Source organism: Burkholderia cenocepacia, assembly GCF_014211915.1.
Lineage (GTDB): Bacteria > Pseudomonadota > Gammaproteobacteria > Burkholderiales > Burkholderiaceae > Burkholderia > Burkholderia orbicola.
Genome location: NZ_CP060040.1, coordinates 2,015,512 through 2,129,100 on the forward strand (window position 1 = coordinate 2,015,512; position 113,589 = coordinate 2,129,100).

Genomic DNA, 113,589 nt, shown 5'->3' on the forward strand with positions numbered 1-113,589 from the left:
GCGACGATCGGCATTCGCAACCTGTTCGACCGCAAGTACTGGAACTGGTCGGACGTGCGCGGCATCGCGGCCGATTCGCAGGTGCTCGACGCATATTCGTCGCCCGGCCGCACGGTCGCCGTCAGCATGAAAGTGGATTTCTGATGCGCGTTGCCCGCGCGCCCACCCCAACCGTTACTCGAAGGAGTCCGACATGATGCAATCCGCCCTTCCCGGTCAATCCGCCACGCCGGCCCGCGCGGCCGCCGCGCTGCGCGACGCGTTCATCAAGCTCAAGACCGAGCGCCAGTTGCGCAACCGCGACGTCGCGCAGGCGCTCGGCGTCAGCGAAGGCGAGGCGCTCGCCGCGTTCGTCGGCGAGCACGTCGTGCGGCTCGACGCGCGCTTTCCGGCGATGTTCGAGGAAATGCCGCGCCTCGGCCGCGTGATGGCGCTGACGCGCAACGACACGGCCGTCCACGAAAAGGATGGCGAGTACGCGCAGATGAGCCACGACGGCCCGATCGGCCTCGCGCTCGGCGACATCGACCTGCGCATCTTCTATCGTCACTGGGTGTCGGCGTTCGCGGTGCGCGACGAGACCGCGCACGGCCCGCTGAAGAGCCTGCAGTTCTTCGATGCGCAGGGTCACGCGATCCACAAGGTCTACCTGCGCGCGCACAGCGATCATGCCGCGTACGACGCGTTCGTCGAACGCTGGCGCGCGCCGTCGCAGGAGCCGGGCCTCGAGGTCGTGCCCGCCGCCCCGAAAACGCCGGAGCGCGCCGACACCGAAATCGACGTCGCGGGCTTTCGTGCCGCGTGGGACGCGATGACCGACACGCACCAGTTCTTCGGCATCACGCAACGTTTCGGCGTGAGCCGCATGCAGGCGCTGCGCCTCGCCGATCCGCACTACGCGTATCCGGTCGAAACCGCGCATGCGTTGCGCCACGTGCTCGAACAGGCGGCGAAGAGCGGCCAGCCGATCATGGTGTTCGTCGGCAACGCGGGGATGATCCAGATCCATACGGGCCCCGTCGCGAACGTGCGCGAGGTCGGCGCATGGATCAACGTGCTCGATCCGGGCTTCAACCTGCATGTGCGCGAAGACCTGATCGCCGCCGCCTGGGTCGTGAAGAAGCCGACGAGCGACGGCATCGTCACGTCGCTCGAGCTGTTCGACCGGCAGGGCGACCATGTCGCGCTGCTGTTCGGCGAGCGCAAGCCCGGCAAGGTCGAGCGCGACGACTGGCGCGCGCTCGTCGCGACGCTGCCGACGGCTGCACGCGGGGCCGCGCGATGAGCGCTCGCCCATTCGATCCGCGCCGCCGGTCGCTGCTGGGCGGCGCGGCAGCCAGCGCGCTCGCGGGCGCGCTGCCCGGCGGCGTGCTCGCCCAGGTCGCGGCGGCCGCCCCGAAGCGCGTGATCGTGATCGGCGGCGCGCTGGCGGAAACCGCATTCGCGCTCGGCGGCGCCGAGACGCCGCGTTACCGGCTCGTCGGCGCCGACACGACCTGCACGTATCCCGACGCGGCGAAGCGCCTGCCGAAGGTCGGCTACCAGCGCGCGCTGTCGGCCGAAGGGCTGCTGTCGCTGCGGCCCGATCTCGTGCTCGCATCGGCGGAAGCCGGCCCGCCGACGGCGATCGCACAGGTGAAGGGCGCCGGCGTCACGGTGACGACGTTCGACGAGCGTCACGACGTCGAATCGGTGCGCGCGAAGATCACCGGCGTCGCACAGGCGCTCGACGTGCGCGACGCCGGCACCGCGCTGCTGCAGCGTTTCGATCGCGACTGGCAGGCCGCGCGCGACGCGGTCGCCGCGCGCGTGCCCGGCGGCGCGCAGCCGCCGCGCGTGCTGTTCGTGCTGAACCATACCGGCACCCAGGCGCTCGTCGCCGGCCAGCGCACGGCCGCCGACGCGATGATCCGCTACGCGGGCGCGCGCAACGCGATGCAGGGCTTCGATCACTACAAGCCGCTGACGACCGAGGCGCTCGCGGCGGCCGCGCCCGACGTCGTGCTGATCTCCGACGAAGGGCTGGCGGCCGTCGGCGGTCACGCCGCGCTGCTCGCGACGCCCGGCTTCGGCGCAACGCCGGCCGGCCGCGCGCGGCGCGTCGTGTCGCTCGACGCGCTGTTCCTGCTCGGCTTCGGCCCGCGCCTGCCGCTCGCCGTCACGACCCTGCACCGACGCCTGTCGGATGCGCTCGCCTGACTCCGGATCGACTCGATGCCCGCACACGCTTCACTCTTCAACGCGCCGTCACGCGCCCCGCACGCCGGCGCCGCGCGCCTCGGCACGTCGCGCCGCTTCGCGCCGTTCGTCCTGGCCGCGCTCGCCGTTCTGGTGGGCGCGATGTCCGTCGTCGCGCTGTGCGTCGGCGCATACCGCATTCCGCTGGCGGAAGCCTGGGCCGCGCTGAGCGGCGACGCGGCCGCGCAGCAGGCGCGCGCGGTGCTGCTCGATATCCGCGCGCCGCGCGTCGTGCTCGCGCTGCTGGTCGGCGGCGGCTTCGGCGCGACCGGCGCCGCGATGCAGGCGCTGTTCCGCAATCCGCTCGCCGATCCGGGGCTCGTCGGCGTGTCGAGCGGCGCCGCACTCGGCGCGACCGCGCTGATCGTGCTCGGTCCGGCCCTCTTCGCCGCCCATGCGAGCGCGGCCGCGCTGCCGTTCGCCGCGTTCGCGGGCGGCCTCGCGGTCGCGGCGCTCGTCTACCGGCTGGCCGCATCGCGCGGCCGGCTCGCACTGCCGCTGCTGCTGCTCGCCGGCATCGCGATCAATGCGCTGGTCGGCGCGGCGATCGGGCTGCTCACGTTCGTCGCCGACGACGCGCAGTTGCGTTCGCTGACCTTCTGGAGCCTGGGCAGCCTCGGCGGCGCGCAATGGTCGACGCTGGCGGCCGTCGCGCCGTGCGTGGCGCTCGGCTGCGTGCTGCTCGCGCGCGAACGCGATGCACTGAACGCGCTGCAGCTCGGCGAAACCGAAGCGCTGCATCTCGGCGTGCCCGTGCAGCAACTGAAACGACGCGTGCTCGTCGCGGTCGCGCTCGCGGTCGGCGCGCTCGTGTCGTGCGCGGGCATCATCGGCTTCATCGGGCTCGTCGCGCCGCATTGCGTGCGCCTCGCGTGCGGCCCCGACCAGCGCATCGTGCTGCCCGGCGCCGCGTTGCTCGGCGCGTTGCTGACGCTCACGGCCGATCTCGCCGCGCGCACGGTCGCGGCGCCCGCCGACATTCCGCTCGGCGTGCTGACCGCGCTGCTCGGCGCGCCGTTCTTCCTCGCGCTGCTGTGGAAGAACCGCGGCGCGCTCGGCGGATGATCCCTTCTTCACGACGACCATGCTGACTGCCCACCACCTCGACGTCGCCCGCCGGCACGACACGATCCTGCGCGACCTGTCGCTGTCGATCGAGCCCGGCCGCGTGACCGCGCTGCTCGGCCGCAACGGCGCGGGCAAGAGCACGCTGCTGAAAACCTTCGCCGGCGAACTGACCGGCAGCGTCGCGCCGAACGGCGTGCGCGTCACGGGCAACGTCACGCTGAACGGTGAACCGCTCGCGCGCATCGACGCACCGCGGCTCGCGTGCCTGCGCGCGGTGCTGCCGCAGGCCGCGCAGCCGGCGTTCCCGTTCAGCGTCGACGAAATCGTGCTGCTCGGCCGCTATCCGCATGCGCGACGCAGCGGCACCCGCCACGTCATTGCACATCGCGATCGCGACATCGCGTGGCGTGCGCTCGAACGGGCGGGCGCCGATGCGCTCGTCGGTCGCGACGTCACGACGCTGTCGGGCGGCGAGCTCGCGCGCGTGCAGTTCGCCCGCGTCCTCGCGCAGCTGTGGCCGGACCACGACGCGACGGAACCCGGCCCGCGCTATCTGTTGCTCGACGAGCCGACCGCCGCGCTCGATCTTGCGCACCAGCACCGGCTGCTCGATACCGTGCGCGCCGTCGCGCGCGAATGGCAGCTCGGCGTGCTCGCGATCGTCCACGATCCGAACCTCGCCGCGCGGCATGCGGATACGATCGCGATGCTCGCCGACGGTACGATCGTCGCGCATGGCGCACCGCGCGACGTGATGACGCCGGCCCATATCGCGCAGTGCTATGGCTTCGCGGTGAAAATGGTGGAAACCGGCGACGGGACGCCGCCGGTGATGGTGCCCGCGTAGGAAGGGAACGTCTTTCAGGTGATGCAGCCGGACTGAATGCCAGCGCGGCAAGCCCAGGCGCGAGCGCTCAATGCTCGACGTCCGCCGCGCCGAAGCTCCGCATCTTCCAGCCGAGCCGCACGACGAGCATCCGCATCGAGAAACCGGCCACCAGCGCGACGAACGTCGCCAACCCCACGTCGATGCCGAGATGCTGCATCCCGACATACAGCGCGCCCGTGACGAACGCGACGCTCGCGTACAACTCCTCGCGCAGGATCAGCGGCATCTCGTTGCAGAGTAAATCGCGCAGCATCCCGCCGCACACGCCCGTGATCGCGCCGGCCAGCACGACGATGATCGGCGCCGTGCCGGTCGACGCGCCGATGTCGCAGCCGATGATCGTGAACGCCGCGAGGCCGATCGCATCGACGGTGACGAACAGCGTCTTCATCCGCGCAACGTGCCGTGCCGCCCACGACGCGACGGTCGCCGCGACCAGCGTGATCACCAGGTATTCGGGATGCGCGATCCAGCCGAGCGGATAATGGCCGAGCAGCACGTCGCGCACGGTTCCGCCGCCGAGCGCCGTCACCGCGCCGACGAGCGCGAGCCCGAAGCGGTCCATTCCGCGGCGCATGCCCATCAGCGCGCCCGACATCGCTTCCGCGACGATCGCAATCAGATAGAGCGTATGCATGGCGCGCGTCAGTCGTCCGTCCGGAACAGGTCGAGCACGCGTTCGCGCTCGGCCGCGTCGACGGCGGCGGGCATCGGTTCGTCGCGCTTGTCGTGGTCGGCCGGTACATCCAGCGCACCCGGTGCATCGCCGGCTGCCGCGCCGCCGCATGCAAAGCGGCTGCGGATATACGCCGGCACGTCGGCCGTGCACGTGCCGCGCGTGTATTCGGCGTAGACGAAATCGCCATCCACCAGCGCGACGTCCTGCGGCGGCGTCGCCGCGACCGGCGTGCGCCCGTCGACGGCCGTCTTCATGTAGTCGAGCCACACCGGCAGCGCGAGCGTCGCGCCGGTCGCGCGCCCCATCGGGCGCGGCGTGTCGTAGCCGAGCCAAGCAACCGCGACGATGCCCGACGAATAGCCGGCGAACCATACGTCCTTCGATCCGTTCGACGTGCCCGTCTTGCCGGCCGCGTCGTCGCGCCTGAGCGCGAGTGCGCCGCGCGCGGTGCCGGCCCGCACGACGTCGCGCAGCATGCTGTCCATCACGAACGCATTGCGCGCCGACACGACCCGCTCGCCTGCCGGCACGGTCGCCTCGTACATCGCGCCGCCGTGCCGCTGCTTCACCGACAGGATCAGGCGCGGCTCCATCCGCGTCCCGCCGTTCGCGAACACGCTGTAGGCACTCGCGAGTTCGAGCGGCGTCACGGCGCCCGCGCCGAGCGCGAGCGGCAGCGACGCCGGATTGCGCTGCGCATCGAAGCCGAAATGCACCGCGTGCTGCTGCACGTAGCGCGCGTCGGTGGCCTGCATCAGGCTGACCGCGACCAGGTTCTTCGAGCGCACGAGCCCGCGCCGCACCGGGATGAAGCCTTCGTAGCGATTGCCGAAATTGCGCGGACGCCACGGCCGCGCGCCGGTTTCCGCGTGCGTGAGCGTACGCTGCGTATCGTCGACGAGCACGCCGGGGAAGTAGCCCTTCTCCAGCGCCGCCGAATAGACGAACGGCTTGAAGCTCGACCCCGGCTGGCGATACGCCTGCAGCGCATGGTCGAACACGTTGCGATCGAAATCCGCGCCGCCGACCAGCGCGAGCATGTCGCCGGTGGCCGCATCGAGCGACACGAGTGCGCCTTCGAGGCCGTTGCGCATATCGCGCTTCGCGCGGGACTGGCGGCTCAGCGTACGGTCGAGCGCGGCTTCGGCTGCACGCTGGTCACGCATCGAGATGGTGGTCGTCACGTCGAGGCCAAGCGTGTACGCGTCGTCATGAAACCGTTCGACCATCATCCGGCGCGCCCGCTCGGCGACGTACGGCGCCGCGACGATGCCGGGCGGCGGCGTGGTCGCCAGTGCGATCGGCGCGTCGACGGCCGCGCGATACGTCGCGTCGTCGAGCTGGCCGAGTGCATGCATCCGGCCGAGCACGTAGTTGCGCCGCGCGGTCGCGCGCGCCGGGTTGACGACCGGATTGAATGCGGACGGCGCCTTCGGCAGCCCGGCGAGCACGGCCGCCTCGCCCGCGCTCAGTGCGTCGAGCGGCTTGCCGAAGTACACGTGCGCGGCGGCCGCGAAGCCGTAGGCGCGCTCGCCGAGATAGATCTCGTTCATGTACAGCTCGAGCAGCTTGTCCTTGCTGTATTCGCGCTCGAGCTTGGCCGCCATCAGGATCTCGGCGAGCTTGCGGCTCAGCACCTTGTCGCGCGTCAGGTAGAAGTTGCGCGCGACCTGCATCGTGATCGTGCTGCCGCCCTGCCCCGGCTCGCCCGTCACGACGTTCGCGAACGTCGCGCGCGCAAGGCCGCCGACATCGACCGGGCCGTGCTCGTAGAACTTCGCGTCCTCGGCCGCGAGCAGCGCATGCCGCATCAGCGGCGGGATGCGTTCGAGCGGCACGAACTCGCGCCGCTCGACGCCGTATTCGGCCAGCAGGTCACCGTCGCGCGAGAAAATCCGCAGCGGCAAAGCGGGACGATAGACGGCCAGGTGTTCGACGGACGGCAACTGCGTCCAGATGCGATCGATCGTCCACGCGCCGATGCCCGCGCACGCGAGCGTCAGGCCGAGCAGCGCGCCCGCGAGCGTGCGCCAGATGCGGCGGCGGCGCGGCGGTGTGGGTGGCGGCGCGGGCGACGGCGACGGGTTGGCGGTGGGATCGGTCATGTCGGGCTCCTTCTTCAGTGCCGCGACGGCCGGCGCGCGAGCGGCGCCGATCGGTCACGAAAGGCGCGCATTGTCGAAGGGATGGCGCGAAACCGGAACATTCTTTAGCCAAAGTTTGGCTGGCTAAATTTTATTTAGGAAAGCGCTTCAGGTCCTGCTTGGACCGGGTATGCGGGTCGGCGGCATGTCGTTGCGGGCGCGCGAGCCGGTTCGCTTGTACCATCGTCGGATGTTCGATCGATACCTCGACCTGTGGAGCCTCGTCCCCGACGGCGGCCCGATCCTGACCGCGAGCGGCGGCCTGCTGCCCGTCGTCTGGCACGCGCGGCCGGCAATGCTGAAAGTCGCCACGTGCGACGAAGAGCGCCGCGGCAATGCGCTGATGGCCTGGTGGAACGGGCAAGGCGCCGCGCAGGTGTGGCAGCACGACGGCGACGCGATCCTGCTCGAGCGCGCGCAGCCGGCGCCGTCGCTGGCTGCGTTGTCGGCTGCGGGCCACGACGACGATACGATGCGTATCGCTTGCGACGTCGTCGCGCGGCTGCACGCGCATCGTGCGCCGCTGGTGCCTCCGGTCGTGCCGCTGCATGACTGGTTCTACGCGCTGCTGTCAAACGATGCCAACAACGATGCGTTGCGCCGCTCGGCAACGATTGCTCGTCAGTTGCTGGCCGAGCCGTCCGTCGACGAAGTCGTGCTGCACGGCGACATCCATCACGGCAACATCCTGCATTTCGGCGATCGCGGCTGGCGCGCGATCGACCCGAAAGGGCTGCGCGGCGAGCGCACGTTCGATTACGCGAATCTGTTCTGTAATCCTGCGCATGGCATCGCGGTCGACCCGGTGCGATTCGAGCGACGGGTTGTGCTCGTGGCTGACGCCGCGGGACTCGACCGGCGCCGGCTGCTGCAGTGGATTCTCGCGTGGTCGGGGCTGTCGGCCGTGTGGTTGATGGAAGACGAGTTGCCGGCCGATACGCGGCTGGCGGTTGCCGCGCTGGCCGCGGCCGCGCTCGACCAGTAGCCTCAAGCTCCACGCTCCGCCCATGAAAAAACCCGCCGGCAAACACCGGCGGGCTTTCATATCCGACTTGCGCGGCGCTTCAGCGCGCCGGATTCAGCGTCAGGTTCATGTGACGGTTCACATCCTTGTACAGCAGATATCGGAACCGCCCAGGCCCACCCGAATAACATGCCTGCGGGCAGAACGCGCGCAGCCACATGAAGTCGCCGGCTTCCACCTCGACCCAGTCCTGGTTCAAGCGATAGACAGCCTTGCCTTCCAGCACGTACAGGCCGTGCTCCATCACGTGCGTTTCGGCGAACGGAATCACGCCGCCCGGCTCGAACGTCACGATGTTCACGTGCATGTCGTGACGCATGTCGCTCATGTCGACGAAGCGCGTCGTCACCCATGCGCCGTTGGTGCCCGGCATCGGGATCGGCTCGACGTCCTGCTCGTTGGTCACGAACGCGTCCGGCAGCGGAATGCCGTCGACCGCCTGATAGTGCTTGCGCACCCAGTGGAAACGCACCGCGGCATCGCTGACGTTGTGCAGCGTCCAGTCCGCGCCCGGCGGAATGAACGCGTAACCGCCCGGCTTCAGCGTGTGCTTCTGGCCTTGCAGCGTCAGCTCGGCTTCGCCTTCGACGACGAACAGCACGGCTTCGGCGTTCTTGTCCTGCTCGGGCTTGTCGCTGCCGCCGCCCGGGTTCACTTCGACGATGTACTGCGAGAAGGTTTCCGCGAAACCCGACAGCGGGCGGGCGATCACCCACAGGCGCGTGTGGGTCCAGAACGGCAGCCAGCTCGTAACGATGTCGCGCATCACACCCTTCGGGATCACCGCGTACGCCTCGGTGAACATCGCGCGATCGGTCAGCAGATCCGTCTGCGGCGGGTGGCCGCCATGCGGCGCGTAATACGTTGTCTTAGACATATTGCATCCAGGCAATGGGTTGGTCCGGCCCCGGGCGCAAACGGCATCGGGCGGTTCGCATGCGCGTGGGGCACGCATGCGACGGCGGGACATCGTTGCCGGGGTGGCTTGAAGGCGCATGCGCCTTCGGTCGGTCGGCCAGGCTTCGCGTCGGGTCCGCCCGGTTCAGCGGACACGGCGGCCCGGGTTGTCGGGCCGGCGGCCGGGCCGCGGCGCTCGCGGGTCAGGCGGCGAAGCGCGGATGACGGCACGGTTCGGCTCCGTACGCGAGCATCGCCGACGATAGCGAAGTCGATTGCGATCGACCAATTAAATGTTGCGATGACATCCATTCGATTTTCCACTACCGTCCGGTGCCCGCGATACGCGGTCGGCATGCGTTGCGAGGCGTGCCGACTATCAGGGAAATCCTGACGGTTGCGATGTTCGCGCGATGCGCCGGCGCGGCAATGCGGCGGGACACGCGCTGGTCTCGACGCATCCTGTTACGCAGGGCGAGGCGGAAGCGGTCGATACGTCCGCGGCAGCGGATTGCGGCGTGAGGGTCGCACGGAGACGGTCACGTCAGATTGGAACGAGCCGACGTGTCGAAGACAAAGCAGGCGTGATTCGGCCAACCCCGTCCGCGCGCATTGGGACGCGGCAAGCGAGATCGTCGAGAAGCGGAGAAAACAGCAGGAGGAGAATTGCCGGCCCGTCGATCGGGCATTTGGCAGCGGCTGATTGAAGCCGGAAGAGAATCGCCGGTCTGGCCGGCGAAGCGGCCCGGCAGAGCGCCGGGCTGAAGCTCGCGTCGGGATACCGACGCCGTCGGCGCGCCGGTGCGCGGATCGCGCACCGTGCCGCGCCAGCGACGATCAGTCCCAGTCGCGGTGGTGACGATGCTTGCGGTGACGGTAGCCGCGGTCGCCGTGATCGCGATCGTACGAGCTGCGCGACATGTTGCCGCCGAGTGCCGCGCCGGCACCGCCGCCGACCGCCGCACCCAGCAGGCCGCCCGTGCGGCCGCCCATCGCGTTGCCTGCCGCGGTACCCGCGCCGCCGCCGAGGGCGCCGCCGATGATCGCGCCGGTGCGCTCGCGACGGTTCGACGTCACCGCGCCGCCGGCGCCGCCGCCGATCGCGCCGCCGATGACGGAGCCGGTGCTGCCGCCGACCGCGCCGCCGACCGCTGCGCCGGCAACCCCGCCGAGCGCGCCGCCGAGCGCGTTGTTCAAGTCACCGGCCATTGCCGGCAGTGCAGTCGCGCCGGTCAACGCGGCGACGACGAGAGCGGGGGCGATTTTCTTCCACATTCCCGTATTCTTCCTTGTTCGCAATTCTGGTTATCGAAGTCCGCTCGGTACGACGATCTGAATCGATCGACGTCGGGCCAGGCATTGTGCCGGACTGCGGACCAATTCATTTCAATGAGCTTGCGGCGAAGAATAGCACCGGTCCCGCATTCCTGCCGTAGACATTGTGGTAACAAGTTGTTTACGAATCACAGACATTCAACGTACCCGCCGAATCCGGCTGAAACCCTTGTCGGGATTGGCTCCGGCGGCAGTCTGACCTCACGTCGCGACACGCCGATCATGCACGCGATCGCACGTTCGAGACACACGTCGCAACACATCCGCACACGCCGGTAACGGGCATCCGAACGACGGTGCGAGAAAAGATGACGGGGTCAGTACACGCCGGGCAGCAACCGCCACGTCCGCGCGCAATACGCGTCGTATTCGGCGCCGAATTGCGAACGCAGCAATGCTTCCTCGGAGCGGATTCGCGCGACGAGCGGCACGAGCGTCAGCACGACCAGCAGCACGCCGACACCCGAGCGGAACACCAGCGCCCAGCCGAGCGAATTGACGACCAGGCCGAGATAGCTGGGATTGCGGATGCGGCTGTAGATGCCGCCGGTCACGAGCGTATGGCCTGGCTGGATCGCGACGAGCCCGCTGAAGCGTTTGCCTAGCACGAACACGGGCCACATGCGCAGCACGCCGCCCACGAGGTACAGCCCGACACCGATCCAGCGCACCGTATCGCCGCCGAAAGTCCAGACGTCGAGCCGGTCGGTCAGCGCCGGCAAGTACGCGAGCAGGAAACCGCTCACCGCGAAGGCCGCGAGCACCCAGCGGTTGTCGCGGTTCTCGCGTTCGCCGCTGCTCAGGTTGCCTTCGGTGAACAGCGCGGCGACGGCCATCACAAGGGTCGCGATCGCGACGACGGTCAGTTGAGGATGCGAGAAGAACGCGGCAAACCCGCCGCTGCCGAGCACGGCGAGCCCGAGATAGACGAGCGTGGCTACGCTCGACAGGACGATGACCTTGGGGGTGACTGTCATGACGGCCTCGCGGGGATGCGCTTTCCTGTGAAGTATAGGAACTGCGCACACCGGGTGCCGTGCGCGGCCGTCATGCGGCGCGGGAGTTCGCGCGCATCGTCAGGCCGAAGACGGCCGACCGGGCCAGGACGGCCGGCCGGCGCGCCGCGACCGATCAGCGAATGCGGAAGTGGCCGCCGATGCCGACGGTGACGGGCGGCGCGTAATACGCGGGCGCATAGCCGTAGTAGGCCGGCGCGGGCGCGTAGCCGTACGGCGGCGCGACGTAGCAGCCGGACAGGCCGCCGATCAGGGCAAGCGTGATGAGAAGTCTGGACATGGCTCGGTTCCCGGCGCGAAAGACCAATGGCACCGCGCGAAGGCCGCGCCACCGCACCACGCGGCGGCCGGCACGAAGAGGCAACGCCCCTTCCTGTCGCTCGATGAAACGATGCGCGGAGTCTAGCGCCGGGCGTGGCCGGCCAAGTTTCCCGGGCCGTTACACGTGTTACCCCGTGTGACCGCTGAAACAGGCTGGATCGGCGCAACGGCCCGCCGGTGGGCGGCGGCCGCGCCGACCGCGATGAGGCTGTTACACGAAGCGGGCGCGAATGCGCTGCGCGAGCGCTTCGAGCGTCGCCGCGTCGGCGACGTCGCGCGCATGCATCCGCAGCTCGGCGCCTTCCCAGCGCGGAATCACGTGGAAATGCACGTGCGGGACGGTCTGGCCGGCTGCCGCGCCGTTGAACTGGCCGATGAACACGCCGTCCGGCTCGAGCGCCGCGCGCACTGCCGCCGCGACGCGCTGCGTCATGCGGATACCGGCCGCGGCCGCATCGCCGGACAGCTCGAAGATCTGCGCGGCCGGCTCCTTCGGGATCACGAGCACGTGACCGTCGGCCTGCGGCATCAGATCCATGATCGCGAGCGTCGCGTCGTCTTCGGCGACCTTCACGCACGGCAGTTCGCCGCGCAGGATTCGGGCGAACGGGTTGTTGTTGTCGTAGGACATGGCGTTTTCCGATCTCGTTGGACAGTGGGACTGGGAGAGCAATGCCGGACGATTATCGGCCGATGGCCGGCCCGATATCAACTCGCCGCCACGCGACGCCGGCCGAACCGTCGGGCACGCGGCAGCGCGAACGCATGCGACCGCCACCACACGTCACACGGCCGCGATTGCACCGCCTCGCCCGAACCTGCGACACTGCCGGATCGTTGCCGGCCGGCACGCCACCGAGGACGCTCGCGCATGACGATTCCCCTCAAGAAGCTGATGCTGCGCGGTGTCGCGCTCGCGCTCGTGGCCGCGATCGGCTACACGGGCCATATGCTGTCCCGGCTCGCGCCGATCGCGACCGGCTATGCGGCCAAGGCGCTGTGTTCGGGCGTGTTCGTGTCGGGCCGCCCGGCTGCGTCCGTGATCGACGTCGACATCATGGCCGGCGTCCATCCGTTGCTGAAACTGGTGCGGCCGTCGCTCGATCCCGACCATCATCGCGCGGTGGCGACCTTCGCCGGCTTCGCCGAACGCGAAGCCGACTTCCGGCCCGGGCTCGGCTGCACGCTCGCACTTGGAGCCCCGACCGGCGCGGCGGCCGCCACCTTGCCCGCCGCGTTGCCGCCCCTCCCCGATCCACCGCCCGCGCAAGTCGCGCCGCCCGCACCGGCCACGCCGCCCGCCGGCATCGACGCGCACCAGTTGCAGGCCGCGCTCGACCGCGCATTCGACGAACCCGATCCGGCGCGGCCGCGGCGCACGCGCGCGGTCGTCGTGATGTGGCGCGGCCACGTGATCGCCGAACGCTATGCGCCCGGCTTCACGGCCGATACGCCGCTGCCCGGCTGGTCGATGACGAAGACCGTCACGGCCGCGCTGGTCGGCGCGCTGGTCGCGCAGCACAAGCTGTCGCCGGACGCGTCGGCGCTGCTGCCCGAATGGCGCGGCAGCGGCGATCCGCGCGCGGCCATCACGCTCGACGAGCTGCTGCGGATGACGAGCGGCCTGCAGTTCAACGAGGACTACGACGACCCGCTGTCCGACGTCGCGGTGATGCTGTTCACGCAGCCCGATACCGCGCGGTTCGCGTCGGCGAAGCCGCTGGCCGCGACGCCCGGCGCGCGGTGGTCCTACTCGAGCGGCACGAGTGCGATCGTGGCACGCGTGATGCGCGAAGCGCTGGGCGGCAGCGACGCGGACTATCTTGCGTTTCCGCGCCGCGCGTTGTTCGCGCCGCTCGGGATGCGCAGCGCGGTGTTCGAACCCGACGCGTCCGGCACGCTCGTCAGCGCGTCGTACATGTATGCGAGCGCACGCGACTGGGCGCGCTTCGGACAGCTTCTGCTGCAGGACGGCGTATGGAACGGGCAGCGGCTGCTGCCGGAAGGCTGGGTGCGCTACCTGACGCGCGCGACGCCGCAGTCGTCGCGGCAGGAATTCGGCGCGCAGCTGTGGGTCAAGGTGCCGGAGCCGTTCAACGATCGCGAGCCGCACGCGCGGACGATGCCGGCCGACGCGTTTCATGCGGTCGGCCATGAAGGCCAGTTCGTGAGCGTGGTGCCGAGCCGCGAGCTAGTGGTCGTGCGGCTCGGGCTGTCGCGGCCGGAAGCCGCGTGGAATCACGAGGCGTTTCTCGCCCGCGTGCTCGATGCGGTGCCGGCGCCCGGTGCGTGACGACGGAAGGCGCGCCGGTGAATCGATCGTGAAGCGGCGGCGATTGCACTACCGCCGCTTCAAGCGCGGCCTGCGCTGCGTTACGGATTCGCGCTGCCGCCGTATTGCTTAAACCCTTCGCGCGTCGCGAGACGTTCGACATAGCGCGACACCGCCGGCAGGTCCGGATGCTCGAACGGCGTGCCGAACCAGCGGTTCGCCGACAGGCCGATCGGAATATCCGCGAGCGTGAAGGTGTTGCCGGCCACGTACGCGCCGGTCCTTTCGAGTTGCGCATTCAGCACGCGCATGTGCGTCGTCCAGCCGGCGATCGACTGCGCAATGCCGTTCGGATCCTGGTGGTCGGGCGACTTGCGCACGAGGCCGAGGAAGGCGCCGACCCACGAGCGGTTCAGGTCCGAACCCTGCCAGTCGATCCACTGGTCGACCCGCGCACGCGCCTGCGGCTCGGCCGGATACAGCGCATCGCCGCCGTAGCGGTTCGCGAGGTAACGGATGATCGTGTTCGATTCCCAGAGCACGAAATCGTCGTCCTTGATGACGGGCACGAGCGCGTTCGGATTCAGCGCGAGATAGGCCGGATCGTGGGTCGTGCGGAAGCCCGCGCCCCAGTCTTCCTGTTCGAACGGCAGGTTCAGTTCGGTGCACAGCCACAGCACCTTGCGGACGTTGATGGACGGAATCTTGCCGAGGACGTGCAGCATGCAGTCTCCTTGTGAGGTCGGGTGCGGCGTGTTCGGGGCGCACGGCACGCTCCGAACGCGTTCACGCCGAATTTATACACGACCGCGCGGGAAACGGCAGGCCGCGGGCGCGAAATCGGTGTGCGGCCGGTTCGTCAGGTCACGCAGCGCGTGCTCGGCCGTCGGGAAGCGGAACATGAACCCGTCCTGATGCAGGCGTGCCGGCATCACGCGCTGCCCGTCCAGCAGCAGCTCGGCCATCTCGCCCATCGCGGCGCGCAGCGGCGCGGCGGGCATGTGCAGAAATGCGGGGCGGCGCAGCACCTTCTTCACGACCTGCACGAATGCGCGCTGGGTCAGCGGCACCGGTGCGACCGCGTTGTAGACGCCGTGCATGCCCGGATTCGACATCGCGCGCGCCACGATTCGCAGCACGTCGTCGCGGTGAATCCAGCTCATCACCTGCGCACCGTCGCCGAAGCGGCCGCCCAGCCCGAAGTAATGCGGCAGCAGCATCGGGCGCAACGCGCCGCCGGGGCCGAACACGATGCCCAGCCGCAGCACCACCGCGCGCACGCCGTGCCGCTCGAGCGGCTGGGCGGCCGCCTCCCACCGCCGGCACAGATCCGACATGAAACCGGTGCCTGCGCTGCTGCCTTCGTCGAGCCGTTCGTCGCCCGGCCGCACGCCGTAGTAGCCGATCGCGGACGCCTGGATCCACATGCGCGGCTTGACCTCGGCGGTTTCCATCCAGCGCATCAGCGCCTGCGTCACGCCGACGCGGCTGGCGAGCAGCAGCGCCTGCCGGCGCTTGCTCCAGCGCGCGCCCAGCACCGGCGCGCCGGCGAGATTGACGACCGTGTCGAAGCGCTCGTGCGGCTGCAACTGGTCGATGGACGTCACGCTGCGCACGCGGCCTTGAAAGAGGTAGGCGGCGCGCAGCGGATCGCGCGCCAGCAACGTGACCGTCTGCCCTGCGTCGAGCAGCTGGTTGACGAGCGTTTCGCCGATGAAGCCGGTGCCGCCGGTGACGAGCACGTGGCCGGGCCGCTGCCCCGCGAACGGGTTGGCGTCCGGCGCGCGGCGCGCGAGGCGGCACGCGGCGATCCCGTCGCGCATGCCCGATACCGTCACGCCGACGGCAAACAGGTTGAGCAGCCAGCCGCGCCAGCCGACGTCGATCGCGTGCAGCGCCGTCGGCTCGGCCGCCCACGCGGCGAGTTGCATCGCGATCATCCCGAACAGCGCGCCGCCGTTGACGGCCAGCAGCGTGTGCAGCACGCGCTCGGTCGCCGGCAGCTTGCGGCTCTGGTCCTCGACGATGAAATCCCACAACGTCAGCACCACCTCGACGAACACGACCGCCGCGAGGGCCGCGACCCACGCGCCATGAAATGCGACGTTCGCGATCGACGCGAACACGAGGCCGTAGAGCACGGACCGTACCGCGTGAATCGCCAGTTCGAGCCGCGCGCGCGGGCTGTGCGGCAGGTCCTGCGTGAGTTCGTGATGGTAGAGCGTATCGAATGCGCCCATCGCGCCCTGCACGATCAGCAGGTTGAGCGCCCAGTCGAAAGCAGGCAACGTGTTCATGCGGTATCCCTCCTCCACAGCCAGACCAGCGGCGGCACCATCGCGACGAGCGCGACGACGTCGATCACTACATGGCCCCACACCTGCGCCTGCCACGACAACAGCATGTCCTGCGGCGCCCAGATCAACAGGCCGGCCAGCAGCCAGCCCCATACTTCCCGTTTCCGTAACCGGTTGCCGAGATGAACGAGCGCGAGCATCCAGATCGCGGCGCACTGCACCGTCGCGCCGAGCAGCGACATCCACCAGACCTGCTGGGCGCGCGCGGCTCCGGGTGCCGCTGCCGACCAGAAATGCCGCTCGATGCCGCGGTGATACGCGTCGAGCCAGGATGCGCCCGCGATCCACGGAAGCACCACGCCGACGAGCAGATGCACGATTGCGGCTGCGTACATCCAGCGCACGACGATGCGGCGCGGGATGTCTTGTGGCGGGCGATTCGCTGCTGCGCTTTCGGCGTTCCTGCCGATGCTGCACGTACCGCCTTCGCAGCAGGCTTCTGCGCGATACCCGAGCCACCGCGATACCGCTTGCCGATTGCCCGCCAGGCGGCGATACAGCGATGCGAATACGGCACGCATCGCCGGCACGCGAAGCAGCCGGACGAGCCCGCGACGGCCGAGTAGCGTGTGAGCAGCGAGGATGCTGTCGATGCCGGTCAGCATGCGTCCGTCGGGTAGACGCGCATGCAGTTCGCGATTCAGCGCGGGCAGGTCGACGCCCAGCGGCGCCGGATCGAAACCCGGCTCGGCGATGTCGACGAACGCGAGCCGGTGTCGCACGTCGTGCTCGCCGAGACGCCGGATTTCCGCGACGCATAACGGACATCGCCCATCGAAATACAGCACCAATTCATTTGTATTCATGCTTTGCACTCCTTCTTGTTTTCGCAAGCATCATGAACCGATCGACTGCTGTCCCGCGTACGCCGCCGCTCCCGTGCGACGACGACCGGCTTACATCGGCTTGACCACCATCAGGAAATAGACGGTCAGCATCGCGAAGAACGCCGGATAACCGAGCAGCTCCCAGCGCTTCGCGTAGCGCCAGTAGCGCGCCGGCAATGCGGCATCGCCGTTCGCGTGCGCAAGCTTCGCCATCGATGCAAGTTCGAGTTGCAGCCAGACGACCGGCAGCCAGCACGCACCGGCAACCGCGTACAGCACGATCGACGCGAGCAGCCACGGCGTATGCCACGACCAGCCCGCCGTGTGCGCGAGCCACAGCCCGGACGCCGGCTGGAAGATCACGGCCGGCGTCGTGAACCACCAGTCCGCGCGCACCACGAGCCGCGACACGGCCGCGATCGCGGGCACCGACCGCGTGCGGTTCGCGAAGAACAGGTAGAACGCGGTGCCGAACCCCGTGCCGACCAGCAGCACCGAGGACAGGATGTGAAGGGCCTTGATGACGAGATAGGTGTTCATGCGTGTTCTTCTTCTGAATAGAGGATCAACAGGATGGCGAGAATCGGCACGTTCTTGAGCACGGGGCCGAAGGGTTCGGCCAGCAGGCCCGGCATCGTGACCGCGATGACCGCCGAGTACGCGACGATCAGCGCCGCCTGCGCGGCCCACAGGCGCCGCGACGGCGCGACGACGGTCGCGATGCCGAACGCGAAATCCACCGCGCTGGCCGCGTAGAGCGCGATCAGCGCGGGCATGCCCGTCAGGTGCGCGGGCGCAAGCAGCGCGAGGCTCGCGTGCAGCGGGTGGATGAATGCGCTGGCGATGGCCGTCCAGATCCACACGATCGCGAGCGCGCCCAACAGCAACGGGCGCCGCCACATCGCGAGCGCGTCGCGGCGCAGCGCGGCGGCTTCCGCGCCGATGAAGCTGCCGATGCCGCGCGGCGGCCGGCCCAGCACGGCTGCGGCGGCCGCCGGATCGCCGGTGTTGCCGCCGCGCAGCATCGTCCAGGTGTCGCGTGTCAGCATCGCTCCCGGCAGCGTACCGAGCAGCGCGGCCGCCGCGCCGACCAGCGGGCCCGGCAGCGACACGCGGGCCGCCGGCGGAAATCCAAGCGCGGCGCGGTAGGCGGCCAGCATCTCGCGGTATTCGACTTCGTCGCGGCCGACCACGTCGATCACGCGGCGAGCCCGCGCCGACGGCGAATCGCTCGGCTGCATCACGAGCCGCGCGACGACTTCGGCGAGATCGTCGACATGCACCGGGCGCAGCCGCTGATGCCCGCCGGCCGGCAGCACGTGCACGGGCAGGCTCGCGAGCATCCGGAAAAACCGCGCGGACGCGCCGGCCGCCCCGTAGACGAGCGGGGGCGCACGATGCGGAAGTCGATCGGCAGTGTCTGCAGGAAGCGGTCGGCCGCCCGCTTGCTCGCGAAGTACCGCGTGTCGCCATGCTCGACGCCGAGCGCCGAGATCTGGATCACGCGCCGCACGCCGGCACGGCAGCACGCGGTAAAGAGCGCGCACGGCGCGGCGCGATGCACGGCGTCGAGCGTCGCGCCGCGTCGATCGGCCAGCACGCCGACCGCGTTGATCACCACGTCGACACCCTTCAGCCGCGCGAGCCACGCGTGCGGATCGACGTCGCACGCGAAGTCGATCGCGACGTCGTGCGGGCCGGCCGCGTGACGCACGCCGCGCAGCACGCGATGCCCGCCGGCTTCGAGCTGCGCGCACAGCGCCCGCCCGATGAAGCCGTTCGCGCCGCAGACGAGCACGGTCATGCCGTGTGCGCCGGTGCGCTCGGGCGGGCAGGACGACGGCAAGACTGCGTTCATTTTCACTCTCTATTTACAGTCATTTCTGTACAGACAGAAATAACAACCCCGAAAAAAGCGGGCTGGCTGCCCGCTCTCCCGTTACCGCTTACTTCGACGGCTTGCGCCTGACCGTCTGGCTGATCTTCGCGCCGATGCCGAGCGCCTTCATCAGCGTATCGGGCTTGAGCCGCAGCATCTCGTCCGACCAGGTCGTCAGCGTCTCGACGAACTGCAGGGTGTCGCGGATGCGCTGTTCGGTCTCGCGGCTTTCGTTCGCGATCTCCGGATTCGTCAGGCAATCGCGCAGCACCGTGAGCGTCGGTTCGATTTCGCGCTGCCGCCGCCCTTCGACGATCAGCTTGAACAGTTCCCAGATGTCGGTCGACGTCTCGAAGTGGTCGCGGCGGTCGCCCAGCACGTGCACGACCTTCGCGAGCCGCCACGCCTGCAACTCCTTCAGGCTCGTGCTGACGTTGGAGCGCGCGACGTTGAGCGTCTCGGCGATCTCGTCGGCCGCAACCGGCCGGCCGGCCAGGTAGAGCAACGCGTGAATCTGCGAGACGGTGCGGTTGACGCCCCACCGCGAGCCCATTTCGCCCCAGTGGAGAATGAATCGTTCGGCAATCGGTGTGAGTTCCATGGTGGGGAATTTAGTTTTTTCAGTTATTTCTGTCAAGAGAGAAATAACCGGGCAATCCGGCACCTTCCGGGCGCGTCCGCCCGCGATCGGCTGCTTCCTTTACAATGCGCGGGATTTTTTCGATTTCAGGCCGTCCCCGCCTTTCAGACAAGAGGTTTCCATGATCATCAAACCGCGCGTGCGTGGCTTCATCTGCGTGACGACTCATCCGGTCGGCTGCGAAGCCAACGTCAAGGAACAGATCGACTACGTGACTTCGCACGGCCCGATCGCCAATGGCCCGAAAAAGGTGCTCGTGATCGGCGCGTCGACCGGCTACGGCCTCGCCGCCCGGATCTCGGCCGCATTCGGCTCGGGCGCGGACACGCTCGGCGTGTTCTTCGAGCGTGCCGGCAGCGAGACGAAGCCGGGCACGGCCGGCTGGTACAACAGCGCCGCGTTCGAGAAATTCGCCGCGGAAAAGGGGCTGTATGCGCGCAGCATCAACGGCGACGCCTTCTCCGACAAGGTCAAGCAGGTCACGATCGACACCATCAAGCAGGATCTCGGCAAGGTCGATCTGGTCGTCTACAGCCTCGCCGCACCGCGCCGCACGCATCCGAAGACCGGCGAAACCATCAGCTCGACGCTCAAGCCGGTCGGCAAGGCCGTCACGTTCCGCGGCCTCGACACCGACAAGGAAGTGATCCGCGAAGTGTCGCTCGAACCGGCGACGCAGGAAGAGATCGACGGCACCGTCGCGGTGATGGGCGGCGAGGACTGGCAGATGTGGATCGACGCGCTCGATGAAGCCGGCGTGCTGGCCGACGGCGCGAAGACCACCGCGTTCACGTACCTCGGCGAGCAGATCACGCACGACATCTACTGGAACGGCTCGATCGGCGAAGCGAAGAAGGATCTCGACAAGAAGGTGCTGTCGATCCGCGACAAGCTGGCCGCGCACGGCGGCGATGCGCGCGTGTCGGTGCTGAAGGCCGTCGTCACGCAAGCCAGCTCGGCGATCCCGATGATGCCGCTGTACCTGTCGCTGCTGTTCAAGGTGATGAAGGAAACCGGCACGCACGAAGGCTGCATCGAGCAGGTGTACGGGCTCCTGAAGGACAGCCTGTACGGCGCGACGCCGCACGTCGACGAAGAAGGCCGCCTGCGCGCGGACTACAAGGAACTCGATCCGCAGGTGCAGGACAAGGTCGTCGCGATGTGGGACAAGGTGACGAACGAGAACCTGTACGAGATAACCGACTTCGCGGGCTACAAGACGGAGTTCCTGCGCCTGTTCGGCTTCGAGATCGCCGGCGTCGACTACGACGCGGACGTGAACCCGGACGTGAAGATCCCGGGCATCATCGACACGACGGTCTGACGCGTCGATCCGCCGCCGCGCTCACGGCGCCGGCGGCGGGTTCGCACGACCGCGGCGTCAACGCGGCGCCGGCTCTTCCAGATAGACGCCCGACGACAGCGTGGCCTTCACCTGCCGCGTGAACTCGTCGGTCGACACTTCCTCCGCCCCTGCTTCGATGGCGTCGTACGCCTGGCGCACGACGTCGGCCGGCGTGGCCTTCGGCACGTCGAGGCCGGCCGTCAGGTCGGTATCGATGAAGCCGGCATGCAGCCCGACGACCTGCGTGCGCTGCTCGCGCAGCGAATGGCGCAGCCCGTTGGTCAGCGCCCATGCGGCCGATTTCGACACGCCGTAGCCCGACAGGATCGGCCGGTTCACCCAGCTCGCGACCGACAGGATGTTCAGGATCGCGCCGCCGCCGTGGGCCGCGAGGGTGCCCGCGAACGCGCGCGACATCGCCAGCATCCCGAACACGTTGGTCTCCAGGTGCGCGCGCAATGCGTCGACCGCGCCCTCGTCGGTCAGGCTGCCGAGCCGCGCGATGCCGGCATTGTTGATCAGCAGCGTGACGTCGCGCGCCGCATCGGCCGCCGCGGCGACCGCCGCCGGATCGGTCACGTCGAGCTTCACGGGCACGACGCCCGGCAGCGTCACGCTGGCCGGATCGCGCGCGCCCGCGTAGACCTTCCGCGCGCCCCGTTCGAGCGCCTGCTTCGCGAACTCGAGGCCAAGCCCGCGGTTCGCGCCCGTGATGAAAACGACTGCACCTTCGATCTTCATGACCCTTCCTTTCGGAGATTGAATCCCGCGCGTGCCGGTTCGCCGCACGCCCGGAATCCGGTGAAAAACCACGCTGCCATCGCGTACCGAACCGTTGCACCGCCGGTGCCGCAAGTCGGGCGGTCCCGCCGCCCGCGCCTCGCCGCACCCCAGACCCTGACCGACTTCGATCCATGCCGCGCCGGTTGCTTCGCTTCGTCCGCGAAGTCGGCTACACTCGAATCTCAATGTCGATCATCATCGTCTTTGCGATGCATGGTGCCAGCGCGACTTCGACACGTCAATGGCGATCGCCATTGTGTTTTTCAATCGATGCAATTGCAGGAATGAGGGAGGGATCGATGGGCGTCTCGAGACAACAGGCGGCGGAAAACCGCCACGCGATCGTCGCGGCCGCCGAGCGGCTGTTCCGGCTGCGCGGCGTCGACGCCGTCGGACTGACGGAATTGATGAAGGAGGCCGGCTTCACGCAGGGCGGCTTCTACAACCATTTCAAGTCGAAGGACGCGCTGGTCGCCGAAGTGATGGACAAGGCGATGCAGGATCGCGCGGATTCGCCGAACGCCGGCAGCGTCGAGAAACAGGTGACGGCGTACCTGTCGGGCGCGCATCGCGACAACGTCGAGGGCGGCTGCCCGCTGTCGGGCTTCGCGGGCGATGCACCGCGGCTGACCGACGCGGCGCGCGCCTGCTACACGCGCGGCGTCGCCGCGTATCTCGAGCGACTGGAACGCATGGTGGCCACGGAAGGCTCGGCCGCGGCCGACGCGCGCGACGACGCGATCGCCGTTCTCAGCCAGATGGTCGGCGCGCTGGTGCTGTCACGCGCTGTCGCCGGCACCGATCCCGCGTTGGCCGACGAGATTCTCGATGCGGCGCGCCGCGCGCTCGTCGGGCAGCCGGACGATCCAGCCGCCGTGCCGGCATAGCGGCTCATCGCCATTCGCGCGCGACCGCGTCGCCATCGCGCGCTACCGGACTGCCCGCGCGGCATCCCACAGCGGCTGCGCACCGCGCGCCGCATTCCACGCGGCAAACTGCGTGCGCCACGATTCGAACGGCTGCGCGAGCGGATGGCGCGGATCGTCGCTGAGCGCATACGCCATCCCTTCGATCAGCCAGCGCGGCTTCGTCACGACGGCGAGGTTGCCGAGCACTTCCGCCTGCCGGTGATGGATCAGCTCGTGCGCGAGAAAGTAGGTCTGCCAGCCGCGCGGCGCGATCACCACGCCGAAATCGCCGAGCGTCAGCCCCGCGCGTGCGCCGAGGCCGAACGCATCGGCACACGCGCGCGTCGAGCAGAACACGACGCGCGGCGCGGCCCGGAACGGGCCGACGGCCGCCGCCGCGCGCGCGGAGCCGTCGCGATAGAGCTGCTGCGCCGCGCCGAGCTTCGCGGCATCGTCCGTGCAGATGTCGGCGCTCGGGCACGACACGCCGGGGATCAGCGCGGGCGCGACGACGCGCAACGGCTTGACGAGCGCATACGCGGCAATCGGCAGCGCGACGAGCAGGCCCGTGAGGGCGAAAGCGACGTGGGAGCGTTTCATCGAGGCGGCGGTTCGACGGATGCCATTACGCGAGCTGCTTGTGGAAAAACGTCGTCGCGCACAGCGCGCCGTCGGGCATCAGCGCATAGTTCGGCACGACGCCGACGCGCTGCCAGCCGGCCCGCTCGTACAGCCGCTCGGCGTCGCCGCCCGTCACCGTGTCGAGCACGAGCACGGTCTTGCCGGCGTCGCGCGCGGCCGCTTCGGCGGCCGCCATCAGCCGCGCGGCGATGCCCTGCCGGCGCGCGTACCGCGACACGAGCATCTTCGCGATGTCCGCGCGATGCGGCTGGTTCTCGGGCTGCGCGGTCACGACCTGCACGGTGCCGACGATCCGGCCCGACGCATCCTCGGCGACGAGCAGGATGCGTTCGTCGTTCTGGACGCCCTCGGCCACGCGCGTCCAGAACGCGACGGCGGTCGGCCGCGCGATCGGCAACATGAAGCTGACGGATGCGCCGCCCTCGACGCAATCGATCAGCACGTCGGCCAGCGCGTCGACACAAGCCATCGCTTCGCTCGCGCCGACGCGGCGCACGGTAACAGGTTCGGTCATGCCTTCTCCGGTAGTCAGGTGGGCCGCACGCGCGGGTTCGGCATAGGGCGGAATCGGAAACGATACCGGCCGGGCGTCGAGGCGAGTTCGACGGCGGCGGGCGTCCGGCAACGCGGCGTCCGGTCGGCGCGTGTTACCGCCCCACTATCGTACGTGACGAAAATGTTCGCTGCATGCCTGCAACATCGCCTACACTTAGCCGAATGGATAACTTTCAATCCTGCATCAGCGACGTGTTCCATGCGCTCGCCGATCCGACGCGCTGCGCGATCGTCAGCGCGCTCGGCCAGGGCGAGCGGACCGTCTCCGCGCTGGCCGCGCCGTTCGACATGGCGCTGCCGTCGTTCATGAAGCACGTCGCGGTGCTCGAGCGCAGCGGCCTCGTCGCGACCCGGAAAACCGGCCGCTCGCGCACCTGCGCGCTGGTCGGCAGCCGGCTGACCGAGGCCGAGGCATGGCTCGCCGCGCAGCGCGCGCAGTGGGAAGCGCGATCCGATCGTCTCGTCGAATTCGTCGAACGCCGTCACCAGGAGGAGCACGATGTCAGCCAGCCACGTCGAACCCGCTGAAGCCCACGATCTCGTCATCACGCGCACGTTGCGCGCCCCGCGCCAGGCGCTCTGGCGCGCCTGGACCGACCCCGCGCTACTGAAGGAATGGTGGTGCCCGAAACCATGGACCACCGAGGTGCGCGCGTTCGACCTGCGGCCGGGCGGCGCTTTCCACACGTTCATGCGCGGCCCCGACGGCGGCACGAGCGACAACCCCGGCTGCTTCCTCGAGATCGTGCCGGAATCGCGCGTCGCGTTCACGTCGATGCTCGCGGGCGGCTGGCGGCCGCAGACCCCGTGGCTGGGCTTCACGGCGATCATCACGATGGCCGACGACGACGCGGGCAGCCGCTACGAAGCGCGCGTGATGCATCCCGACGCCGCGACGCGCGAGCGCCACGAAGCGCTCGGCTTTTTCGAGGGCTGGAACACCTGCATCACGCAGCTCGACGACTTCGCCGCCGCGCTGCGCTAACGCCGCCTCGCGTGCGGTCATTGCATGCCGCCGCGCCCGCGCCTAGGATTCCTGAAGGAAGCATGACGACACGCCGGGCGCCGGCGTGCACCGTCTCGCACGCTTCGCGGGAGGCGACATGTTGCACACGCACACGCATTCGACCCGGGTCAGCCGGCACCTGAACGCGCCGCGCGGGCGCGTCTATCGCGCGCTGCTCGACCCGCACGCGGTCGAGCAATGGAAGGTGCCCGACGGCATGACCTGCCGCGTGCACGCGTACGACACGCGCGAAGGCGGCGCGCTGCGCGTGTCGCTGAGCCACGACGCGCCGTCGGCCGGCACCGGCAAGACCACCGCGCGCACCGACACCTATCACGGCCGCTTCGTCACGCTCGTGCCCGATCAGCAGATCGTCGAGATCGATGTATTCGAAACCGACGACCCGATGCTGCGCGGCGCGATGACCATCACGATCACGCTGTCCGACGAAGCGGGCGGCACGCGCGTGGACGCCGTGCACGACGGCGTGCCGCCCGGCGTGCCGGCCGCCGACAACGAGACCGGCTGGGAGATGGCGCTGGCGCGGCTTGCGGCGCTGGTGGAAGCCGGGTGACGCCGCGCCCGCGCGTCAGCCGAGCCGGTACGCGTGCGTGACCGTGCCGCGGAACAGCGCGTCGCGCTCGTCCGCGCTGGCTTGCACCGTCAGCCGCTTGAACGCGTTCCAGCCGTTCACGAACGAATACGAGCCCTTGTCGACCGGGAAATTGCTCTCGAACATGCAGCGCCCGGGGCCGAACGCATCGATGCAGGTCATCATCCACGGCTTCCACGCGTCGGCGAGTTGCGCCGAGGACGGCGGCTTCGCGCCTTTCTCGAAATCGAACCCGTTGATCCGCATCCCGAGGCCGCCGACCTTCACGTACACGTTCGGCAATTGCGCGAGCGTGCGCATCGATGCCGACCAGCGCTCGAACACCTCCGGCCGCTTGTCCGCATAGCTGCCGATCCGCACGACGCCGCCGCAATGGTTGACGATGATCCGCGTCTCCGGGTTCGCTTTCGCGAGATCGAACAATTCGGGCAACTGCGGGAAGAACAGCCACGCGTCGTACGACAGCCCGAGCGGCGCGAGCTGCGCGACGCCGGCCCGGTACGCGGGATCGAGCAGCAGCCCGCGCGGCACCGCCGACAGCGGATTGGCGAGCGTCGGATCGGCATCCCACGTGCTCAGGTGCCGCACGCCGCGAAACCGTCCGCGCCCGGCTTCGACATGCGCTTCCAGCACGTCGCGCACGCGTTCGCCGAGCCGCAGGTCCGCGTGGCCGACGATGCCTTTCGCGACAGCCACGGGGCCGTGCTGCAGCGGCTCGGTCACGCCGGCGACGTAAGCCGTCTCGCCCACCGGCTTCAGTTCGGCCGGGCCCGAATCGCGATAACGCGTCTGCGCCTGCATGTAGACGGACGCCTGGATGTTGTGGCCCGAGCGCGCGTCCTGCAGATAGTCGTCGAGCATGTAGACCCAGCCCGGCCGTTCGTAGAAGTGATGATGCGCGTCGACGATCGGCAGGTCGGGCTCGAGCGCGGGTTCGAGCGCCGACGCGAGCCAGTCGGGACGAACCGTGAGGTAGTTGCTTTGCGTCATGCGGGAGGCTCCATCAGGGGCCGGCGTATCGGCGAACGCGGGCAGCGCGAGCGAGGCGGCGGCCGCGCCGATCAACCGGCGCCGTTTGATCGAAAAGGTCATGTCATTCGCTCCGGTCGAACGCGTACAGCGACAGCGTGAGCAGCGTGGTGACCGCCAGCACGATCGCGAGACCGAGCATCCCGGCCGTGAAGGTGCCGAAGCTGTCCTTCAGGTAGCCGACGAGATAGGGGCCCGCGAAGCCGCCGAGCGCGCCGATCGAATTGATCAGCGCCAGCCCGCCGGCCGCGGCCTGGCCGGACAGGAAGCGCGACGGCAGCGTGTAGAAGATCGTGCGGCCGGCAATCGTGCCGATCAGCGCGAGCGTGATGCCGACGAGCGCCGGCCCGAGCGTCAGGAAATGGGTCGACACGCCGAGCGCCACCGCGCCGATGCACAAGCCGATCGCCAGGTTCGCGACCGGGCCGCCGCGACGGTCCACCCGCTTCGCCCACCACAGCAGCGCGATCGTGGCGAAGAAGTACGGCACCGCGGAGAGCCAGCCGGTCTGCATCGTCGACATCCCGTGCGCCTTCAGCATTTGCGGCAACCAGATGCCGATGCCGTACGAGCCCATCGTGAAGCCGAACGAGATCAGCGCGAGCACGTACACGCGCACGTCGCGCAGCGCGACACCGAAGCGCTTCTTGCGGCCGGCGGCCGCGCCGTCGCGCTCGAACGCGCGCTGCAGCGCGGCCCGCTCGTCGTCCGACAGCCACGCGGCATTCGCCGGCGAATCCGACAGCAGCTTCAGCACGAGGAAGCCGAGCGCGCACGCGGGCAGCCCTTCGACGATGAACATCCACTTCCAGCCGGCGAGCCCGAACGTGCCGTCGAGCTGCAGCAGCCACGTCGACAGCGGGCCGCCGACCAGCGACGACAGCGGCGTCGACACGGTGAACCACGCGAGCACACGCGTGCGGTAGCTCGCCGGGAACCACACGGCGAGGAAGAAGATCACGCCGGGAAAGAACCCGGCCTCGCCGATGCCGAGCAGCAGCCGGATCGCGTAGAAACTGGTCGGCCCGGTCGCGAGCGCGGTCGCGGCCGCCATCAGCCCCCACGTGATCATGATCCGGGCGAGCCAGCGACGCGCGCCGAAGCGGTACAGCGCGAGATTGCTCGGCACTTCGAACACGCAGTAGCCCGCGAACATGATCCCCGCGCCCCAGCCGAACTGCGTCGCGGTCAGCCGAGATCGCGGTTCATCGTGAGCGCCGCGAAGCCGACGCTCGTGCGATCCAGGTAGTTGAAGAAATACGCGAGCGCGAGCAGCGGGATGAAGCGCCACGCGGCCTTGCGCACGGCCCGTTGCTCGATCGACGTGTCGGTCTCGCGATCGGCGGGCAGCGCCGGGGAAGCGGATGTCATGGTTGTCTCCATGGATGCGGCGATCCTCTGCCGCGCGGTGCGCGGCCCGGACGCCTTTGTTCGTTCGATGAATCGCGGCCGCGCTACGCGCTCGCCACTTCGTTCGCCGACGGCGCGCCGCCCGGCGCGTCGCCGTGCGCGGCGGCGTCCGCGCCGTACCGCCCCGCGACGACGCCGGCATCGATCAGCGCACGCGCGTCGTCCGGCGTGTAGCCGAGTTCGCCGAGCAGCGCGCACGTGTCCTGGCCGAGCGCGGGCGGCGCCGAGCGCAGCCGCAGGCGTTCGCCCGCGAGCGTCAGCGGCAGCAGCGCGGTGCGCGTGTCGACCGGCCGCCCGGCGCTGCTCGCGTCGGCCGGCAGCGTCACGGCTTCGAGGCCGCCCGTGGCGAGCAGATGCGGATCGTCGAACAGGTCCTGCGGCTTCGTGATCGGCGCATACGGCAGGCCGGTCGATTCGAAGATCGCGCCGATCTCTGCGGCCGAGTACGGCGCCAGCCGCGCACGCAGCTCGGGCAGCAGCCATTCGCGCGCCTGCACGCGCAGGTTGTTGGTCGCGAGCTGCGGATCGTCCTTCAGCGCGGCCAGGCCGAACGCGTCGCAGAACAGCGCCCACTGCGTGTCCGACACGACCGCGAGAAAAATCTGTTCGTCGTCCTTGACGGAGAACACGTCGTAGACGGCCCACGCGGAAATCCGGCTCGGCATCGGCGACGCGGCCTGCCCCGTCACCGCGAACTGCATCATGTGCTGCGCGACGAGAAACACGTTGTTCTCGAACAGCGAACTCTGCACCTGCTGGCCGCGGCCGGTGTGCTCGCGCTGAGCGAGCGCGGCCATCGCACCGATCGCGCCGAACATGCCGCCCATGATGTCGTTGACGCTCGCGCCCGCACGCAGCGGCCGCCCTTCGGGGCCGGTCATGTAGGCCAGGCCGCCCATCATCTGCACGACCTCGTCAAGCGCGGTGCGCTGCTCGTACGGCCCCGGCAGGAAGCCCTTGTGCGACACGTAGACGAGGCGCGGATTCAGCGCGTCCAGTTGCGGGTAACCGAGCCCGAGCCGGTCCATCGTGCCGCTCTTGAAGTTCTCGCTGAAGACGTCCGCCGTCGCGACGAGCCGCCGCACGATCTCCAGCCCGCGCGGGTCCTTCACGTCGACCGCGACGCTCTTCTTGTTGCGGTTGAACATCCCGAAGAAGCCCGCGCCGGAACCGCGCAGCGCGCGCGTGCTGTCGCCCGCGATCGGCTCGATCTTGATCACTTCCGCGCCGAGATCCGCGAGCAGCATCCCGCACGTCGGGCCCATCACCATGTGCGTCATCTCGATCACGCGCACGCCCGCGTATGGCAGCGCGGCAGCCTGTTGCCGATCGTTCATCGTGCGGCTCCCGTCATGCATCCTTCCGGTTGCGCGGCCGACGGCGCGCGGCCATCCGCATAGCGGAACCCCTTCGGCAACCCTGCGTCCGGCACGTGGCCGTACAGCGCCTCGGACGGCAGCGCCGCCTGCAGGATCGCGCGCGCGGCGAGCAGTGCGTCGACGTCGATGCCCGTGTCGTATCCCATCGCCTCGAGCAGGAACACGAGATCCTCGGTGACGATGTTGCCGGTCGCGCCCGGCGCATACGGGCAGCCGCCGAGGCCGCCCTGACTCGCGTCGATCGTCGTCACGCCGACGTCGAGCGCCGCGACGACGTTCGCGAGCCCCTGCCCGCGCGTGTTGTGGAAATGCGCGCCGCCGGCCTTGTCGCCGACTTCGCGCCGCAGCCGCGTGAACAGCCGGCGTACCTGCGCGGGGTTCGCATAACCGCTGGTATCGGACAGGCCGATTTCGTCGACCCCGCATTCGGCCATCGCGACGGCCATCGCGATCGTCTCGTCGTCGGAGACCGCACCCGCGATCGTGCAGCCGAACGCGACCGACACGCCCGCCTCGATCTGCACCGACGGAAACCGCGCGTCGCGCAGCGCGACGATCGCGCGCACCTCGTCGATCATCTGCGCGGGCGTCTTGCGGATGTTCGCCAGCGAATGGGCTTCCGTCACCGAGACCGGCAACGTCAGCTTGTGCACGCCCGCGTCGAACGCGCCCTCGGCGCCGCGCAGGTTCGGCGCGAGCGCGGCGACGTGCAGGCCGGGAATCGCAAGCGCGTGCGCGACGACTTCGCGCACGTCGGCCATCTGCGGCAACAGCGTGGGCGGCACGAACGACCCGACCTCGATCTCGCGCAGGCCGGCCGCGGCCAGCGCGGTGATCCAGCGCAGCTTGGCGGCCGTCGGCATCACGGTCTTGATGCTTTGCAGCCCGTCGCGCGGGCCAACCTCGCTGACCAGCACCTTCGTGTTTTCTGAAACCTTCATTCGACACCTCATCGTTCTGTCTGAAAGAACACAGTTCTGTTTGACAGAACTTTAAGCGTGCATCGAATAGGCGATAAGCGGGGTATACCCGTGAAATCGCGTTTTTCTGGAACTTGCGTTCTGTCAGATAGAACGATATAGTCCGCCGACCATCATTCGAAGGAAGCAGGCCGTGCCCAGGAATCCAGCAGATCACGCCGACGACGCAGCCGATCCGGCGACGGAAGAAACGTCCAGCGGCGTCGCGGTGCTCGACCGCGCGTTCGCGATCCTCCGTGCGTTCGGCCAGACCGACGACCGGCTGTCGCTCGCCGAGTTGTCGCGCCGCACCGGGCTGTACAAGAGCACGGTCCTGCGCCTGCTCGCCGCGCTCGAGCATGGCGGATTCATGCGCAAGCTCGACGACGGCCAGTACGCGGTCGGGCACGAGCCGTTGCGGCTCGCCGCGCTGTACCAGCGTTCGTTCCGCGTCGGCCCGGTGGTCGAGCCGCTCCTCGAGACGCTGAGCCGCGAACTCGGGGAAACGGCGTCGTTCTACGTGCGCCAGGGCGACATGCGCTCCGTGCTGTATCGCGTCGAGCCCGCGCGGGCGGTGCGCGTGTCGATCCGGGTCGGCGAGGAGTTTCCGGTCGGCCAAGGCGCATCGGGCAAGGTGCTGCTGGCCTTCACCGACACGCACGACGCCCGCTGGAACGACGTGCGCGAACAGCTGTGGGCCGCGTCGTACGGCGAGCGCGACCCGGAAACGGCGTCGGCGTCCGTGCCCGTGTTCGGCGCGGCCGGCGAATGCGTCGGTGCGCTGACGGTGTCGGGCCCGAAATCGCGGCTCGCCGCCGTGCCGGCGATGACGGCGGCGCTCGCGATGCTGCTGCCGCTCGCGCAGAAGGCGACCGTCGCACTCGGCGGCGCGGGCGCCCGCTACGACGCGCCGGCCGTGCGCGACAGTCTCGCGCGGCTCGCATCGTCAGCGGACGACGCTGCCCGGTCGTAGGGAACAGGTTGCGGGCGGCACGCGATACGGCAGCGCGAAAAGCCGCCGCATGCGACACTGGCCGCCGATGCACGCAGCGCGCTGTTTGCCGGCGACGCACCGAACGTGCAACCGTCAACCGGACCCGCCCGAGGAGACACCCGCGATGAACGCCGCGCGCACCGCCAGCTGGTATTTCGATTTCGTTTCGCCGTTCGCCTACCTGCAACAGGAACAGTTCGACCGGTTGCCGCCCGCCGCCGCGTTCGAGCCGCGGCCGATCGTGCTCGGTGCGCTGCTCGCGCACTGGGGCCAGAAAGCGCCGGCAGAGATCGCGGCCAAGCGAGTGTTCACCTATCGGCATGCGCAATACCGCGCGGACAAGCTCGGCATTGCGTTCCGGATGCCGCCCTCGCACCCGTTCAATCCGATCAAGCCGCTGCGCCTCGCGATCGCGATGGGCAGCTCGCGCGACGCGATCCGGCGGATCTTCCGGCATATCTGGCGCGACGGTCAGGACGTATCGACGCCGGCAGGCTTCGCCGCCCTGTGCGAAGCCGTCGGCTTTCCGGAGGGCGTGGCGGCCGTCGAAGCCCAGCCGGTGAAGGACGCGCTGCGCGCGAACACGGATCGCGCGATCGCCGAGAACGTATTCGGCGTGCCGACTTTCGTGCTCGACGGCGACCTGTTCTGGGGCGAGGACGCGACCGACATGTTCGTCGACTGCGCGACGTCGCGCGCGTGGCTCGACTCGCCCGAAGTGCGCCGCATCAGCACGCTGCCCGAAGGCGTCCGGCGAGGCTGACCGCGAGCCGCCGCCGGGCACCACCCGCTTCAGCCGTCGCGCCCTTCGACGAGCGCCGGCACGGCCTCCCGCATCATCGCGGCGAACCGCACGAGCCGCGACGGATAGAACTGCGCATGCGGATAAGTGAGGTAGACCGGTAGCGGCGCGGCCTGCCACTCCGGCGCGAGGTGCACGAGATCGCCGCGCGCGAGATCGTCGGCCAGCATCCACGACGACCCGACGCACGCGCCGACGCCCAGCAGCGCCGCGCTGCGCAGCGCATACAGGTTCGCGGTCGTGATGCGCGGGCGGATCGCGATGCGCCGCGTGTCGCCGCTGGCGGCATGCGTCAGCGCGAGCTCCGTGCGGTAGTACGTGCGCAACGCGAGCCACGGCAGCGCGGCGAGCGCGTCCGGATCGGCCGGCACGTCGGCGCCGTTCAGCACCGACGGCGCGGCGACCACGAAACGCGGCACCTTCGTCAGCCGGATCGCGACCACGCCCGGATCGGTCGGCTCGCCGACCTGGATCGCGCAATCGATGCCGCTGCCGACGAAATCGCGCACCTCGTCCTGCAGCAGCCACTCGACCGACACACGCGGGTAGTCGCGCAGGAATTGCGCGAGCGGCGCAACGAAACGCTGCTGCCCGAACGCGTGCGGCACCGCGACGCGCAGCAGCCCGTCCGGCTCCTCCTGCGCGCCGCGCAAATCGGCCTCGAACGCCGCCCAGCTCGCCAGCAGCTCCTTCGCCTGCTTGAAGCACCGCTCGCCGTCGACGGTCAGCCGCATCGTATGGGTCGTGCGTTGCAGCAGCCGCATGCCGAGCGAATTTTCCAGCGCCTGCAGCCGCCGGCTGATGGTCGGCTGCGTCGTATGCAGTTGCACGGCGGCCGCCGACAGGCTGCCGGCCTCGACTATGCGCACGAAGGTTTCCATCAGCTCGAAACGATAGCCGGCGCCGTCCACCGGCACCGCCTGGATGCGCCGAGACCCGCCACCAGCAGGAGAAGGAGAGGATTTTTCGGTCATTCGTGGAGCGTATAACAAATCTGCGCGGGGTGGCACTACCGTCGCCGGCCGCGTACCGCCACACTCGCGTCCATCCCATTCTTCCAGCGAGGATGTCCGCGATGTCCACCCCGACCCGTCTCGACGCCGCGCCCCGCGCGGCGCACGCCCCGGCCCGTCCGGCCGCGGCCGCCCATTCGATGCCCGATCGCCGGCTCGTGCTGCTGCTCGCGGCCGCCGCCGGCCTCGGCGTCGCCCCGCTCTACTACGCGCAGCCGATGCTCGGCGCGCTCGCGCCCGATCTCGGCGCGTCGGCGCGGGCGATCGGCTTCGTGCCGACGCTCACGCAGCTCGGCTATGCGCTCGGCATCCTGCTGCTCGCGCCGCTCGGCGACCGCTTCGACCGGCGCCGCGTGATCGTGACCAAGGCCGCCGCGCTGGTCGTCGCGCTGCTGCTGGCGTCGATCGCGCCGTCGCTCGGGCTGCTGCTCGCGGCGAGCTTCGCGATCGGCCTCGCCGCGACGATGGCGCAGGACGTCGTGCCGGCCGCCGCGACGCTCGCGCACGACGCGCATCGCGGCCGGATCGTCGGCACGGTGATGACGGGGTTGCTGCTCGGCATCCTGCTGTCGCGCGTCGTGGCCGGATTCGTCGCCGAGACGGCCGGCTGGCGCGCGATGTTCGCGCTCGCGGCCGCCAGCGTCGCCGTGATCGGCGCCGTGGCCGCGCGCGGGTTGCCGCGCTTCGAGCCGACCACGCGGCTGCCGTATCGCGCGCTGATCGGCTCGCTCGGCGCGCTGTGGCGCGCGCATTCGGCACTGCGCCGCGCCGCGCTCGCGCAGGGGCTGCTGGCCGTCGGGTTCAGCGCGTTCTGGTCGACGCTCGCGGTGATGCTGCACGGCGCGCCGTTCCACCTCGGCAGCGCGGCCGCCGGCGCCTTCGGTCTTGCGGGCGCCGCCGGCGCGCTGGCCGCGCCGGTCGCCGGGCGCCTGGCCGACCATCACGGCCCGGAGCGCGTCACGCGCATCGGGATCGGCATCGCGACGCTGTCGTTCGCATCGATGGCCGCTGCGCCGCTGATGTCGCCGCATGCGCAGCTCGTGCTGCTCGCGGTCGCGACGATCGGCTTCGATCTCGGCGTGCAGGCAACGCTGATCGCGCACCAGTCGATCGTCTACCGGATCGATCCCGCGTCGCGCAGCCGCCTCAACGCTGTGCTGTTCGTCGGCATGTTCATCGGGATGGCGGCCGGCGCCGCGATCGGCAGTTTGTTGCTCGCGCAACTGGGCTGGAATGCGGTGACCGCACTGGCCGTCGCGACGTCGCTGGCCGCGCTCGCCGTGCGGGTGTGGCGCAACTGAAGTCGGGCATCGCGTCACGCCGGCGGGTAAGCCCATGAGGCTTGCCCGTTTTTTTTATCGGTGCGCGTGACGCTGCGCCGCCCGACAGATTCGCGCCGCGCCGGCACGGCAATCGTTCATCCGGCGCAAGGTCCGCGGCGGCATACCGAATTGTCCAGTTCACCCAAATATTTTTCCGCCGGCCATGCCCACCCGCACGCAAACGTCGGACGATTCGGCCTTGCCGCGCCGCACGGCGCGCCCCCATCCGGCCCCACCACCCAGCTCCGCTTCATCAGGGGAATCCCGGTATTTTTTCGCATTTTCTTCGAAATAACGGGTGACATACTTGCCCCCCATTGCGCTCCGTGCGAGCGCGCTTTCCGATCCAGCCGGCCGCCTGTCATGCGCTGCGCGTCCGTCCGGGTCGCACAGGACATGAACGATTTCGACACCACGATCCAGGTCTTCCTCACTCACGTGACGTTCGGCCCACTGATGAATCACGCAATCCGCGTGATCGCGGGCCTCTACACGTTCAAGGGCTTCGTGCTCATTCCCGTACTGTGCTGGCTGTGGTTCCAGCCCGGCCCGACCCGCGAGCGACAACGCGAGCTGGTCGTCGCCACCGTCGCGAGCGGGCTCATCGCGCTCGCCGTCGGCCGCGTGCTGGCGCAGGTGCTGCCATTCCGCGTGCGGCCGATCTACAACCCCGACCTGCACCTGCACTTTCCGTCGGCCGGATTGCGTGCGGCGACGCTGCAGACCTGGAGTTCGTTTCCGAGCGATCACGCGATGCTGTGGATGGCGATCGCGACCGGCATCTTCATCATCGCGCGCCGCGTCGGCATCGTCGCGCTGCTGTATTCGGCCGTGTTCATCTGCCTGCCGCGCGCGTATCTCGGCTTTCACTATCCGACCGACCTGATCGCGGGCGCGGCGATCGGCATCGCGATCGCGTGGCTGCTGACGCGCGACGCGATCCGCTCGCGCTTCGCGCCGCAGGTGCTGGAGATGATCCGGCGCTTCCCCGCGCCGGCCTATACGCTCGCGTTCCTGCTGTGCTTCGAGTTGATCACGCAGTTCGACGAACTGCTGACGCTCGCGCAGTCGGCCACGCGCACGATGTGACGGCCACCGCGCGATGCTGCCGCTGCTGCTGTCGTTCCGTCGCCCAGGCGCGCGCTGCCGGCCATGCGCGGCAGCGGCACGCTGTGCGACGGCCGCGCCCGTCAGTCGCGATCGGGCGCGCCGAGCGGAAAGAACGAGCGATACGGCCGTGCCTCGTCGACCGCGCGCGCAAACGACGGCCGCGCGAGCAGACGCTTGCGGTACGCGATCACGTTCGCGAACGCCGGATCGATCCGGTGCGTCCAGTCCGCATAGAACAGGAACGGCGCCGCGCCGCAATCGGCGAGGCTGAAACGATCGCCGGCCGCCCATTCGCGATCGGCCATCGTCTTGTCGAGCCACGCATACGACGTGTCGAGCATCGCACGCGCATCGGCCACCCCGCGCGCATCGCGCTCGGCTTCGGGCCGCAGCGCATCGAACACGACCTTCTGCTGCGGCGTCGCCACGTAGTTGTCGAAGAAGCGGTCCATCGTGCGCACCTCGAGCGCGGCGCGGGGATCGTCGGGCAGCAAACGCACGGGGCCCGGATGGGCGAGACCGAGATACTCGATGATGATCGTCGCCTCGATCACCGTGCGGCCAGCATCGACGAGCACCGGGAAGCGCTTCAGCGGCCACAGCGCGGTCAGTTCCTGCATCGGCTTCGGATCGTCGTGCGCGAGCACGCGATACTCGAACGGCGTGCCGTTCTCGTACAGCGCGGTCAGCACCTTCTGGCAGTAGGACGAAAAGGGATGGGCGTAAAGCGTCGGCATCATCGTGGGGTCTCTCTGGGTTTCGGCGCCACGTCGTGCGGCGCCACGTGATCGGATACCTAGACGACGAACGGCGCCCGGCCGTTTCGACATCGGTCCGGCATTTTTTTCGAGGGACTGCCTCGGCCGCTACGATCGGCCGTCCATCACGACGCGCCCTTCGGCGCGCCAGCGCAGCATCCCGCCGCCGAGATTCGCGACCGCGTCGAAGCCGGCCTTCTTCAGGATCACCGTCGCCTGAGCGGAGCGCCCGCCGGCCCGGCACACGGTCACCACCGGCCGGTCGTGCGCGATTTCACCGGTGCGCGCGGCCAGTTCGCCGAGCGGGATCGGCGTCGCGCCGGGCAGATGGCCGAGCGGGCCCGCAAATTCGTCCGGCTCGCGCACGTCGACGACCTGCACCGCCGGCAGATGATCCTCGAGCCATTGCGGATCGATTTCCCAGAAGCCGGCGAACGTATAGACGAGCGGCGCCCAGTCTGCGGTCGCCTGCGCATCGGGTGCGTTCGCGGCGACGCCGCACTGCAGGTTCGCCGGCACCGCGACGTCAATCTGGCGCGGATGCGCGAGCCCGAGGTTGCGCATGTAGCCCGCGAAATCGTCTTCGCTGAGATCGCCGCCGAGACGCGGGTTGAAGCGCCGCTCCTCGCCGACGCTCGTCACCGTGAGCCCGCGATAGTCGTGCGCGGGATACAGCAGGCACGCGGCCGGCAGCGTGAAGAGCCGGCCGTGCACCGCGCGATACAGCGCGCGCGGGTCGCCCTGCTGGAAGTCGGTGCGGCCGGTGCCGCGGATCAGCAGGCAATCGCCGGTGAACGCCATCGATTCGTCGTCGAGCACGAGGCTGATGCAGCCGCTCGTGTGGCCAGGCGTCGCGCGCACGGTCAGGTAGCGCGGGCCGAACGCGCAGCGATCGCCGTCGTTCAGGTAGCGGTCGGCGCCGTGCGCGCCGCTCGCGGCCGAAATCACGATCGCGCTGCCGGTGCGCTGCTTCAGCAGCCACGCGCCCGTCACGTGATCGGCATGCACGTGCGTATCGACGGTCGCGACGAGCCGCAATCCGAGTTCGTCGAGCAGTGCCGCGTCGCGACGCACCTGCTCGAACACGGGATCGATCAGCAGCGCCTCGCGCGATGCGCGGTCGGCGAGCAGATACGTGTATGTCGACGATTGCGGATCGAAAAGTTGCCGGAAGATCATTGCTCTGGTGCTCCGTCGCGGGTTCTTCAGTGAGGGGTAGTCTGATCGGCATACGGCATATCGTCGTCGGACACCGGCGTCGGCATGACGACCTCGCCGCCACGCGGGCGGCGTCGCGCACGTTCATATAGCGTAGATCAAAATGCCCGCGCCGCCGCGCATCCCCTACGCGGCAACCGATTCCAACGACGAAGCGCACCGCGGGACGATTCGCCGCGCCGGGACCGCATCGCACGCTGCCTTACACTACCGCCTGTTCTCGTTTCCGATCACAGGAATACTCCCGACATGTCGATGACGATCGATCCGAAGCAGGCCGCCGCGCTGCTGGCCGTCGCCGACACCGGCAGCTTCGAGCAGGCGGCCGTGCGCCTGCACGTGACCGCGTCCGCCGTCACGCAGCGGGTCCGCGCGCTGGAGGCGAGCCTCGGCACGCCGCTCGTCTTGCGCACGCGGCCGTGCCGCCCGACGGTGGCCGGGCAGCGTGTGCTGCAGCACTTGCGCCGCGTCGCGCTGCTGCAGGCCGACTTGCAGAGCACGCTCGCGGCCGAGCGCGAATCGCCGATCTCGGTCACGATCGCGCTGAACGCCGACAGCCTCGGCACGTGGTTCCTGCCCGCGCTGACGTCGGTGCTCGCCGGCGAGCGAATCCTGTTCGAGCTGATCGTCGAGGATCAGGATCACACGTTCGCGCTGCTCGAAAGCGGGATGGCGGTCGGCTGCGTGACGACCGAGCCGAAGCCGATGCGCGGCTGCCTCGCGACGCCGCTCGGCACGATGCGCTACCGGCTGCTCGCGGCCGCCGCGTTCGCGGTGCGCTGGTTTCCGCGCGGGCTGAACCGCACGAGCGCGCGCCACGCGCCCGTCGTCGCGTATTCGCGGCGCGACACGCTGCAGTCGTCGTTCCTGAAGGAGAAGTTCGGGTTGCCGGACGGCGCGTACCCGTGCCACTACGTGCCGGGCACCCATTCGCACTTCGCGGCGGTGCGGCACGGGCTCGGCTACGCGATGGTGCCGGAGCCGCTGATCGGCACCGCGCCGCTCGACGCGCAGGGGCTCGTCGATCTCGCGCCCGCCCATCCGACCGACGTCACGCTGTACTGGCACGCGTGGACCGTGCAGTCGCCGACGATGGCGTCGCTGTCCGAACGGGTGGTCGAAGCGGCGCGGCGGTTGCTCGCACCGTTGCCGTAACGCGCCGGCAGCCGCGCCGGCGATCGACACGGCCGGCCGGCGCGGTACGCACTCCGACGAGAAAGTCGGCCGCGCCGCCTATACTTTTTCCATCGGCCTCGCGAACGCGCCGCGCGGCCGATCATCCCGATCCGGCCGTTCCCTTTCATGTGAGGAGAACATCATGTCCCGCCGCTATATCGATTGCCGCGAGTTTCCCAGCGCGATGCATTGCTCGGTCGCGATTTCCGCCGACTCCGACAACGAACTGCTGGAGGCCGCCGTGCAACACGCGGTCTCGGTGCACCAGCACACCGACAGCGCCGAACTGCGCACGCAGCTGAAATCGCTGTTCCACGACGGCACGCCGCCCGCCGACACGCCGCGGCAGGCGTAATCCGCCGGCACGGCACCGATCGACCGACGACGCGCCGCGTCAACCCTGCGCGTCTTGCGTCATGCCATGTCGCGCCGGCCCGTCGCCGGCCGGCGCATTCCGCTTCACGCGCGACGCTGCGAGAAATACTCGCCGACCGCGCCGAGGAACGTGTCGATGTCCGCGCGCGACACGTCGCAATGCGTGACGAAGCGCGACGCGTACAGCATCTGCGTGAGCATCCCGCGTTCCTTGAGCCACGCCTCGAGCGGCGCACAATCGGCTTCGGGGAATTGCGCGAACACCATGTTCGTCGCATGCGACAGCACCTTCACGCCGTCGATGCGCGCGAGGCCGGCCGCGAGATGCGCGGCGTTCGCGTGATCGTCCGCGAGCCGCTCGACGTTGTGATCGAGCGCATACAGGCATGCCGCCGCGAGAATGCCCGACTGCCGCATCCCGCCGCCCAGCACCTTGCGCCAGCGCTGCGCGCGCTCGATCAGCGCACGGCTGCCGACCAGCACCGAGCCCACCGGCGCGCCGAGCCCTTTCGAGAAGCAGATCGACACGGTGTCGAACGGCGCGCACAACTTCGCGATCGGGCGCCCCGACGCGACGGCCGCATTGCAGACGCGCGCGCCGTCGAGGTGCGTGGCCAGCCCGCGGCTGCGCGCGAACGCGACGGCTTCCTGCACATAGCCTTCCGGCAGGACCTGGCCGCCGATCGTGTTTTCGAGCGCGAGCAGGCGCGTGCGGGCAAAGTGATTGTCGAGCGGCTTGATCGCCGCGGCGATCTTCGCAAGCGGCAGCGTGCCGTCCGGCGCGTTCTCGATCGGTTGCGGCTGGATGCTGCCGAGCACGGCCGCGCCGCCGCCTTCGTACTTGTAGGTGTGCGCGAGCTGGCCGACGATGTACTCGTCGCCGCGCTCGCAATGCGACATCAGCGCGGCCAGGTTGCTCTGCGTGCCGCTCGGGAAGAACAGGCCGGCTTCCTTGCCGGCCCGCTCGGCCGTCACCGCCTGCAGGCGCAGGACGGTCGGGTCGTCGCCCCAGACGTCGTCGCCGGTTTCGGCGGCGGTCATGGCGGCCAGCATCGCCTGGCCCGGACGTGTCACGGTATCGCTGCGTAAATCGATCATCGCTGTGTCCTGAGTGAACGCGGGCCGGCCTTCCTGCGCCGGCCCCGCCGAAAACGAGACTCAGAGTGTACGCAATTCACGCGGCATGTGCCGAGGGATGCGCCGCGATCGCGTGCGTCAATATCGCGGCGGCGGCGGCTGGACGCCCGCCGGCGGCATCGGCGGCGCCGCGCGCGGCGCGGTGCCGTATCCGCCGCCGCCATACCCGCCGCCACTACCGCCGCTCATCCCGCCCGGCACCGGCACACGATTGCCGGTCGCATACATGCACTGCAGATACGCGTAGTCGTAGCGGCGCTGGACGTCATAGGCCGAGCCCTGCGCGGCGCCCGCGCCGACGACGCTGCCCGCGAGCAGCCCCGCGCCCGCGCCGACCGCCGCGCCGGTGCCGCCGTTGAACGCGGCGCCGGCCGCCGCGCCGAGCGCGGTGCCGACGGCCGCGCTGCCGACCGCGCTCGCGGTCGACGCCTGCCCGGCGCTCACGCCGCCCGATTGCTCGAACGCGTACTGCCGGCAACTGCCGTCGTCGGCGCGGAACTGGTCGAACGACTTGCCGGTGCCCGGCAGCGCCATCACGCTCGGCCCGGTCGGCAGGTAGGCGCACGCGCCGAGCAGCGCGGCGAGCGACAGTACCGCCGGCACGCGCAGCGGTCGAAATACGGTTTTCATCGTTGCGCCTCCGTCACTGCGGCCGCGCCGGCACCGAGCGCCAGCCCGACTTGCAGGTCTTCACGTACGGGTAGTAATGCTTCGACGCGTCGCAGTAGTACCAGAGGTTCGCGTCGCCGTTGTCCTGCGGCTGCCCCTGCTCGACATACTCGGGCGGCGGCGGCGGAGCGACCGGCACCGCGACGACGGGCGGCGGGTAGTAGTAAGGCGCAGGGACGACCGGGGCGTAATACGGATAGCCGGGGCCGATATAGACCCCGACCCGGGCGGCATGCGCCACGCCGCCCGTCGCGACCGCCAGCGCGGCCGCCGCGCCCAGTGCGAGCTTCAATCCATTCACGTCACGTTCTCCGGCTGGCCGGTTCGCCGATGCGAACCCGGCATCCCGAACGCTACGCCGCACGCGCTCCGGCATCCATTACGGGCGAGCGCGCGAATGTTGCGCGACGTTACCCGTGTGACAAACGGCCCCGCCCGTCCGGACGGTCGCGTTACGCGCTAACGGATCGAAACCGATCGCCGTCCCGGCACGCGGTTGGCGCATGCGCAAAACCGTTCCAATGACGCGACGCGCCATATTGACGCACGTGCGTCAGACCGCCACGCCGCGACCGCACGCACTGCGAACGACCTTCTTGATACGAATCAACGATTTATCCCGAAATCGCGCGCGACGGGCTGGACATCTGCGACGAGTTGGCGCATTTCGCGGTGCAACATCGCGGCACATACTCCAGCCAACCCCGACGCCTGTCCGCCGGGGTCCGCCGGCACCCGCCGGCGGGTATCGTCAGCTTCGGTCATCTGGTATGGACACCGCACTTTCGGCCCTCGATCTGGCCCGCCTGCAATTCGCGTTCACCGTCTCCTTTCACATCGTCTTTCCGGCATTGAGCATCGGCCTCGCCAGCTTCATCGCCGTGCTCGAATATCGCTGGCTGAAGACCGGCAAGCAGTACTACAAGACCCTCTGCCTGTTCTGGTCGAAGATCTTCGCGGTCGCGTTCGGAATGGGCGTCGTGTCCGGCGTCGTGATGAGCTATCAGTTCGGCACCAACTGGTCGGGCTTCTCGAGCTTCGCCGGCGCCGTCACCGGCCCGCTGCTGATGTACGAGGTCATGACCGCGTTCTTCCTCGAGGCCGGCTTCCTCGGCATCATGCTGTTCGGCTGGAACCGCGTGAGCCCGCGCGCGCACTTCGGCGCGACGCTGATGGTCGCGATCGGCACGCTGATCTCGACGTTCTGGATCCTCGCGTCGAACAGCTGGATGCAGACGCCGCAGGGCTTCGAGATCGTCGACGGCCGTGTCGTGCCGACCGACTGGTTCGCGATCATCTTCAACCCGTCGTTCCCGTACCGCCTGTTCCACATGGCGATCGCCGCGTTCATCGTCGCCGCGCTGGTGGTAGCCGCGACCGGCGCGTGGCACCTGCTGAAGGGCCGCCGCGACAAGGGCGTGAAGAAGATGTTCTCGATGGCGCTGTGGCTGCTGCTGGTGCTCGCGCCGCTGCAGGCCGTGATCGGCGACCAGCACGGCATCAACACGCTGAAGCACCAGCCCGCGAAGATCGCCGCGATCGAGGGGCTGTGGGAAACCGAGAAGGGCGGCACCGCGCTGAACCTGTTCGGCATCCCGGACATGCAGGCGGAAACGACCCGCTACGCGGTGAAGGTGCCGCACCTCGGCAGCCTGATCCTCACGCACAGCTGGGACGGCGAGATCCGCGGGCTGAAGGACTTCCCGCCGCAAGACCGCCCGAATTCGACGGTCGTGTTCTGGAGCTTCCGGATCATGGTCGGCCTCGGCTTCGCGATGATCGGCCTCGCCGCGCTCGCGTGGCTGCTGCGCCGCCGCGGCCGCCTGTACGAATCGAAGTGGTTCCAGCGCTTCGCGCTCGTGATGGGCCCGACCGGTTTCGTGTCGCTGCTCGCGGGCTGGGTGACGACCGAAGCCGGCCGCCAGCCGTGGGTCGTGTATGGCGTGATGCGCACCGCGCAGGCCGTGTCGCCGCTGTCGGTGCAGCAGGTCAGCCTGTCGATGATGACGTTCGTGATCGTGTACTTCCTCGTGTTCGGCACCGGCGTGTACTACATGCTGAAGCTGATGAAGGCTGGCCCCGCGCTGCCCGACGTCAAGCACGACGATAAACCGGACACGCGCCCCGATCACACCGCGCGCCGCCCGATGTCGGCCGTCGACGAGCTGATCGAGACCGTCTGAGCCTACCCCATTCGCAAACGAGAAAACCTATGGACGTCACCGTAATCTGGGCCGCGATCATCGCGTTGGGGCTCTTCATGTACGTCGTGCTCGACGGCTTCGACCTCGGCATCGGCATCGTCTTCCCGTTCTTCCCGGACGAAAAGGAACGCGACCTGATGATGAACACGGTCGCGCCCGTGTGGGACGGCAACGAGACGTGGCTCGTGCTCGGCGGCGCCGGGCTGTTCGCCGTGTTCCCGATCGTCTATTCGACCGTGCTGTCGGCGCTGTACCTGCCGCTGATCTTCATGCTGGTGTGCCTGATCTTCCGCGGCGTGTCGTTCGAGATCCGCGCGAAGGCGCGGCGCACGAAGCAGCTGTGGGATCTCGCGTTCATCGGCGGCTCGGCCGGCGCGACGCTGTTCCAGGGCATCGCGCTCGGCGCGTTCCTGCAGGGCATCGACGTGAAGGACGGCGTGTACGCGGGCGGCGCGTTCGACTGGCTCACGCCGTTCAGCCTGCTGACCGGCCTCGGCCTGATCGTGACTTACGCGCTGCTCGGCTGCTGCTGGCTCGTCGCGAAGACCGAAGGCGACCTGCAGCGCCGCCTGCATCGCGTCGTGTGGCCGCTGACCGTCGTGCTGCTCGGCTTCATCGCGGTCGTCAGCCTGTGGACGCCGCTGCAGGACCCGACCATCGCGCAGCGCTGGTTCGATTCGGGCCTGTTCTGGCGCCTGCTGCCGGTGCCGTTCCTGGTCGCCGCGTGCGCGGTGTGGATGCGTCGCGCGGTGCGCGACCGGCACGACATGACGCCGTTCGTGCTCGCGCTGGCGCTGGTGCTGCTCGGCTACGTCGGCCTGCTCGTCACGCTGTTCCCGTATGCGATTCCTCAGACGATGACGATCTGGGAAGCGGCGGCGCCGCGTTCGAGCCAGACCTTCACGCTGGTCGGCGCAGCGGTTATCCTCCCGATCATCATCGCCTACACGACGATGGGTTATTGGGTATTCCGAGGCAAGGTGCGCCATGAAGACCAGCATTACTACCACCACTGATTCCACCGCCGGCCAGCCCGAGGCGCCGCGACCGCGGATGCGCGGCTGGATGTGGTTCGTCGTTCTGTGGGCGGGCGGCGTGGTCGGCGCCGTCACGCTCGGCTATGCGTTCAAGATTTTCATGAACCTGACGCTGTTTGCGGTGAAGTAGGTAAAGCGGCCGCCCAGTCGAACGATCGACCGGGCGGCCGTTTTGTCGTTGGGCCGCGGCTTCGGCTGGCTGCAGCCAGCGCCGCAATAACGAGGACCCGCGGACGACACGTCCCGCCCGGCTATGGGCTCTGTCGCACCACACCCAATTTAAGCCCCAGCATGCCGAAGATGCGATTCATCGTCTGTACCGTCCCGTCGCTACGACCCTGCTCGATATCTTGAATCGTCTTGGTCGACACGCCGGCCAGCTTGGCCACTTCGGCACTCGTCAACCGCATCGTCTTCTTCAAATGACGCACCGATTCGCGCAGCGTCCATTCAGGGTGTGCAAGAACCTCCTCGACCGCTTGTCGCCGCAGTGCGAGCTGCTCGGGAAGCGGCATCGTGTTATAGCGTTTGTCCATGGTGCCATCCCCGCTTAGCGCAGCGCATCCAGTTCGCGCGCAAACCGCTCCAGGCCCGGTTTAAGAAAGGCATGCACATCGGGCTCCAACCCAAGATCCGTTCCTTGATCGGCGATCTCCTGTAGGCGCGGTGCCATTGCACGCAGCCGCGTCTGCAATGCATCGCGATCAAGCACGGGTCGCTCGCTCCCCGCCCAGGATTCGCTCGACCGAACCACCGTGTCAAGCACTCTCGCCCAGTCCGGCCGGCCACCGTCATTTCCCTCCCAGCGAATGCGTCGGGAAATGCCATCGGGATGCAGATACATCGGCGCAAAGTCGAAAAGCGGCGTCAACGCAATGCGCCCTTGGAAATCGCGTTGCAACGCGGTGTTTCGCGCATGATTGTCCTTATTGCCCAACGCAAGATTGGCGACGTCGCGACACAAGTACTCCGCAACCTCGGCCTGGGAATCGGTACATTGCCGTACGAGATGCGCGCATACCTCGTCGTGACTCGGCACGACGCCGAAGCCGGCTTTGCCCGTCAACGAAGCAATGCTTTCCTGGGCGAACCGGACAACGCCGTCACCCACTCGCGCGCGATCGAACCGCGGAATGAACAGCGCCCGATCACGCAGCGTCAGCGGTGCATGCACGCGCAGACCGAGACGCCGGGCCAACGCCATGTAGGGCGCTTCGTGGCGCAGAATCTGTGCAAGACGCTCGTTGCTGCCGCGTCCGAACTTGACGATGTAGTGTGCAACCGCACGCTCGTCGGGCAGCGTGTGATCGAGGTAGAGCAGCCCATCGTCGGCGCGGGTCAGCAATAGCTTCGGCCATTCACCCTGCACGCCGGAAGAGCCTGCAACGAAGAATCCGTGTTCGGCGAGATACTCGCTGAATGCGTCTCCGCGCATGGCCACTTCGTCGTCCGTGAAACCGTGCTGCGGCCCTTGTTGCTCGGCGAGCCATTGGGCGGCTTCCTTGATTCGCAGATTGCCGATCGAATTACCAGCTCCCGCCAGCAGTAAGGGCCAGTCGGCTCGCTCCTCCGCCGTTTCCGGCAAATCGAGGCTGCGCAACAGTTCCTGGCGACCGAAACCCTGGGGCAACAAATCGATCAGGAAAACCGGCCAATGGGATGTCACCAGCGGCTTGAGTTCGACGGGAAAGGTGCACGACATCGCATGCGCATCGCGCGCAGCCTGATGACGAACGATCCATTCAACGCCGTAGCCCGAGTAGGCGCGAGCGCGCCATCCTCCGTCAGGCTCGCCGAACAAGGTGACGCTGCCGATGTCGTGCCAGTGACCGGCGGCGTGAAGCTGAATGGTGCAGGAATTCGTCATTTCGGCAAAAATCTATACATATCACGTCTCTCGATATGAATAAAATATATAAATTTCTACCGAAATGCAGACTACCCGGCCGAACTACGCCGAAAGAGTTCTGATGCGCTCATTGCGCCTCACCCCCGCCCGCGCAACGCCGCGTCGATCTTCCGATCGGTCTTGTACTGACTCAGCGCATACACCGACCAGATCGCGGCCGGCAGCCAGCCGATGATCGTGAGTTGGAGCAGCAGGCAAATGATCCCGGCGATCGGGCGGCCGATCGTGAAGAACTGGAACCACGGGAGCAGCAGGGCAAGCAGTAGGCGCATGAACGATCCTCTCGGTACGTCGTTGAACGGGTGATGCGCGACGAATATGCCGGTGCACGCGCCTGAATTCAAGCCATGCACCGGCATCGCGGCGCCGTGATGCGCCCGGGTCATGCCGCAGGCGTACCGCCCTTCCCCCACTCAACGCCCGATACCGAGCCCCGGCAGCACGCGCGTGTTCTCGGCCACGACCGCCTGCAGCAGGCGCGGATCGGCGCCGAGCAGCGCGAGGATCGTCGGCGCGACCTGCTTCGTGCCGACGAGATCGTTCACCGTGCGCGCACGATGAATGCCTGGATACGACACGAGCAGGCCGAGATGGCTGTCGTCCGGCGCGTTGCCGCCGTGCTCCTCGTCCTTCTTCGTGCTCGACGTGTAGATCACGCCCGGATTCGGCTGGACGACGATGTCCGGCGTACGGCCGTTGGCCGGATCGCCGAAGCGGTCGGCCAGCGCCGCGCCGTACAGCACGTACGCCTGCGGGCCGTCCGCGCAGATTCCTGGCGCGTTGCAGCCGAGATTCGCCTTCAGCGTCTGCACGACGGCCGTGCGCTGGCCGCGGTCGCGCAGCCAGATCAACCCGACGTCGTCGGTCTGCACGAAGCCCGTGCCGACCAGGCCCGAACCGTCGTTCAGGTTGCCCGTCGTCGTGTTGTTCTGGCCGAAGTTGCCGTTCGGATCGAGGAAGTCGTTCGCTTCGAGCAGCTTCGTCAGCGTGTCGCCGTTCTTCACGAGCTTGGTGTGATCGCTCGGCGACTGGCCGTGCTTCGACGTGACGATCACGGCCGTCGACGAATACAGGTTCGCCTGCTTCAGCGCCGCGACGACGTGGCCGATCGCGTCGTCGACATACGTGATCGCGTTCGCGACTTGCCCGTTCGGCGTGAAATCGGCGTCGAGATAGCCGCCGCCCTTCGCGACCGGCGCCTTCTGCGCGACGCTCAGCGTCTGGAAGTTCGCACCGAACAGCGTCGGCACCGGCGCGGTCTTCGTGCCGCTCGAATCGCGGCCGCCGATCTGGTGGATCAGCGCCTGCACGTGCAGGTTGTCGAAGCGCGCGGTGTGCGAGTAGACGTCCGTATAGTCGGTGTTGGTCGCCGGGTCGATCGAATTGATCTCGGTGCGCATCAGGTCGTCGACGCCGGTGCCCGACGGGCCGTTCAGCCAGTCGTAGCCCCACGCGTGCTTGTCGGCCCACGCGGTGCGCGCATGCGGCACGCCGGCCTTGACGGCCTCGAACACCGTGTTGGTCTTCACGTAGTCGTGCGGGTAGACCGGCACGCACTGGCCGTTGACCTTCGCATGCGGGATCGCCTGCGGATTGAACGCGCCGCCGCCGTCGAGGTGCACGAGCGCGCCGCCGTTCTGCGCATCGATGCCGGTCGTCTCGTCGAACACGACGTTCCAGCCCTGCTTGCCCGAGCACGTCGTGTCGCTCGGCGCGTACAGGTTGCGGTCGTACGATACGTCGTAGAACAGGCCGGCCGTCTTCGGCGAGCCGCCCGTCACCAGTGCGGCGAGGCCGGGAAACGAATCCGACAGCCCCGGCGTGTACGCATTCGCGTACGTCACGCCGCTCTTCGCGAGCACCGCGAGGTTCGGGCACGTATTCGCGCCGATGCAGCGCGCCAGATCCTGCTCGTGCAGGCCGTCGATGCTCAGCAGCAGCACGTGCTTCACGACGCGGCTCGCCCGGCCGTTGCTCTCGCCCTGAGCGTTACCGTCCTGTTGCGCCGCGTGCACGCCCGCGCTTGCGAGCGCCAGCGCACCCGCCACCATCACCGCCATGTTTCGTTGCTTGACGAACCTGGAAATCATCACCCCACCTCATCGATTGATGTTGAACCGCGTGACCTGCCATCAGGCGCGCAAAATATCGCCGGGCCGTGCGGCGGTCGGATGAAGCGGGGCTTTCTGTTCTCTGTCAAACGTAACCAATCGCAAATGACATGAAGGGTCGCAATCCGCGGCCCTCGCGTGCGCCGGCCCGTGCGACGGGATTTTTTTCGACTTGGCCCGCGACTATTGGCGTGTGATAAAGGGTTTTCCCTGACCCGGAGCACGACTATGTCAACCCTGGAAGCTCTCCGGTTCGTGCTGGACGATGCACGTACCCCCGAAATCATTCGCCATCACGTCGTCGACGCGTTGCAGTACGCGTTGCGCAACTACGGACAGGTGTTTACCGCGAAGGAAGTCGAATGGCTGGCGCAGTGGGACGACGCGCGTCTGCCGCTGGCCGCGAGGAAGGAGCTGGACAAGCGCGAACCGGCGATCGCCGGACGCTGAAAAAAAACGCCGCCACGCCCGACGGGTGCGGGAGTGGCGGCGGATGAGGGATGACGGGCGGCGGTAAGGCTTACTGCAGCCCGAAGTCGACGCGGGTCGTCGCGCCCTTGTCCGAGATGCCCTTCGCGTCGAGCTTCGGCGCGACGACGAACATGCGGCTCGAATCGATCTTGCCATCGAGATACTGGCGCACGGCCTGCGCGCGCTGCTGCGCGAGCGCACGCAGCGCATTGTCGTCGGCCGGCGCGTGATCGGCGAGCGCCTGCTTCATGTCCGCATCGGGCAGCGTCTTCTGCAAGCCCACCAGGTTGCGCGGCTTCTTGAAATCGGCGGCCTTGTACGCACGCGTCAGGTACTTCGAGTATTCGGCCTTGTCGACCTTCACCGACATCGGATCGATGCTCTCGCCCTGACCCACCACGTCCTTCAGCTTCTGCTGGCGCACCAGTCGCTCGACGTACGCGTCGCGCAGCCCCGGCGTGTCCTGCGCCGGATCGACGCGGCCGATCAGGTCGAGGCGGATCGACGGCTTCTCGGTCAGCATCTTCACGACGGTGTCGAGCTTCTTCTGCTGCGCGTCGGTCAACGCGTACGAACCCGGCGCGAACTCGACGTAGCCGAGATCCTCGCCGCCGCTGCCGCCGAACGCATTCGCGAGCAGCGTGAACGGCGACGTGACGGCCTTCGCGATCAGGTTCAGCACCGCGTGCCAGATCAGCCCGCCGACGCTGAACTCCGGATTCGACAGCGAGCCCGACACCGGTAGATTCACGTCGATCTGGCCGCGCGTGTTCTTCAAGAGCGAGATCGCGAGCTTCACCGGCAGCTTCGTCGCGGTGTCGTTCTCGACGCGATCGCCGAACGTCAGCTGGTCGATGAAGATGTGGTTGTTCGCCGACAGCTGGTCATTCGCGAGCTGGTAGTGCAGGTCGACGTTGAGCTTGCCCTTCGTGATCGGATAGCCTGCGTACTTCGCCGAATACGGCGTCAGGTTGGTCAGCTCGATGTCGTGCGCGGTGGCCGTGAGGTCGAGCGCCGGCTTCTCGATCAGCGGGTTCACCGAGCCCTTGATCGAGATCGGCCCGTTGCCCGCGAGGTTCGCGGCGACGTCGACCGGCGCGGACGTCGTCGAATCCGTGCCGAACGCGCCGACCGTGCCCTTGATCGCGACGAGGTTCGCCGTGTAGTTCGGCTTGATGAAGTTGTCCGTGTACGTGACGCGGCCGTTCTGCAACAGCAGTTCGCCGAAGTGCATCCGCACCGGGTTCTGCGGCTGCGGCGCGGCCTTCACGACCACCGTCGCCGACGCGGCGGCCGGCACGGACGCCTGCTGCGCGGCCGCGGCCGACGCGGCCTGCGCGGCGGCCGGCGGCGTCACGCCCGGCGACAGCGGCACCGGCTCGCCCTTGCTCGCGTCGCGCGTGAGCGACTGCGCGGGGCCCGTCTCCTTCGCGACCACGTCCTTCAGGTTCAGCCGGCCCTGTGCGTCGAGCAGCACGCGGCCGTAGAAGTTCGAGAACGTCACGCGCGCGGCGTCGACGTCGGTGCCCTTCTCGTCGTAGTTCGCCTTCAGGTTCGACAGCGCGAGCGAGCGCCAGCCGGCGAACGGATCGGAAGTCGCCTTGTCGAGCATCCGCACGTCGACCAGCGCGACGTCGCCGCGATAGGTCGCGCGCGGCGTGTCCTTCACCTGCGCGAACGTCAGGTTGCCCTGCGCGTTGAGCAGCGCGCTCGCGATCGTCGCGTTCAGCGCGCTGCCGAAGTACGGCTCGAACGCGGCCGCATCGAGGCGGTTGCCGTTGATCTTCAGGCCGAGCTTCAGCGGCTGCGCGGTCACGTCGCCCGTCACGTTCAGCGAGCCCTTGCGGTTCAGCGTCGCCTTCAGTTGCACCGGCAGCGGCTTCGTCAGGTCGTCGCTCACCTTCTGCACCGACAGCTCCAGCGGCTTGATCGCCAGCTTCACCGGGCGCGGCGTCGACAGGTCGGTGAAGTTCGCGGACGCCTCCTTCACGTTCAGCGCGTCGATCCGGTAGTGCCACGACGGCGCGGCAGCCTGGGCCTTGCGCGCGACCGTGCGCGGCGGCACCGCGGCTTGCGCGGGTTCGGCCAGCGCCGCGAGGTCGATCTTGCCGTCCTTCAGGCGCTTCACGTCGAGCGCGAGGCCAGTCGCGTCGACGCTCGCGATCTCGGCGGTGCGCGCGGCGACGTCGATCTTCGCGATCTTCGCGCTCGCGTCGGGCAGCGCGATCGCGGGCGCCTTGTTGTCCGGCGCGGCGATCTTCAGCGACTTGAGGCTGACCGTGCTGTCGGCGACTTCCGCGGCGAGCGGCGTCTTGCCCCAGTCGGTCTTCGCGTTGACGGTCGCGCCGAGCGTGCCGTCGAGCACGCGCGCACGCGTCGCCTCGCCGAGATACGGCTGCAGCGCCGGCAGCGCGAGCGCGGCGACCGTCAGCTTCGTGTCGGCCTGCTTCGCGGCGAGATTGAACGCGCCTTCGGCCGTCACGTCGCCGCCGCGCGACAGCGACGTCGACAGCGTGTACTTGGCGGGCGTCTTGCCCTGCAGCGAGAAGCCGTCGAGCGTCGCGGCGAGCTTCGTCAGCGACAGCGCGGTCGGCGTGGCCGGCACGCGGTCGTCGACGTTGATCGTGCCGCCGTCGATCGCGACATGGCGGATCGTCAGGTCGAGCGGCGGCGCTTCCTTCGCGGCGGCGCTGCCTTCGGCCTTCGCGCCGCTGGCGGCGGCAACGGCCGCACCGGACGCGGCGGACGCACCGGGAACGGCGGCGGCCGACGCGGCCGGCTTGCCGGCTTCGGCCTTCGGCGCGGCGGCCGGTTGCGCGACGAGCTTCTCGACGTTCAGCACGCCCTGCCTGTCGCGCGACAGGTCGATCACCGGCTGGTCGAGCCGGATCTCGTCGAAGTGCATCGCGTTGCGCAGCGGTTCCAGCCCGGCCGCCGCGACGTGCACGCCGCGCGCGGCGAACAGCGGCGCCGACGCGCGGTCGGTCACCTTCGCGTCGTTCAGGTCGACGGTGCCCGACACGCGCAGCGCGGGCGTCTCGCCGCTCATCACGAAATTGACCGTGAGGTTGCTGCTGAGCAGGCCGCTCGTCACGGCCACCGGCAGCTTCGCCGGCACGTACGAGATCAGCTTCGGCACGTCGAGGCGGTCGAACTTCAGCGCGATCTCCGATTCGCGCGACTGCGCGAACGGCTTGGTCTTGCCGTCGATCGAGATCGGGCTGCCGTCGAAGCGCGCACGCAGCTTCGGCTCGACGAAGATGTCGGTCTTCGAGGCCAGCGTCGCGATGTACGGAATGCCGAGCGTCCAGTTGTCGACCACGTGCTTTTCGTTCAGCAGGCGATCGTCGAAGTCGATCCGGCCGTCGTTGACCTGGATGTTCGACACCGAGAATTGCGTCGGCTTGCTGTCGGACTTCGGCGTCGGCGACGAGAACTTCTCGATCAGGTCGGTGAAGTTGAAGCGCTGCGCGTCGTAGCGAACGACGTGAAAGCGCGGCGAATCGAGCCGGACCTCGTTGACGATCGGCGCGCCGCGGAACAGCGACGACCACGACGGCCTCACGACGAGCTTGCCGATGTCGATGAAGTCGCCCTGGCCGCCGCGCTCGCCGAGATGAATGCCATCGGCTTCGAGGTTCAGCGTGTACGGGTTCAGTGCGATGCGCTGGATCGTGGCCGGCCGGTCGAGCTGCTTGCTCAACTGCTGTTCGGCGACATGGCGGATCAACGGCGGCGCCGCGAAGAAGCCGAGCAGTCCGAATAAAACGAGGAAGATCAACAGGCCGATGCCGATACGCCTGGTCCGGCGCGAGCGTGCAACGCCGCCGAGGGCATGGAGGGTCGAGGGTACGGTTTCTTTGTCTGCGCTTGCCATGCTTGAATGCCTCGGGAATGGATGCCGGGCCGCACCGGAGAACCGGGCGGCCGCGCACGCTATCCCGAAAGTATAGGCTCAGGAGGTGACGGTACGGCGGTCGGGCGCCGCCGCCGCGCCCGCCGATCGGACAACGGCGGCGGTCAACCGTTCATTTCCGGACGACGACGGGCGGCATCCACGAGCCGTCGCTCGCCTGCGGCTTCGGCGCGTACAGGCGCAACGCGAGCGCGAAATCGGTCCGCGGCGCCGGCAGCCAGTTGGCCGCATGCGTGCCGCCCGGCGACGCCGACACGACGATGTCGATCGAGCCGTCGTGGTTGCGGCGCAGCCGGTCGCGATCGCCGAGCGAGCGGCGCGCCGACCCGACGTCGGGCAACGCGCCGTTGGTGGTGTACGGCGTGAGCGTCCAGAACGCGCGCACCGGCGGCAGCGCGCCCGGCGCGAAATGCAGCACGTACCGGTTCGCGCCGTTCAGCGCGTGGCCGTCGCTGTCGACGCGGGTGATCGCGAGCGTCTCGTCGTCGCGCGTCGCGGTGCCGAACTGCGTGTAGGCCGCATACGCGCGCAGCGCGTAGTCCTGGCCGTACTTGCCGGCCGTATCGCCGAGCCAGGTCCAGCCGTTCGCGTTCAGCAGGTTCGACGGCGGGGTCGCGAGCCGCGCGCGCGCCTCGGCGACGCCGGCCGTCGCGGCCGTCAGACGGTCGCCCGTCCACAGCACCGGGTAGCCGGCCGTCACGCCGATGTCGCCGAGCGATTCCTGCGCGTGTGCGTCGTCGGCCGGCGCCGGATTGTCCTGCAGCGCCCGCGCGAAGCGCGTGAAGAACGCCTTCGGGTCGAGCGCGGCCACTTGTTCGGCCGGCGTGCCGCCGCCCACCGCTTCGGATGGTGCGCTGCCCGCATGGACCGCGACCGATGCGCCGCGCTCGGCGCCCGTGTAGACCGACAGCGGCACCACGCGGATCGCGCGCTGCAATTTCTTCACGTTCGTCAGATCGCGCCCGCCGCTCGTCTGCAGCCGCACTTCGAGCCACGCATTGGCGGACGGCACGTCGACACGCTGCACGCCCTTCGGCAGCGTGCCCTGCCAGTCCTTCGCGGCGAAGGCAATCGTTTGCGACCGCCCGGCGCCACGGGCGCCGCGCGCCGCGACGCTCGACGACGACCACAGCACGTTCGTCCACATGTCGAGCGCGCGTGCGTCCCAATAGCGGCCGCGCGTGTCGGGCAGCGTGACGATCACGGGTTCGGCGGCGACGTCGAGCCAGCCGGTCGAGTCGAGCGTGTCGACGCCCGGCAGCGGCGGATTGACCGCGCCGACGGGCGGCAGCGCCTGCGCGTGGCGCAGCGTGTTGAGCGGCGCCTGCCCCGGCTGCGCGCCGTCGCCGCCCGTCGCCGCTTCCTTCGCGACGTCCATCAGCACGAGCGGATACGCATAGATATAGGAGTCGGCGACTTCCGCGCGCATCCAGCCGGTTTTCCGCTGGATCGCGTCCGGTTGCGACGCGCATCCTGCAAGCAACGCCGCAATGGCCAGCGACGCGCACGCGCGTCGCAGAGAAACTGATTCTCGCTGGTTTTCAATCATCGATTACTGGCCGAATATCGTTCTTTTCAGTCAACGCCCTGTTCGTCTCGCGAACGGCGAAAACAAGGCACCCCAGCGTGCCCGGATGACCGTTTCGCTACGTTTCGTAACGGTGGGCGCTGATGTCAGGCCGGTATCATAGCGCCTAAGGGCATCCCCCAATATGCCGAATAACGGGTAAAACGCTAGCCGAATCGTCAAGAAATCTGAAATAGTTCACGGGATTCATCAAAAATCCGGAACGGTCCGATCGCGCTGGAATGATGGTCGGGTGAGAACCGTCGACGAGGATGGATAATTGGTGTCACTATTGACACCATAGGCTGTGGCAAGATCCTCGACCAATGATCGACTGAAGGCACAAAAATCATGACCCAAGACCACTTTACGTACCGCGTAACGTGGTCCCCGGAGGACGGGGAGCACGTCGGCCTCTGCGCGGAATTCCCGTCTCTTTCGTGGCTCGATGCAACCCCGGAAGGCGCGCTGGTCGGCATTCGCCGGCTCGTTGCCGACGTCGTGCGCGACCTGACCGCGAACGGCGAAAAGGTGCCCGAACCGATCGCCGACCGACCCTACAGCGGCGAATTCAAGGTCCGCATCCCGCCGCAGGCGCACCGCGCGCTCGTCATCCAGGCCGCCGAACAGGGCGTCAGCCTCAATCGCCTGGCAAGCGCCAAGCTCTGCGCCTGAGCGCGTACGCGTGCACCACGCACGATCGCCCGGCTCGTCCGTCTCGAAGCCGGGCGATCGCTTTTTCCAGGTTGTGACACCCTGTGCGCATCGACCTGCGTCGCATCGTCGCCGACGCTTGACCTTACCATCATGGGAATGTTGATACTGGAACCATTCGCGGCACGAACCGCGCTTTTGGGGAATCCGACATGACTGAACCACTTGCCTCCGCGGCGCTGCAAACGATCGAGCTGAACGTCGACGGCATGCATTGCGGCGGCTGCACGGGCCGCGTGCAGCGCGCGCTGGCCGCCGTGCCGGGCGTCGTCGATGCGGCGGTCGATCTGGATGCGCATACGGCGACGGTCACCGCGCAGGAAACCGTCGCGCCGGATCAGCTCGTGAACGCCGTCCATCAGGCCGGCTATCGCGCCGCGGTGCGCGACGCGGCCGGCGAAGCCGTCGCGCGCCCGCATGCGGCGCACACGACAGCGGACGCAACGCCGTCTGCGCCGGCTGCCGCCACGACGATCGAACTCGATATCGATGGCATGACCTGCGCGTCGTGCGTGTCGCGCGTCGAGAAGGCGCTCGTCAAGGTGCCGGGCGTCACGCGTGCATCGGTCAACCTGGCGACCGAACGTGCGACGGTCGACGCGTCGGCCGGCGTTTCGGCCACGCAATTGGCGGATGCCGTGAAGCAGGCCGGCTACGGCGCGACGCCGACGGCGTCGGACATCGACGTCCCGGCCCTCGCCCCTACCCTGCCCACCGCGCCCGCAAGTATCGAACTCGACATCGACGGGATGACCTGCGCGTCCTGCGTGTCGCGCGTCGAGAAGGCGCTCGCGAAGGTGCCGGGCGTCACGCGTGCATCGGTCAACCTCGCAACCGAACGCGCGACGGTCGACGCATCGGACGACGTATCCGCCGCCCAGCTTGTCGATGCGGTGAAACAGGCCGGCTACGGCGCGACACCGACTGCCGTCGCCGCGCCGTCCGCCACGCCCGCTTCCGCCGACGTCGAACTCGACATCAGCGGCATGACCTGCGCGTCCTGCGCCGGCCGCGTCGAAAAAGCGCTGGCCGCCGTGCCGGGCGTCGCCCGGGCGACGGTCAATCTCGCGACCGAACGCGCGTCGGTGCACGGCGCCGGCGCACTCGACGCCGCCACGCTGATCGCAGCGGTCACCACAGCCGGCTACCGTGCGTCGCTTCCGGCCGCGTCATCCGCCAGCGCACCGGCCGGCGCCGACTTACAGCCGGCCAGCCCCGCGCAGGACCCCGACGCCCGCAAGCGCCGCGAAGCGATTCGCGAACGCACCCTCGTGATCGGCGCCGCCATGCTGAGCGCGCCGCTCGTCGCGCCGATGCTCGCCGCACCGTTCGGTATCGACCTGATGCTGCCCGGCTGGCTTCAGTTGGTGCTCGCGTCGATCGTGCAATTCGGCTTCGGCGCGCGCTTCTACCGGGCGGCCTGGCATGCGGTGAAGGCACGCACCGGCAACATGGACCTGCTCGTCGCGCTCGGCACGTCGGCCGCGTACGGGCTGAGCCTGTGGATGCTGCTGCGCGATCCCGCGCATCCCGGTCATCTGTATTTCGAAGCGTCGGCCGTCATCGTCACGCTCGTGCGCTTCGGCAAGTGGCTCGAATCGCGCGCGAAGCGCCAGACCACCGAGGCGATCCGCGCGCTGAACGCGCTGCGCCCCGACCGCGCGCGCGTCGTCGAGCACGGCGTGGAACGCGACGTGCCGCTGTCGCAGGTGCGCGTCGGCACGCGCGTCGGCATCCGGCCCGGCGAGCGCGTGCCCGTCGACGGACGGATCGTGTCGGGCCGCTCGCACATCGACGAATCGCTGATCACCGGCGAAAGCCTGCCCGTGCCGAAGGACGATGGCGACGCCGTCACGGCCGGCTCGATCAACGGCGAAGGCGCGCTCGTCGTCGAAACCACCGCGATCGGCGCGGAGACGACGCTCGCGCGCATCATCCGCCTCGTCGAATCCGCACAGGCCGAGAAGGCGCCGATCCAGCGGCTCGTCGATCGCGTCAGCGAGGTGTTCGTGCCGGCGATCCTCGGCATCGCCGTGCTGACGCTCGTCGGCTGGCTGATCGCCGGCGCCGGGACGGAAACCGCGATCCTCAACGCGGTCGCGGTGCTCGTGATCGCGTGCCCGTGCGCGCTCGGTCTCGCGACGCCCGCCGCGATCATGGCCGGCACGGGCGTCGCGGCCCGGCACGGCGTGCTGATCAAGGACGCGCAGGCGCTCGAGCTCGCGCAACGCACGACCGTGATCGCGTTCGACAAGACCGGCACGCTGACCGAAGGCAAGCCGTCCGTGACGGCGTTCGACGCCGTCGGCGTGCCGCGCGCCGAAGCGCTCGCGCTCGCGGCGGCCGTGCAGCGGCAGAGCGACCATCCGCTCGCGCGTGCGGTGGTCGCCGCGCACGACGCGGACGTGGCCGCACAGGGCGGTGCGGCCGAGTCGGTCGTCGCGACCGATGCGCGCGCGGTGGCCGGGCGCGGCGTGGAAGCGCACGTCGGCGGGCAACAGCTTGCGCTCGGCAGCACGCGCTGGCGCGACGAACTCGGCATCGCGGTGCCGCCGGCGCTCGATGCGCATGCGGCGGAACTCGAACGCGCGGGCAACACGATCTCGTGGCTGATGCGTGCCGATACGCCGCGCGCGGTGCTCGCGCTGATCGCCTTCGGCGACACCGTGAAGCCGGGCGCCCGCGACGCGATCGCGGCGCTGTCAGCGCGCGGCGTCGCGAGCGCGCTCGTGACGGGCGACAACCGCGGCAGCGCGGCGGCCGTCGCGGCGGCGCTCGGCATCGGCGAAGTGCACGCGCAGGTGCTGCCCGACGACAAGGCACGGGTCGTCGCCGAGCTGAAGCGCACGCACGGCGGAATCGTCGCGATGGTCGGCGACGGGATCAACGATGCGCCCGCGCTCGCCGCGGCGGACGTCGGCATCGCGATGGCGACCGGCACCGACGTCGCGATGCACACGGCCGGCATCACGCTGATGCGCGGCGACCCGGCGCTCGTCGCCGACGCGATCGACATTTCCAAACGCACGTACCGCAAGATCCAGCAGAACCTGTTCTGGGCGTTCGTGTACAACCTGGTCGGCGTGCCGCTCGCGGCGCTCGGCTTGCTGAATCCGGTGATCGCGGGCGCGGCGATGGCGTTTTCGAGCGTCAGCGTCGTGACCAACGCGTTGCTGCTGCGGAGATGGAAAGGCCGCGCGCGTTGATGCGGCGGGCGGTGAAGGCGGGATAGCCGTTCGGTGGGCGGTGGGCGGTGGGCGGTGGGCGGTGGGCGGTGGGCGGTGGGCGGTGGGCGGCCAACAGGAAGGATCAGGAAGTGAGGAAGGGTCAGGAAGTGAGGAAGGGTCAGGAAGTGCGCCGAATCGCAACCCCATGACGATGCATCGCGAGCCGGCGGATTCAGTCCGACACGACCGGTTTGATCAACGTCGTGGTGATCGGCACGAAGCCGCATGAGCGATACAGCGCACGCGCCGCCGCGTTGTGATTGAACACCGACAGCCCGATCTCGGTGACGCCGTAGCGACGCGCCTCGGCGTCGAGCGCATCGAGCGCGCGCGTGGCCCAGCCCTGGCGGCGCCGGGACGGGACGATGTCGAGGTCGTAGATGAACAGCGTGCGGTTCGGCCCTTCGGGGACGATCGCGTACCAGAGGTCGCCCACCGTGTCGCCGCTGGCGCCGTCGATGAGCGTGACGAGGGTCTGGCCGGCGGTCAGCAGGCCGTCGGGCAGCAGCGTGTCGAAACAGGCGCGTGCACGATCGGCTGCGTCTTCGACAGCATTTTGCCCGGAGGAAACGAGATCGATCGCGTAGCCGTGGATGGCTCGCGTGCGGTACGCGTGGAATTCGCCGGCCGTCATCGGCCGCATCTGCAGCATGGCCCGGTCGCCGTGAACGGAATCGGACTTCCAGTGTAGCGGGACAGTCGCACCGGCGCGCGAGGCGGCGGCGGAAAACGGGCGAGCAGGTACGGCGGACGCCGCGCCGAATCAGCGAATCAGCGAATCAGCGAATCAGCGAATCAGCGAATCAGCGAATCAGCGAATCAACGAATCAACGAATCAACGAATCAACGAATCAACGAATCAGCGAATCAACGAATCAACGACGGTACAGGACGATCGGCACCAGGTTTGCACGGCGCACGCGCTCGGCTTCGGCGTGACGTGCGGCGTACGAGTAGTCGGCGTCGAGCGGCAGGTGCGGGGACACGAACAGGTCGTCGATTTTTTGCAGCAAGGCGAAGATGAAGCTCATGTGAGACTCCTGACAGATGTAGCTAGGGTTTTCCCTTAGATGACCTCCATTCTAAGGGTTTTCCCTGAACTCTGCCAGCGGACTGCATCGGTTTGCCGCACCCGCGCGACAGCCGATCGCCGGCGGGAAACGGCGATCCTTGCTGCGTCGGGCTGTCAGGATAGGGTCGAAACGTTAGCGGGTGCGACGAACCCGCTTCGCGACGGCCGCCTCGCGGTTTGCGCTGCGCTGAAGCCGGTCGACTTGCGACAGGAGCGCTTCGTGGTGCTCCTCGAGCGTCATCAGCGTGGCCTGCTGCGTCGACAGATCGGCCGCGAGGCGATCGATCCGTTGCTGCTTGGTGGCCACGTCCTGCTTCAGGTGCGCGATCTGCCGCGTTTGCAGCACCAGCGCGACGAGCCCTACCAGCACGACGACGGCCAGCGCCAGCAGCAGCCGGTTGACGCGGCGCATCTCGCGATCGGCCGACCGCGTCAGGCCGTCCACGTCGGACTGCAGCGCGGCGAGCCGGTCGGTCAGCGGGCGCAGGTGCGTGTCCGGATCGAAGACCGGCGCGAGCGGTTGCGGGCGCTCCGACGAGGGCTTGGTGACGAACGAGGCGGCGGATACCGCCGGCTGCGCAACCGGCGACGGCGAAGCGTCGGGCTGCGGGGTCGTGTCGCGGGGCTTCGCGGAAGGTGTGGCGATTGCCGGTTCGAGCGGCCGCACCGACTGTGCCGACTGTGCCGACTGTGCCGACTGGGTCGGCTGTGCCGGCGTCTGCGGCTCGACCGGCACGGCGACGACCAGCGGCGGGTTCGAGTCAACCGCTTCCGGCTTCGAATCGACGCTCGTCGCAACTGCTACGGTTGGCGTCGTCGCCGCTTCATTGCCCCCGGCAGCCGCCCGACGCTTGCCGCCCGACGACGAGCGACGCTCTTTCACCGCATCCCCCGAAGATTTCCCTTCGCGGGATTTGACGACCGCCGCGTCGACGACAGGCTTCGCAACTTCTCCATTTGCCGCTTGCGACTCCGCCGCCTGCGCCGCAGCGCCATCGTCGGCTTCCAGCTTCGTCTCCGCGTTCGCGGCGCGGTCGACCGCGGGCACGTCGATCTGCGTTACGCCGCCATCGACCGCTGGCAAATCGGCGGCCTTCGTTGCAAGCTCCTCTGCCGATGCGCCGTCGACGTTCGCGGCCACATCGCCTTCAGGTGTCGAAACGGAAACGGCCTCGACCGCCCCATCCTGCGCCGCCGTACCTTCAGCTTCCGCACGCGTTGCCGCCGCCGCATCCGCCAGCGGGATAAACCCGTCCAGCGTAGCCTGTCGCCCGTCATCGGCACCGGCCGCCGCCTCGGCTTCCCCGAGCCCTTCCTCGCGCGCCGTCACCGGCACGCGCTCGCCCGGCTCCAGCACCGGATCGCCGAACAGGTCGAGCGTCCGTTCGTCGCGCGGCGCGTCGCCGGCCGGTGCGCTGCCGGACCGCGCCGTCGCCTTGGCGGACGTGCTGCCTGCGGCAGCGGCCGAGCGCGGGCGCGAACGGGCCGACGAACGGGTGGGACGGGAGCGGGAACGAGGCGTGGAAACGGATTCGGTCATGGAAATCGGATAGCAGGGCCCGCAGACGCGAACCCGGATGTCGAACGGAATCGGTGGTCGGCCATTGTCGCACGCCCCGCAACCGAGTCACGCAATCGAGTCACGCTATTCGTCGCCCGCCAGCCCGTTCCCGCCGTCGAAGCGCGTGACGCCCGGCAGCGCGCGCAGCTTGGCGCAGATGGCCTTGTATTCGAGTTCCGACACGCGCGCCAGCGCGATGCGCACCTCGTCCTGCTCCCCCGTGTCGTCGGCACGCTGCACGATGAACTGCTTCACGCGCGCACTGTCCGGGCCGAGCGCCGCGTGCAGCGAATCGAACGTCAGCGTGCCGCTCGCGACCGTCAACGCGAGCTGGCGCCGCTGGCGCACCGTGAAATAGCGCCGCTCCAGCGGCTTGATGCCGGCCAGGATGATCAGGATGATGATCGTCGCGGAAATCGACGCGACATAGAGCCCGCCGCCCACCGCCAGGCCGATCGCGGCGACCGACCACAGGCTCGCGGCCGTCGTCAGCCCGCGCACGATCTCGCCGCGCAGCAGGATCGAGCCCGCGCCGAGGAAGCCGATGCCCGACACGACCTGCGCGGCGATCCGCGACGGATCGAGCACGACGTGGTCGCTGGTGCCGAGCACGTCGGCGAAACCGAACGCCGACACGATCATGATCAGCGTCGAGCCGACGCACACCAGCATGTGCGTGCGCAGGCCGGCCGCCCACGACAGGCGCTCCCGCTCGAAGCCGATGACGCTGCCGAGCGCCGCCGCGAGAACGAGCCGCATCACGAGTTCCAGGTTGCTGAGCATCCGATTTCTCTCCTTTTTTTGGTGCCGGTCGCGCGGAATGTTTTATCCTTGGCCCCGGCCGCGCCGATTCTCCGGGCCGCGCCGACACGTTTCGATCCAAGCGCTCAACCCCGCCATGTCCGTTTCCGACTCCGCTTCCGCCCAGGCCGCCCAGCTGCGCCACCATTTCGCGCACGTCGTCTTGCCGATCTGGCGGGGTTCAGGGTTCGACTCGGCGTTGCAATTGCCGTTCGAGGCCGTCGATCCGGCCACCCACGCGCCGCTGCCCGTGACCCGTTATCGCGCAATGGCGTGCGCAAGGCAACTCTTCGTGTTCGCGCAGGCCGGCGACACCGCGCACGCGGCCACGCTGTTCGACGCGCTGTGCCGGCACTTTCGCGACCCGCGCCACGGCGGCTGGATCTACAGCGTCGATGCGCAGGGCGCGCCGCTCGATACGACCAAGGATCTCTATACGCACGCGTTCATCGTGTTCGCGTGCGCCGCGTGGCATGCGGCGTCGGGCGCCGCCGCCGCGCGCACGGTGGCCGAGGAAACCGCCGCGCTGATCCAGGACCGCTTCGCGCCGCGCCACGGCGACGCGTTGCTCGATGCCGCGCGCGATGCCGATTTCTCGTCATCCGGCAGCGGTGCGCTGCAGAATCCGCTGATGCACCTGACCGAAGCGTGGCTCGCGGCCGCCGATGCGTTCGGCGACCCGGCATTCGACGATGCGCTCGCGCGCACCGCGCAGGCCGTCGAGCGCACGTTCGTCGATGCGGCGACCGGCTGCGTGGCCGAGCTGCCGCTCGGCGCGGCCGACAACCGTTTCGAGCCCGGCCATCAGTTCGAGTGGTTCTATCTGGTCGATGCGGCCGGTGCGCGGCTCGCGCAGACCGGGCTGCCCGCCGCGCTGTCGCGCGCGTTCGCGTTCGCCGAGCAATACGGCGTCGATCCGCAGACGGGCGGCGTGTGCGCGGCGCTCGACGCTCGAGGCGCATGCATCGACGGCACGCAGCGGATCTGGGCGCAGACCGAATACCTGCGCGCGCTCGCGACGCACGGCGGCACGCCGGCCTCCGCGCCGCTCGCACGCCAGATCGAACGGTTCGCCGCGCGCTTCCTGCATCCGCGCGGCTGGTTCGAATGCAAGACGGCGGACGGACAGGTGTCGCGCGCCGACATGCCGTCGACGACGCCCTATCACCTCGCGACCGCCTACGCGGCGCTGCCGACCGGTTCGTAATCCGTCGCGGCGAACGACGGCGCGCGCGGCCGCCGAGGGCGGCGCGTCCGTCGCCCAGCTCGAACACCGACACCGCCTGCAACAGGTGCGCGGTCTGGTCGTTCAGCGATGCGGCCGCCGCCGCGACTTCCTCGACCAGCGCCGCGTTCTGCTGCGTGAGCTGATCCATCTGCGTGACGGCCTGGTTCACCTGCTCGATCCCGACGCTCTGCTCGACCGACGCCGCCGTGATCTCCGACATCGTCTGCACGACGCGCGTGATCGACGCCGATACCGTGCGCATCGCGTCGCCGGCGCGCTCGACGAGCTCCGCGCCACCGTTGATCTGTGCGACCGAATCCTCGATCAGCGCCTTGATCTCCTTCGCCGATTGCGCGCTGCGCTGCGCGAGCGAGCGCACTTCGCCCGCGACCACCGCGAAACCGCGCCCCTGTTCGCCGGCCCGCGCGGCCTCGACCGCCGCGTTCAGCGCGAGGATGTTGGTCTGGAATGCGATGCCGTCGATCACCGAGATGATCTCCGCGATCCGCCCCGAGCTCTGCGCGATGCCGCGCATCCGGTCGATCACGCTGTCGACCACGCCGCCGCCGTGGCTCGTCGCTTCGAGCGCCGCGTCGGCCAGCGCGCTCGCCGCGCGCGCGCTGTCGGTGTTCTGCCGGACGGTCGCGGTCAATTCCTCCATGCTCGCGGCGGTTTCCTCGAGCGACGCGGCCTGCGTGCCCGTGCGCGCCGACAGGTCGGCGTTGCCGCCCGCGATCTCGCCCGCGCCCAGGTGGATCGCGTCGGACGCCTGGCGCACCGTGCGCACGGTGCCCGCGATACTCGTCTGCATCGCGCCGAGGGCGCGCAGCATCCGGTCGATCTCGAACACGCCACCCGCCTGCACGGCTTCGTCGAGACGGCCCTGCGCGATCCGCTCGAAATGGCGGCCGGCCTGCTCCAGCGGCGCGACGACCGCGCGCCGCGCGGCCGCGTAGATCGCGGCGCTCGCCGCGAGCATCGCCACCAGCAGCACGATGCCGACCGACTTGAACCACAGCATGCCGCCGTCGATCGTGTCGAGCGCCGCGCGGCTCGACGTGCCGCCATAGTCGGTGAAGCGATGCAGTTCGGCGATGTACGCGTCCTGGAAGCCCTGGGTCGGCTGGTCGAGGAACGCCTGGATGTTGTCGGCGTCGAGGAACTGCACGAGTTCGCCCAGCGCGCCGCGCAGCGCGCGATAGCGCTCGGTGAGCGCCGCGACGCGCGCGCGGTTGGTGTCGTCGACCGCCTGCGCGGTCGTCAGTACGGCGAACGCCTTGTCCGCTTCCGCGAGCGACGCGCCCGCGTGGCGGATGATGTCCTCGGGCTTCGGCCCGCCGCGCACCATCCGCGTGCCGGCACGCGACAGGTTGATGCGCGCGTCGAGCAGTTGCTCGGTCGCCCGGCTGGCCGCGTCGACCTGCGCGATCGCGACGTTCGACAGATCGTCGACGCCGCTGCGCGTCGACGTGAGCGCCCAGAAGCCGAGCGCTTCGATCGCGAACAGGAAGAGACAGAACACGGTCAACACGCCGAGCAGACCCGACGCGAGCTTGATTTTTCCGAACATGGGGATTCCTGGAGAGCGGACGATGAGGCAATGCCCCGGCATTAGCGGCATTTCTTCGTCGGACTTTAGGCGGAATGGCCGCCACGCAGGTCAATCGCGCGCGTCGCTCGCGCATTCGCGTCGAATCGCCCGCAAACGCGGCGATCTTGCGTATTCGACGCAATAATCGCGTCGCATCGCGCCGGGATTTGCACGAAACGCGGACGAATTTCCTTGCTTATCCGGAGCCCCCTTCCTAGAGTTCAGCGCAAGCAGGCACTCATTTCGAGGGACGTTCGATGACCGACATCACGGACCACGCGCGCGGCGCATTGCGCGCGCAACCGTTCAGCATGCTGCTAGGCACGGAGCTGATGCATATCGGCGACAACGAAGTGTCGCTGTGTCTGCCGGTGCGCGAGGAATTGCGGCAGCAGCACGGTTTCGTGCACGGCGGCGTCATCAGCTATCTCGCGGACAACGCGTTGACGTTCGCCGGCGCGCTCGTGCTCGGCCCGCGCGTGATCACCGCCGAATACAAGATCAACTACCTGCGGCCGGCCGTGAACGGCACGCTCGTCGCCCGCGCGAAGCTCGTCTACGCGGGCCGGCACCAGGCGACCTGCCAGTGCCACGTGTTCGTCATCGACGGCGATCACGAGCGGCTCGTCGCGATCGCGCAAGGCACGATCAACCGCGTCGGCGACGGCAAGATGCCGGATGCGCCGGTGGAAACGGCGTGAATGGCCGAGGCCGGGCGTCGATGCCGTGACGCGGGTCGCGCTAGCGTTTCATCTCAGCCAGATAGACCGCATCACGCTCGCGGCGGCCCACCGCGACCACCAGCACGATGACTTCCGCGTCGCGCACTTCGTAGACGAGGCGATAACCGACACCGCGCAGCTTGATCTTGTAGCGATCCGGGTGGCCATGCAATTTGGCTGACGGGATACGAGGATGCTCGAGCCGCTCGGCGAGCTTGGCCTTGAATTGATCGCGCACGGTGCGATCGAGCTTCCCCCTTCAATGCAGGCTCGAGAAAGGCGAGATCAAAGGCCATTCAAATTGACCTTGACGATCTTCTCCCTGGCGCGCGAATCGGCCATCGCATTGTCGTCGGTGTCTTCCAGGCGTTCGACCATCGCCTCCCACGTCTTCGCTGGAATGCAGTAGAACGCGGGTTCGTTGCGATTCAGGATGGCGACCGGAAAACCCTCGCCCGCGGCAACGGTTCCCATCGGATTCCGCTTCAGCTCCGAGACGCTAGCCGTCACGCTAGCCAGAATGGTGTGAGGCATACCCGCTCTTTCTCCAATCGAGCGTCGATTGTACTTAATTTGATACCAGACTAAGCACGAAAATTGACACCCTGATGCAGTCGACACTCGGCCGTCGACGAACGGAAACCACCCCTGAAAGCCAGCCCTAATCGGCGTCATCCCTCGCCAACGGCAAAAACCGCGGCGCCACCCGCGCCCGCACGTTCCCGTGCTCATCCGTCCGATAGATTCCGCGCGCCGCGTTGTGCGGGTGCACGGCCGCGTCGGCCACGCTCAGCACCGGCGCGAAGCACGCATCGGTGCCTTCGAGCAGCGTGCGCCAGTGCGCGGACGGCTGCCGCGCGAACACGTCCGCGAAACGCGCCTTCAGCGTGGGCCAGCGCGCCCGGTCGTACTGCGACGCGGGATCGACGTCGGTCAGCCCGAGCCGTTCGACCAGCAGCGCATAGAACGGCGGTTCGAGCGCGCCGATCGTCACGCATTCGCCGTCCGCGCAGCGATACACGTCGTAGAACGGCGCGTCGTGGAACAGGCTCGGCTGCGCGCCGTCGACTGGCCGTTCCGCGTGCCCACAGCGCGAGCGAACGAGCATCGACACGATGTCGACGATCGCCCGTCGACCACCCCCGGCCCGCCGCCGCGCACGTCGAGCCGCGAGACGCCGAACGCGAGCCCGAGCGCGCACGCCCGATCGCACGACGGTCGGCGGCACGCCCGGCGGCCGCATCGGCGCGGACAGACAGCAGCCCGGTCAGCGCGACGTAGTTCAGGTCGTGCCCGGCCGCGGCTGCCAGCGGTCCATCCTGGCCCCAGCCGGTCATGCGCCCGTAGACCAACTTCGGATTGCGGCGCGCGCAAACGTCGGGCCCGAGGCCGAGCCGCTCCATCACGCCGGGCCGCAAGCCCTCGATCAGCGCATCGGCTTGCGCGATCAGATCGAGCGCGGCGTCCCGCCCGGCCGGCGCCTTCAGGTCGAGTTCGACGATGTTCTTGCCTTCGCGCAGCAAGTCGCCGTCGCGGGCCCGCAGCGCGTCCGGTGCGCTCGTGCGGCCGGACGGGCGCGCGATCAGCGTGATGCGCGCGCCCATGCCGGCGAGCATCCAGCCGGCGAGCGGGCCGGGGCCGAGCCCTTCGAATTCGACGATGTGGATGCCGGCAAGCGGCGCGTTCAATGGCATGGCGACCTCGCTGAAATGCAGTCGGAACAGGGGCGGCGAAACTTTCCGATTCTATGCGAATGTCTGCGCGCGCCGGCTTCGCGCGACCAGCGCCTGTTCACGCCGATAACGGGCTTGCGCGGGCCCTAGCGCAGCCCGTCCCCCGCCCGCTCCGCCAGCGCCAACCGCATCGCGCGCACGATCGCGTCCCGATGCGGGTCGATCCGCTCGACCGGCCCGGCCACGCCCATCGCCAGCGGCAGCCCGTTCCAGCCGTCCGCGATCACCATCGAGATCATCGCGGCGCCCTGCGTCACGGTATGCGCCGAATACGAATAGCCGAGCCGGCGCGTCTGTTCGACCTTGTCGAGCACGACGTCCTCGTCGATCGTCCTGCCCGACTTCCCGATCCGGCGGATGCTGCGCGACACGAGCCGGCGAATCGTGCTGTCGGGCTGAATGCTCAGCAACGCCCAGCCGAGGCCCGACATGCAGATCTCGCGACGCGTGCCGATCGGCGCATAGAACTGCACCGGAATCGAATGCGAGCCCTCGACCGCGTCGATGTACTGCACGTACAGGTCGCTCTGCACCGCGATCACGACCGCCTCGTGCGTGCGCGCCGCCAGTCGCTTCGCGACCGCATGCCAGTGCCGCCGGCTGCCGGCCGCCGAATCGACCAGCGCTTCGCCGAGATTGACGAGCCGCGCGGTGGGTGCATACGCATGGGTTGCATCGTCGTAGGCAAGATAGCCGAGCGTCTTCATGCTGGTGAGCAACGCCGCTCGACCCCGGATACCCGCAGCGCGTCGCGATCTCGCGCACGCTCAGCGGCCGCTGCAAGGTGCTGAAGAGTTCCAGCACCTCGAATACGCGCGCCGCGCTCTTGACCACGTTTCCGCTCATCCCGCCTCCTCCGCAGCGACCGGCAGGGGCCTTCCACGTATGTGGAACGGAATTTCCCGCCGCCGACCGTCGTGACGATACTAGGCTTCGGCCCGCGACGTGAAGTCCCGCGGCACAGAACATACGGAGACACCATGGCAGCCTTTTTGATCCGTGAACGGCAGGGCCCGATCCTGACCGTCACGATGAACCGTCCCGACACTCGCAACGCCATTTCGGACACCGATGCGATCGACGCGCTGACCGAATGCTGCGACGAAGCGAACCGCGACGAATCGATCCGCGTGCTGATACTGACCGGCGCCGGCACGACGTTCTCGTCGGGCGGCAACGTGAAGGCGATGCGCGCATTCGTGGAAGCCGGCCCACACGACCCTGCAGCGATCCGGACCAGCTATCGCCGCGGCATCCAGCGGCTCGCGCATGCGTTCGATCACCTCGAAGTGCCGGCCATCGCGGCGGTCAACGGCCCGGCCGTCGGCGCCGGCACCGATCTCGCATGCATGTGCGACATCCGCATCGCCGCCGAGCGCGCGCGCTTCGCGGAGAGCTTCATCGCGCTCAGCAGGCCGCCGATGACGACGACCGCGACGGTGCCGATCAGCAGCGTGCGGCGCGGGCGCCGTGCAGCGGCGGGCGCGGAGTCTTTCGAAGGGGGCGTGGGCTTTTGTTCGTTATCCATCGTGTTCTGTCAGGAAGACGGCGCGGCGGGCCGGAAAATCGGACTGCTGGGCTGCGCGTGGGCGTGCGGGTGACGGGACGGGGCGGCCCGGCTCGGTCCGGGGCCCCGCCGATCCGCGGGAAAAGAGCGGTGCGCACCGCGAATGCGGCGCGATGATGGGCATGATCCTACGTGCCGTCCCCGTTACAGTCCAGCGGTCTATCTTTCAACGGGTTACGGTCGTTACAGAACGCGACACGGCGATGACGAAACGATTACACGCCGACGCGCCGGGCCGGCGCGCCGCCGATTTCGCGGGTGATTTTCGCGATGCATTCCTGCAGCGCGGGCACCACCTGTTCCTGCAGCCATTCGGGCGGACACTGGTGCGCCGCGCCGCCGCAATTCACCGAATAGCGTTGACCGGAGGGGCCGACGAACCCGGCGGCGACCGCATTCAGGCCCTCGCGCCATTCGCCGATCGCGATCGCGTGGCCGTCGCGCATCGCTTCGTCGAGCGCGGGCGTGAGGCGAGCGGACACGTGCGGCCAGTCGTCGCCGGCCGTGGTGCGCAGCGACTCGAGCAGTTGCCGCCGCTCGTCGTCCTCGAGCGCGGCGAGGTACGCGCGCCCACGGCCGTACGCGCGATGTCCATCCGCGAGCCGATCTCGAGGCGCGTGACGAGCACGGCCGAGCGCGGGCGGATCACGTCGATCGCGACCATGTCGAGGCGGTCGCGCACCGCGAGATGCACGGACAGCGACGTGCGTTCGACCAGTTCGATCATGAACGGCCGCGAACGCGCGCGGATGTCGAACGCGTTGCGCGGCGAAGCCGTGGCTCAGTTCGAGTACGGACGCGGTCAGCACGAAGCGCTCGCTGTCGGCAACTGGAACAGGAAGCCGCGCGCTGACGAGCGTCGCGGTGATGCGCGAGACGGTCGGCTTCGGATGCCGGTCAATACCGCGCTGTCGATGCTGCATCCGGTCAGCACGAGCTGGATGGCGACCGGCGACGTGCCCGTCGCGACCGGCAACGTGTACGGCGCGATCGCGCCATACGGCGTCTATCCGTGCAAGGACAAACCGGTTGCGACCGGCGCCGGCAACAACCGCACGTTCGCGCGGCTCGTCGACGCGCTCGGCGTGCCCGAGCTGGCGCGCGATCCACGCTTCGCGACCAATGCGCAGCGCGTCGCGCATCGCAAGGCGCTCGACACGCTGCTCGGCCAGCTGACCGCCGAACTGCAGGCGGACGAGGTCGTCGAGCGGCTGATGCACGCCGGCGTCGCGACGGGACCGGTGAACACCGTGGCCGATGCGTTCGGCCATCCGCAGACGGCGCGCAACGCGATGTTCGTCGACACCGATACGTACACCGGCGCGGGCATCCCCGCCAAGCTGTCCCGCACGCCTGGATCGATACGCCGGCCACCCCAGCCGTTCGCCGCCGACACCGACGCCGTGCTCGACGCATTCGGGATCGACGCGGCACGCCGCGACGCGCTGCGGCAAGCCGGCGTGCTGCACGACACGCGGGCGGACGTGGCCGGGAGCGCGTCATGACCACCCCGCGCTTTTCTTCACCGGCGCGCGACGATGCCCCGTCGATCCTGCGCGACGACGCCGACGGCATCGCGTGGCTGACGATCCATCGCCCGCACGTCGCCAATGCGCTGTCCGCCGAAGCGATCCGCCGCCTGTGCGACGAACTCGTCACGCTCGACGACAACCCGTCGATTCGCGTCATCGTGATCCGCGGCGCGGGCGAACGCGCATTCAGCGCGGGCGTCGATCTCGGCGACCCCGAGATCCGCGGAATGCAGCCGATGCGCGGACTCGCACGCAACGTGCACGAGCTGATCCTGGAGCTGCGCAAGCCGACCATCGCGGCCATCAACGGCTACGCGATCGGCGGCGGCTGCGAAATCGCGCTCGCGTGCGACCTGCGGATCGCCGCCGATCACGCGACCTTCGCGCTGCCCGAAGCGCGAGTCGGCATGGGTGCGAACTTCGCGAGCGTGCTGCTGCCGCGCATGTTGCCGCGCGCGATCGCGATGGAGCTGCTGTTCACGGGCCGCCGCTTCGACACGGACGAAGCGCAACGCGCCGGCCTGCTCAACCGCGTCGTGCCCGGCGCCGCGCTCGACGACACCGTGCGCGAGCTCGCGCAGACGATCGCCGCGAACGCGCCGCTCACGATCCGCCGCATCAAGGAAACCGCGACGCGCAGCCAGGGGCTGCCGGTGGCCGCCGCGCTGCGGCTGGACGTCGGCCCCGACGTCTACGCGAGCGAGGACCGGATCGAGGGCGCCCGCGCGTTTCTCGAGAAGCGCAAGCCGGTGTTCAAGGGACGCTGAGGCCGGCGCCGCACCGCAGCACCCGCGCGCACCGCTCCCAGAACGCGGGCGCGCCCAAAAAACATGGACGGAGACACCTTCATGCAACGGAAAGCATTCCTGGTCGGCGCGTGCGTGCTGTGCGCCACGCCGGCGCACGCGTCGTCGTCACGCTGTACGGGATCGTCGACAGCTACGTCGAATTCGATCGCATCGGCAGTCTATCGAGATGCGGCAAAGCGGCGGTGGCGCGTCGACGAGCCGCTTCGGCCTGACGGGCGTCGAGGATCTCGGCGGCGGCACGTCGACGAAATTCGTGCTGGAAAGCGGCTTCTCGCCGGCCGACGGATCGTTCCAGGGCGGCACGCTGTTCTACCGGCGGGCGTACGTGTCGCTGCAGAACACGCGCTACGGCGACCTGCGGCTCGGCCGGCAATACACGCCCGCGTTCTACGTCGTGTACGACGGCGATCCGTTCGGACTCAACGAACGGCTGTCGCCGCTCGCGCTGCGGCGCCACGTCGACGGACACGATCACGAGCAACACGACGCCGCCGATTCCGCTTCAACCAGGCGGCGTCGTACCTGAGCCCGACCGGAACGGCCTGCGCGTGATGGCCACGTACGGCTTTCCGACGCCGAACGCGCTCTCGACGCAGGCTGGACGCAACTACGGCGCCGGGCTGCAATACCGGATCGGCGGACTGTACGTCGGCGCCGGCTTCCAGGGCGATACGTCGGCCGGCAACCTCGCACCCGTCATCTCCCCGTCGACGACCCGCACTATGTGTTCGCGGCCAACTACGCGTTCGCGCACGTCAAGCTGTACGCCGCGTTCCTGTACGGCGTCGGCACGCCGCGCGCCTGCCCGCGTTCTCGACCGCGAGCGTCGGCGCGTCGATCAACGTCGGTGCGCTCGATCGCGTGCTCGTGTCGGTGGTGCGCCCGACGTGAAGGGCTCGGCGAACGACGCGACCGGCTCGGCGTCGGCTACGACCATCCGCTGTCGAAGCGGACCTCGCTCTACGCCCGCTATCTCTACATGAAGAACAGCGGCGACGCCCGCAACACCGTCGTCGCCGGCCTGCAGCCGCAACCGGGCGGCACCGAGCAGGTGTTCGCGCTCGGCATCGTTCACCGCTTCTGACGGAGTGCCCATGACCCCGACCCTTTCGACCCACCCGGCGCGTCGACGACGGCGCGACGCAGGCGCTCTATCGCCGATCTCGCGCCGGCTGCTGCCGTGATCCTGTGCTACACGCTGTTCATCGACCGGATCAACATCGGCTTCGCGCACGCGCAGATGGCCGCCGAACTGCACTTCTCCGACGCCGTCTACGGGCTCGGCGCGGCATCTTCTTCATCGGCTACATGGCGTTCGAGATTCCGAGCAACGCGTGGCTCGCGCGGATCGGCGCGCGCCGGACGATTGCCCGGATCATGGTGCTGTGGGGCCTCGGCTCGGCCGCGACGATGTTCGTCACGACGCCCGCGCAGTTCTACGCGTGCCGCTTCCTGCTGGGCGTGTTCGAGGCCGGCTTCTTCCCCGGCATCCTGTTCTATCTCGGCGCGTGGTATCCGCCGCGGCAGCGCGCCAAGGCGTTCGCGCTGTTCATGACCGCGCTGTATCTCGCGGGGTTGATCGCCGGCCCCGTGTCGGGCGCGATTCTGTCGTACTTCGACGGCGTGGGCGGCCTGAGCGGCTGGCAATGGCTGTTCGTCGTCGAAGGGCTGCCGAGCAGCGCGCTCGGCCTCGTCGCACTGCGCTTTCTCGACGACCGGCCGGACGACGCCCGCTGGCTGTCGGACGCCGACAAGGCCGCGCTGCGCGCCGCCCACGCGCAGGCCGAAGCCGATACGCCGGCCGCGAACGCGGCACGGCCGTTGCTCGCGCATCGCGATTTCTGGCTGCTGTGCGCGGCCAATTTCGCGATCGCGGCCGCCGGCTACGCGCTCGTGTTCTGGATGCCCGTGATCCTGCATCGCGGCGGCCTGCATGGCGCGATGCAGATCGGACTGCTGTCCGCGCTGCCGTACCTGTGCGGCATCGCCGGCATGCTCGCGATGGGCTGGCGCACCGAGCGCCGGCGCGAATGGCGCAAGCACGGCGCCGTCGCGATGCTCGCGTGCGCGGCGGCGCTCGCTGGTCTCGCGAGCAGCGCCGGCACGTCGCATCTGATGATCGCGCTGTGCATCGCGGTCGCCATGCACGCCGCGGCACTGCCCGCGTTCTGGGTGCTGCCGGGGCTCGCGCTGCCGAAGCGCTCGATGGCGGTCGCGATCGCGGCGATCACGATGACCGGCGCGATCGGCGGATTCGCGAGCCCGTTCCTGATGGGCGTGCTCAACACGGCCACCGGATCGATGCGCGGCGGCCTCTATTTCAATGCCGCGCTGCTGGCGGCCGGCGCGCTCGCGTTGCTCGGGACGCTGCGCGCCCGCGCGGCGGTGCACACGAACGCCGGCTGACGGCGCGCCTTCTTTCTCTCCCGAACGGACCACCCTCATGAATTTCGAACTCGAACTCGAACTCGAACACCGGATGATCCGCGACCTCGTCGCGCGTTTCGTGAAGGACGAACTGATTCCGCTCGAAGCGGCGGTGATGGCGCGCGAGGCCGACGGCCAGCGCTTCGGGCTGCTCGCCGACGAACGTGCGCACCTCGACGGACGCTCCCGGCAACTCGGCCTGTGGGGACTCGACGCGCCGCTCGCCGCGGGCGGCTCGGATCTGCCGGCCGTCGCGATGGTCGGCGTGAACGAGGCGATCGGCACGACCGTGACCCCGTACATCCTGCCGCCCGACTCGCCGAACCTGCGGATGCTGTGCGATGCGGCCGACGCGGCGCAGCGCGCGCGCTATCTCGACCCGTACGCACGCGGCGCCACGCGTGCCGCGATGGCGATCTCCGAGCCGGGCGCCGGCTCCGATCCGGGCGCGCTGTCGACGACCGCCGTGCGCGACGGCGACGGCTGGGTGCTGAACGGCCGGAAGATCTGGATCAGCCACGCGGCCGAAGCCGACTGGACGATCGTGATGGCGCTGACCGATCGCAGCAAGGGCAAGCGCGGCGGCATGTCGGCGTTCATCGTCGATCGCGACACGCCGGGTTTCGTCATCGAACGCCGGATTCCGATGATCGGCGGGCTGTCGACCTACGAAATCGTGCTGGAAGACTGCCGCATTCCCGGCGCGCAACTGCTGGGCCGGGAAGGCGCCGGCTTCGCGCCGATGCAGTCGCGGCTCGCGAACCGGCGGCTGGAGATGGCCGCGTGGTGCATCGGCCGCGCCGAACGCGCGGTCGCGCTCCTGTGCGACCATGCGAAACAGCGCACGACCTTCGGCGTGCCGCTCGCGGAGCGCCAGGCGGTCCAGTGGTGGGTCGCCGACGCGCTCACGCAGATCCACGCATGCCGCCTGATGACTTACGAAGCGGCCGCGCGCGTGGATGCCGGGCAGGATGCACGCACGCAGATCTCGATGGTCAAGGTGTTCGCGACCGAAATGGCGTCGACCGTCATCGATCATGCGATGCAGACGCTCGGCGCGATGGGCATGACGAAGGAAATGCCGTTGCAGCAGATGGCCAGCGAGGCGCGGCTGATGCGCATCTTCGAAGGTCCGACCGAGGTGCACCGTTGGGTCGTCGCACGCAGCGTGCTCTGACCGCGGCGCGCCGCCCACTTCCACGATGGAGCCCTGCGTTGAACACCCTGCCTCTCGTCGATCCCGAAATCCGCCCGCTGCTCGAGACCTGGCCGACCGTCACGCTCAGCGCCGACAACCTCGCACAGTCGCGCCAGCGCGTGCTGCCGCTGCCGCCGCCCGACCCGGCCGGCAGCACGCTCGAACGCCGCACGGTACCCGGCCCGGCCGGCGCGCCGGACGTCCCGGTCCTCGTCTATTTGCCCGACGGCCACGCGCGCCCGCTCCCGGCGATCGTCCACATGCACGGCGGCGGCTACGTGCGCGGCGCGGCGAAGGAGCTCGAAGCGGTGCACCGGTTGCTCGTCACACAACTCGGCTGCGCGCTGATCTCGATCGACTATCGCCTCGCGCCGGAAACGGTGTTTCCCGGCGCGATCGAAGACTGCTACGCGGCGCTCGCATGGGTGTTCCGTCACGCCGACACGCTCGGCATCGACGCCGCGCGGATCGGCGTGGCGGGCGAAAGCGCGGGCGGCGGACTGGCCGCCGCGCTGGCGCTGCTGGCCCGCGACCGCGGCGAATTCCGGCTTGCGTTCCAGCACCTGATCTATCCGATGCTCGACGACCGCACCTGCACGCGCCCGCCGCATCCGCATGCCGGCGAATTCATCTGGCATGCGGCCAACAACCGGTTCGGCTGGACCTCGCTGCTCGGTCACGCGCCGGGCATCGACGGCGTGTCCCCGTACGCGGCGGCCGCGCGCGCCACGCGGCTCGACGGCCTGCCGCCCACGTTCCTGTCGGTCGGCTCGCTCGACCTGTTCCTCGACGAAAATCTCGACTATGCGCAGCGCCTGCTGCGCGCGGGCGTGCCGACCGAACTGCACGTGCTGCCCGGCGGCGTACACGGATTCGACATCGTGCCCGGCGCGCGGGTCTCGGAAACGGCGCGCCGCCTCAGCCACGACGCGCTGCGCCGCTTCCTGCACGGCTGACGAAAACGACGCGGGCGGCCGAAGCCGCCCGCATCCGCGCCGATCCCAGCGGCAACGATCAGAACGCATCCCCCGGCACCCGCACCCAGCCTTCCATCAGCACGCGCGCGCTGCGGCTCATGATCGCCTTCGTGACGGTCCATTCGCCGTTCTCCCGCCGCGCTTCCGCCCCCACGCGCAGCGTGCCCGACGGATGCCCGAAGCGCACCGCGTTGCGTTCGCCGCCGCCCGCCGCGAGATTGACCAGCGTGCCGGGGATCGCCGCGGCCGTGCCGATCGCGACCGCCGCCGTGCCCATCATCGCGTGGTGCAGCTTGCCCATCGACATCGCGCGCACCAGCAGGTCGACGTCGCCCGCGTTCACGCGCTTGCCGCTCGACGCGACGTAATCGGCCGGCTTCGCGACGAACGCGATCTTCGGCGTGTGCTGCCGCGTCGCGATTTCGTCGAGCGTGTCGATCAGGCCCATGCGCAGTGCGCCATGCGCGCGGATCGTCTCGAATTTGTCGAGCGCCTTCGGGTCGCCGTTGATCGCGTCCTGCAGCTCGGTGCCCGTGTAGCCGATCGCTTCCGCGTCGACGAAGATCGTCGGGATGCCCGCGTTGATCATCGTCGCCTTCAGCGTGCCGATACCCGGCACGGCCAGGTCGTCGACAAGGTTGCCGGTCGGGAACATCGAGCCGCCCGCGCCTTCTTCCTCGGCGGCCGGGTCCATGAATTCGAGCTGCACTTCGGCGGCCGGGAACGTGACGCCGTCCAGTTCGAAATCGCCCGTCTCCTGCACCGCACCGTTCGTGATCGGCACGTGCGCCACGATCGTCTTGCCGATGTTCGCCTGCCAGATCCGCACGGTCGCGACGCCATCGCGCGGCACGCGCGCCGGATCGACCAACCCGCCGCTGATCGCGAACGGGCCGACCGCCGCCGACAGGTTGCCGCAGTTGCCGGTCCAGTCGACGAACGCCTTATCGATCGCGACCTGACCGAACAGGTAGTCGACGTCGTGCCCCGGCCGCGTGCTCTTCGACACGATCACCGTCTTGCTGGTGGACGACGTCGCGCCGCCCATCCCGTCGATCTGCTTGCCGTACGGGTCGGGGCTGCCGATCACGCGCAGCAGCAGCGCGTCGCGCGCGGCGCCCGGCGCCTGAGCGGCGTCCGGCAGGTCCTGCAGCCGGAAGAACACGCCCTTGCTGGTGCCGCCGCGCATGTAGGTCGCGGGAATCCTGATTTGAGGAATGTGAGCCATGTTTGCGTAATCCCTGTGTGCGCCGGTCAAGCCGCCTGCGACGATTCGAGGAAGTCCTGCGCGAAACGCTGCAGCACGCCGCCCGCCTCGTAGATCGACACTTCCTCGGCCGTATCGAGCCGGCACGTCATCGGCACCTCGACGCGCTCGCCGTTCTTGCGGTGAATCACGAGCGTCAGATCGGCGCGCGGCGTGCGCTCGCCGATCACGTCGAAGGTCTCGGTGCCGTCGATGCCGAGCGTCGTCCGGTTGGTGCCCGGCTTGAACTCGAGCGGCAGCACGCCCATCCCGATCAGGTTGGTGCGGTGGATCCGCTCGAAGCCTTCGGCGGCGATCGCCTCGACGCCCGCGAGCCGCACGCCCTTCGCGGCCCAGTCGCGCGACGAGCCCTGGCCGTAGTCGGCGCCGGCGATCACGATCAGCGGCTGCTTGCGATTCATGTACGTCTCGATCGCTTCCCACATCCGCATGACCTTGCCTTCCGGCTCGACGCGCGCGAGCGAGCCCTTCTTCACCGCGCCGTCGACGATCGCCATCTCGTTGACGAGCGTCGGGTTCGCGAAGGTCGCGCGCTGCGCGGTCAGATGGTCTCCCCGGTGCGTCGCGTACGAGTTGAAGTCCTCTTCCGGCAGGCCCATCTTCGCGAGATATTCGCCGGCCGCGCTATCGAGCAGGATCGCGTTCGACGGCGACAGGTGGTCGGTCGTGATGTTGTCGCCGAGCACCGCGAGCGGGCGCATGCCCTTGAGCGTACGTTCGCCGGCCAGCGCGCCTTCCCAGTACGGCGGACGGCGGATGTACGTGCTCTGCGCGCGCCAGTCGTACAGCGGCGCCGCGCGTTCGCCGGCGTCGGCGCTGCGCGCGAACATCGGCTCGTAGACCTTGCGGAACTGCTCGGGCTTCACGCTCGACGCGACGATCGCGTCGATCTCCTCGTCGGTCGGCCAGATGTCCTTCAGCGTGACGGGTTTGCCATCCTGATCGTGGCCCAGCACGTCCTTCTCGATGTCGAAGCGGATCGTGCCGGCGATCGCATACGCGACGACGAGCGGCGGCGACGCGAGGAACGCCTGCTTCGCATACGGATGAATGCGGCCGTCGAAGTTGCGGTTGCCGGACAGCACGGCCGTCGCGTACAGGTCGCGCTCGACGATCTCCTGCTGGATCTTCGGGTCGAGCGCGCCCGACATCCCGTTGCAGGTCGTGCACGCGAACGCGACGATGCCGAAGCCGAGCTTCTCGAGCTCGGGCAGCAGGTTCGCTTCTTCGAGATACAACTCGACCGCCTTCGAGCCGGGCGCGAGCGAGCTCTTGACCCACGGCTTGCGCGTGAGGCCCTTCGCGTTCGCGTTACGTGCGAGCAAGGCCGCGGCGATCACGTTGCGCGGGTTGCTGGTGTTCGTGCAACTCGTGATCGCGGCGATGATCACGGCGCCGTCGGGCATCTCGCCCGGCTTCTCGTCCCACTGGCCGGCGATCCCGCGCGCGGCGAGATCGGACGTCGGCAGCCGCTTGTGCGGATTCGACGGGCCGGCCATGTTGCGCACGACGCTCGACAGGTCGAACGTCAGCGTGCGCTCGTATTGCGCGTTCGCGAGCGTATCGGCCCACAGGCCGGCCGCCTTCGCGTAGGTCTCGACGAGCTTCACCTGCTCGTCGCTGCGCCCGGTGAGGCGCAGGTAGTCGATCGTCTGGCCGTCGATGAAGAACATCGCGGCCGTCGCGCCGTATTCGGGCGCCATGTTCGAGATCGTCGCGCGATCGCCGAGCGTGAGGCTCGCCGCGCCTTCGCCGCGGAATTCCAGGTACGCACCGACCACCTTTTCCTTGCGCAGGAACTCGGTCAGCGCGAGCACGACGTCGGTCGCGGTGATGCCGGGCTGACGCTTGCCGGTCAGCTCGACGCCGACGATGTCGGGCAGGCGCATCCACGACGCGCGGCCGAGCATCACGTTCTCGGCTTCGAGCCCGCCGACGCCGATCGCGATCACGCCGAGCGCGTCGACGTGCGGCGTGTGGCTGTCGGTGCCGACGCAGGTGTCCGGGAACGCGACGCCGTCCTGCGCCTGGATCACCGGCGACATCTTCTCGAGATTGATCTGATGCATGATGCCGTTGCCCGGCGGGATCACGTCGACGTTCTCGAACGCCTTCTTCGTCCACTCGATGAAGTGGAAGCGATCCTCGTTGCGACGATCCTCGATCGCGCGGTTCTTCGCGAACGCGTCCGGGTCGAAGCCGCCGCATTCGACGGCGAGCGAGTGGTCGACGATCAGTTGCACCGGCACGACCGGGTTCACCTTCGCCGGGTCGCCGCCGCCGTCGGCGATCGCGTCGCGCAGGCCGGCGAGATCGACGAGCGCCGTCTGGCCGAGGATGTCGTGGCACACCACGCGCGCCGGGAACCACGGGAAATCGCGTTCGCGCTTGCGCTCGATGATCTGCTTCAGCGAATCGGCGAGGATCGCCGGATCGCAGCGGCGCACGAGGTTTTCGGCGAGCACGCGCGACGTGTACGGCAGCGTGTCGTAGGCTCCGGGCGCGATCGCGTCGACCGCGGCACGCGCGTCGAAATAGTCCAGCGACGTGCCGGGCAGGGGTTTGCGGTTGGCGGTATTCATGATGTGGGGCGGAATTCGGGGTAAGACGTGCCGCACGCGCCGGCCGCCCGCATCACGGGCGCCGACGTGCGCGGCCGACGATCAGCGCTTCTCGATCGGCACGAACCGCAGGTCTTCCGGACCGGTGTAGTTCGCGCTCGGACGGATGATCTTGTTGTCGATGCGCTGCTCGATGATGTGCGCGCTCCAGCCCGACGTGCGCGAGATCACGAACAGCGGCGTGAACATCGCGGTCGGCACGCCCATCATGTGATACGACACCGCGCTGAACCAGTCGAGGTTCGGGAACATCTTCTTCGCGTCCCACATCACCGATTCGAGGCGCTCCGCGATGCTGTACAGCTTGGTGTCGCCCGCTTCCTTCGACAGCTTGTGCGCGACGCCCTTGATCACCTTGTTGCGCGGATCGGAGATCGTGTAGACCGGATGGCCGAAGCCGATCACGACCTCCTTGTTCTCGACGCGGCGGCGGATGTCGGCTTCGGCGTCGTCCGGCGAGCTGTAGCGGCTCTGGATCTCGTACGCGACTTCGTTCGCGCCGCCGTGCTTCGGCCCGCGCAGCGCGCCGATCGCGCCGGTGATCGCCGAGTAGATGTCCGAGCCCGTGCCGGCGATCACGCGGCCCGTGAACGTCGACGCGTTGAATTCGTGCTCCGCGTACAGGATCAGCGACGTGTGCATCGCCTCGACCCACGACTTCGACGGCGTCTTGCCGTGCAGCAGGTGCAGGAAGTGGCCGCCGATCGAGTCGTCGTCGGTTTCCGTCTCGATGCGCTTGCCGTTGTGCGAGAAGTGATACCAGTACAGCAGCATCGAGCCGAGCGACGCCATCAGGCGGTCGGCGATGTCGCGCGCGCCCGGCAGGTTGTGGTCGTCCTTCTCCGGCAGCACGGTGCCGAGCACCGACACGCCGGTGCGCATCACGTCCATCGGGTGGGCCGACGCCGGGATCTGCTCGAGCGCGGCCTTCAGCGCGCTCGGCAGGCCGCGCAGCGCGCGCAGCTTGGTCTTGTAGGCGGCCAGTTCCGTCAGGTTCGGCAGCGTGCCGTGCACCAGCAGGTGCGCGATTTCCTCGAATTCGCACGATTCGGCGACGTCGAGAATGTCGTAGCCGCGATAGTGCAGGTCGTTGCCGGTCTTGCCGACCGTGCACAGCGCGGTGTTGCCGGCCGTCACGCCCGACAGCGCCACCGACTTCTTCGGCTTGAATGCGCCTGCGGCGGCCGGTGCTGCTGCGTCTTTCGTCTCGCTCATGTTGTCCTTCTCCAATGGGTATCGGGGGGTGCGGGCCGCGTTACTTCTTGCCCTGCGCGAACAGTTCGTCGAGCTTGCGCTCGTATTCGTGATAGCCGAGGAAGTCGTACAGCTCGGCGCGCGTCTGCATCGTCGGTACGGCCGCCTTCTGCGTGCCGTCGCGGCGCAGCGTCTCGTAGAAGTTCAGCGCGGCCTTGTTCATCGCACGATACGCGCCGCAGCAGTACAGCGCGATGTCGACGTTCGCCTCGCGCAGTTCGTCGACCGTAAACAGCGGCGTCGAGCCGAACTCGGTCAGGTTCGCGAGGATCGGCACCTTCACGGCGGCCTTGAAGCGGCGGTAGTCGTCGAGCGTCTTCATCGCTTCCGGGAAGATCATGTCCGCGCCGGCTTCGACGTATGCGACCGCGCGCTCGATCGCCGAATCGATCCCTTCCGCGGCGGCCGCGTCGGTGCGCGCCATGATCACGAACTGGTCGTCGGTACGCGCATCGACCGCGGCCTTCACGCGATCGACCATTTCGTCGATCGGCACGACTTCCTTGCCCGGGCGGTGGCCGCAGCGCTTCTGGCCGACCTGGTCCTCGAGGTGCACGGCCGCGACCCCGGCGTTGATGAACGAGCGGACCGTGCGCGCGATGTTGAACGCGCCGCCCCAGCCGGTGTCGATGTCGACCAGCAGCGGCAGGTCGGTCGCGTTGGTGATCCGGGTCGCGTCGATCAGCACGTCTTCCATCGTGCTGATGCCGAGGTCGGGAATGCCGAGCGAGTTCGCGGCCACGCCGCCGCCCGACAGGTACACGGCCTTGAAGCCGACGGCCTGCGCCATCTTGGCCGCGTACGCGGTGATCGCGCCGACCACCTGCAGCGGCTGCTCGGCCGCGACTGCCGCGCGGAATTTCGCGCCGGCGCTCTGAAGATGCGTATTGCTCATGAACGGCCTCCTGATGGAATGCCTGATAACAGCAAGGTCCGGGCCAGCTTGCGGAATGTCGCTAACCCACTGATTCTTAAGCAAGCGCCGTGAGCGCTGCATCGCCTGTCGATTTCAATTTGGCAATTCCATGTTTCAAAAATGAAATCGTGCGCGCATAATCGGCCGTCATGGACCTCTCCTCGACCAAGCCCGTCGGCCCCGCCGACCGCACCGTGCGCCCGCGCATCTGGGCGATGGGTATCAGCCGGCTGCGCGAGCTGTTTCGCGAGATCGCCGGCGAATTCGACGAACGCGCCGACGTGCGGATCGTCACGCGCGCCTACGAAGATGCGCTGAGCGCGATCGCCGAGGCCGGCACCGCGCGGCCCGACGTGATCGTCGCGGCCGGCTCGAACGGCGGCTTCCTGAAAACGCGCGCGCAAGTGCCGGTGGTGGTCGTGTCGCCCACCGGCTTCGACGTAATGCAGGCGCTCGCCCGAGCGCGGCGCGACGCAGCGCGGATCGCGCTCGTCAGCGCCGGGGAAACGCCACCCGAAGTGCGCCGCTTCGTCGCCGCGTACGGCCTCGACGTGCAGTTTGCGTCATATCAGTCCGCCCAGGAAGCGGAGGCCTGCGTGCACGACTTGCGCGATCGCGGCATCGAGACGATCGTCGGCCCGGGCCTCGTCACCGATCTCGCGGCCAGCGTCGGCATGGGCGCGGTATTCCTGTATTCGCATGCATCGGTGCGCAAGGCCGTCGAGACGGCGCTCGAAGTCGCGTATGCGACGCACGCCGAGGCGTTCCGCCGCCAGCGGCTCGATACCCTGCTGCAACATCTGCGCGACGGCGTGGTCGCGCTCGACGCGCACGGCCGCGTCGAAGCGATCAACGAGCGGCTCGCATCGGCGCTCGGGGTCGAACCCGCGGCGGCCGTCGGCCGCGCGCTCGTCGATCTGCGACCTGAGCTGCGCACGCTACGCGGCGAGGACGGCGACGCGCTCGCGACCGTGCGCGGCGTGCGTTACGTCGTGCATCGCGGGCCGCTGGTCGATCGCGGCGTCACGTCGGGCAGCGTGCTGACGTTCCAGGAATCGCGCGCGGTCGAACGGCTCGATCGCGCGTTGCGTTCGCAACCGACCACGCAGCAGTTCGCCGCCCGTTACGCGCTCGACGACGTGGTCGGCGCCTCGGCGCCGATGACGCGCGTGCGCGAGCTCGTGCGCCGCTACGCGAAATCCGATGCGACCGTGCTCGTGCTCGGCGAGAGCGGCACCGGCAAGGAGATGATCGCGCAGAGCCTGCATGCGCTGTCCGCGCGGCGCAGCTATCCGTTCGTCGCGGTCAACTGCGGCGCGTTTCCGGAAGCGCTGCTCGAAAGCGAACTGTTCGGCTATGAGGAAGGCGCGTTCACCGGCGCGCGGCGCGGCGGCAAGACCGGCCTGTTCGAGGCCGCGCACCGCGGCACGCTGTTTCTCGACGAGATCGGCGAGATGCCGCCGTCGCTGCAAAGCCGGCTGCTGCGCGTGCTGCAGGAGCGCGAGGTGATTCGCCTCGGCTCGACCGAGCCGATCCGCATCGACGTGCGCGTGATCGCCGCGACGCACCGGCCGCTGCTCGCTGCCGTCGAGGCCGGCACGTTCCGCGCGGATCTCTATTACCGGCTCAACATCCTGAACATCGGCCTGCCGCCGCTGCGCGAGCGCGCGGCCGACATTCCCGCGCTCGCGGCGACACTGCTCGTGCAGGCCGCGCGGCGCGAGCCGCGGCTCGCCGAACGCGTGCGCGACACCGACGACGCGCTGCGCGTGCTCGACGCGACGCAAGCGACGCTCGCGCGCTACCGCTGGCCCGGCAACGTGCGCGAACTGCAGAACGTGGTCGAGCGGATCGCGGTGGAGCTGGCGGAGGCAGTCGACGAAAGCGATCCGGGCGCCCCGTGCGCGGCGCTCGCCCCCGGCGCGCTGCATGTGATCGCGCCCGAGCTGTTCGCCGCGACGCCCGACGCGGCCGGCGCCGCCGACGACGATGCACGGACGCTGCAGGCGCGCCGCCGTCGCGCGGAAGCCGACGAGATCCGCGCGGTGCTCGACGCATGCGGCGGCGACCGCGACCGCGCGTGCGCGATGCTCGGCATCAGCAAGACGACGCTATGGCGGAAGTTGTCGGCGAAATAGGTTCGCGGTTCGGGCCGCCCCGTCATTCGGCCTTGTGATAGTGGCGATACGCCTTCGCGCGATTGCCGCACGACGACATCGAGCACCAGCGTCGGCTGCCGTTCTTGCTGTCGTCGATGAACAGCCACTGGCACGCATCGTTCGCACAGCGCTTGACCTTCGCGAGCCGCGCGCCGCCGAGCAGATCGATCGCCGACCACAGCACCGGGCTCAACAGCCCCGCGAGCGTCGCCCCCGACGCATCGATCCGCCACGCATAGCGGCCGTCCACGCGCGCCAGCGCAACGCGCGGCGACGCTTCCGCGAGGAAGCCGCCGAGCAGCGCGAGATCGTCGGGCTGCGGCTCGCGCTGCTCCGCCTGCGCATGAAACAGCCGGTATAGCGCTTCGCGCAATGCGAGCGCCCGCGCAAGCATCGCCGGCTCGTCGCCCTTCTCCTTCTCTTTCTCCTTGTCGGGCACGCGACATGCGTCGACCAGACCGGCCGGCACGCCCGCCTGTTCGCGGCACCACGCCAGCAGGTCGTCCAGCGTGCCGAAGGTTTCCGTCGGCGGATCGCTGCCGCGCCAGTACAGCGTGTTCGCGAAGTCGAGGCTCAAGGTCTCGGGCGGCGCCGGGATCAGGCAGTCGATCGTGACGGAAGGTTGCGTTTTGCTCATGACGCGATCGTATCTAACCACCATGCCGGTTGACAAGCGTCCGAGCGATTTCTAACATAACCTGCATGGTGGTTAAAAACAGGTTTCGCTGCACCGACGCCCCTTCAATCCAAGGAGACACAGATGATCGATCGCTTTTCGTTCAGCGTTATCCACACCGTCGCCGGCCGCACGTACGAGGCGACCACGCTCGGCGCGCTTCGCTACAAGCGGCTGGCATGGTGCCTCTAGGCAAGTTTGCCGTTCTGACGTCCCCCTCAGTTCAAGGAGAGCCAAAGATGATCGACCACCTTTCATTCGGCGTTGCCCACATCGACCGCAGCCGCGCCTTCTACGACAGCGCGCTCGGCGCACTCGGCTACAAGCGTCTGTATAGCGACGACAGCGCCATCGGGTACGGCACGACCGAGCCCGAGCTGTGGTTGCAGCACGCGGCCCGCCCCGTCGTCGCCGATCCCGAATCGGGGATGCACCTGTCGTTCAAGGCCGCGTCGCCGGTCGAGGTCGATGCGTTCTACCGTGCCGCGCTCGCACACGGCGGCAAGGACAACGGCGGGCCCGGCAAGCGCGAGCACTACGGCCCGGGCTACTACGCGGCGTTCGTCGTCGACCCCGACGGATATCGACTCGAAGCGCACTGCGAACTCGACAACGTCGTTTGATCCGCTTCGCGCGGACGCGCACCAGCGACAAGGGCCCGATTCCGCATCGCGCGGAATCGGGCCCCTGGTTTTGGCTACATCTTCGTTCGGTACGCGCCGGTTATCGTCGGCGGTCATGCCGACGGGTCGGGCAGCATGGCCAGCGCGCGGGTGGCTACGTCCAGGAGCCGACCCGCGCCGCTCGCGCGCTTATTGCGCGTTGCGCGTGCGCTGCAACTGCTCGCCGAGCCCTTCGATCCCGAGGCGCACCGTCTGGCCAGCCTTCAGGAACACCGGCGACGGCTTGACGCCCATGCCGACGCCCGGCGGCGTACCGGTCGTGATCACGTCGCCCGGCTGCAGCGTCATGCAGGTCGACAGATAGGCGACCAGCTGCGCGACGGTGAACACCATCGTGCGCGTATTGCCGTTCTGATAACGGTGGCCATCGATTTCGAGCCACAGGTCGAGCCGCTGCGGATCGGGCACTTCGTCGCGCGTGACGAGCCACGGGCCGATCGGGCCGAACGTGTCGAAACCCTTGCCCTTGTCCCACTGGCCGCCGCGCTCGATCTGCCATTCGCGCTCGGACACGTCGTTGACGACGCAGTAGCCCGCGATGTAATCGAGCGCGCGCGCTTCGTCGACGTCCTTGCACTTCGCGCCGATCACGACGCCCAGTTCCACTTCCCAGTCGGTCTTGACCGAACCCTTCGGGATATCGATGCCGTCGTTCGGGCCGCAGATCGAACTCGTCCACTTGCCGAATACGACCGGCTCCTTCGGCACCGGCATGCCGGCTTCGGCCGCGTGGTCGGCATAGTTCAGGCCGATGCCGATGAACTTGCCGACGTGACCGACGCACGCGCCGATGCGCGGCTCGCCCGACACGAGCGGCAGCGTGGCCGGATCGATGGCGCGCAGCCGCGCGAGACCCGCGTCGGACAGCACATCGCCGGCAAGATCCGGCACATGCGCGGACAGGTCGCGAATCCGGCCGGCCGAGTCGAGGATGCCAGGCTTTTCCTGGCCGGACGGGCCATAGCGAAGCAGTTTCATCGTGCTTAACCTCTGTTGTCGAATGGGACAGGATACCGGCCGACGCAGCCTTTCGCAGCCGCGCGCCGGACTGATCGTCGATCGTCGACTGCACACGTCGGCGCCGCATGCGGCAGTCGACGCGCGAGGGTCGCGCGGGCGCAGCGATCGCGGCGCCGTACGCCAGTAGGGCGCGCATCGAACGGGCGGCCGCCGGTCTGCGCATCGGCGACGACGGCCCGGCATCCGCGACGCGTGCCGGCCCATGCCGACCGGCTGCACGCGCGGCCGCGCCGTCGCTGGCCCGCCAGCCTTTGTACCATCGGCCGCGCGCCGTGAAATGACGCGCGACGGATACCGACTATTGGTGCACCTGCCGACGCTGCGGCGCGCAGCACGCGCTGCACCGGCGTCGATCGATCGGCTGTCGTTCGCGGCGGCGCCTGCCATCGGTGCATGAATACTGGCTATTCGGGGTGCCCCTGTCATCGAAAACGTTTGACCATCCGTTCTTGTCCGGTAATGATCGGTAAAAAGACGCTGCATTGCACACCGTATGTTTATTGCTAAGCTCATACGAATGGCTTTCATCGCCATACGCGGGCTCGCTGCTATACGCGTGCAGAACCGGCCAGCGTGCGTCGCCAACCGATCGACGGTAATCCCCCAACCTCACATCGACAATGCAGACAACCAACGACCCGCTTCCCGGCTGCGACGCACGGGAATCGATGGCCGCTATCGACCGCTATCGCGCACCCGCGCTCGACAAGGGCCTCGACATTCTCGAACTCCTGTCCGAGCAGAAGGAAGGACTCACCCGCACCGAAATCACGAAGGAACTCGGCCGTAACGCGAGCGAAATCTACCGGATGCTCGAACGTCTCGTCGCGCGCCGCTACGTGATGCGTTCGACCGGCGGCGACCGCTACACGCTCAGCCTCAAGCTGTTCGCGCTTGCGCACCGGCATCCGCCGATGAACCGGCTGATCGCCGAGGCGCTGCCGCCGATGCAGCGCTTCGCGGATGCCGCCGAACAGTCGTGCCACCTGTCCGTCTACGATCGCGGCAACATGCTCGTGATCGCGCAGGTGGACGGGCCCGGCCCATGGGGCGTATCGGTGCGACTCGGCTCGCGCGTCGGGCTCGCCGATACCGCGTCGGGGCGCATGCTGCTGGCGTTCCAGGGCCCCGAGCAACGCGCGCACATGCTGGCCGAGCATCGCAAGGTCAAGGGTGAAGCACCGCTGAACGAGCAGGAACTCGCGAATGCGTGCCAGTCGATCCGGCAGTCCGGCTACCTGCGTCAGGACAGCCGCCAGGCGTACGGCGTGACCGACCTGACCGTGCCGATCCTCGGGCCGGCCGGCCATGCGATCGCGGTGCTGACGTGTCCGTACATGCGGCGCATCGACGCGCACATGGCGCCGTCCGTCGACGTGGTCGTCGACGCGCTGCGCGACACGGCCGCCCATCTGTCGATGTGCCGCACCGAGGCCTGCTGACGCGCGGGTTCCCCGGCAAAGCGCGCCGGGCACGGCGCAGCGGCACCGACTCCGGTTGCGCGCAATGCCCGCGGTGGCCGATATGCGATGTCGCATCGGCCACCCGTGGCGCTACGCTAGAATAGCGGCCCTCTCAAAAACTACGGCGGCCGGTTGTCGCGGCCGTCGTGTCCGATGGATGTCATGGCCAAACTTCTGAACGATCAAGAATTCCAGCGTTTCTCCGAACTTCAGCAGAAGCAGGCAAGCTTCACGATCACGCCCGAGGAAGCGGACGAGCTGCGCGATATCGTCGCGCGCGCGCAGAAGAAGCGCGACGATCGTGCCGCCGCAATGCAGGCGATCGAGAACTACATCGAGCAGTTCGACATCACGCCTGACGAACTCTTCTCGCCCGAGCAGATCGGCGACGCGGCGCGTACCTACGGGCTCATCACGGCGACCAAGAAGGAACGCACGCTGCCGCCGTCGATCACGTTCAACGGCAAGCCGTACCAGTGGACCAAGACGCTTCCGGACGACGTGCGCGGCGCACTGTTCGACGCGTTCACGTCCGGCGAGTCGGTCAAGCGCTTCATCGCGATGCCGAAAGACACCGCGCGCTGTGCGCTGACGATCGCCCGCCTCGAGCGCGAAACCGGTGCCGTCTATGCCGATCCGCACCTCGAGGAACTCGCGATTTCGCGCGACCAGGTGAACGACGCGGCGTCGAAACTCGCTGCGTGAATGTAATCACGGGCACGGTTCCTGCGTGCCCGTACCTCCGCGTGACGCCGGCATTGGCCGGCGCCGCGCCCGCCGGGAGCCGTGCATTCGCATGCTCCCGAAAAAGCTCACCTCAGCATCCCGCAAGCGCTCACCGCAGCTTCCCGTAAAAGCTCACCCAAGGCTCCCGGAGACGCTCACTGACGCCTCCCGAACGTCCTCACCGATCGCTCCCGCAAGTGCTCACCGGGGCGTCCCGGAAAGGCTCACCGGCCTCTCCCGCAGGTGCTCACCGGCCGTTCCCGGGAAGGCTCACCGAACACTCCCGTATCGGCTCACCACGCTGTCCCGGAAAAGCTCACTCGCCGCTCCCGAAAAGTCTCACCTTGGCGACGGCTTCGAATTTGCAAGGCCGGAATACGGCCACGCACGTGTGCAAGCACATCGCTTGAAACGGCTACCCACGGTGAACGCAGGATGAATATAGGCAGCACGTGACGTGCATCGCCGGACATCGCGCGCGCTTCGCGGTATCGCTGCGATCGACGGGTTCGACACGTTCGCAGGCGCTTCACGCAGGAGGCTGGTTCAAACGCTTTGCGTTCCTGAGTTAACTTCCGACATGGCGAAACGTCGGGACGCATTGCTGTCATGCGCTACCCTCGAGCATCGAACCACAGGGTGACGCCTACGGCTGCAACTTCATCCTGAAACCCACGACGCCGGGTTCCTCCGTCGTCGACACCGCAAACCCGCATGATTTCGCGAGCGAGATCATCGCCGAATTCTCGCGCAGCGCCTCGCCGACCATCCAGGCGGTGCCGCGCGAGCGGGCGTAGTCGATGATGCGGGTCATCATCAGCCGGCCGAGCCCCTTGCCCTTTTGATCGGGCCGTACCGCGATCGCGAACTCCGCCGTCTCGTTGTCGGGATCGGCGACCGCACGCGCCACCGCGAGCGTATGGTCTCGCCCCGACACATCGGTAAACGACACGATGAACGCCATCTCGCGGTCGTAGTCGATCTGGGTCATGCGCGCCACCTGCGAATGATCGAAGCTGCGCACCGCGCCGAAGAAACGCATCCGCAGATCTTCCGGCGTCATCGCACCGAGCAGTTCGTTGTGTGCGGCCTCGTCCTCCGGACGGATCGGACGGATCGTCACCGTCTCGCCACGCCACTCGAGTGTCTGCTCGAGGTGTCGCGGATACGGCATGATCGCGAGCCGGCTGCGCCCCGAGGCGAGCGTGATGCGCGGCGCGATCACCCATGCGCGGTCGGACAGCACGCGCAGCGTGACCGACATCGCCACCACTTCCCGCACGTCGCAGACGATCTGCGACAGCACCGTCAGCGCGTCGAGCGTCGGCTCGACAGGCGTGCTGCGCGCATACGGCGAGCGCTCCATCACCGCGCGGGCGAGCACGGTGTTCAGCGGCGGCAGGCCGTAGACGACGAACGGCGCCGATACACCGTCCGCAGGCGGCACGGCATAGCGAAACACAGGACCGAAATTCGAATCGTCGTACATGTCGACCGTGATATCGACGACCTTCTTGCCGGCCGGTTCGTTGGACTGCTCGCCCTGCAGACCGAAATGGGACAGCCAGCGCAACGCGGCTTCACCGGCCAGTTCATGCTGACCGGCTTCGACCATGCGGCGCGCGTCGGCCTGGGCGGACGCCACGCACTCGGCCGGCTGCGGCGGCGTGCCCTCAGGTGTCTGCATCAGCAGTTGGCGCCCGAGGTTGTAGTCGACGAGACGCGCATACGCGCGTGCGAGCCGCTGCGGCGTCGTGTGCACCGGAATGCCGTTCGCGTGCAGCGCATCGCGCGTCGCCGCGTCGACCGCGCCGAAGAAACACGCGAGGATGCCGCGATGCGCGTACTGCCGCGAGTCGATCAGCGTACGCGCGACCGAATCGGCCGGCGCGCTGTGCGAAGTGGAATGGACGACGAACAGCGTGCCCGTCTGCGGAAACGGGGCGAGCGCCTTGATCGCCGCCGCAAAGTGCTCGGGGTGTGCATCGTCGCCCAGCGTGAGCGGATTGCCGGGCGCCGCGAGATGCGGCAGCGCGGCCGCGACGGCCGACGTTGCGGCAGGCGACCAGTCGGTCAGCACGTCACGCACCTCGGCCACCGCATCGACCGCGAGTTTCGCCACGCCCGCGTCGCTCGTCACGAGCGTCGCCGCCCCTCGCGCGGTGACGCGGCCGACGCCGAGCGTCTCGATTTCGTCGAGCAGATCGTCGAGCGCATCGACGCGCACCATGCCCGCGCGCTGGAATGCCGCCGTGTAGAGCGCGTCGCCAGGATCGGCACGGCCGGTGCGCAGCGCGAGCACCGGCTTGTTGCGTGCCGCCGCGCGCGCCGCCGACATGAACTTGCGCGCCGCGCGCACGGTATCGAGCTCGAGCAGGATCGCGCGTGTGCCGGGATCGCTCGCCAGATAGTCGAGGACATCGCCCGCATCGACGTCGGATTCGCTGCCGAGCGCGACGACATGCGAAAAGCCGAGACCCCGCGCATCGGCCCAGCCCAGCACCGCGTTCGTCAACGCATTCGATTGCGACACCCACGCGACGCCGCCCGATCGCGCCGTGTAGGCAGGCGCGCCGAAATGCGCATGCCGCACGGGCGACAACACGCCCAGGCTGCCGGGCCCGACGATACGGAGCACGAACGGCTTCGCCGCCTTCAGCATGCGATCGACCGCGGCGCGATCGGCATCGGTGCGCGCCTCGCCGACGATCACCGCGACGCGCGCGCCCAGCTCACCGAGCTTGCGCACGATGCCGGCCCAGGTCGCGGGCGGCGTGCAGATCACGGCAACCGACGGCGGCGCGGGCAACCGGTCGACATCGGAAACGACCGCATGCCCGTCCAGTTCGCGATATTTCGGATTCACGGGCCACACGGGCCCCTGGAACGCGCCGTCGAGCACGCGCGACCACACCATCGCGCCGATACTGCCCGCGCGCGACGACGCGCCGACGACCGCAACGGACTTGGGCTGGAACAACGCATCGAGATGGCGAACGGTCACATCGGCTCCCTGCGGTGACGAAAGACGACACGATCGGCATGCGGCCGGCGGGCCGCGCGCCGATCGACGCGAATCCCAAGCATAGGCGAAGCGCCTGCGACTGCCTATATGCCGATCGGCCGACTATTCGACGGACGTCAACGCTCGCATCATGGACTGCAACACACGCGGCCCGGCATCGCGGCGCCGCACGCACGATGCACGCAATGCGGCACGACGCTGCTGCCGCTTTCTCAAAGGTGAGGATTTACAGGAGCCATGGTGAGTATCTTCGGGAATCGCACGACACACCGCGCCAACACGCGAAAGGTGATGAAAATCGGCACCATGCATGCACCGCGAAAATCGCGAATGCCAATGCGTGTGCGTTACGCCATTACACGCTTGTTTACGGAAATTCCCCGCAATATGCGGCCGGATCACAGCAAATTCGCAAAACAGGAGCCGTTAATTGCGCGGCATTGCACTTCAATTCGGCGGGAAAAATCGCATGGCGACCGCACCAAAACAAAACGGTGCGAAGGCCGGAAGGCCGTTCGCACCGTCAGTCGGTACAGGAAAGGTGAGGATTTTCGGGAGTCAGTCCTTGATCAGGAAACGTCCGCGATTCTTGCCGAGCCATGCCGGCGCGCGCCCGCGGCCACTCCACGTTTCGCCCGTCTTCGGGTTCAGGTACTTCGGCGGCAAGGTGCGCTTCGGCTTCGCGGTGGCAGCAGCGGTACTCGATCCTGCGGGGCGAAAACCGAGCTCTTCCGGCGTAATGTCGTATTCGTCGATTTTCGCGCGGATATGCGCAATCGCGTCGGCAATCGCCTTTTCCCGTTCCTTGTCGATCTTTTGCTGAAGCCGTTCGAGCTGCGCGCTCAGTTGCCTGTAGGTCGCCATATGGATGGGACTCCGTGAGTGTTATTCGTGAAAAACAAGTGACTCAAAGCAAACAGAAAAGCGCTTCACCCGATCGTGGTCTCCTCAGCCGGTCATATCGGGCTCAATAACCGCTCTTCTTCTTGCATGCGAAGAGAAGATTTCGCACGGCGTCATCCGTCGATTGCTGGATCACGTCGAAATCGCCGTTGCACATGGCCCGGGCATTGTCCGTGCAATTGCTCCAGTCGTTGCCGGTGCATTGCACCTGGGTGGTCGGCCGCCCGTCCGAAGTGAACAGCGGCGCACCGCCGCCGCACCCGCCGAGCCCTGCAACCAGAGCCAACATCACGGCCGCCCGAGGCCACCGACAGACCGACGCAAGCATGTGTTTCATTGTGGTTCCCGTCAACCTTTTTTTGAATGTGGCGAGTATGCCATGGGCGGCCCTTCGACCGTCAGTCCGGCGCGCGGTCGGGTTGCCCACGCGCCTTGTACGGCAAGCGCTTGCGCGGATCGTCGGTGATGCGAACGAAAACCTGCTCCACGTCCGGAAGCGCCTCGAATTCGCGTTGCAGCGCCTGGCGATCGAGCGTCGTATCCGCGCATCCCTCGACGTAGATGAAACGTCGCTGCACGGTGATCCACAGGCTCGTGCCGCGCAGATGATCGGAGCCCGCGAAGTGCGCCTTCGCCGCATCGGCGATCGACGCGTCATACATATAGGAGTTCGGCTTCGTGCAGCGATGGGCGAGCCAGCAGGTCGTGCCACGTTCGGCGCGGTAGTGCGCATCGTCCGTCATCTCGGCGCGCGTCATCCACGGGCCGAGCGGCAACGGGCATTCGGCCACGTCCTGCGACAGCGCGACGAACGGATCGTTGTACCAGTTGCGCCGCGCGTCTGGAGCGTCGGGCCCGTCGATGTTGCCGGCCTGCGCGAGTGCGGCGCTCGCCAGCACCATGGTCAGCCATCCTGCGATGCCGATTCGCTTCATCGTGATCTCCTGTTCGATGCGTTACATCGGGAAGCACCGTCCTCGCCGATCGGCCTACCGGTCGATGCCCAGCGCCGCCAGTTTCTTGTACAGCGTCGCGCGGCCGATGCCGATACGCGCAGCCGCTTCGATGACCTTGCCGTCACAGGCCGCGAGCGCATCGGTCAGGAACTGGCGCTCCCACGCCGCCAGTGCATCGGCATACGAGGCAGCCGGCGCAGCGGATGCCGTCGGGGCATCGACCGCGCGCTGCTCGGCCGGCACCGCGCCAAGCCGCTGCGCCGGCGCAGCGCCGTCCGGCGAAATGCGCACCGGCCCGAGAAACGGCGCGAGCGCGCGCGCATCGATCACCGAGCGATCCGACAGCATCAGCGCGCGCTCGAGCGTATTGCGCAACTCGCGCACGTTGCCGGGCCACGGATACGCGCACAGCATCCGCAACGCATCGTCGGTCAGTTCGCAGTGCGCGGCGCGCCCGTGCTGGGCGGCCAGCTCCTCGAGCGTCGCGTAGACGAGCGCCGCGATGTCCGAGGCGCGCTCGCGCAGCGGCGGCGCATGGATCGTCAGCACGTTCAGCCGGTAATAGAGATCCGCGCGAAAACGCCCGGCCGCCACCAGCGCCGGCAGATCGGCCGACGTGGCGGCGATGATGCGCACGTCCGCGCGCACGATCCGGTTCGAACCGACCGGCTCGAACTCCTTGTCCTGCAGCACGCGCAGCAGCTTGCCCTGCAACGGCAGCGGCATGTCGCCGATCTCGTCCAGAAACAGCGTGCCGCGATCGGCCAGTTCGAACTTGCCGACGCGCCCCTTGCGATCGGCGCCGGTGTAAGCGCCGGGCGCCGCGCCGAAGAATTCGGTTTCGAGCAGCGTATCGGGAATCGCGGCGACGTTGACGGTCACGAGCGGCTGCAGCGCACGCGCCGACGCCGCGTGAATCGCGTGGGCGAGCAACTCCTTGCCGGTGCCCGTCTCGCCGAGCAGCAGCACCGGCGAATCGACTTGCGCCGCGCGGCGCGCCTGGCGCTTGGTCTCGAGGCTCGCGGCACTCGTGCCGACGAAGCTCGCGAACGTGTATTTCGCGCGGCGTGCCTGCGCGAGCGAGCGCTGCGTCGCGATCAGCTGCTGCTGAAGCTGCGCGTAGCGGGAAAAAATCGGCGTGAGGGTCTTCAACTGGTCGAACAGCGCGAAGCCGATCGCGCCGACCGTCTCGCCGGCCTCGTTCTTCAACGGCAGGCGCGTGACGACGAGCGGCTCGCGGCCCGTCTCCATGATGTCGAGCAGGATCGGCTGCCCGGTCGACACGACTTCCCGCATCAGGCTGTTCGGGATCACGGCCTCGCAGTCGAGGCCGACGGCCTGCTGCGGGTCGGCGAAACCGAAGCGTGCCGCGTAACGCTCGTTCATCCACACGACGCGCGCGTCGCGATCGACGACCACCGTGCCCGCACTCGAATCCTCGAAGGTCCGGAACAGCGACTCGGCGGCGCGCCGCAGCACGTCGCCGTAGTTGACGGGCAGGCGCGCCCAGTCGTTCATCATCGTGTCTTCGTCTCCATATATCGTCGACCGGATGTCTCCGGAACGAGACGGATTATCTCACTCTGGAGACACGTCGCAATCGGTTGTCCGGAAAAGCCCTGCCCGATTTCGAGGGTTGACCGAACGGCCAAATCGTCTCCGGCTGGAGACGTTTTATGTAGAATCGTCAGACCTGCACCGGCGCGGGCCCACCGGCCGCCTGCGGACCCATGTCGGGCGGCGCAATCCGGCCGATGGCACGAAACCTGCACGAACCCGAACTGGTCCGCGGCGCATCGCGCGATCGAACAACAACCAAAGCCATTCCAAGCTTTTAGGAGACTCCCTTGTCTTTCGTGATCGTCCTCGCCGCGCTGGCGTTCCTGATGTTCGCCGCGTATCGCGGCTACAGCGTGATCCTGTTCGCGCCGATCGCCGCGCTCGGCGCGGTGCTCCTGACCGAACCCGCCGCCGTCGCACCGGTCTTCTCCGGCATCTTCATGGAAAAGATGGTCGGCTTCGTCAAACTGTACTTCCCGGTCTTCATGCTGGGCGCCGTGTTCGGCAAGGTGATCGAACTGTCCGGGTTCTCCGAGTCGATCGTCCATGCGGCGATCCGCTACATCGGCCGCTCGCGCGCGAATGCGGTGATCGTCGCGGTGTGCGCGCTGCTCACCTATGGCGGCGTCTCGCTGTTCGTCGTGGTGTTCGCGGTCTATCCGTTCGCGGCCGAACTCTATCGCCAGAGCAACATTCCGAAACGGCTGATGCCCGGCGCGATCGCGCTCGGCGCGTTCTCGTTCACGATGGATTCGCTGCCCGGCACGCCGCAGATCCAGAACATCATCCCGACCACGTTTTTCAAGACGACCGCCTGGGCCGCGCCCGCGCTCGGCACGATCGGCTCGCTGTTCATCATCGTCGTCGGCCTCACGTATCTCGAATGGCGCCGCCGTTCCGCGATGGCGAAGGGCGAAGGCTACGGCACGTCGCTCGTCAACGAGCCGGAGCGCGTCGAGGCGAAGGCGCTGCCGCATCCCGCGCTGGCGATCCTGCCGCTGATCCTCGTCGGCGTGTCGAACTTCGCGTTCACGAAACTGATCCCGCAGTGGTACGGCGCCGCGTCGTACACGGTCGCGCCGGAAGTGCTGCCGGGCGTGCACGCGCCGGTCACGACGTCGATCAAGACGGTCGTCGCGATCTGGTCGGTCGAGGCCGCGCTGCTGCTCGGTATCGTGCTGGTCGTGCTGACCGCCTTCAAGCGCGTCAGCGACCGCTTCGCCTCCGGCTCGAAGGCCGCCGTCGCCGGTGCGCTGCTCGCCGCGATGAACACCGCGTCGGAATACGGCTTCGGCGGCGTGATCGCCGCGCTGCCGGGCTTCCTCGTCGTCAGCGACGCGTTGAAGAGCATCCCGAACCCGCTCGTCAACGCGGCCGTGTCGGTCAGCTCGCTCGCAGGCATCACGGGCTCGGCGTCCGGCGGCATGAGCATCGCGCTCGCCGCGATGTCGGACCTGTTCATCAAGGGCGCGCAGGCGGCCAACATTCCGATGGACGTGCTGCACCGGGTCGTCGCGATGGCGAGCGGCGGCATGGACACGCTGCCGCACAACGGCGCGGTCATCACGCTGCTCGCGGTCACGGGCCTCACGCACCGCGAGTCGTATCGCGACATCTTCGCGGTCACCATCATCAAGACGCTCGCGGTGTTCTTCGTGATCGCCGTGTACTACGCGACGGGGCTCGTGTAAGCGTCGGCATCCCAGGCAGCGCTTCATTCGCCGCCTGCCCTCGCCTTTCAAGATCGGACCGCATGCGCACCGGAACGGATTCCGGAATGCGCATCCGGTCCGATTTCATTTCGCTGCCCGTCGAATCAGGCCAAATCCCCGCCGCAGCGCTTGTACGCGCCCGGCGGTCGCCCCGGTCATTGCATAGCCTGCGCCCTTACTCGCCCATTGTTACCGGCAGCAGAACACTGCGTTGGGCGCGATCGCATTTTTCGCGCGGCCGCCCCGGCCTACACTGGTTTCAACGTCGCACGGCGCTTCGACGAACGAAGCGCTGCGATTCACCGGAATCGTGGAGGTCCCGACCATGAAGCGCCTGATCCAAGCCGTTGCCATCACCCTGGCCGTCTCGGCCCCGTTCGCCGCGCAAGCCCAGTCGAACCAGCCGCTCACGCGCGCGCAGGTCCACGCCGAAGTCAAGGCGCTCAAGCAGGCCGGCTTCCAGTCGAGCGACTGGTTCTATCCGGCCAGCATCGTATCCGCCGAAGCGAAGATCGCCCGCGAGCACGACGCCGGATACGGCAGCGATCGAGGCGCATCGTCGGAATCGGGCCGGTAATCCGTCGTCCAGCCCGCCCGACGATCCTCCCACGCGTCGTTACGCCTTCACGGGCTGAATCAGCTTCGTGCATGCCGCCGCCTGCGGATCGCCGGCCGGCAGTTTCCCGCACACGCCGTCGAACTGCTTGACGACCGACCTGACCGACGCGTCGTGCGCGCCGCTGCCGCGCCAGCGGTTCAGCTGCGTGACGACCTTGGTCAGCGCGCGCAGGTTCGCGCCGTAGAACGCGTCCCGGGTCTTGTCGGCCTGCGCGAGCACACTGGCGGCAATCCCTTCGATGCGCGCCGAATCGTCCGGCGCCAGTTCAACCGCATTCGCGAAGTAGGTCGCGCCCCAGCGCAGCTTCGTCGCCGGGCCGCTCGCCGCGTCGTACGCCTTGCGATACCAGTCGAGCGCGGCCGCCTTGTCGCCGCGCGCCTTCGCGTTCGCGGCCAGCCCCGACATGAAGTAGTACGGCGTGGACGAACGCGGCAGCTCGGCCTTCAGCAACGCATCCGATTCGTCGTACAGCCCCGCGTCGGTCAGCGTGTCCGCGCCTTCGCTGACGAGCGCCTGCCGCTCGTATGCATTCGCCGCGCCCTGCACCGATGCGGCGATCTGCTTGCGCGCGGTATCGGCGAGCACCGGTGCGGCGAGTGGTGCGCCCTTGCGTGCGTCGCCGCGCGCGAGCAGCACGCGGCCGTGCAGCGCCATCAGCCGGTCGATCGACGACAGCGTGGTGTCGGTCGACAGGCGCGCCAGCGCCGTGTCGTACGCGCCGCGCAATTTCGTGCCCTGCGCGTCGTCGCCGCCGAGATACGCGACCACGCGCGCGGGCGCGGCGACCAGCACGTCCGAATCGGCCCGCGACAGCGCGGCATCGTGCAGCACCGTGCGCAGCGAATCGGCGAGCGCGGCCTTGTCGAGCGCACCGGCCTGCGTCGGGTCGTCCGACGCGGCGACCACCGCCGACTTCAGCGCGAAGCGCGCCGATTCGGCTTTCGCACCGGCCGCCCGCGCGCGTTGCGCGAGCGACTGCAGCGTCTGCGCGACACGATCGGCCGGCACCGGCAGTGCGCCGTCGGTATCCCATGAATAGTCGGCCAGCAGGCGCCATTCGTCCGGCGTCAGCGACGCGCCGTTCGTCAGCGCCGTCGCGAGCGTCTGCCGCACCGGATGCGCGGCCGTCATCCCGAGCGACAGCGCCTGCATGTAGCGGTCGAGATCGGCTTCGCCCGGCAGCCGCGTCACTTCGGTGCCGTCGGGACGGAACAGGATCATCGTCGGATAGCCGTGCACCTTGAAACGCTCGCCGAGCTTCTGCGCGCTTTCGGTATCGCCGTCGAGATACACGGGCACGAAGAACGACGAGCGCGTCTTGAATGCCTGCTGGCTGAAGATCGTCGACTTCACCTGGTTGCACGACGGGCACCATACCGCGCCCCAGTACAGCAGCAGCGGCTTGCCCTCGCGCTTCGCGAGCGCGAACGCGGCATCGACGTCGCCGTGTTGCCATGCGATGCCGGGCGGCAGATGCGCACCGTCTGGCGATGCGCTCGCCACCGGGGCGCCCGCGGGCGTGGCGGCGGCGAGCGCCGCACCGGCGGCAACGAACAGGCAGGCGGCGGTGAGATTGCGGAGAACGGTTTTCATCGAAGCGGGTTCCGTTGAAAAAGACGGTTTCAGGGCGATGCCGCGCACGCAACGAGGGCCGTGAAGCGATGACGATGAGGCCGGCCGACAGGCAGCGCCGCGCATGCATCGATACGGAAAAGCGAAGCCGGCCGCAGCGACCGGCAAATCGTTCGACGATACGACGGGTACAGCCGAAGGAAAACGAACGAATTCTCGATTGGATATGACGGGCGGCAGCACGTGCCGCGTGTGCCGTCACATCGGCGACGGCCGGCCCTTCATTGCCGCGCCTTGATCCGGGCCATGTGATACACGGACGCATGCACGCCGTCGCGCAACGCGTAATCCGGCGATTCGCCTTCGATGCGGAAACCGTGTTTCTCGTAGAGCGCGATCGCCGCGCGGTTGTCGGTGAACACGGTCAGCTCGAGCCGCGTGATGTTCAGCCAGTTCTCCGCGAGGTCGATCGCGGCCGCGAGCAGCCGGCCACCGATGCCGCGCCCGTGACGGGCCGCGTCGACCATCATGCCGAGCGCCGCCGCGTGGCGCCGGCGCGGATTCGGTTCGGGATGCAGGCCGAGATGGCCGACCACCGTGCCGTCGATTTCGGCGACGAGGCTCATGCCGTGCTCGCGCACGCTGTCGAGCCGCTTCTGCCATTTTTCGAGCGACGGAAACGGCTGTTGCAACGTATTCATGTACACCACGGGATGCGCGGCGATCTGCCGGATCGCGTCGACGTCGTGCGTCTCGCTGTGCCGGATTCTGATATCGGTCATGGGTGGGCCGGTTCCGAAAAGTCACGCCGAAGGCGCGGACTGCGCAGGCGCGCAGCAACGCATCGAGCTTAGCCGATTTCACGCCTTTGAAACACAGGTGTCACGCGGTCGGCAGTCAGGTTGCATCCGCAACGAAACGCGCGCGCCATCCCCGAAAATCCGGAAAATTCTGACCGGTCACGCCCACGGAGATCGGTAATTTCTTACCGTTTTCAACCTCGCATCGCGCCTGAACGAATCGTTGCGCACACAACGTCACGTGCGCGACATGCGATGTCATTTCTTCATCACGTCGACGTCATGTCGACGCCCTAGACTGGGCGCCGCCGCAGTCCCGCATACGCCGGGTTGGTATGTGTGCCGACACCTGCCGCCGCGCATCACGAGCGCGCGGCGCGCAGGATCGCGACGACGAAGCCGCGACATCCGCGCGACGTCGGGCGTCGCGTGTCGGGCGCAATGCGTGCCCCGCTGCGACACGCGGCCGACGCCCCGAACGCGCACGCATCGGCGATCGCCCCGGGGCCGGACGACGCCCGGGCACCACCAGACGAACGCACGACCGCTCCCACCCTCACAGGACACGAACGCCATGACGTCACGCCGCAAATTCCTTCAGCAGACCGCCGGTTCCGGCCTCGCCGCCGCCGCGCTCTCCGCGTTTCCGCCGAGCATTCGCCGCGCGCTCGCGATTCCCGCCTTCCACGAAACGGGGACCATCCAGGACGTCAAGCACGTCGTGCTGCTGATGATGGAGAACCGCGCGTTCGACAGCTACTTCGGCACGTTCAAGGGCGTGCGCGGCTATGGCGACCGCTTCGCGGTGCCGTCGCCGAACGGCCGCGACGTGTTCTACCAGGCGTACACGAAGGCGACGCCCGCCGCGACCGTGACGCCGTATCACCTCGACGCGCGCCAGGGCAACGCGCAGCGCGCGGGCGGCACGCCGCACACGTGGGCCGACGCGCAGGCCGCGTGGGACCACGGCCGGATGAACCGCTGGCCCGACGCGAAGACGCCGCTGTCGATGGGCTATTACGACGCGGCCGAAGTGCCGTTCCAGCGCGCGCTCGCCGATGCGTTCACGCTGTGCGACCACTACCACTGCGGGATGCACACGGGCACGATCGCGAACCGCCTGTTCTACTGGAGCGGCACCAACGGCCCGAACGGCATCAGCCCGGCCGACGGCAGCCGCGTGAAGATCGCCGCGCTGAACAACCAGTTCAACGGCGGCAACGACATCGGCCCGTCGAGCCAGGGCTGGACCTGGACGACCTATGCCGACCGGCTGCAACAGGCCGGCGTGAACTGGAAGGTCTATCAGAGCCTGATCGACAACTTCGGCTGCAACGAGATGATGAGCTTCCGCCACTGGCGCGCGGCGATCGAGCAGATGCCGGCCGCGCGCCGGCCCGCGTACGTCGCGTCGACCGACATCACCCAGCCGGTGACGGCGGCCGGCGCGTTCTACGATCCGGCGATCGACGATCCGCTGAGCCCGCTCGCGAAGGGCTTCGGCAACACGATGCCGTACGGCTTTCTCGAAACGTTCCGCGACGACATCCGCAACGGCAAGCTGCCGGAAGTGTCGTGGATCATCCCGCCGTCCGCGTACAGCGAACACCCGGGGCCGTCGAGCCCCGCGCAGGGCGGCTGGTACGTGCAGGCCGTGCTCGACGCGCTGACGGCGAACCCGGAGGTCTGGAGCAAGACCGTGCTGCTGGTGAACTACGACGAGAACGACGGCTTCTTCGATCACATGCCGTCGCCGGCCGTGCCGTCGCGCAATGCCGACGGCACGCTCGCGGGCGGCCATACGCTGTCGGCCGCCGACGTCGCGGCCGAGTACCACGACTTCGCGCCGGCCACGTCGAGCCAGCCGGCCGTCGACGGCCGTCCGTACGGCCCGGGCCCGCGCGTGCCGATGTGGATCGTGTCGCCGTGGAGCCGCGGCGGCTGGGTCAACTCGCAGGTGTTCGACCATACGTCGACGCTGCGCTTCCTGGAGAAGCGCTTCGGCGTCGCGGAGCCGCAGATCAGCGCGTACCGCCGCGCGGTGTGCGGCGACCTGACGAGCGCGTTCAATTTCCGCACGCCGAACAACGAGCCGCTGCCGACGCTCGCGGGCCGCACGACGAAAAGCCAGGTGGACGCGCTGAGCGCCGCGCAGCAAACCGCGCCGAAGATCGTGCCGCCCGTCACGCCCGCGCCGCCCGCACAGGCGACCGGCGTACGTCCGTCGCGCGCGCTGCCGTACGAACTGCACGCGAGCGCGCGCACCGATGCCGGCACCGGCACCGTCACGCTGAAGTTCGCGAACACCGGCCGCGCCGCCGCCGTGTTTCACGTCTACGACAAGCTGCACCTCGACCGGCTGCCGCGGCGCTACGTCGTCGAGCCCGGCAAGCGGCTGCACGGCGACTGGGCCGCGCGTGCCGACGATGGCGGTAAATATGACCTGTGGGTGCTCGGCCCGAACGGCTTTCACCGCCGCTTCACCGGCGACCTGAGCCGCGTGGGCGGAGCACGCGCGCCGCATCCGGAAGTGCGCGTCGGCTATGCGGGCGCGAGCGGCAACCTCCACCTGCGGCTGCGCAACGACGGCGCCGGCACGGTGCGCTTCACGGTGAAGTCGAACCAGGTCTACGGGCCGCTGTCCGGGCGGGGCGGGAACGACGACCACGGTCATGGCCACGGCAACGAAAGCGGCGACGGCCATGGCACCGGCACCGGCACCGGCACCGGCACCACATGGACCGTCACGGTGCGCGCCGGCGAGCAGTCCGAACTGCACTGGAAGCTCGACTCGACCGGCCATTGGTACGACTTCATCGTCACGGCCGACAGCGACGCGAGTTTCTCGCGCCGCGTGGCCGGCCGCGTGGAAACCGGCCGCCACTCGGTCAGCGACCCGGCGATGGGGCTCGCCGACCGCTTCTGACGCCGCCTCGGCGACGCGCGGCGCAGCGCGTGTCGCCGCCCGCGCCGGCGTGGCCGCGAACGCCGTTCGGGTACCGGTTTCGGCCGGCGCCCGAACCGGCGGAAACGCCCGCCCGGCGCGGCTCAAACATCAGAAGGATCGGTGGTATAGCCCTCTTTTCGTCCCCACGAAAATGCTCCGTGTCGCGGCCCGTTCGCGTTAAACTGCGTCAAGCTGTATTCAACAAAGACATCTTTGCCGCCACGGCATCCACGACACGACACGAGGATAGGTTCGATGCGCACTACCGGCTCATCCGGGGCAATGACCCTGCTCACCGAACACGACGCGGCCGACGGCCGCGAACTGCGCTCGCTCCGGCTCGAGGCAACGGGCGACGGCAAGAGCGTGCTGCTGATCGAGATCGACGAACGCAAGCCCGGCATCCACCGCGAGGTCCGCTACGAGATCACGCCGGCCGAACTGATCGCGGCGATCCGCTCGCACGGCGCCGAGCTGCCCGGCGAAAACCACGGCGCCGCATCGCTCGCCCGTACGCCCTCCTGATTCCGAACGGTGAGCCGCGTGCAACGCGCCGGCTCACCCACATCCCCTGCCGCCGTCAGGCGCTTTGCGTCATTCCCGCCGCTGCCTTGAAAAAGGCCGATAATCGGCGCATCTGCATTTCCCGCCCACGCGTTTCCTTTTCGGCCAGCCGTCATGCTCCGTGACCTCGTCGCCCAGTACGGGCCGCTTCTCGTATTCGCCAACGTGCTCGCCGCGGCGGTCGGCCTGCCGGTGCCCGCGATGCCGACGCTCGTGCTGTTCGGCGCGATGTCCGCGATGCACCCGGCGATGATCGGCTCGCAGCTCGTGACGGTCGTGGCGCTGTCGGTGCTCGGCGCGCTGATCGGCGACACGGTCTGGTACGTCGCCGGGCGGCGTTACGGCGGCACGACGCTGAAGACGATCTGCCGGCTGTCGCTGTCGCGCGATACCTGCGTGAAAAAGACCGAGCGCTTCTTCGGCCGCTATGGCGTGCGCGTGCTCGCGGTCGCGCGTTTCATCCCGGGGTTGTCGCTGGTGTCGGTGCCGATGGCCGGTGCACTCGGCACGCGCTATCGCACGTTCGCCGGCTACGACGCGCTCGGCGCCGCGCTGTGGACGATCGTCGGGCTGGGAGCCGGCCTCGTGTTCTACCGGCAGATCGACTGGCTGTTCGCCGGCGCGAGCCGCCTCGGCCGCGCGGTGCTGCTGGTCATCGTCGCGCTGCTCGCCGTCTATGCGGCCGTGCGCTGGATGCGCCGCCGCGCGCTGATCCGCCAGCTCGCGAACGCGCGGATCGGCGTCGACGAACTCGACGTGCTGCTGCGCGACGCCGCCGCCCCGGTGGTGCTCGACGTCCGCTCGCCCGAGCACCGCAAGCTCGACCCGTTCACGATTCCCGGTGCGCAGTTCGCCGACGAGCGCCAGATCGGCGACATCGTCGCACGCTATCCGCTCACGCAGAAGTTCGTCGTGTATTGCTCGTGCCCGAACGAAGTGACGGCCGCGCTGATGGCGAAGCGCCTGCTCGATGCAGGCTTCACCGATGCGCTCGCGCTGCGCGGCGGGCTCGACGCATGGCGCGATACCGGCCGCCAGCTCACGTCGCTCGTGGAAGAGATTCCCGCCGCGAACGATCCCGTGGCGGGCTGGCACAAGCCGGCCTGATCGCACCGATCGCAGGCCGGCCGTGCGAGACAGGGGCCTTGCGCCCCCTTCCATCAGAACGCGTGCAGCGGCAGGTTCACGACCAGACGGTACTCGGTGTTGGTCGCGTCCGAGTAGTGGGCCGAACCGGCGTGCCACATCGCGATGAACGTGACCTTCGTGTTCTTCAGCTTGCCGCTCTGGAACGTGTACGACGGGATGAAGCCGAACTCGTGGTGACGGCCCTGCACCGGCGCGCCGTTGCTCCAGTAGATGCTCGACTTGCTCGGATCGTTCGCCGCGCCCGCGCTGCCGTCCGCGCCCCAGCCCGTCACGCCCCACACCATCGCCTTGAAGCCCGGCAGGCCGGCGTCCTTGCCGTAGAACGTGTAACGCAGCTGCAGCGATTTTTCGTGCGGTGCGTTGTAGTCGACGTCCATCGAGTTGGCCAGGAAGATGCCGTTCGTTTCGTTCAGGTAATCGAAGAACTGGTCGCCGAGCACTTGCTGGAAGCCGAGCAGCAGTTCATGCGGGCCATGCTGTGCGGCCAGCGACAGGCTGTACGCGTTGTTGTTGATCTTGCCTTGCAGCGCATCGCCCGTGTCGTGCGTCGAGTAGACGTTGCCGAAGCCGGTCCACTTGATCGTCTGCGGGCTGCCGATGCTGTGCTTCACCGACGCATAGTACTGGTGCCACACGTCGTCGGCCTGGTTCGCGTACAGCGCGACTTCGCCGTTCGGCGAGTAGTCCCACGTGCCGCCGACGTAGGTCAGGCGATTGATGCGCGTGCCGCCGTATTGCGTCGTCAGGTTGGTGAGCGTCGTATGGCCGCGCGCGTCGGTCTTCGTGAAGCTGCCGGCCTCGAGCATCACGTTCTTGAATTCATTGCTGACGAGCGTCGCGCCGAGGAACGTCGGCGGCAGCGCACGGTTGTCGTGCTGCTCCATGAACGGGTTGTCGACGGCCTGCAGACCGTACTTGACCACCGTGTTCGAGATGCGCGCCTTCACGTCATAGATACCCGGGTACGCCCATGCAAGCTGGTTCGACCCGCCGCCGCCCTTCGCCACGTGCACCATGTTGCCCGCGCCGGCGCCGCCGTCGAGTTTCAGGCCCGCGTACAGCGACGCGTCCACGCCGAAGCCGATCAGGCCCGCCGTATAGCCGGACTCGAAGTTCGCCATCACGCCCTGGACCCACGCATGGCGGTGCGGCCCGCCCTTGTTGTCGAGGATGTCCGAATAGTTGCGGAACAGGAAGTCGAGATGGCTGTCGGCGATGAAGCCGTTCGACTTCGACTGCGCCGACGGCTCGTCGGGCGGCGTGACGGCCTGGGTCGCCTCGGCGTTGACAATGGCGTTCGGGGTCGTTGCCTGCGCAACGGATGCGCCCGATCCGGCGGCCGGCGCGGCCTGCGCAACCGTCAGCGGCGCGGAGGCCGCGTCGTCGGCGTGCGCGACGCCCGTCAGCGAGACGCCGGCGAGCGCCGGCAATCCCCAGGCAAGCAGCATCTTCGATGCCGTCCCGATCTTTTTCTGCTTTTTCATCATCATTCTCGTCTTGTGTTGATATCGTCCACGCCGGTCGCGATCCGCTCCCAGCCCCCCGGCGAGCCCGGCTAAGGACGCGCCTGTACCCGCGGCGCGAAGATCGTTCGCGCCGCACCTACCCCTGTTGACCTGCCTTGGTTATGTTTGCTGCGTCACTTCACATCACGCCGCGCCCGCGCGGATGCACGCGACGCGCGCCGCCGACCCCTGCCGCACTTCCGGCAGCGGCACGTCCTGCGCGCACGCGTCGATCGCGACCGGGCAGCGCGTGCGGAACGCGCAGCCGGACGGCGGGTTGAGCGGCGAGGGCATCTCGCCCGCCAGCAGCATCGGACGGCGAGCACGCTCGCGCGCCGGCTCCGGCGTCGGCGCGGCATCGAGCAGCGCCTTCGTGTACGGGTGTTGCGGCACGCCGTACACGTCATGCCGCGTGCCGAACTCCATCACGCGGCCGAGATACATCACGAGCACGCGCTGGCTGATGGCCTTCACCACCGCCAGATCGTGTGCGACGAACAGATAGGACAACGACAGTTCGCGTTGCAGATCGCGCAGCAGGTTCACGATCTGCGCCTGGATCGACACGTCGAGCGCCGATACGGGTTCGTCGCAGATCACGAGCTTCGGCTCGCTGATCAGCGCACGCGCGATACCGACGCGCTGGCACTGCCCGCCGGAAAATTCATGCGGATACCGCAGCAGGTGATGCGCGTTCAGGCCGACGCGCTCGAGCATCGTGACCACGCGGCGGCGCACTTCGGCACGGCCGAGGCCGGCGTGGTGCGTGACGAGCGGCTCCGCGACGACCTGCTCGATCGTCATGCGCGGATCGAGCGACGCGAGCGGGTCCTGGAAAATCATCTGCACTTCGCGCCGCATCGCGGTGCCGCGCAGGTGATCGGGCGCCACGGCCTGGCCGCGCCATTTCACGGTGCCGGCCGTCATCGGCACGAGGCCGATCAATGCGCGCGCCAGCGTCGACTTCCCGCAGCCCGATTCGCCGACGAGTCCGACCGTCTCGCCGCGCTTCACGTCGAACGACACGCCGTCGACCGCGCGCAACGTGCCTTTCGGCGACCACGGATAGCCGCCCAGCGGCACGCGGAAATGCACCTTCAGATTCTCGACGGACAGCAGCGTGTCGTCCGTCGCGCCGGCTTGGCGGCGTTCATCGACGCTCATCGCAGACCTCCCGTCAGATCGGCCACGGGCCGGTGGCACGCGCGCACCGCGCCCACGGCGCCATAGGTTTCGAGCGCGGGGCGCGCCGCGCCGCAGCGTTCTTCCGCATACGTGCAGCGCTTCGCGAACGCGCAGCCGGCCGGCGCGGTGCCGGGCATCGGCGGGTTGCCAGGAATCGCGACGAGCGGCGCATCGTCCGCGTCGGTCAGGCGCGGCAACGCATTGAGCAGGCCGATCGTGTACGGATGCGACGGCGCCGCGAAGATCGAGTCGGCCGGCGCGTATTCGACGGTGCGGCCTGCGTACATGACCATCACGTCGTCGGCGAGGCCGGCGACCACGCCCATGTCGTGCGTGATCAGCACGATCGCGGTGCCGCGCTCGCGGTTCAGCTCACGCAGCAGGTCGATGATCTGTGCCTGCACGGTCACGTCGAGCGCGGTGGTCGGCTCGTCGGCGATCAGGATTTCCGGCTCGGAGAGCAGCGCCATCGCGATCATCACGCGCTGCCGCATGCCGCCCGAGAATTCGTGCGGATACATGCGGATGCGGCGCGCCGCGTCGGGAATGCGTACCGATTCGAGCGCCTCGATCGCGCGCTTGATCGCTTCCTTGCGCGACAGCTTGCGATGCAGCTGCAGCGTCTCGGTCATCTGCCGCTCGATCGTCAGGAACGGATTGAGCGACGTCATCGGGTCCTGGAAGATCATCGCGATCCGGTCGCCGCGCACCGCGTTAAGCGCGCGCGTATCCATCTCGAGCAGGTTGTCGCCGCGGTAGCGCGCGGCGCCGGTCGTCGTGCCGTTGCCGGCCAGCAGGCCGAGCAGCGCCATCACGGTCTGGCTCTTGCCCGAGCCCGATTCGCCGACGATGCCGAGCGTCTTGCCGGCTTCGAGCGAGAACGACACGCCGTTGACGGCGTCGATCGGCGGCGCATCCTTGCGCGTGAAGCGCACGCCGAGGTTTTCTACTTCCAGCAAAGCAGCCATTTCAGCGATCCTTCGGGTCGAGCGCGTCACGCAGGCCGTCGCCGACGAAGTTCACGCAATAGAGCGTCACGCACAGCATGACGGCCGGGGCCAGCAGCAACCACGGCATCGATTCCAGTTTCTGCGCGCCGTCCTGGATCAGCACGCCCCAGCTCGTCATCGGTTCCTGCACGCCGAGGCCGAGGAACGACAGCACCGATTCGGTCAGCACGATGTTCGGCACCGAGACCGTCGCGTACACGACGACCACGCCGAGCAGGTTCGGCACGACGTGACGCAGCACGATCGACGCCGGCGACACGCCGATCGCGCGCGCCGCATCGACGAACTCGCGATTGCGCAGCGACAGCGTCTGGCCGCGCACGACGCGCGCCATGTCGATCCACGAGAACGCGCTGATGGTCAGCACGACCAGCATGAACGAGCGGCCGAACAGGGTCATCATGAGGATCGCGATCAGCAGGTACGGGATCGCGTACATCATGTCGACGACGCGCATCATCACGGAGTCGACGCGGCCGCCCGCGAAGCCCGCGGTCGCGCCCCACGCGACGCCGAACAGGCCCGACACGAGCGTGCCGAGCAGGCCGACCTCGATCGATACGCGGCCGCCGATCAGCGTACGCACGAGCAGGTCGCGGCCGAGCTCGTCGGTGCCGAACCAGTGCTGGTTCGCCCAGGTCGGCGGCAGGCTGATCGAGGCCCAGTCGCTCGCCGCGGGATCGGCCGCGAGCAGCCACGGACCGACGAAGCAGGCGAGCGTGATCAGCGCGAGCAGCACGAGGCTGAACAGCGCCGCGCGGTTGTGAAGGAAGCGCGCGAACGCCAGCTCGAGCGGCGAGCGCGAACGCGGCGGCGAATCGGTCTGCACGGGCAGGCCGACGACGGGAGTGGTCGGAGTCATCGCTGTGCCTCGCTCAATAACGGATGCGCGGATCGAGCCACGCGTACGCGAGGTCGACCAGCAGGTTGAACAGCACCGCGCAGACGGTCGTCAGCACGACGAGGCCGAGCACCAGCGTGTAGTCGCGGTTGATGGCGCCGTTCACGACGAGTTGCCCGAGGCCCGGCAGCGCGAACACCGACTCGGTGACGACGGCCGCCGTGATCGACGTGATGCAGACCGTGCCGAACAGCGACACGACCGGCATCAGCGCGGGCTTGAGCGCATGGCGCAGCACGATCGTCGAGCCGGGCAGGCCCTTGGCGCGCGCGGTGCGGATGTAGTTGCTCGACAGCGTCTCGATCATCGAGCCGCGCATCACGCGTGCGAGCAGCGACACGTTGATGAGGGTCAGCAGCGCGATCGGCAGCAACCGGTACCGCCAGCCGCCATCGCCCCAGCCGCCGGCCGGCAGCCAGCCGTTGCCTTCCGACGTCTTCAGCAGGATCGCGAAGATCCACACGAGGACGGGGCCGAGCACGAACGGCGGCACGACGTTGCCGAAGTTGCCGATCAGCATCACGAAACGGTCGATCACGCTGTCGCGGCGCACGGCCGCGACGGTGCCGAGCAGCACGCCGAGCACGATCGAGATCGGGATCGACACGCCGCCCACGCCGAGGCTCACGGGCAGCGCCTTCTTCACGAGATCGTTCACCGACCAGTCGACGTAACGGAACGACGGACCGAGATCGCCGTGCAGCAGCGAGCCGAGATACAGCAGGTACTGCTTCCACAGCGGCTCGTCGAGGTGGTACTTCGCGTTCAGGTTCGCGAGCGTCGCGGCGGACAACTGCTTCTCCGTATCGAACGGGCCGCCGGGCGTGAAATGCAGCAGCAGGTAGCAGACGGTGATGACCGCGAGGATCGTCGGCACCGCCCACAACGTGCGCCTCAATGCGTAGGCCAGCATGATCGCTCCGCTCAGTGCTTGATCAGGTACATGTCCTGCGAAGCACGCATGTCGATCACGTTCTTCAGCGAGTAGCCACCGACGTAGGACTTCACGAGACGGTCGGCCGAGTACTGGAACAGCGGCACCATCGGCGTGTCCTTCATCGCCATGTCGTGCGCCTGCGTGAGCAGCGCGGTGCGCGCGGTGTCGTCGAGCTTCTGGTTGCCTTCCTCGACGAGCGCGTCGACCTGCTTGTTGCAGTAGCCGACGGTGTTCTGCGAGCTGCCGCAGCGGATCAGGTCGAAGAACGTCATCGCGTCGTTGTAGTCGGCGAACCAGCCGTCGCGCGCGATCTGCACCTTGCCGTCATGCCGCTGCTTCATCAGCACCTTGAACTCGACGTTCTCGAGCTTCGTGGTGACGCCGAGCTTCGTACGCCATTCCGATGCGGTGAACAGCGCGACCTTCTTGTGCAGGTCGTTGGTGTTGTACGTGAGCGTGAACGACAGCGGCTTCGCGTCCGAATAGCCGGCCTGCTTCAGCAGGTCCTTCGCGGTCGCGATGCGCTTGGCCATCGGCCACGACGCCCATTCCGGCGTGAACGGCTGCACGCCCTTCGTGCCGTTCGGCATCAGCCCGTACATCGGCTTCTCGCCGGCCTGCGTGAGCTTCGACGTCAGCACGTCGCGATCGATCACCATCGACAGCGCCTGGCGCACGCGCTTGTCCTTCAGCGCCGCGTCGCTGTTGTTCAGGTAGTAGTAGTAGGTCGCGAGCTGCAGGCCCGGGCGCAGTTCGGCGCCGAACTGCTTGCTGACCTGCTGGAAGATGCCCGACGGAATCGAGTAGCTGTAGTCGATCTGGCCGGCCTGGTACATGCGCATCGCGGTTTCGTCGCTTTCGATCGGCAGGTACGTGACCTTGTTGATCACCACCTTCGATGCGTTCCAGTACTTCGCGTCCTTGGTCGCCACGATGCGGTTGTTCGGCTGCCAGTCGACGAGCTGGTACGCGCCGTTGCTGACGAGGTTGCCCGGGCGCGTCCATGCGTCGCCGAACTTCGTCACCACGTCCTTGTTCACCGGCGCGAGCGGCGCCATCGCGGTCAGTTCGGGGAAGAACGCGACGGGCACGTCGGTCGTCACTTCCAGCGTGTACGGGTCGACCGCGCGCACGCCGAGCGTCGTCGGCGCGGCCTTGCCGGCGATGATGTCCTTCGAGTTCTTGATGAACTCGACGAGGATCGTGTATTTCGAGCCCGTCTTCGGATCGACGAGGCGCTGCCACGAATAGACGAAATCGGCGGCCGTCACCGGCTGGCCGTTGCTCCACTTCGCGTCGTGGCGAAGCTTGAAGATCCACGTCTGCGGCGTCTTGCGCTCCCACGACAGCGCGACGCCCGGCACGACCTGGCCAGCCGCGTCGATGCGCGCGAGCCCTTCGAACAGGTCGAGGCCGATCGTGTTGCCGGTCCACGATTCGATGTGCGCCGGGTCGAGCGACTCGACTTCGGCCGGCACCTGTCGCGTCAGGTCCTGTTGGGGAGCGAGTGCGACGTTCGACGGAACGGTCACGGCGTGGGCGACCGGCGTCGTCAGGGCGAGCGCGGCCAGCACGGCCGACATGGCATGCAAGGATTTCATCGTGGCAGTCTTGAGAAGGTTGTTCGGTGAGCGTCGCGCGGCGGATGCCGCGGATTACGCGTGAGACGCTGACGGGCGCAGCGATTGAGGAGGCCCGTGATTCTCGTATTGCATGTTAGTATTCCTTACATTTCTTTCGACAGGCATTCCGTCGAATGAAACGAAGGAATACCCGTGCGTTAGAACAGTCGCGGCGTACCGACCCAGACCACCACCGACTCGATCTTCGCGGTGTTGACCCAGCTGTGCGGCACCGTCGACTGATAGTGCGAACTGTCGCCGGCCTGCAGGACGAACGTCTTGCCTTCCAGCGTCAGCGACACTTCCCCTTCAATCACGTACAGGAACTCCTCTCCTGCATGTGTCGTCACCTCGGACCGTTTCTGCCCCGGCGGCATCCTCACGAGGATCGCCTCAAGCTGGCGCCCTTCGGACACGTTCGTCAGTCTCGCGAACAGGTTCGCCGAATCGGCAAACCCGAAGAAGCGCAACTGATCGCCTCGGCACACCGAGCGTTCCTCGCTCGGCGTATCCACGAAGTACTGCACCGTCACGCCGAGTGCGTGGGCAATACCGGCCAGCGACGTCAGTGACGGCGACGCGAGCCCGCGCTCGACTTGAGACAGAAACGGCTTCGAAATCCCCGCGGCGGTAGCGGTGTCGTCGAGCGTGCGCTTCAGACGTTGGCGCAACGCGCGAATCTTGCTGCCGAGTGCGACAGCGTCTGCCGATCGCGAGTTTTCAGTGGGGGAACCATAGCAGGCCGAAAAGTGGTCGTCAAAAAATGTTTGATGGAAAGTAACTAAGTTAATTGGAGATAGCTTAATCTTCGGGTTCGTACACGCCTTCGGCGTTGAGCCCGGTGCACTAAACAGGGCCCGAAGCGCACGAAACGACGCGCTATCTTGCCAGACTCGCAGGCTTCACAGGCAAGCTGCAAGCGGCTCTCCGGGAATTTGCGGAGAACCGGCGTCAAGCTTACAAGTAGATGATGAGACAAATGTTCCTGAAAGCTGCTGCCATATCGGGAGTTTCCCTAAGTGGCGCGGACCCGACGCACCGGACCGGCAAACGTTACCATTCGCGCGCCGGTCGGGGCCGCGCTCCGCCTTTCGGCGCGGAGTCCGACCCCGGCCCGGGCTAACCGCCCGACTGCTCCATCGCCGACGCAAGCCTACCCGGCCTCAGTGCTCCGGCGCCAGTTCGACCCCCAAGGCGACGCGCGATCCGCGCCGTCCGTTTCAAACGAGATTGATGATGCACGCACCTGTTTCACAGACCCGATCGTTTACGACGGTCTTCCTCATCGAAATGTGGGAGCGCTTCGGCTACTACGGCATGGCCGCGCTCCTGGTCCTCTTCATGGTCGACCGGCTCGGCTTCACCGACAGCCACGCGAACCTGACCTGGGGTGCGTTCACCGCACTCGTCTACGCCGCGCCGTCGATCGGCGGCTGGATCGGCGACAAGGTGCTCGGCGCCCGCCGCACGATGATCATCGGCGCGTCCGTGCTGTGCGCCGGCTACCTGATGCTCGCGGTGCCGAACGATCACCTCGCGTACATGTACGCGTCGCTCGGCGTGATCGTCGTCGGCAACGGCCTGTTCAAGGCCAACGCGGCGAACCTCGTGCGCCGCATCTACGAAGGCGACGACGCGCGCATCGACAGCGCGTTCACGATCTACTACATGGCGGTCAACATCGGCTCGACGGTGTCGATGCTCGCGACGCCGTGGATCAAGGATCACTGGGGCTGGCACACCGCGTTCGCGGTCTGCTGCGGCGGCATGCTGCTCGCGATCCTCAACTTCATGCTGATGCACCGCACGCTCGCGCACGTCGGCTCGCAGCCGGACGACGAGCCGATCCGCTGGAAGCGCCTCGGCGCGGTCGCGGCCGGCGGCGTCGCGCTCGCGCTGATCACGCTGTACGTGCTGCAGCACAAGCAGCTCGCGGTCGCCAGCGTGTGGACGGCCGCATTCGCGATCCTCGCGATCTTCGCGTACATGATCGCGAAGTCGGAGCGCTCGGAGCGCGCGGGCCTGATCGCGGCGCTCGTGCTGATCGGCCAGGTGATCCTGTTCTTCATCTTCTACGTGCAGATGTCGACGTCGCTGACGCTGTTCGCGCTGCGCAACGTCGACCCGCGCTTCATGCTGTTCGGCACGACGCTGTTCACGTGGAGCGCCGCGCAGTTCCAGGCGCTGAACCCGATCTGGATCATGCTGCTGAGCCCGGCGCTCGTGTGGGTCTACAACGCCGTCGCGAAGGGCGGGCGCGACCTGCCGGTCGCCGCGAAGTACGCGCTCGGTTTCGGCGCGGTCGCCGCCGGCTACCTGGTGTTCACGATCAGCGGCCGCTACGCGGTCGACGGTCGCGTGTCGTCATGGTTCATGGTGTGGGGTTACGGCCTGTACTCGCTCGGCGAACTGCTGGTGAGCGGCCTCGGCCTCGCGATGATCGCCCGCTACGTGCCGGCGCGCATGAGCGGCTTCATGATGGGCGCGTATTTCGTCGCGACGGGCGTGTCGCAGTATCTGGGCAGCGTCGTCGCGAACTTCGCGCAGATGCCGTCGCACGAACTGCCGGCCACCGAGTCGCTGCCGCTCTACCTGTCGCTGTTCGAGAAGCTCGGCTGGCTCGCGGCGATCGGCATGCTGCTCGCGCTGCTGCTGCTGCCGCTGATGAACCGCC

General features: G+C 68.4%; 99 protein-coding genes and 9 pseudogenes (2 of these 108 cut by a window edge). 44 read left to right on the top strand and 64 right to left on the bottom strand.

What is annotated here, in order from left to right; translation table 11 throughout:
• The 5 genes in view from SY91_RS25425 to SY91_RS25445 are tightly spaced (at most 49 nt apart) and all read left to right on the top strand, a layout consistent with a single transcriptional unit that may run on beyond the window.
• Window positions 1-144, top strand: partial view of a TonB-dependent hemoglobin/transferrin/lactoferrin family receptor gene (locus SY91_RS25425; RefSeq protein ID WP_185921217.1) — the 3' end only. The gene continues 2,124 nt to the left of window position 1, outside the view; only the last 144 of its 2,268 coding nucleotides appear in the window; its start codon lies beyond the left edge, outside the window; its stop codon occupies window positions 142-144.
• A 49-nt stretch (window positions 145-193) separates the two neighbouring features.
• Window positions 194-1,285, top strand: coding sequence for a hemin-degrading factor (locus SY91_RS25430; protein ID WP_011548989.1), 1,092 nt, complete (start codon window positions 194-196; stop codon window positions 1,283-1,285).
• Window positions 1,282-2,199 (top strand): hemin ABC transporter substrate-binding protein, encoded by a 918-nt coding sequence (locus SY91_RS25435; RefSeq protein ID WP_185921218.1) that lies wholly within the window; start codon window positions 1,282-1,284, stop codon window positions 2,197-2,199. The genes SY91_RS25430 and SY91_RS25435 overlap by 4 nt, the downstream gene beginning before the upstream one ends.
• A gap of 15 nt (window positions 2,200-2,214) precedes the next feature.
• Window positions 2,215-3,303: a FecCD family ABC transporter permease gene (locus tag SY91_RS25440; RefSeq protein ID WP_105798271.1), complete on the top strand. Its 1,089-nt coding sequence runs from the start codon at window positions 2,215-2,217 to the stop codon at window positions 3,301-3,303.
• Between the two features lie 19 nt (window positions 3,304-3,322).
• On the top strand, window positions 3,323-4,153 hold the full coding sequence (locus SY91_RS25445) for a heme ABC transporter ATP-binding protein (protein ID WP_023478035.1): 831 nt from the start codon (window positions 3,323-3,325) through the stop codon (window positions 4,151-4,153).
• 67 nt (window positions 4,154-4,220) lie between these two features.
• Here the strand turns inward: SY91_RS25445 and SY91_RS25450 are convergent, their stop codons facing one another.
• On the bottom strand, window positions 4,221-4,832 hold the full coding sequence (locus SY91_RS25450; RefSeq protein ID WP_043888662.1) for a trimeric intracellular cation channel family protein: 612 nt from the start codon (window positions 4,830-4,832) through the stop codon (window positions 4,221-4,223).
• Window positions 4,833-4,840: 8 nt separating this feature from the next.
• Entirely contained in the window at window positions 4,841-6,979 is a 2,139-nt protein-coding gene (locus SY91_RS25455) for a penicillin-binding protein 1A (protein WP_043888663.1), read from the bottom strand.
• 229 nt (window positions 6,980-7,208) lie between these two features.
• On the opposite strand from SY91_RS25455, the gene SY91_RS25460 reads away from it, so the two are divergent.
• Entirely contained in the window at window positions 7,209-8,003 is a 795-nt protein-coding gene (locus SY91_RS25460) for an aminoglycoside phosphotransferase family protein (RefSeq protein WP_006480380.1), read from the top strand.
• Between the two features lie 79 nt (window positions 8,004-8,082).
• Here the strand turns inward: SY91_RS25460 and SY91_RS25465 are convergent, their stop codons facing one another.
• From SY91_RS25465 to SY91_RS25485, 5 genes are all read right to left on the bottom strand, one after another.
• Entirely contained in the window at window positions 8,083-8,919 is an 837-nt protein-coding gene (locus tag SY91_RS25465) for a bifunctional allantoicase/(S)-ureidoglycine aminohydrolase (protein ID WP_011548979.1), read from the bottom strand.
• Between the two features lie 857 nt (window positions 8,920-9,776).
• On the bottom strand, window positions 9,777-10,214 hold the full coding sequence (locus SY91_RS25470; protein ID WP_006496212.1) for a hypothetical protein: 438 nt from the start codon (window positions 10,212-10,214) through the stop codon (window positions 9,777-9,779).
• A 377-nt stretch (window positions 10,215-10,591) separates the two neighbouring features.
• Window positions 10,592-11,251, bottom strand: coding sequence for a methyltransferase family protein (locus SY91_RS25475; protein ID WP_023477742.1), 660 nt, complete (start codon window positions 11,249-11,251; stop codon window positions 10,592-10,594).
• 154 nt (window positions 11,252-11,405) lie between these two features.
• Complete coding sequence (locus SY91_RS25480; protein WP_023477743.1) at window positions 11,406-11,570, bottom strand: hypothetical protein; 165 nt, start codon at window positions 11,568-11,570, stop codon at window positions 11,406-11,408.
• 252 nt (window positions 11,571-11,822) lie between these two features.
• Window positions 11,823-12,242 (bottom strand): HIT family protein, encoded by a 420-nt coding sequence (locus SY91_RS25485; protein ID WP_011548975.1) that lies wholly within the window; start codon window positions 12,240-12,242, stop codon window positions 11,823-11,825.
• A gap of 240 nt (window positions 12,243-12,482) precedes the next feature.
• Here SY91_RS25485 and SY91_RS25490 point away from each other — a divergent pair, with 240 nt between their 5' ends.
• Window positions 12,483-13,904: a serine hydrolase domain-containing protein gene (locus SY91_RS25490; RefSeq protein WP_023477744.1), complete on the top strand. Its 1,422-nt coding sequence runs from the start codon at window positions 12,483-12,485 to the stop codon at window positions 13,902-13,904.
• Window positions 13,905-13,984: 80 nt separating this feature from the next.
• Here the strand turns inward: SY91_RS25490 and SY91_RS25495 are convergent, their stop codons facing one another.
• The 6 genes and pseudogenes from SY91_RS25495 to SY91_RS25520 form a co-directional block, all read right to left on the bottom strand.
• Window positions 13,985-14,608: a glutathione S-transferase family protein gene (locus tag SY91_RS25495; RefSeq protein ID WP_011548973.1), complete on the bottom strand. Its 624-nt coding sequence runs from the start codon at window positions 14,606-14,608 to the stop codon at window positions 13,985-13,987.
• Between the two features lie 72 nt (window positions 14,609-14,680).
• Window positions 14,681-16,180, bottom strand: coding sequence for a TIGR01777 family oxidoreductase (locus tag SY91_RS25500; RefSeq protein ID WP_023477745.1), 1,500 nt, complete (start codon window positions 16,178-16,180; stop codon window positions 14,681-14,683).
• On the bottom strand, window positions 16,177-17,046 hold the full coding sequence (locus SY91_RS25505; protein WP_023477746.1) for a thiol-disulfide oxidoreductase DCC family protein: 870 nt from the start codon (window positions 17,044-17,046) through the stop codon (window positions 16,177-16,179). Before SY91_RS25505 ends, SY91_RS25500 begins: the two co-directional genes overlap by 4 nt.
• A gap of 90 nt (window positions 17,047-17,136) precedes the next feature.
• Window positions 17,137-17,607: a DUF2269 family protein gene (locus tag SY91_RS25510; protein ID WP_006480374.1), complete on the bottom strand. Its 471-nt coding sequence runs from the start codon at window positions 17,605-17,607 to the stop codon at window positions 17,137-17,139.
• Window positions 17,604-18,925, bottom strand: a pseudogene (locus SY91_RS25515) (SDR family oxidoreductase). The gene SY91_RS25510 and the pseudogene SY91_RS25515 overlap by 4 nt, the downstream one beginning before the upstream one ends.
• 88 nt (window positions 18,926-19,013) lie before the next feature.
• Window positions 19,014-19,547: a GbsR/MarR family transcriptional regulator gene (locus tag SY91_RS25520; RefSeq protein WP_006480371.1), complete on the bottom strand. Its 534-nt coding sequence runs from the start codon at window positions 19,545-19,547 to the stop codon at window positions 19,014-19,016.
• Window positions 19,548-19,707: 160 nt separating this feature from the next.
• Here SY91_RS25520 and fabV point away from each other — a divergent pair, with 160 nt between their 5' ends.
• Entirely contained in the window at window positions 19,708-20,910 is a 1,203-nt protein-coding gene (fabV, locus tag SY91_RS25525) for an enoyl-ACP reductase FabV (protein ID WP_043888556.1), read from the top strand.
• Between the two features lie 57 nt (window positions 20,911-20,967).
• On the opposite strand, the gene SY91_RS25530 is transcribed toward fabV, so the two are convergent.
• Window positions 20,968-21,672 (bottom strand): SDR family oxidoreductase, encoded by a 705-nt coding sequence (locus SY91_RS25530; protein ID WP_006480370.1) that lies wholly within the window; start codon window positions 21,670-21,672, stop codon window positions 20,968-20,970.
• Window positions 21,673-22,013: 341 nt separating this feature from the next.
• Between SY91_RS25530 and SY91_RS25535 the strand changes: the two genes are divergently transcribed.
• Complete coding sequence (locus tag SY91_RS25535; RefSeq protein WP_043888557.1) at window positions 22,014-22,601, top strand: TetR/AcrR family transcriptional regulator; 588 nt, start codon at window positions 22,014-22,016, stop codon at window positions 22,599-22,601.
• 42 nt (window positions 22,602-22,643) lie between these two features.
• Here the strand turns inward: SY91_RS25535 and SY91_RS25540 are convergent, their stop codons facing one another.
• Window positions 22,644-23,222: a hypothetical protein gene (locus tag SY91_RS25540; protein WP_023477751.1), complete on the bottom strand. Its 579-nt coding sequence runs from the start codon at window positions 23,220-23,222 to the stop codon at window positions 22,644-22,646.
• Window positions 23,223-23,247: 25 nt separating this feature from the next.
• The gene (locus SY91_RS25545) at window positions 23,248-23,778 is read right to left on the bottom strand and encodes a GNAT family N-acetyltransferase (RefSeq protein ID WP_006480367.1); all 531 of its coding nucleotides are present in this window, start codon (window positions 23,776-23,778) and stop codon (window positions 23,248-23,250) included.
• 203 nt (window positions 23,779-23,981) lie between these two features.
• Between SY91_RS25545 and SY91_RS25550 the strand changes: the two genes are divergently transcribed.
• The 3 genes from SY91_RS25550 to SY91_RS25560 all read left to right on the top strand — a co-directional run bounded on the left by SY91_RS25550 (window position 23,982) and on the right by SY91_RS25560 (window position 25,399).
• On the top strand, window positions 23,982-24,347 hold the full coding sequence (locus SY91_RS25550) for an ArsR/SmtB family transcription factor (RefSeq protein ID WP_023477752.1): 366 nt from the start codon (window positions 23,982-23,984) through the stop codon (window positions 24,345-24,347).
• The gene (locus SY91_RS25555; protein ID WP_006480365.1) at window positions 24,319-24,804 is read left to right on the top strand and encodes an SRPBCC family protein; all 486 of its coding nucleotides are present in this window, start codon (window positions 24,319-24,321) and stop codon (window positions 24,802-24,804) included. Before SY91_RS25550 ends, SY91_RS25555 begins: the two co-directional genes overlap by 29 nt.
• A 118-nt stretch (window positions 24,805-24,922) precedes the next feature.
• Window positions 24,923-25,399 carry an SRPBCC family protein gene (locus SY91_RS25560; RefSeq protein WP_023477753.1) on the top strand — a complete coding sequence of 159 codons (477 nt, stop codon included), beginning with the start codon at window positions 24,923-24,925 and terminating at the stop codon, window positions 25,397-25,399.
• A gap of 15 nt (window positions 25,400-25,414) precedes the next feature.
• Here the strand turns inward: SY91_RS25560 and SY91_RS25565 are convergent, their stop codons facing one another.
• From SY91_RS25565 to SY91_RS25580, 4 genes and pseudogenes are all read right to left on the bottom strand, one after another.
• Entirely contained in the window at window positions 25,415-26,530 is a 1,116-nt protein-coding gene (locus SY91_RS25565; protein WP_006480363.1) for an amidohydrolase family protein, read from the bottom strand.
• Between the two features lies 1 nt (window position 26,531).
• A pseudogene (locus tag SY91_RS25570) lies at window positions 26,532-27,838 on the bottom strand (MFS transporter).
• An 83-nt stretch (window positions 27,839-27,921) separates the two neighbouring features.
• Window positions 27,922-29,214: a CaiB/BaiF CoA-transferase family protein gene (locus SY91_RS25575; protein ID WP_185921219.1), complete on the bottom strand. Its 1,293-nt coding sequence runs from the start codon at window positions 29,212-29,214 to the stop codon at window positions 27,922-27,924.
• On the bottom strand, window positions 29,211-30,197 hold the full coding sequence (locus tag SY91_RS25580) for a hydroxymethylglutaryl-CoA lyase (RefSeq protein ID WP_023478089.1): 987 nt from the start codon (window positions 30,195-30,197) through the stop codon (window positions 29,211-29,213). The genes SY91_RS25575 and SY91_RS25580 overlap by 4 nt, the downstream gene beginning before the upstream one ends.
• A 172-nt stretch (window positions 30,198-30,369) precedes the next feature.
• Between SY91_RS25580 and SY91_RS25585 the strand changes: the two genes are divergently transcribed.
• On the top strand, window positions 30,370-31,188 hold the full coding sequence (locus SY91_RS25585) for an IclR family transcriptional regulator (protein ID WP_023478088.1): 819 nt from the start codon (window positions 30,370-30,372) through the stop codon (window positions 31,186-31,188).
• Between the two features lie 145 nt (window positions 31,189-31,333).
• Window positions 31,334-31,972, top strand: a complete 639-nt coding sequence (locus SY91_RS25590) for a 2-hydroxychromene-2-carboxylate isomerase (protein WP_023478087.1) — start codon at window positions 31,334-31,336, stop codon at window positions 31,970-31,972.
• 29 nt (window positions 31,973-32,001) lie between these two features.
• Here SY91_RS25590 and SY91_RS25595 read toward each other — a convergent pair whose 3' ends face one another.
• Window positions 32,002-32,985 (bottom strand): LysR family transcriptional regulator, encoded by a 984-nt coding sequence (locus SY91_RS25595; RefSeq protein WP_023478086.1) that lies wholly within the window; start codon window positions 32,983-32,985, stop codon window positions 32,002-32,004.
• A 101-nt stretch (window positions 32,986-33,086) separates the two neighbouring features.
• Between SY91_RS25595 and SY91_RS25600 the strand changes: the two genes are divergently transcribed.
• Complete coding sequence (locus tag SY91_RS25600; protein WP_011548952.1) at window positions 33,087-34,325, top strand: MFS transporter; 1,239 nt, start codon at window positions 33,087-33,089, stop codon at window positions 34,323-34,325.
• A gap of 159 nt (window positions 34,326-34,484) precedes the next feature.
• Here the strand turns inward: SY91_RS25600 and SY91_RS25605 are convergent, their stop codons facing one another.
• Window positions 34,485-34,664: a hypothetical protein gene (locus SY91_RS25605; RefSeq protein WP_023478187.1), complete on the bottom strand. Its 180-nt coding sequence runs from the start codon at window positions 34,662-34,664 to the stop codon at window positions 34,485-34,487.
• Between the two features lie 78 nt (window positions 34,665-34,742).
• Between SY91_RS25605 and SY91_RS25610 the strand changes: the two genes are divergently transcribed.
• A complete protein-coding gene (locus SY91_RS25610; protein WP_034175365.1) occupies window positions 34,743-35,435 on the top strand; it encodes a phosphatase PAP2 family protein in 693 nt (230 codons plus the stop codon).
• A 101-nt stretch (window positions 35,436-35,536) separates the two neighbouring features.
• On the opposite strand, the gene SY91_RS25615 is transcribed toward SY91_RS25610, so the two are convergent.
• Entirely contained in the window at window positions 35,537-36,196 is a 660-nt protein-coding gene (locus tag SY91_RS25615) for a glutathione S-transferase family protein (RefSeq protein ID WP_023478188.1), read from the bottom strand.
• A gap of 126 nt (window positions 36,197-36,322) precedes the next feature.
• Window positions 36,323-37,393: a rhodanese-like domain-containing protein gene (locus SY91_RS25620; RefSeq protein WP_006480354.1), complete on the bottom strand. Its 1,071-nt coding sequence runs from the start codon at window positions 37,391-37,393 to the stop codon at window positions 36,323-36,325.
• Window positions 37,394-37,681: 288 nt separating this feature from the next.
• Here SY91_RS25620 and SY91_RS25625 point away from each other — a divergent pair, with 288 nt between their 5' ends.
• Both SY91_RS25625 and SY91_RS25630 read left to right on the top strand, forming a co-directional pair.
• Window positions 37,682-38,587, top strand: coding sequence for an HTH-type transcriptional regulator ArgP (locus tag SY91_RS25625; RefSeq protein ID WP_011548948.1), 906 nt, complete (start codon window positions 37,682-37,684; stop codon window positions 38,585-38,587).
• Between the two features lie 163 nt (window positions 38,588-38,750).
• Entirely contained in the window at window positions 38,751-38,963 is a 213-nt protein-coding gene (locus tag SY91_RS25630; protein ID WP_006480352.1) for a DUF1059 domain-containing protein, read from the top strand.
• Window positions 38,964-39,067: 104 nt separating this feature from the next.
• On the opposite strand, the gene ltaE is transcribed toward SY91_RS25630, so the two are convergent.
• From ltaE to SY91_RS25645, 3 genes are all read right to left on the bottom strand, one after another.
• A complete protein-coding gene (gene ltaE / locus SY91_RS25635; RefSeq protein ID WP_023478161.1) occupies window positions 39,068-40,081 on the bottom strand; it encodes a low-specificity L-threonine aldolase in 1,014 nt (337 codons plus the stop codon).
• Window positions 40,082-40,198: 117 nt separating this feature from the next.
• Window positions 40,199-40,750: a YMGG-like glycine zipper-containing protein gene (locus tag SY91_RS25640; protein ID WP_011548946.1), complete on the bottom strand. Its 552-nt coding sequence runs from the start codon at window positions 40,748-40,750 to the stop codon at window positions 40,199-40,201.
• Window positions 40,751-40,763: 13 nt separating this feature from the next.
• A complete protein-coding gene (locus tag SY91_RS25645; RefSeq protein ID WP_023477963.1) occupies window positions 40,764-41,090 on the bottom strand; it encodes a hypothetical protein in 327 nt (108 codons plus the stop codon).
• 469 nt (window positions 41,091-41,559) lie between these two features.
• Here SY91_RS25645 and SY91_RS25650 point away from each other — a divergent pair, with 469 nt between their 5' ends.
• The 3 genes from SY91_RS25650 to SY91_RS25660 are packed head-to-tail and all read left to right on the top strand — an operon-like array spanning window position 41,560 to window position 44,160.
• On the top strand, window positions 41,560-42,972 hold the full coding sequence (locus tag SY91_RS25650) for a cytochrome ubiquinol oxidase subunit I (RefSeq protein ID WP_012339265.1): 1,413 nt from the start codon (window positions 41,560-41,562) through the stop codon (window positions 42,970-42,972).
• 29 nt (window positions 42,973-43,001) lie between these two features.
• Entirely contained in the window at window positions 43,002-44,009 is a 1,008-nt protein-coding gene (gene cydB, locus SY91_RS25655) for a cytochrome d ubiquinol oxidase subunit II (protein ID WP_023477964.1), read from the top strand.
• Window positions 43,981-44,160 (top strand): hypothetical protein, encoded by a 180-nt coding sequence (locus SY91_RS25660; protein WP_012339263.1) that lies wholly within the window; start codon window positions 43,981-43,983, stop codon window positions 44,158-44,160. Before cydB ends, SY91_RS25660 begins: the two co-directional genes overlap by 29 nt.
• 121 nt (window positions 44,161-44,281) lie before the next feature.
• Here SY91_RS25660 and SY91_RS25665 read toward each other — a convergent pair whose 3' ends face one another.
• From SY91_RS25665 to SY91_RS25680, 4 genes are all read right to left on the bottom strand, one after another.
• Window positions 44,282-44,566 (bottom strand): helix-turn-helix domain-containing protein, encoded by a 285-nt coding sequence (locus SY91_RS25665; protein ID WP_006480347.1) that lies wholly within the window; start codon window positions 44,564-44,566, stop codon window positions 44,282-44,284.
• Between the two features lie 14 nt (window positions 44,567-44,580).
• Window positions 44,581-45,897: a type II toxin-antitoxin system HipA family toxin gene (locus tag SY91_RS25670; protein WP_034175098.1), complete on the bottom strand. Its 1,317-nt coding sequence runs from the start codon at window positions 45,895-45,897 to the stop codon at window positions 44,581-44,583.
• A 119-nt stretch (window positions 45,898-46,016) separates the two neighbouring features.
• The gene (locus SY91_RS25675; RefSeq protein WP_006480346.1) at window positions 46,017-46,211 is read right to left on the bottom strand and encodes a YqaE/Pmp3 family membrane protein; all 195 of its coding nucleotides are present in this window, start codon (window positions 46,209-46,211) and stop codon (window positions 46,017-46,019) included.
• Between the two features lie 141 nt (window positions 46,212-46,352).
• Window positions 46,353-48,029: an alkaline phosphatase family protein gene (locus SY91_RS25680; protein WP_043888631.1), complete on the bottom strand. Its 1,677-nt coding sequence runs from the start codon at window positions 48,027-48,029 to the stop codon at window positions 46,353-46,355.
• A 249-nt stretch (window positions 48,030-48,278) separates the two neighbouring features.
• On the opposite strand from SY91_RS25680, the gene SY91_RS25685 reads away from it, so the two are divergent.
• Window positions 48,279-48,500 carry a hypothetical protein gene (locus SY91_RS25685; protein WP_006480344.1) on the top strand — a complete coding sequence of 74 codons (222 nt, stop codon included), beginning with the start codon at window positions 48,279-48,281 and terminating at the stop codon, window positions 48,498-48,500.
• Window positions 48,501-48,570: 70 nt separating this feature from the next.
• On the opposite strand, the gene SY91_RS25690 is transcribed toward SY91_RS25685, so the two are convergent.
• Window positions 48,571-52,398, bottom strand: coding sequence for a DUF748 domain-containing protein (locus SY91_RS25690; protein WP_185921220.1), 3,828 nt, complete (start codon window positions 52,396-52,398; stop codon window positions 48,571-48,573).
• A gap of 151 nt (window positions 52,399-52,549) precedes the next feature.
• Window positions 52,550-53,986, bottom strand: coding sequence for a DUF1254 domain-containing protein (locus SY91_RS25695; RefSeq protein WP_006480343.1), 1,437 nt, complete (start codon window positions 53,984-53,986; stop codon window positions 52,550-52,552).
• Between the two features lie 369 nt (window positions 53,987-54,355).
• Between SY91_RS25695 and SY91_RS25700 the strand changes: the two genes are divergently transcribed.
• Together SY91_RS25700 and SY91_RS25705 are read left to right on the top strand one after the other, a co-directional pair.
• Complete coding sequence (locus SY91_RS25700; RefSeq protein ID WP_023478042.1) at window positions 54,356-54,679, top strand: type II toxin-antitoxin system HicB family antitoxin; 324 nt, start codon at window positions 54,356-54,358, stop codon at window positions 54,677-54,679.
• A 191-nt stretch (window positions 54,680-54,870) separates the two neighbouring features.
• The gene (locus SY91_RS25705; RefSeq protein ID WP_185921221.1) at window positions 54,871-57,924 is read left to right on the top strand and encodes a heavy metal translocating P-type ATPase; all 3,054 of its coding nucleotides are present in this window, start codon (window positions 54,871-54,873) and stop codon (window positions 57,922-57,924) included.
• A 193-nt stretch (window positions 57,925-58,117) separates the two neighbouring features.
• Here SY91_RS25705 and SY91_RS25710 read toward each other — a convergent pair whose 3' ends face one another.
• The 4 genes from SY91_RS25710 to SY91_RS25725 all read right to left on the bottom strand — a co-directional run bounded on the left by SY91_RS25710 (window position 58,118) and on the right by SY91_RS25725 (window position 61,361).
• Window positions 58,118-58,597, bottom strand: coding sequence for a GNAT family N-acetyltransferase (locus SY91_RS25710; RefSeq protein ID WP_006480340.1), 480 nt, complete (start codon window positions 58,595-58,597; stop codon window positions 58,118-58,120).
• A 223-nt stretch (window positions 58,598-58,820) separates the two neighbouring features.
• Window positions 58,821-58,976, bottom strand: coding sequence for a hypothetical protein (locus SY91_RS25715; protein ID WP_006480339.1), 156 nt, complete (start codon window positions 58,974-58,976; stop codon window positions 58,821-58,823).
• A gap of 174 nt (window positions 58,977-59,150) precedes the next feature.
• Window positions 59,151-60,557: a hypothetical protein gene (locus SY91_RS25720; RefSeq protein WP_023477587.1), complete on the bottom strand. Its 1,407-nt coding sequence runs from the start codon at window positions 60,555-60,557 to the stop codon at window positions 59,151-59,153.
• Window positions 60,558-60,662: 105 nt separating this feature from the next.
• Window positions 60,663-61,361, bottom strand: a complete 699-nt coding sequence (locus SY91_RS25725; RefSeq protein WP_006480336.1) for an MgtC/SapB family protein — start codon at window positions 61,359-61,361, stop codon at window positions 60,663-60,665.
• 115 nt (window positions 61,362-61,476) lie between these two features.
• On the opposite strand from SY91_RS25725, the gene SY91_RS25730 reads away from it, so the two are divergent.
• Window positions 61,477-62,586 (top strand): AGE family epimerase/isomerase, encoded by a 1,110-nt coding sequence (locus tag SY91_RS25730; protein ID WP_023477586.1) that lies wholly within the window; start codon window positions 61,477-61,479, stop codon window positions 62,584-62,586.
• On the opposite strand, the pseudogene SY91_RS25735 reads toward SY91_RS25730, so the two are convergent.
• A pseudogene (locus tag SY91_RS25735) lies at window positions 62,559-64,177 on the bottom strand (methyl-accepting chemotaxis protein). The gene SY91_RS25730 and the pseudogene SY91_RS25735 sit on opposite strands and share 28 nt — an antisense overlap.
• Window positions 64,178-64,455: 278 nt before the next feature.
• Between SY91_RS25735 and SY91_RS25740 the strand changes: the two are divergent.
• Window positions 64,456-64,899, top strand: a complete 444-nt coding sequence (locus SY91_RS25740) for a PaaI family thioesterase (RefSeq protein ID WP_006480333.1) — start codon at window positions 64,456-64,458, stop codon at window positions 64,897-64,899.
• Window positions 64,900-64,939: 40 nt separating this feature from the next.
• On the opposite strand, the gene SY91_RS25745 is transcribed toward SY91_RS25740, so the two are convergent.
• The 4 genes and pseudogenes from SY91_RS25745 to SY91_RS25760 all read right to left on the bottom strand — a co-directional run bounded on the left by SY91_RS25745 (window position 64,940) and on the right by SY91_RS25760 (window position 67,499).
• On the bottom strand, window positions 64,940-65,158 hold the full coding sequence (locus SY91_RS25745) for a type II toxin-antitoxin system RelE family toxin (protein ID WP_006480332.1): 219 nt from the start codon (window positions 65,156-65,158) through the stop codon (window positions 64,940-64,942).
• 47 nt (window positions 65,159-65,205) lie between these two features.
• A complete protein-coding gene (locus tag SY91_RS25750) occupies window positions 65,206-65,454 on the bottom strand; it encodes a type II toxin-antitoxin system Phd/YefM family antitoxin (RefSeq protein WP_034175095.1) in 249 nt (82 codons plus the stop codon).
• A gap of 127 nt (window positions 65,455-65,581) precedes the next feature.
• Window positions 65,582-66,614 (bottom strand): annotated as a pseudogene (locus SY91_RS25755) (CaiB/BaiF CoA transferase family protein).
• A 125-nt stretch (window positions 66,615-66,739) separates the two neighbouring features.
• Window positions 66,740-67,499, bottom strand: a pseudogene (locus SY91_RS25760) (IclR family transcriptional regulator).
• Between the two features lie 185 nt (window positions 67,500-67,684).
• Between SY91_RS25760 and SY91_RS25765 the strand changes: the two are divergent.
• Window positions 67,685-68,005 (top strand): annotated as a pseudogene (locus SY91_RS25765) (enoyl-CoA hydratase-related protein); the annotation flags it as partial.
• On the opposite strand, the pseudogene SY91_RS35610 reads toward SY91_RS25765, so the two are convergent.
• Window positions 67,972-68,181: pseudogene (locus tag SY91_RS35610) on the bottom strand (multidrug transporter subunit MdtA); the annotation flags it as partial. The pseudogenes SY91_RS25765 and SY91_RS35610 sit on opposite strands and share 34 nt — an antisense overlap.
• A 254-nt stretch (window positions 68,182-68,435) precedes the next feature.
• Window positions 68,436-69,110, bottom strand: a pseudogene (locus tag SY91_RS25770) (IclR family transcriptional regulator); the annotation flags it as partial.
• Window positions 69,111-69,161: 51 nt separating this feature from the next.
• Here SY91_RS25770 and SY91_RS25775 point away from each other — a divergent pair.
• The 7 genes and pseudogenes from SY91_RS25775 (at window position 69,162) to SY91_RS25800 (ending at window position 75,142) form a co-directional block, all read left to right on the top strand.
• Window positions 69,162-69,725 carry a CoA transferase gene (locus SY91_RS25775; RefSeq protein WP_260632443.1) on the top strand — a complete coding sequence of 188 codons (564 nt, stop codon included), beginning with the start codon at window positions 69,162-69,164 and terminating at the stop codon, window positions 69,723-69,725.
• Window positions 69,722-70,519 carry an enoyl-CoA hydratase/isomerase family protein gene (locus SY91_RS25780; protein WP_006480326.1) on the top strand — a complete coding sequence of 266 codons (798 nt, stop codon included), beginning with the start codon at window positions 69,722-69,724 and terminating at the stop codon, window positions 70,517-70,519. The genes SY91_RS25775 and SY91_RS25780 overlap by 4 nt, the downstream gene beginning before the upstream one ends.
• A gap of 208 nt (window positions 70,520-70,727) precedes the next feature.
• Complete coding sequence (locus SY91_RS35190; protein WP_260632444.1) at window positions 70,728-71,087, top strand: porin; 360 nt, start codon at window positions 70,728-70,730, stop codon at window positions 71,085-71,087.
• A gap of 198 nt (window positions 71,088-71,285) precedes the next feature.
• The gene (locus SY91_RS35195) at window positions 71,286-71,645 is read left to right on the top strand and encodes a hypothetical protein (protein ID WP_260632445.1); all 360 of its coding nucleotides are present in this window, start codon (window positions 71,286-71,288) and stop codon (window positions 71,643-71,645) included.
• 10 nt (window positions 71,646-71,655) lie between these two features.
• Window positions 71,656-72,967: pseudogene (locus SY91_RS25790) on the top strand (MFS transporter).
• Window positions 72,968-73,004: 37 nt separating this feature from the next.
• On the top strand, window positions 73,005-74,165 hold the full coding sequence (locus SY91_RS25795) for an acyl-CoA dehydrogenase family protein (RefSeq protein ID WP_043888511.1): 1,161 nt from the start codon (window positions 73,005-73,007) through the stop codon (window positions 74,163-74,165).
• A 38-nt stretch (window positions 74,166-74,203) separates the two neighbouring features.
• Complete coding sequence (locus SY91_RS25800) at window positions 74,204-75,142, top strand: alpha/beta hydrolase (protein WP_023477577.1); 939 nt, start codon at window positions 74,204-74,206, stop codon at window positions 75,140-75,142.
• Between the two features lie 58 nt (window positions 75,143-75,200).
• On the opposite strand, the gene prpF is transcribed toward SY91_RS25800, so the two are convergent.
• The 4 genes from prpF to prpB form a co-directional block, all read right to left on the bottom strand.
• Complete coding sequence (prpF, locus tag SY91_RS25805) at window positions 75,201-76,391, bottom strand: 2-methylaconitate cis-trans isomerase PrpF (RefSeq protein WP_023477576.1); 1,191 nt, start codon at window positions 76,389-76,391, stop codon at window positions 75,201-75,203.
• Between the two features lie 26 nt (window positions 76,392-76,417).
• On the bottom strand, window positions 76,418-79,012 hold the full coding sequence (acnD, locus tag SY91_RS25810; protein WP_023477575.1) for a Fe/S-dependent 2-methylisocitrate dehydratase AcnD: 2,595 nt from the start codon (window positions 79,010-79,012) through the stop codon (window positions 76,418-76,420).
• 81 nt (window positions 79,013-79,093) lie between these two features.
• A complete protein-coding gene (gene prpC / locus SY91_RS25815; RefSeq protein WP_043888512.1) occupies window positions 79,094-80,266 on the bottom strand; it encodes a 2-methylcitrate synthase in 1,173 nt (390 codons plus the stop codon).
• Between the two features lie 40 nt (window positions 80,267-80,306).
• On the bottom strand, window positions 80,307-81,200 hold the full coding sequence (gene prpB / locus SY91_RS25820) for a methylisocitrate lyase (RefSeq protein ID WP_006480320.1): 894 nt from the start codon (window positions 81,198-81,200) through the stop codon (window positions 80,307-80,309).
• A gap of 170 nt (window positions 81,201-81,370) precedes the next feature.
• Between prpB and prpR the strand changes: the two genes are divergently transcribed.
• The gene (gene prpR / locus SY91_RS25825) at window positions 81,371-83,359 is read left to right on the top strand and encodes a propionate catabolism operon regulatory protein PrpR (protein ID WP_006480319.1); all 1,989 of its coding nucleotides are present in this window, start codon (window positions 81,371-81,373) and stop codon (window positions 83,357-83,359) included.
• A gap of 22 nt (window positions 83,360-83,381) precedes the next feature.
• Here the strand turns inward: prpR and SY91_RS25830 are convergent, their stop codons facing one another.
• Entirely contained in the window at window positions 83,382-84,041 is a 660-nt protein-coding gene (locus SY91_RS25830) for a CGNR zinc finger domain-containing protein (RefSeq protein ID WP_006480318.1), read from the bottom strand.
• 254 nt (window positions 84,042-84,295) lie between these two features.
• On the opposite strand from SY91_RS25830, the gene SY91_RS25835 reads away from it, so the two are divergent.
• Window positions 84,296-84,679: a VOC family protein gene (locus SY91_RS25835; protein WP_006480317.1), complete on the top strand. Its 384-nt coding sequence runs from the start codon at window positions 84,296-84,298 to the stop codon at window positions 84,677-84,679.
• 189 nt (window positions 84,680-84,868) lie between these two features.
• Here the strand turns inward: SY91_RS25835 and SY91_RS25840 are convergent, their stop codons facing one another.
• A complete protein-coding gene (locus tag SY91_RS25840) occupies window positions 84,869-85,717 on the bottom strand; it encodes an ureidoglycolate lyase (RefSeq protein WP_043888259.1) in 849 nt (282 codons plus the stop codon).
• 662 nt (window positions 85,718-86,379) lie between these two features.
• On the opposite strand from SY91_RS25840, the gene SY91_RS25845 reads away from it, so the two are divergent.
• On the top strand, window positions 86,380-87,201 hold the full coding sequence (locus SY91_RS25845; RefSeq protein ID WP_006480315.1) for an IclR family transcriptional regulator: 822 nt from the start codon (window positions 86,380-86,382) through the stop codon (window positions 87,199-87,201).
• A 174-nt stretch (window positions 87,202-87,375) separates the two neighbouring features.
• Complete coding sequence (locus SY91_RS25850; RefSeq protein WP_006480314.1) at window positions 87,376-87,927, top strand: hypothetical protein; 552 nt, start codon at window positions 87,376-87,378, stop codon at window positions 87,925-87,927.
• 667 nt (window positions 87,928-88,594) lie between these two features.
• On the opposite strand, the gene SY91_RS25855 is transcribed toward SY91_RS25850, so the two are convergent.
• The 5 genes from SY91_RS25855 to SY91_RS25875 form a co-directional block, all read right to left on the bottom strand.
• The gene (locus tag SY91_RS25855) at window positions 88,595-90,952 is read right to left on the bottom strand and encodes a GNAT family N-acetyltransferase (protein WP_023477270.1); all 2,358 of its coding nucleotides are present in this window, start codon (window positions 90,950-90,952) and stop codon (window positions 88,595-88,597) included.
• Window positions 90,953-91,531: 579 nt separating this feature from the next.
• A complete protein-coding gene (locus SY91_RS25860; protein ID WP_011548903.1) occupies window positions 91,532-91,837 on the bottom strand; it encodes an H-NS family nucleoid-associated regulatory protein in 306 nt (101 codons plus the stop codon).
• Between the two features lie 103 nt (window positions 91,838-91,940).
• The gene (locus tag SY91_RS25865; protein ID WP_077178597.1) at window positions 91,941-92,213 is read right to left on the bottom strand and encodes a hypothetical protein; all 273 of its coding nucleotides are present in this window, start codon (window positions 92,211-92,213) and stop codon (window positions 91,941-91,943) included.
• Between the two features lie 61 nt (window positions 92,214-92,274).
• Entirely contained in the window at window positions 92,275-92,811 is a 537-nt protein-coding gene (locus tag SY91_RS25870) for a BON domain-containing protein (RefSeq protein ID WP_006480311.1), read from the bottom strand.
• Between the two features lie 54 nt (window positions 92,812-92,865).
• Window positions 92,866-94,353, bottom strand: coding sequence for a sigma-54 interaction domain-containing protein (locus SY91_RS25875; RefSeq protein WP_006480310.1), 1,488 nt, complete (start codon window positions 94,351-94,353; stop codon window positions 92,866-92,868).
• A gap of 326 nt (window positions 94,354-94,679) precedes the next feature.
• Here SY91_RS25875 and SY91_RS25880 point away from each other — a divergent pair, with 326 nt between their 5' ends.
• Window positions 94,680-96,083 carry a GntP family permease gene (locus SY91_RS25880; protein ID WP_006480309.1) on the top strand — a complete coding sequence of 468 codons (1,404 nt, stop codon included), beginning with the start codon at window positions 94,680-94,682 and terminating at the stop codon, window positions 96,081-96,083.
• Window positions 96,084-96,429: 346 nt separating this feature from the next.
• Window positions 96,430-96,681 carry a DUF4148 domain-containing protein gene (locus SY91_RS25885; RefSeq protein WP_023477274.1) on the top strand — a complete coding sequence of 84 codons (252 nt, stop codon included), beginning with the start codon at window positions 96,430-96,432 and terminating at the stop codon, window positions 96,679-96,681.
• 39 nt (window positions 96,682-96,720) lie between these two features.
• On the opposite strand, the gene SY91_RS25890 is transcribed toward SY91_RS25885, so the two are convergent.
• Window positions 96,721-98,316, bottom strand: coding sequence for a thioredoxin family protein (locus tag SY91_RS25890; RefSeq protein ID WP_043888262.1), 1,596 nt, complete (start codon window positions 98,314-98,316; stop codon window positions 96,721-96,723).
• 260 nt (window positions 98,317-98,576) lie between these two features.
• Window positions 98,577-99,077: a GNAT family N-acetyltransferase gene (locus SY91_RS25895; RefSeq protein ID WP_023477277.1), complete on the bottom strand. Its 501-nt coding sequence runs from the start codon at window positions 99,075-99,077 to the stop codon at window positions 98,577-98,579.
• Between the two features lie 592 nt (window positions 99,078-99,669).
• Between SY91_RS25895 and SY91_RS25900 the strand changes: the two genes are divergently transcribed.
• The 3 genes from SY91_RS25900 (at window position 99,670) to SY91_RS25910 (ending at window position 103,713) form a co-directional block, all read left to right on the top strand.
• Window positions 99,670-102,021 carry a phosphocholine-specific phospholipase C gene (locus tag SY91_RS25900; RefSeq protein WP_023477279.1) on the top strand — a complete coding sequence of 784 codons (2,352 nt, stop codon included), beginning with the start codon at window positions 99,670-99,672 and terminating at the stop codon, window positions 102,019-102,021.
• Window positions 102,022-102,297: 276 nt separating this feature from the next.
• The gene (locus SY91_RS25905) at window positions 102,298-102,567 is read left to right on the top strand and encodes a hypothetical protein (protein ID WP_006480304.1); all 270 of its coding nucleotides are present in this window, start codon (window positions 102,298-102,300) and stop codon (window positions 102,565-102,567) included.
• Window positions 102,568-102,720: 153 nt separating this feature from the next.
• On the top strand, window positions 102,721-103,713 hold the full coding sequence (locus tag SY91_RS25910) for a DedA family protein/thiosulfate sulfurtransferase GlpE (RefSeq protein WP_006480303.1): 993 nt from the start codon (window positions 102,721-102,723) through the stop codon (window positions 103,711-103,713).
• A 53-nt stretch (window positions 103,714-103,766) separates the two neighbouring features.
• On the opposite strand, the gene SY91_RS25915 is transcribed toward SY91_RS25910, so the two are convergent.
• The 7 genes from SY91_RS25915 to SY91_RS25945 all read right to left on the bottom strand — a co-directional run bounded on the left by SY91_RS25915 (window position 103,767) and on the right by SY91_RS25945 (window position 111,595).
• Complete coding sequence (locus SY91_RS25915; protein WP_043888272.1) at window positions 103,767-105,239, bottom strand: OprD family porin; 1,473 nt, start codon at window positions 105,237-105,239, stop codon at window positions 103,767-103,769.
• A 165-nt stretch (window positions 105,240-105,404) separates the two neighbouring features.
• Window positions 105,405-106,424, bottom strand: a complete 1,020-nt coding sequence (locus tag SY91_RS25920) for an ABC transporter ATP-binding protein (protein ID WP_011548891.1) — start codon at window positions 106,422-106,424, stop codon at window positions 105,405-105,407.
• The gene (locus tag SY91_RS25925) at window positions 106,421-107,413 is read right to left on the bottom strand and encodes an ABC transporter ATP-binding protein (protein ID WP_023477282.1); all 993 of its coding nucleotides are present in this window, start codon (window positions 107,411-107,413) and stop codon (window positions 106,421-106,423) included. The genes SY91_RS25920 and SY91_RS25925 overlap by 4 nt, the downstream gene beginning before the upstream one ends.
• Window position 107,414: 1 nt before the next feature.
• Complete coding sequence (locus SY91_RS25930) at window positions 107,415-108,317, bottom strand: ABC transporter permease (protein WP_006480300.1); 903 nt, start codon at window positions 108,315-108,317, stop codon at window positions 107,415-107,417.
• Window positions 108,318-108,330: 13 nt separating this feature from the next.
• Complete coding sequence (locus SY91_RS25935; protein WP_006480299.1) at window positions 108,331-109,269, bottom strand: ABC transporter permease subunit; 939 nt, start codon at window positions 109,267-109,269, stop codon at window positions 108,331-108,333.
• A gap of 11 nt (window positions 109,270-109,280) precedes the next feature.
• On the bottom strand, window positions 109,281-110,894 hold the full coding sequence (locus SY91_RS25940) for a peptide ABC transporter substrate-binding protein (protein ID WP_043888265.1): 1,614 nt from the start codon (window positions 110,892-110,894) through the stop codon (window positions 109,281-109,283).
• Window positions 110,895-111,073: 179 nt separating this feature from the next.
• Window positions 111,074-111,595: a cupin domain-containing protein gene (locus SY91_RS25945; protein ID WP_185921412.1), complete on the bottom strand. Its 522-nt coding sequence runs from the start codon at window positions 111,593-111,595 to the stop codon at window positions 111,074-111,076.
• A gap of 553 nt (window positions 111,596-112,148) precedes the next feature.
• On the opposite strand from SY91_RS25945, the gene SY91_RS25950 reads away from it, so the two are divergent.
• On the top strand, window positions 112,149-113,589 hold the 5' portion of the coding sequence (locus SY91_RS25950; protein WP_023477284.1) for a peptide MFS transporter. 80 nt of this gene lie beyond the right edge of the window; the window shows 1,441 of its 1,521 coding nt (coding positions 1-1,441); its start codon is at window positions 112,149-112,151; the stop codon falls past the right edge of the window.

Excerpts from the sequence above, each read along its gene's own strand:
- SY91_RS25430 (WP_011548989.1), top strand. The coding sequence starts at position 194 with ATGATGCAATCCGCCCTTCCCGGTCAATCCGCCACGCCGGCCCGCGCG.
- SY91_RS25480 (WP_023477743.1), bottom strand. The coding sequence starts at position 11,570 with ATGTCCAGACTTCTCATCACGCTTGCCCTGATCGGCGGCCTGTCCGGC.
- SY91_RS25865 (WP_077178597.1), bottom strand. The coding sequence starts at position 92,213 with ATGAAACACATGCTTGCGTCGGTCTGTCGGTGGCCTCGGGCGGCCGTG.
- SY91_RS25650 (WP_012339265.1), top strand. The coding sequence starts at position 41,560 with ATGGACACCGCACTTTCGGCCCTCGATCTGGCCCGCCTGCAATTCGCG.
- SY91_RS25545 (WP_006480367.1), bottom strand. The coding sequence starts at position 23,778 with ATGACCGAACCTGTTACCGTGCGCCGCGTCGGCGCGAGCGAAGCGATG.
- SY91_RS25900 (WP_023477279.1), top strand. The coding sequence starts at position 99,670 with ATGACGTCACGCCGCAAATTCCTTCAGCAGACCGCCGGTTCCGGCCTC.
- SY91_RS25835 (WP_006480317.1), top strand. The coding sequence starts at position 84,296 with ATGATCGACCACCTTTCATTCGGCGTTGCCCACATCGACCGCAGCCGC.
- SY91_RS25710 (WP_006480340.1), bottom strand. The coding sequence starts at position 58,597 with ATGCTGCAGATGCGGCCGATGACGGCCGGCGAATTCCACGCGTACCGC.
- SY91_RS25455 (WP_043888663.1), bottom strand. The coding sequence starts at position 6,979 with ATGACCGATCCCACCGCCAACCCGTCGCCGTCGCCCGCGCCGCCACCC.
- prpR (WP_006480319.1), top strand. The coding sequence starts at position 81,371 with ATGGACCTCTCCTCGACCAAGCCCGTCGGCCCCGCCGACCGCACCGTG.
- prpB (WP_006480320.1), bottom strand. The coding sequence starts at position 81,200 with ATGAGCAATACGCATCTTCAGAGCGCCGGCGCGAAATTCCGCGCGGCA.
- SY91_RS25695 (WP_006480343.1), bottom strand. The coding sequence starts at position 53,986 with ATGATTGAAAACCAGCGAGAATCAGTTTCTCTGCGACGCGCGTGCGCG.
- SY91_RS25780 (WP_006480326.1), top strand. The coding sequence starts at position 69,722 with ATGACCACCCCGCGCTTTTCTTCACCGGCGCGCGACGATGCCCCGTCG.
- SY91_RS25445 (WP_023478035.1), top strand. The coding sequence starts at position 3,323 with ATGCTGACTGCCCACCACCTCGACGTCGCCCGCCGGCACGACACGATC.
- SY91_RS25775 (WP_260632443.1), top strand. The coding sequence starts at position 69,162 with ATGGCGACCGGCGACGTGCCCGTCGCGACCGGCAACGTGTACGGCGCG.
- SY91_RS25435 (WP_185921218.1), top strand. The coding sequence starts at position 1,282 with ATGAGCGCTCGCCCATTCGATCCGCGCCGCCGGTCGCTGCTGGGCGGC.
- SY91_RS25795 (WP_043888511.1), top strand. The coding sequence starts at position 73,005 with ATGAATTTCGAACTCGAACTCGAACTCGAACACCGGATGATCCGCGAC.
- SY91_RS25640 (WP_011548946.1), bottom strand. The coding sequence starts at position 40,750 with ATGAAAACCGTATTTCGACCGCTGCGCGTGCCGGCGGTACTGTCGCTC.
- SY91_RS25505 (WP_023477746.1), bottom strand. The coding sequence starts at position 17,046 with ATGAATACAAATGAATTGGTGCTGTATTTCGATGGGCGATGTCCGTTA.
- SY91_RS25465 (WP_011548979.1), bottom strand. The coding sequence starts at position 8,919 with ATGTCTAAGACAACGTATTACGCGCCGCATGGCGGCCACCCGCCGCAG.
- SY91_RS25580 (WP_023478089.1), bottom strand. The coding sequence starts at position 30,197 with ATGAAGGTTTCAGAAAACACGAAGGTGCTGGTCAGCGAGGTTGGCCCG.
- SY91_RS25850 (WP_006480314.1), top strand. The coding sequence starts at position 87,376 with ATGGATGTCATGGCCAAACTTCTGAACGATCAAGAATTCCAGCGTTTC.
- SY91_RS25490 (WP_023477744.1), top strand. The coding sequence starts at position 12,483 with ATGACGATTCCCCTCAAGAAGCTGATGCTGCGCGGTGTCGCGCTCGCG.
- SY91_RS25895 (WP_023477277.1), bottom strand. The coding sequence starts at position 99,077 with ATGACCGATATCAGAATCCGGCACAGCGAGACGCACGACGTCGACGCG.
- SY91_RS25915 (WP_043888272.1), bottom strand. The coding sequence starts at position 105,239 with ATGAAAAAGCAGAAAAAGATCGGGACGGCATCGAAGATGCTGCTTGCC.
- SY91_RS25660 (WP_012339263.1), top strand. The coding sequence starts at position 43,981 with ATGAAGACCAGCATTACTACCACCACTGATTCCACCGCCGGCCAGCCC.
- SY91_RS25575 (WP_185921219.1), bottom strand. The coding sequence starts at position 29,214 with ATGAACGATCGGCAACAGGCTGCCGCGCTGCCATACGCGGGCGTGCGC.
- SY91_RS25930 (WP_006480300.1), bottom strand. The coding sequence starts at position 108,317 with ATGACTCCGACCACTCCCGTCGTCGGCCTGCCCGTGCAGACCGATTCG.
- SY91_RS25440 (WP_105798271.1), top strand. The coding sequence starts at position 2,215 with ATGCCCGCACACGCTTCACTCTTCAACGCGCCGTCACGCGCCCCGCAC.
- SY91_RS25925 (WP_023477282.1), bottom strand. The coding sequence starts at position 107,413 with ATGGCTGCTTTGCTGGAAGTAGAAAACCTCGGCGTGCGCTTCACGCGC.
- SY91_RS25540 (WP_023477751.1), bottom strand. The coding sequence starts at position 23,222 with ATGAAACGCTCCCACGTCGCTTTCGCCCTCACGGGCCTGCTCGTCGCG.
- SY91_RS25595 (WP_023478086.1), bottom strand. The coding sequence starts at position 32,985 with ATGACCGAAAAATCCTCTCCTTCTCCTGCTGGTGGCGGGTCTCGGCGC.
- SY91_RS25510 (WP_006480374.1), bottom strand. The coding sequence starts at position 17,607 with ATGAACACCTATCTCGTCATCAAGGCCCTTCACATCCTGTCCTCGGTG.
- SY91_RS25910 (WP_006480303.1), top strand. The coding sequence starts at position 102,721 with ATGCTCCGTGACCTCGTCGCCCAGTACGGGCCGCTTCTCGTATTCGCC.
- SY91_RS25730 (WP_023477586.1), top strand. The coding sequence starts at position 61,477 with ATGTCCGTTTCCGACTCCGCTTCCGCCCAGGCCGCCCAGCTGCGCCAC.
- SY91_RS25670 (WP_034175098.1), bottom strand. The coding sequence starts at position 45,897 with ATGACGAATTCCTGCACCATTCAGCTTCACGCCGCCGGTCACTGGCAC.
- SY91_RS25860 (WP_011548903.1), bottom strand. The coding sequence starts at position 91,837 with ATGGCGACCTACAGGCAACTGAGCGCGCAGCTCGAACGGCTTCAGCAA.
- SY91_RS25460 (WP_006480380.1), top strand. The coding sequence starts at position 7,209 with ATGTTCGATCGATACCTCGACCTGTGGAGCCTCGTCCCCGACGGCGGC.
- SY91_RS25550 (WP_023477752.1), top strand. The coding sequence starts at position 23,982 with ATGGATAACTTTCAATCCTGCATCAGCGACGTGTTCCATGCGCTCGCC.
- SY91_RS25470 (WP_006496212.1), bottom strand. The coding sequence starts at position 10,214 with ATGTGGAAGAAAATCGCCCCCGCTCTCGTCGTCGCCGCGTTGACCGGC.
- SY91_RS25725 (WP_006480336.1), bottom strand. The coding sequence starts at position 61,361 with ATGCTCAGCAACCTGGAACTCGTGATGCGGCTCGTTCTCGCGGCGGCG.
- SY91_RS25630 (WP_006480352.1), top strand. The coding sequence starts at position 38,751 with ATGTCCCGCCGCTATATCGATTGCCGCGAGTTTCCCAGCGCGATGCAT.
- SY91_RS25520 (WP_006480371.1), bottom strand. The coding sequence starts at position 19,547 with ATGGAACTCACACCGATTGCCGAACGATTCATTCTCCACTGGGGCGAA.
- SY91_RS25720 (WP_023477587.1), bottom strand. The coding sequence starts at position 60,557 with ATGACCGAATCCGTTTCCACGCCTCGTTCCCGCTCCCGTCCCACCCGT.
- SY91_RS25615 (WP_023478188.1), bottom strand. The coding sequence starts at position 36,196 with ATGATGCCGACGCTTTACGCCCATCCCTTTTCGTCCTACTGCCAGAAG.
- SY91_RS25555 (WP_006480365.1), top strand. The coding sequence starts at position 24,319 with ATGTCAGCCAGCCACGTCGAACCCGCTGAAGCCCACGATCTCGTCATC.
- SY91_RS25665 (WP_006480347.1), bottom strand. The coding sequence starts at position 44,566 with ATGGACAAACGCTATAACACGATGCCGCTTCCCGAGCAGCTCGCACTG.
- SY91_RS25705 (WP_185921221.1), top strand. The coding sequence starts at position 54,871 with ATGACTGAACCACTTGCCTCCGCGGCGCTGCAAACGATCGAGCTGAAC.
- SY91_RS25535 (WP_043888557.1), top strand. The coding sequence starts at position 22,014 with ATGGGCGTCTCGAGACAACAGGCGGCGGAAAACCGCCACGCGATCGTC.
- SY91_RS25495 (WP_011548973.1), bottom strand. The coding sequence starts at position 14,608 with ATGCTGCACGTCCTCGGCAAGATTCCGTCCATCAACGTCCGCAAGGTG.
- SY91_RS25620 (WP_006480354.1), bottom strand. The coding sequence starts at position 37,393 with ATGATCTTCCGGCAACTTTTCGATCCGCAATCGTCGACATACACGTAT.
- SY91_RS25870 (WP_006480311.1), bottom strand. The coding sequence starts at position 92,811 with ATGAAGCGAATCGGCATCGCAGGATGGCTGACCATGGTGCTGGCGAGC.
- SY91_RS25840 (WP_043888259.1), bottom strand. The coding sequence starts at position 85,717 with ATGAAACTGCTTCGCTATGGCCCGTCCGGCCAGGAAAAGCCTGGCATC.
- SY91_RS25715 (WP_006480339.1), bottom strand. The coding sequence starts at position 58,976 with ATGAGCTTCATCTTCGCCTTGCTGCAAAAAATCGACGACCTGTTCGTG.
- SY91_RS25935 (WP_006480299.1), bottom strand. The coding sequence starts at position 109,269 with ATGCTGGCCTACGCATTGAGGCGCACGTTGTGGGCGGTGCCGACGATC.
- SY91_RS25680 (WP_043888631.1), bottom strand. The coding sequence starts at position 48,029 with ATGATTTCCAGGTTCGTCAAGCAACGAAACATGGCGGTGATGGTGGCG.
- SY91_RS25475 (WP_023477742.1), bottom strand. The coding sequence starts at position 11,251 with ATGACAGTCACCCCCAAGGTCATCGTCCTGTCGAGCGTAGCCACGCTC.
- SY91_RS25885 (WP_023477274.1), top strand. The coding sequence starts at position 96,430 with ATGAAGCGCCTGATCCAAGCCGTTGCCATCACCCTGGCCGTCTCGGCC.
- SY91_RS25530 (WP_006480370.1), bottom strand. The coding sequence starts at position 21,672 with ATGAAGATCGAAGGTGCAGTCGTTTTCATCACGGGCGCGAACCGCGGG.
- prpF (WP_023477576.1), bottom strand. The coding sequence starts at position 76,391 with ATGGCTCACATTCCTCAAATCAGGATTCCCGCGACCTACATGCGCGGC.
- ltaE (WP_023478161.1), bottom strand. The coding sequence starts at position 40,081 with ATGATCGATTTACGCAGCGATACCGTGACACGTCCGGGCCAGGCGATG.
- SY91_RS25905 (WP_006480304.1), top strand. The coding sequence starts at position 102,298 with ATGCGCACTACCGGCTCATCCGGGGCAATGACCCTGCTCACCGAACAC.
- SY91_RS25700 (WP_023478042.1), top strand. The coding sequence starts at position 54,356 with ATGACCCAAGACCACTTTACGTACCGCGTAACGTGGTCCCCGGAGGAC.
- SY91_RS25920 (WP_011548891.1), bottom strand. The coding sequence starts at position 106,424 with ATGAGCGTCGATGAACGCCGCCAAGCCGGCGCGACGGACGACACGCTG.
- SY91_RS25600 (WP_011548952.1), top strand. The coding sequence starts at position 33,087 with ATGTCCACCCCGACCCGTCTCGACGCCGCGCCCCGCGCGGCGCACGCC.
- SY91_RS25565 (WP_006480363.1), bottom strand. The coding sequence starts at position 26,530 with ATGACCTTTTCGATCAAACGGCGCCGGTTGATCGGCGCGGCCGCCGCC.
- SY91_RS25750 (WP_034175095.1), bottom strand. The coding sequence starts at position 65,454 with ATGCCTCACACCATTCTGGCTAGCGTGACGGCTAGCGTCTCGGAGCTG.
- prpC (WP_043888512.1), bottom strand. The coding sequence starts at position 80,266 with ATGAGCGAGACGAAAGACGCAGCAGCACCGGCCGCCGCAGGCGCATTC.
- SY91_RS35190 (WP_260632444.1), top strand. The coding sequence starts at position 70,728 with ATGCGGCAAAGCGGCGGTGGCGCGTCGACGAGCCGCTTCGGCCTGACG.
- SY91_RS25890 (WP_043888262.1), bottom strand. The coding sequence starts at position 98,316 with ATGAAAACCGTTCTCCGCAATCTCACCGCCGCCTGCCTGTTCGTTGCC.
- SY91_RS25690 (WP_185921220.1), bottom strand. The coding sequence starts at position 52,398 with ATGGCAAGCGCAGACAAAGAAACCGTACCCTCGACCCTCCATGCCCTC.
- SY91_RS25875 (WP_006480310.1), bottom strand. The coding sequence starts at position 94,353 with ATGATGAACGACTGGGCGCGCCTGCCCGTCAACTACGGCGACGTGCTG.
- SY91_RS25500 (WP_023477745.1), bottom strand. The coding sequence starts at position 16,180 with ATGAACACGTTGCCTGCTTTCGACTGGGCGCTCAACCTGCTGATCGTG.
- SY91_RS25830 (WP_006480318.1), bottom strand. The coding sequence starts at position 84,041 with ATGGTGGTTAGATACGATCGCGTCATGAGCAAAACGCAACCTTCCGTC.
- SY91_RS25610 (WP_034175365.1), top strand. The coding sequence starts at position 34,743 with ATGAACGATTTCGACACCACGATCCAGGTCTTCCTCACTCACGTGACG.
- SY91_RS25845 (WP_006480315.1), top strand. The coding sequence starts at position 86,380 with ATGCAGACAACCAACGACCCGCTTCCCGGCTGCGACGCACGGGAATCG.
- cydB (WP_023477964.1), top strand. The coding sequence starts at position 43,002 with ATGGACGTCACCGTAATCTGGGCCGCGATCATCGCGTTGGGGCTCTTC.
- SY91_RS25740 (WP_006480333.1), top strand. The coding sequence starts at position 64,456 with ATGACCGACATCACGGACCACGCGCGCGGCGCATTGCGCGCGCAACCG.
- fabV (WP_043888556.1), top strand. The coding sequence starts at position 19,708 with ATGATCATCAAACCGCGCGTGCGTGGCTTCATCTGCGTGACGACTCAT.
- SY91_RS25605 (WP_023478187.1), bottom strand. The coding sequence starts at position 34,664 with ATGGGGGGCAAGTATGTCACCCGTTATTTCGAAGAAAATGCGAAAAAA.
- SY91_RS25625 (WP_011548948.1), top strand. The coding sequence starts at position 37,682 with ATGTCGATGACGATCGATCCGAAGCAGGCCGCCGCGCTGCTGGCCGTC.
- acnD (WP_023477575.1), bottom strand. The coding sequence starts at position 79,012 with ATGAATACCGCCAACCGCAAACCCCTGCCCGGCACGTCGCTGGACTAT.
- SY91_RS25940 (WP_043888265.1), bottom strand. The coding sequence starts at position 110,894 with ATGAAATCCTTGCATGCCATGTCGGCCGTGCTGGCCGCGCTCGCCCTG.
- SY91_RS25485 (WP_011548975.1), bottom strand. The coding sequence starts at position 12,242 with ATGTCCTACGACAACAACAACCCGTTCGCCCGAATCCTGCGCGGCGAA.
- SY91_RS25450 (WP_043888662.1), bottom strand. The coding sequence starts at position 4,832 with ATGCATACGCTCTATCTGATTGCGATCGTCGCGGAAGCGATGTCGGGC.
- SY91_RS25590 (WP_023478087.1), top strand. The coding sequence starts at position 31,334 with ATGAACGCCGCGCGCACCGCCAGCTGGTATTTCGATTTCGTTTCGCCG.
- SY91_RS25560 (WP_023477753.1), top strand. The coding sequence starts at position 24,923 with ATGTTGCACACGCACACGCATTCGACCCGGGTCAGCCGGCACCTGAAC.
- SY91_RS25675 (WP_006480346.1), bottom strand. The coding sequence starts at position 46,211 with ATGCGCCTACTGCTTGCCCTGCTGCTCCCGTGGTTCCAGTTCTTCACG.
- SY91_RS25685 (WP_006480344.1), top strand. The coding sequence starts at position 48,279 with ATGTCAACCCTGGAAGCTCTCCGGTTCGTGCTGGACGATGCACGTACC.